We start from the raw sequence: 114,638 nt of genomic DNA, 5'->3' as shown, positions 1-114,638 counted from the left end.
TCTGCACAATTCCTTTCCCAGGATATCGACCGGGTTGCGGCGGACTCCCTCTTAAACTCCGTTGCGCGGAGATGTGGCGTATCGGCCGAGCGTGCGCACCAATCTTGTTTAAGCGCCTATGCAGGGGTGCTTTGGGAGCGGTTTAATCCGAGAGGGCCATTGGATTGGGCTTTGCTTTATCGCAAAGGAGCGCACAATCCTAGACAACGTCAGGGCTACGCCCTCCAGTTTTGCAGGTTATGCCTAGCGGAAGACGAGGACCCCTATTTCCGCCGTGGCTGGCGCCTAGCTTTCAGTACAACGTGTACGAGGCACGGGATTTATCTCTCTGATGCGTGCCCTTTGTGTCATAGCCCTGTTGTGCCCACATTGAGTGATCGAGGTAAGCGGCTGCTTCCGCTGCAGAGCCCGTTAGCGTACTGCTATCAGTGTCACTGGGACCTTCGCCTGCCCGTTACTGGGGACCTGCCGGCTGATGCTCGGGAGTTGGATTTTCAGCAACGGCTGCTCACGGCCCTAGTCGACGGCTGTGCATTGGATCTACCGGGCGCAAGTAATTACTCGTTGTTAATGTTTCGCGGGCTCAAGAGACTGCTGCAGCTCCTGGGAGGCGGAGGTAGGTTTCGTCGCGTCAGGGAGCAGCTTCTCGACCGACTCCAGTGCCTTGATCTTCAATGTCCCGTTCAATGCCATTACTGTTTTGAGGCGATGCGAGTTGGTGATCGCAGCCTGGAGCTCGAACTGCTGCGCACCTTGTTGGAGTGCTGGCCAGAGTTCTTTGTGAATGCCTGTCTTACGGCAAAAGTGTCCAGCTCCTACATCCAAAATTACCGGTCTACGTTGCCTTTCTGGTTGTACCGCCCGGTGGATCAGTTCCTGTTCGACCAATGCTATGCGCCGAGCATGTGTGAGCGAACTGAGGCCAGAAAATACCTGGTTGCTCGCGGCCAGCCGGCTAATGACAGTGCTGTGAATCGTCTCCTAGGTGTCTGGTCGGGGAAAGCGGAGGAGTGGCGTCTCCAGGCACCTCGTTGGAACACAAGAAGTAAACGGCTGTAGGGGTGGCTCGGTCGGATATGGCAGGAACTTTACAATCTCAGGGGGCACGCGGTATGCAGGTTCTCTTGTGAGCCCATGACTGCACTTGGGCATCTATTGGTAAACGCAGTATTCAAGTCGTCCCAGGAAGTCGGCGAGGAGTTCGAAGCTGTCTTGGTCTTCGAGCAGGTCAATCGGCCTTTGGCCGTCAAGCCCCATGGCAGGTTTGGTGAGCCATTGCTCGGATAGCTTGGTTGAGCCAAATACGGCTTGTGCTTTTGCATGGGCACACGCGGAGCGCAGGGCCTGAACACATTGATCGTAGGTGAGGTGCTTTGCCGGATTCGCTAGCCAGCGGCGGAAAGTGCGATCTGATACACCAACTGCTCTGCTTATGAGCAGTCGCTGCTCGCTACACCCCATTTCTTCTACTGTGCGTATTAGCCCAGCTAGGGGAAAGCCTTCACCCAGCAACGTGCGGACTGCTTCCTGGCTTTCCGCTGTGGAGCTTCGCGATACCAGAATATCCCTCACGTGTTCCAGTAAATCACTGGGGGCTGGCTGGGAGATGCCTCGAGTCATGTCGAATCTCCAGAGCGATCAGAGGTGCGACGTGCGTACTGATCTTGGGACAGGTAAATCACAGCACCGCTCGAAGCAGGTAGGCCAGCACCTCAGAGAGAGCAAGCCACCCCTAATGGAAACTGGCGCAGACCTAGTTGCGTCATCAGTATTGAGCTGAGAGAGGTCGCCAGGGCAACACCGCAAGTCTACGCCCGGACCTGCTCAGCGCCTATCCTGTCTCGGCCGTGGGGTGGATGGCAATCAGCCACTGCCCTGTGCTATTGATGAGGCAGCCATTCACTACGCAAGGGATCATGCACATGTCAGGCTCCAGTACTACCCGCGACGATTACCCCACCTATACCGACGCATGCGATCAGCTCAACTTCACCGCACAACTCGCTTCCCCGAAGGAGGAAGTCGTTGAGCAACTGGAGGAGGGCTGCGTTCTCGACATCGTCACTGGCGAGCAGAATGGACAGGCCGTAGTGCATGCGCTTTGGCAGGGGCAAGTCGCGGGAGGAATCGCCGCCCAGCAACTGCAGCGACTTCGCCAATGTCTGGCGGAAGGAACTATCTATGCCGCTCGGGTGCTGAGCATCAATAACGGGCAGGTCCGGGTACGCGTCTTCCCCGCCAATATTCACTAAGCGGGGGGCTGACCATGATCACCGTAGTAGGCGGGGTATACCGAGAGCGCTGCATGCGCCCCAGTTGGCAAGAGACCTATGGTTCAGCAGGGCGTGCAGCAACTGCGATCGCGCGAATTGGCGGCGACGTATCCCTGCACAGCTACCTGGATCGCGAGGCGCTCTATGTCATGCGAGATAGAGCGGCTCTGGAGGGATTCCAGCTGGATGCAGTCGAGGTCCCACAGGGTGTAGCGTTTGATTACGTACACGGCCTATCGACTCCTGATATCCGTAGGCCGGCCGAGTCTTATGAGCCGCTCCACATTTCCAAGGAGCGTGTGCTTCGTTTCGGCATGATCGAGGGTGACGCTGTCGTTGACTGTGAGTATGCAGTCTACGATCCGCAAAGTGCCGTGGACCCTGAACCCTTCCATGCCAACGGATCTCGAGCCAAACACCTGGCCTTGGTTCTCAACCGCTATGAGGCCAGTTGTATGTCTCGCGCCTCTGGCGAGACGCCAGAAGCAATGGCCAGGCAGCTTGCCAACGAGGCCGGCGCTGAAGTGGTCGTGATCAAAATGGGCCCCCTGGGGGCCTTGGTGTACGACAACGGGAGCGTTTCTACAGTCCCCGCATATCGAACCAAGCACGTATGGAAAATCGGCTCCGGAGATACGTTTGCCGCTCACTTCGCCTATGCCTGGATGCAGGAGAGGCGTTCACCTCGTGATGCTGCAGATATCGCGTCTCGGGCCACGGCCTTCTATTGCGAATCCCAGGGCCACCCAAGCCGGAAACAACTGGATCAGTTCAGTCCCGAGCCGTTGTGCGCTTCTGAACGGTATCGGGATGGTTACCAGCCTCAGGTCTACCTCGCGGGGCCCTTCTTCTCCCTGGCCCAGCTTTGGTTGGTTCGTGAGGCCCGGAACGACCTAAGAGGAATGGGGCTGAGAGTATTTTCGCCATACCACGACGTCGGACGCGGCTCGGCTGACGATGTTGTGGAGAAGGACCTGCAAGGCATTCGGGACTGCGACCTGCTTTTTGCTATCGGCGATGGACTGGATGCCGGGACTATCTATGAGATTGGCTACGCCAGAGCCCTGGAAAAGCCCGTGGTGATGTACTCGGAAAACGAGTCAGAGGAAGACAAGAAAATGATGGAAGGATCTGCCTGCCGAATTACAGACGACTACGTGTCGGCGGTCTATCAGACAGTTTGGGCGGCAGCGGAGCTATGAAAGTTGCCCTCTTGCTCTCCGGTGGAATGGATTCACTCTCACTCGCCTGGTGGAAACGTCCCGATCTGGCGTTCACCCTTGACTACGGACAGCTGGCCGCCAAGGCAGAAATCGCGGCGTCCCGCGCCATCTGCGAGCGCCTTGGAATCCCCCATCATGTGCTGGAAATTGATTGCCGCGCCCTTGGCTCCGGGGATATGGCCGGAAGCACTGCTGATGGCCTGGCACCGGCATCCGACTGGTGGCCATACCGCAATCAGATGCTGGTTACTCTCGCCGCCATGAAGGCCATTTCCTTCGGCGTTACGCACCTTTGGTTGGGGACCGTCAAATCCGATGGATCGCACCAGGACGGTACGCCTGCATTTGTCCGAGCCATCAGCCAGCTAATGGCCCTGCAGGAAGGCGGCATGGTCGTTGAAGCGCCCGCGATCGAGTTCTCGACTGCAGATCTGGTTCGGGTATCGGGAATACCTGCGGAGCACTTGGCTTGGGCGCATAGCTGCCATAAGGCGGACGTGCCCTGTGGCAACTGTCGCGGGTGCAACAAATACTTCGCCGTGTTCCGAGAGGTCGGTTATGACTTGGATCGACCTGGGTAATCCCTTCCCGAGGGAGGAATGGGAGCAGTACGACCTGTTCCAATGGGAAACCGGGCAAGTCCAAAGATTGCCGGTTGGGTCTCTAGGCGCCTCGCCGGCCCTTTTCGATGTTCTGCAGCAGAGACGAACGTCGCGTCAGTTTGGGCCGCTTGGGGATGCAGAGCTTGCCGACTTCTTCTGGCATGCATGTCGTAGCCTCGAGACTTGGCCGTCGGATCTGGGGTTTGAGCTGGAACATCGATCAGCACCGTCGGCAGGGGCCATTCACCCGATTCACCTGGTGATCAACCGGCCTGGGGACGCACGGTGGTGGTTGTACGAACCGCGTGGTCATCTCCTCATTGAACTCCCCTCAGCTTCCGGATTGCTGAGCGGTTTGCTTGCTCACAGTCGGGAGGTGCTGGATGCGCCAGAGGCTACCGAGCTGTTATTTCTGGCAGAACCTGGAAAGACCATGTCCAAGTATGCGGACGGGTGCAGTTTGATCTGGCGAGATACTGGGGCCTTGCTTGGCGTAATGGCGCTTGCTGCTCAGGGTTTGGGACTTAGCTTTTGCCCACTCGGCATCACCGGTGAGCCGTGGGCCAGTTCGCTAGCCAAGCAGCGCCAGTTGGTGGGTGTGGGGTTGGCTCTTCTTGGCTCTGCTTCGCCCACTGCGAGCAGGTGAGGTGTGCCCCATCCCCAAGATGCTGTGTACCGTTTCTGGGGAGGACATCATTTCCAGCCAGATCAGTGCATCGAGTTCAGACGCCCGTACGCCCAGCCCCTCGCTAAAGCGCAAAAATTGCTCCTCCAGCTCAAGGTAGTGGCGTTCCACGGTCAGGCGTTCTTGGAAGAACTTGCCCAGCAATCCGGCTCGGAGGATGTGGATATCGAGGATGGCCACGTCATCAGCGTCCAGCCAATTTCGAGCGACCCACGAAGCGGTCTTGTAGCCTATCCCGGGGACCGACAACAGCCAATTGCGCAGCGCCTTCCCAGAGCCGAGCGGCGCCTCTTCTGTTGCCAGCTTGTGTAGTGCTGCTGCTAAGTAACGGGCTTTCTGTTTGGCGAACCGGTAGCGGATTTGCCGCCCATCCACTTCCAGGGGCTCATGTAGCCACTCTAAAAGAGTTTCTTCGGACGGCGGCACATCGCCAAACGCTCCTTTCTGCTTCACATGACGAAATGCAGCTAGGCCAACGCTTGCGGGTATTCCATGGCCACCAAGCAGGCAGGCACCTACCTCTTCTTTCAGGGTCGCCCCAAGCTTGTAGTTGACGCGATTACCCTGAACCCGCCGCGCGTAAATCTGGTACGCCCAGTAGGCTGGAGTAGGAAACGCGTCAATCGAGCCCCACGGCACTCCAGGAAGCACTTCCGCTTCTGGCATCGGGAACTCAACGTTGATCACGGCCCTATCGAGAAAAATGGCTCCGTGTTGCATCAGGCGACCTCCTCGGTACAACCATAGTTCTCCTGCATCCACTGCAGCAGGTCGTGGCGCTCGGTGGGGTCCATACGGTCAATACGTGACCTTAGACGGGCTTGCCGGCGCTGGATGGTCTGGCGATCACGGAACGTGTCGCCCATGTAGCGCGCGTCGTGCAGCCGGCTCTGGGGTTCGAAGTTCATCCAGACGCATTCTTCCCGTACATCGACATGTGTCTTTGCGGGAAAGCTGACCTTGCGCCAATCGTCCAGCTCCGCGTTGTAGAGCTCGCAGTCGTATCCCGAAAGCATGACTTTGCAGGGCAGCGTCATCAGGAGTCGCAGCAGTTGGAGGTGGTCGTCATGGGCGTAGTCGCAGCGATACACCTTCACTCGCCGGCGAGTCTCCGGAACGTAGGGCGGATCAACGTAAAGGAGTTCATCGCCTTGAAATTCGTACGTCTGGAGGAAGGCCACTGCATCCGTCTGGTGCAATTCGCAGACTTCAGGAAACTCGTTTCGCCAGCGGTTGATTACTATGGGATCTAAGTCCAGCCCTATGCTTCGAGCTGCGGCTTTCTTGTGGCGCATGACCGCGCCACCGCCCAGATGCGACTCAATGTAGGTGTGATGCGGAGGCATCAGATTGATCAAGCGCTGGTAGCACTTGCCTTTTCCGCCTGGATATTTCATGCCCGTAGCATCGTCAGAAATGACGATGATGTCAACGCACGTTGGCGTATCCGCTGCGCATGGGGAATCGGTCGCCATTTACAGATGACGTTGGCGTTGATGCCGTGGATCCAGGCTGCGCTGGCCACCGAGGTAGCTTGTCTGTCCCGGGCTGAGTGGGCAGAGCTGAAGCATGATGGCGAGTGGGCGGTGGCGATCTTGAGTCTGATCCAGTCAGTACGCCTCAAGGGGCATGGCCTGTATGCCGATTTGAAGGAGGTGTTCTCGCGGCTGCCAACCCAGCGGGCGAGTGAGATCGAGCAATTGCTGCCACATCGGTGGGCGTCTGCTGAATCACGCAAGGCGAGTTGGGGTAGACCCTGAACCAGCATGCGCTGAACAACGCGCGTCAACCACGACGTTTCCTATCTTCGGCAGATTCATCAGTTGGTCGTGCAGGTGCGATCGGGGCGGAGTGCTGTCCTGGAAGGCACGCAGAAGGCGATCGTCCACGCGGAATAGCCGGGATCGAACAATTGGTGTGAGGACGTCGCGTAACAACGCGGCTGCCCTTGGTGACCGAACTGCCCGATATCGAGTGTGCAAACCCCGCCCGATATCGCTCAGATACTCTTTTCGGAAATGAACGGAGTCGACAAATATCAAGGGGCCTATCGACACCAAACCCAGGTCTCAGCAGCTCGGCCTGTTTGTCAGCTAGCGTAAGGTACTGATTTTAGGCATATCCCCATAGTAGCAGTGATGGCCTTCAGCTATGATCTAGCGGCCGGTCGACCCCGGTCCCGATGGAAACAAGGATGGCTGATAGGAAATTACATGCCGGCTATAGATCTAGATGACGCAATCGTTTTGCCGGCTGGCCTGGGGACTAGCACCCCGCACGCTCTGTTCACTTTGTGCTCCCAAATTGCCAATAGTGGCAACGACATCGTCCTTGACGCGAGCAACCTTAACTACGTGGACCCGTTGGGTATGGCGACGTTGAGAGCCTTGTTCGAGCAACAGATCGAAACCAAGCGTATATCTATTCAGTTTTTGTCTAAGAATTTGACTTCTTATCTGGCTCGGATGGATTTCTTCAAGGGTCTCGACATTGAGGGAGTCGATCTCAACCAGTTCGCCCGCAGGAATGACCGCGCGAACTCGCTCGTCGAGATTACGAAGGTGTCGGAACACGCCCAAGCTGAAGCCGTCGCGTCTCGTCTTGCCAACGCAATCACCGGCAAGCTCACCCGTTCTGACCCTGATGCGCCGGTCGATGAACAGACCGGCCGCAACGAGTTCGACTCCTATAGAGGGCCGCTTGAGTACGCACTCAAGGAACTGCTTGAAAACTCACTCACCCACGCACGACGCGAGGGGCGGATAGATGCAGCTGTTTGGGTCACCTGCCAGTTCTATCCAAAACTGAACCTTGTCCGGATGGCGATTGTCGACAACGGATGCGGCTTCCTTGCAACGCTCCGGAACCATCCCGAGCTGGCAGAGCGCACGGATCGTGGCGCCATCGAAGCCGCTCTCAAGCCAAGGGTGAGCTGCAATCGCGGTGCGATGGCAAACATCCTTGGCAGTGAGAACCAGGGAGTAGGTTTAACAACGACCGCGAAAATTGCCGAAACGGCAGGCGGAGGCCTCATCGTGGTGAGTGGTCGAGCAATCCACGACACTCAGCGGAACCGCTTTGATGAGATGCACGAAACAGGGTGGCAAGGCGTATCGATCGGCTTCACCTGCCAGCGGGAAAGCCTCCCTGGCATCTCGATCAGCGCTTTGCTACCTAGCGAGGAAGATGAAAATTCAGATGCTCAAGATCACCAAGACCTTGAACTGGACCTCGATTTTCGCTAGGTCCAGATACTGGATTTTTGAAGGGCAGGGAGCTAGAGTCGAGGGTGATGGGTAGATGCCATCATTCCCGCAAGCCTGCAAGCTGGTAGGAATATTTATAAGGATGTAGGGATTGTGAAGGGGCCTAGTCATGCAAACACAGATTCGCTTAAAGAAAGATAGCTCAATTAGAACTTACGGTATGCGTGCCTCTGCTATCCCCTATAGAGAAAAGATCGAACTATCTCTAAATGCGGGTGAAGATGTAGTTATCGATTTCGCAGGAACTGATGTAACTCAGTCTTTTGTCGATGAACTGATTGGTGCTCTTATTCTGAAGAATGGTCGCGATATCATATCCCACCTTGCTTTTGAAAACTGCACAAGCGATGTAAAAGGCATTATCAAATTTGTTGTGCGGGACCGTTTAATTCAAATGCAGAAACAAGCAGTGGCTTGAGCAGAGGGAAGAGCGATCGATACTCCACGAGTTAGCCAGTCAACATAAAATACCCCGTCTCGCACGGGGTATTTTTTGCAGTCAGCCACGGTCATAGACTTATATAAAACTCCCAATATCGTCTTGTCTGGTGAGCGCCGGTGTCAGCCTCCAGGCTGGGCGCAAGAAGTGGCCTCGCTTTGGCCTCAATGCTTTCCCTGGATAAAGCGCTTCATACGGCGCCCCGCTGACGCTGATCTCGCAATTCCAGGTGAAATGCCGGCTAGGCCTTGGATGCTGCCCCTGCAGAGAAATCATGAGGTCGAGCTGCCGCCGTCATTGAAAAAATCATCGCGAGCAACGCGCCCAAAATCGCTGAGGTCTTGGTCCTTATCACTGAACATGAAGTTCACCATGCGCTCGCGTCTGAGGCCTGAAAGCGTCCCAAAAAAACAGGGCTCGCACAGATGGACTTCATAGCACTCACCGTCATGGGCCGAGCCATAGCCCCAGTTGGCGCGAAGGGTGCCAAATTGCAATCCATACCCTTCAACACGCGTGCTAGCGCCACAAACGTCGCATAGAACATCACTGACCGATTCGGCCTGTTCCATTGCTGTGATCTTCATCGAGAGCCTCCCACCCAGCCGCCAGCGAACTGGATCTTGATCGTTTCTGTGCCCTAGAACACGCCATCGTCTCGATGGCAGGTGATGCCTTTCGCGGAGTGACCGACGAGGCGCTGGCTGAACTTGGCCGCGAACGACGCGTGTCGCTATCGGTACCCAGCTTCCTGATGTTACTGGAGGTCTTGCGCAGCGGTGACCTGATCGCAGTCCTTCCCCGCAGGCTGGTACGGCCCGGGGACGGCCTGCAGGTGCTGGAACCGCCGCTGGCCATCCCAGGCTTTCGCAAGCTACTGGTCTGGCATGAGCGTACCCAGCAACACCCGGCCCATTGCTGGGTACGAGCACTACTGTCCCAGATAAGCAGCTGAATTCATCTCGGGATGGATGGGTGTGCCTGGATGACAACGTCGCGGACACCAATTCGGTGCGGGTGATCGTGACGCACCAGGTCAGCGTGCGCATTGCTACGCGAGATCCTTGGAATTTGGCCGGGATGAGATGATCAGAATTCGTTAAGGAGACGCCGAAATTGATCATAAAACGATCAGTGCTCGGCGTTCAAAACGTTTTTACGCAGCCTCGGCCAGAAGTGGCATCAGCCGCGCCGCGTGAGGTTGGAGCCCGCTAGACCTACTAAAAAACCACCTCAACTGGCTGTGGCTTCGCTTTCATTCATCTTGCGCAGAAGGAAGAGGATGGCGACGCGCTCGGCGGCATTGAGGCTGTCCATGGTCAGTTCGCTTATTTGCCGGGCACAGGGGGTCATGGCGTCGAGCACCTCGTTACCGGCCGCGGTGAGGTCGACAATGACCTTGCGCCGGTCCTCCTGATCGGGGGACAGCGCGACCAAGTTGCGCGCCTTCAGACGCTCGACGATGCCGCGGATGGTCGCCTGGTCCACCGCCGTGGCCTTGACCAGTTCGGCCTGGGAGCTGGGACCGTGGTCGCGCAGCGCGCAGAGGGTAACGAACTGGATTGAGGTCAGCTGGGGGTCGCAGGCGTTCTGCTGGAAGATCGCGGTGTGCCGCTGATAGGCCTTGCGCAGCAGGTGGCCGATCTGCTCGGTGACATCGTACGAATCTGCGTTGAGTTGCGGGGCGCCGCCAGGCGCCAAATTGATTTCTTCAGACATGTAATGGGTTGAGCAATAGGTTTGGATGAACTGGCGGCCCCCGACTGGAGAGCCCGGCCAGTATAACCAAGCCTTGGCCGAGGGCTAGTGGGCCGTCGACGCGTCGCTCCCCGCCTAGCACCACGGACTGGTCGTCGAGGTCGATATCGCAGTTACGCAGCGGAATATCCATGTGGCAGGGCGTCTTGCGCTTGCCGCCTACCTCGGTGTCCGGGCCGGTGGAGAGCAGGAAGTTACCGTAGAAGGCGCGGGCGCCCATGGGTGAACCGATGCGCCAGGGCAGTGCGCTGCGCTTCCTCCTCGCATGCATTTATAGCGTATACGCCCAATAAATCGAAATGAAACGCATCGATGTGAAAGGCGGCAGAGCTGGTTTCGTTCGTTACGAATCCACACACAGACCGCGCCATGACTAGCCTGTTAGCCGTTTGTCGTGGTTTCGCTCGTTTGTTTGAAAAATTCTTTCGCCTCCTATTCCCATCCCAAAAAAAGAGCGTATACACTTGAATTGTCATGCGGGCTTGCCCGCTTGCAATCACTCAAAACAAGAGGAGGCGTGCCCATGCGGGGTAAGCAGAAAATCGCGATTGTCGGTGCGGGTCTGGGCGGAGCAGCTGCCGCCACGCTGCTGCAACAGGCTGGATTCAATGTCGAGGTCTATGAGCAGGCTCCGGAATTCACCCGGCTCGGCGCGGGCATTCACATCGGCCCGAACGTGATGAAGATCTTCCGCCGCATGGGGCTGGAACAGAAACTGGAGCTGATGAGCTCCCACCCGGACTTCTGGTTCAGTCGCGATGGCGTGACCGGCGACTACCTGTCGCGCATCCCGCTGGGCGAGTTTGCCCGCCGCGAATACGGCGCGTCCTACATCACCGTGCACCGCGGCGACCTGCATGAACTGCAGATCTCCAGCATCCAGCCGGGCACCGTGCACTTCGGCAAGCGTCTTTCCAAAATCGTCGACGAGGGCGATCAGGTGCGCCTGGACTTCGCCGACGGCACTAGCACTACCGCCGATATCGTCATCGGCGCCGACGGCATCCACTCGAAGATCCGCGAAGAGCTGCTGGGTGTCGAAGCCCCGACCTACAGCGGCTGGGTGGCCCACCGTGCCCTGATCCGGGGTGAGCACCTGGCGCGCTTCTCCGACGTGTTCGAGGACTGCGTGAAGTGGTGGACCGAGGATCGTCACATGATGGTCTACTACACCACCGGCAAGCGCGACGAGTACTACTTCGTCACCGGGGTTCCGCACGAGGCCTGGGACTTCCAGGGGCCGTTCGTCGACAGCAACCAGGAAGAGATGTTCGCGGCGTTCGAGGGCTATCACTCGACGGTGCAGAACCTCATCCGCTCCACCGAATCCATCACCAAGTGGCCGCTGCGCAACCGCAACCCGCTGCCGCTGTGGAGCCGCGGTCGCCTGGTCCTGCTCGGCGACGCCTGCCACCCGATGAAGCCGCACATGGCGCAAGGCGCCTGCATGGCCATCGAAGACGCCGCCATGCTGACCCGCTGCCTGCAGGCGACCGGCCTCTCCGACCACCGTACGGCCTTCGAGCTGTATGAGGCCAACCGCAAGGAGCGTGCCTCCCGCGTGCAGGCGGTCTCCAACGCCAACACCTTCCTGCGCACCCAGGAGGACCCGGCCTGGGTCTACGGCTACGACCTCTACGCCCAGGAGCTCAAGAGCGGGGTAGCCGCATGAGCACCTTCATCGAAGGGGGGAATGTCAACGCCAACGGCATTCGTCAGCACTATCTGCGTTATGGCGGGAAGGGCCAGGCGCTGATCCTTGTGCCTGGCATCACTAGCCCGGCTATCACTTGGGGATTCGTCGCCGAGCGCCTGGGGAAATACTTCGATACGTATGTGCTGGATGTGCGTGGACGTGGTCTGTCTTCTAGCGGGCCCGACCTGGACTACGGCACTGATACCTGTGCCGCGGACATACCTGCTTTTGCCGAAGCACTTGGGCTAACCAGCTACCACTTGGTCGGACACTCGATGGGAGCGCGCTTCGCCATCCGCGCTGCCGCCTTGGGGGCTCCTGGCCTGCAACGCCTGGTACTGGTGGACCCGCCAGTCTCGGGGCCGGGGCGCCGTGAATATCCGAGCAAACTGCCTTGGTATGTCGACTCCATCCGACAGGCCACGGTCGGCATGAACGCAGATGACATGCGCGCGTATTGCCCGACTTGGACCAGCGAGCAGTTGCAACTGCGTGCCGAGTGGCTTCACACCTGTTTCGAGCCGGCGATAGTGCGTGCATTCGAAGACTTCCACCAAGTGGATATCCATCAGTACCTGCCTAGCGTCACTCAGCCGGTGCTGCTGATGGTGGCCGGACGTGGAGGAGTGATCCAGCCGGTGGACGAGGCAGAAATTCGCGAACTTAAGCCAGGCGTTCAAATTGCTCGCGTAGAGAGCGCTGGCCACATGATTCCCTGGGACGACCTCGAAGGCTTCTTTGCAGCCTTCGGAGACTTCCTTGGCCAACCCATTGTTTAGGAGCACGAAACCATGACCAAACTGTATCGCATCGGCCAGATTGTCCCGAGCTCGAACACCACCATGGAAACCGAAATCCCAGCGATGCTCACCGCTCGCCAGGCGATTCGTCCTGAACGCTTCACCTTCCACTCCAGCCGTATGCGTATGAAGCAGGTAAAGAAGGAAGAGCTGGCTGCGATGGATGCCGAGTCCGATCGCTGCGCCGTCGAACTGTCTGACGCAAAAGTGGACGTGCTGGGCTACGCCTGTCTGGTAGCCATCATGTCCATGGGGCTGGGCTACCACCGCCAGTCTGAACAACGACTGCGCCAAGCGGCTGCCGACAACGATGGTATTGCACCAGTGATCACCAGTGCCGGCGCCCTTGTAGATGCTCTCAAGGTGATGAAGGCCAAACGCATCGCTATCGTTGCGCCCTACATGAAGCCGCTCACAGAACTGGTGGTGAATTACATTCGTGAAGAGGGCTTTGAAGTCCAGGATTGGCGTGCACTGGAAATCCCGGACAACCTCGAAGTGGCTCGCCATGACCCGGAGAACCTGCCTGGCATCGTCGCTGGCATGAATCTCGAAGGTGTCGACGTCGTGGTGCTTTCCGCCTGCGTGCAAATGCCATCGCTACCGGCAGTTGCGAAGGTCGAGGCACAGACCGGGAAGCCGGTAGTTACCGCTGCCATCGCCACCACTTATGCCATGCTCAAGGCGCTGGACTTGGAGCCGGTGGTGCCCGGTGCCGGCTCCCTGCTGTCAGGCGCATACTGATCAGGAGGCAGCCATGAGCATCTCGCAGAGCGCAAGCGACAACTACCAGGGGGTCTGGGGCCAACGTATCGGCTTCGGTCGTAAGCCGGCCCTTTTGCTGATTGACTTCATGCAGGGCTATACCACTCCAGGTGCTCCGCTCTATGCCCCGGGTGTGGTGGCAGCGGTGGAGCAGGCCGCTGGTCTGCTGGAGTTGGCTCGTGAACTAAGCATTCTCGTAGTGCACACCAACATCCGCTACCAGCCCGATCACTTCGCCGATGGCGGTGTTTGGGTGCGCAAAGCACCGGTGATGAAGGACATGGTGGAGAGCAATCCCTTGGCCGCGTTCTGCGCGCCGGTGGTCCCGCGATCTGGCGAGCCGGTAATCAGCAAGCAGTATGCCAGCGCTTTCTTCGGAACCAGCCTGGCTTCGCTGCTGCATGCTCAAGGTGTTGATACCGTCGTGCTGGCCGGTTGTTCCACGAGTGGCTGTATTCGTGCCAGCGCGGTGGATGCCGTGCAGCATGGTTTTCGCACTATCGTGGTTCGAGAATGCGTTGGTGACCGCCACCCTGATCCCCATGAAGCCAATCTGTTCGACATCGATAGCAAGTACGGCGATGTCGTCAGTCGGCAGGAAGCCATGGCGCAATTTGCGCGACTGGCCGTTTGAGTACGGCACTACACAAGGAGCGGGGCGGGATGGCCCGCTCCATTTGCCGCCCGGTTCCCGGGCGGCTGCCCTGTAGGAACTCTTGGGGTTTTCTGGCGCTGTCCTTGGAAGCCGCCCGTAGTTGGCGGCACATCGTGCGCGTCGATAGCTGCTGGCCTTAAAGCAAACACAAGTCACCGCCAGGAGACAGGATCATGCCCATTGCGAATGCAACTAAGGGCCAGAGCGAGGCTCGTCACGGAACTCAAGAGCTCTATCGCAAAATCACGTGGAGGCTCATCCCCTTCCTGTGCTTCTGCTACCTCGCCGCCTACCTCGACCGTATCAACGTGGGTTTCGCCAAGCTGCAAATGCTCGAGCACTTGCAGTTCAGCGCTGCGGCCTATGGCTTAGGGGCGGGACTCTTCTTCGTTGGCTACATCATCTTCGAGGTGCCCAGCAACCTGATCCTTGAGCGCGTGGGCGCCAAGATCTGGATCGCCCGGATCATGATCACCTGGGGCTTGCTCTCGGCTTGCACCATGTTCGTCACCACCACTACGCAGTTCTACATCTTGCGGTTCCTGCTGGGTGCCGCCGAGGCCGGCTTCCTGCCGGGCGTGCTGTACTACCTGACCATGTGGTTTCCTACCTACCGGCGTAGTCGCATCATTGCTCTGTTCATGATCGGCCTGCCGTTGTCCAGCGTGATCGGCGGACCGATCTCGGGCTGGATCATGAGTCACTTTCATCAAGTTCACGGCCTGCAGGGCTGGCAATGGTTGTTCCTGCTGGAAGCCATTCCCAGTGTGCTGCTCGGTATCCTCACCTTTTGGGCGCTGCCCAATCACTTCGAGGAGGCTAAGTGGCTGTCGGCAGACGAAAAGGCACAGCTGGCCAGTGACCTGGCGGCTGATGATGCTGAAGGCAAGGGCAGCAAACACAGCTTCAAGGATGGCTTCTTCAACCTGAAGGTGTGGATGCTCGGTGGCATCGACTTTTCCATTCTGCTCAGTGCCTATGCCATGGGCTTCTGGATGCCGACCTTCATCCGCGACGCCGGGGTTGCCGATACCTTCGACATTGGCCTGCTCACGGCCCTTCCGAGTCTCGCCGCGTTGCTCGGCATGCTGTTGATTGGTGCCAGTTCCGACCGCCATCGTGAGCGCCGCTGGCACATCATCGTGCCCTTTATCGTCGGTGCCATTGCCATGGCCAGCAGCACGTTCTTCAGCCACAACGTGGTGATGACGGTGCTCCTGTTCGCCATCGCCTCGGCGGCGATCATCGGCGCCGTGCCGGTGTTCTTCAGCTTGCCGGCCACCTTCCTCAAGGGCACCGCGGCCGCTACCGGTTTTGCGCTCGCCTGCTCGCTGGCCAACATTGCAGGCCTGGTGAGCAACTCACTGATGGGCCTGGCAACCGATCTCTCGGGGAACACGCATGCCGCCCTGTGGCTCTTCTCCGGCTGCCTGATCCTCAGCTGTTTCCTGGTCATCGCCCTGCCGGCCAAGCTGGTTAATCGTTAATTTGAACTTCGTCTGAGTAATCAGCGAACGATGTAGGTGTATCAAAGCCCTTGCCGGATCTGGGCGTATGAGACTGTTAAGTCAATTAGAAGAATGGCTATTAGCTTTGGCTGTGGCAAACGCTAATGCCCGCCGATTTTTATTGGAAAAATTCATGAGAACGATTGCACAAACGCTCGCTGGAAAGCCGCAGTCTTTAATTTATTCAATTCACCCTGAATCTTCTGTGTTTGAAGCAATCCGTCGTATGGCTGAAAAAGACGTCGGGGCACTTATTGTTCAAGAGGGGGAGAGACTGGTCGGCATCGTTAGTGAACGTGACTATGCTCGTAAAATGGTGCTTTGTGGTCGCGCCTCAGCGGCAACTCCCGTCAGTATCATAATGAGTTCACCAGTGGTTACCGTAAGTCCAAGTGAAACTATCCAGCACTGTTTGCAGTTGATGTCTCGTGGGCATATGCGCCACCTGCCTGTCGTTGAGGCTGGCAGAGTCATCGGCATGGTTTCTATTGGGGATTTGGTGAAAGATATTATAACTGAGCAGGCGGAGCTGATTGATCATCTTCAAAAATATATACGCGGGGAGTGACTAATAAGAGCTCTACGCTTTAGGTGTTTGCAGGGTGAGCGTTTAGCTCCTGGTTATAGTGGGCGAGCGCTTTTTATATTACTTGAAGGATGCGTGTAAGAAATGAGTAAGATAGAAAAGATACTTGACCTTAAGGGTGAAGCCCTTGAATACCATGCCCAGCCTCGCCCCGGGAAACTCAGCGTCGAGCTGACCAAGCCGACTGCCACCGCCCGCGACCTGTCGCTGGCCTACAGCCCGGGCGTCGCCGAGCCGGTACGTGAAATCGCGCGTGATCCGGAACTGGCCTTCAAGTACACCGGCAAGGGCAACCTGGTAGCGGTCATTTCCGATGGCACTGCAATTCTCGGCCTAGGCAACCTCGGCCCGCTGGCCTCCAAGCCGGTAATGGAAGGCAAGGGCGTGCTGTTCAAGCGCTTTGCTGGCATCGATGTATTCGACATCGAAGTGGACGCTGAAAGCCCGCAGGCCTTCATCGACACGGTCAAGCGCATTTCCATCACCTTCGGCGGCATCAACCTCGAAGACATCAAGGCGCCCGAGTGTTTCGAGATCGAGCGCATCCTGATCGAGCAGTGCAACATCCCGGTTTTCCACGATGACCAGCACGGCACCGCCATTGTGACTGCCGCCGGCATGCTCAATGCCCTGGAAATCGCCGGCAAGACCCTCGGCGAAGCCAAGATCGTCTGCCTCGGTGCCGGCGCCGCCGCCATCTCCTGCATGAAACTGCTGGTGAGCATGGGTGCCAAGGTCGAGAACATCTTCATGATCGACCGCAAGGGCGTGATCCACGCCGGTCGTGACGACCTGAACCAGTACAAGGCCGTGTTCGCCCACGAGACCGACAAGCGCACCCTGTCCGAAGCCCTCGACGGCGCGGACGTGTTCGTCGGCCTGTCCGGTGCCAATCTGCTGAGCCCGGAAGGCCTCAAGCGCATGGCGGCCAACCCGATCGTATTTGCCTGCTCGAACCCGGATCCGGAAATCAAGCCGGAGCTGGCCCACGCGACCCGCAGCGACGTGATAATGGCCACCGGTCGTTCCGACTACCCGAACCAGGTCAACAACGTGCTGGGCTTCCCCTTCATCTTCCGCGGTGCCCTGGACGTGCGCGCCACCTGTATCAACGAAGAGATGAAGATCGCTGCGGCCCTGGCCCTGCGTGACCTGACCAAGCAGCCGGTACCGAAGGACGTCTGCGAGGCCTACGGCGTGGACTCCCTGGAGTTCGGGCGTGAGTACATCATTCCGAAGCCGATGGACAAGCGTCTGATCACCGTCGTCTCTGATGCCGTGGCCAGGGCCGCTCTCGATTCCGCCGTGGCGGCCTTGCCCTATCCGAAACACTATCCGCTGCAATCGGTGGACGACGTGTTCAACGGCTAAGCGGAGAGGCAATTAGGACGCGCCTCGTATCGCAACTGACTTCCCTCCCTCGCTTTCGGCACATGCGACAGCGGAAACCTTGGCAATTGCTGTTTCTGGTGATGCTTGCCTGGTGAGATGGGGGGAAGGCGAATCCTGTTCGTAGAGCTTCTGCGGTCGCGCTAGCCATGACGAAGGCCGAGGCAGCGTATGCGCATCGGCCGAAAGACAGTCAACGCCCCAGGAAGCCGGATTCGCGCGCGCCAAGGAATGACGAGATGAATTTTTCCCTGACTGTAATTGGACAGATCCTCGCCGAGAATCAGCAGCACATTCTCGACGCGGTGGAGTACAAGTTTCCTTATTTCGGTATGCACAGCCGTTGGGCCCTGTTGCTAACAGCGGCTGTACTTGGATTGGCTATGACTACCGTCCTTGGATGTTGTTACCTAGTCAGACATCGCTCCAAAATCAAGCCGGATGCAGAAATCGAACACGAGAATCTAGTGCGGACCATGCGAGATGTTGTCGCGCGGCTCGACGTCTCTGTTGCGGCACTGCACCAGGCTCAGAGAGCGCGGAACGACGCCAACTATAATGCTCCCAGAGTCCCCCATAGTACTTGCCACATTCAGGACCTGAAGGGCTCCAGCGCAATGGAGTCGTCTATCCCTGACAAACAGATGGCAGCTGCGAAGGTTGGAATAAGCATCGCCGGGCACGCTGATACGTGCGATGAAGCGACCTCACAGACCGGCCAGACGGCACTCGATACCACCATTGATGCGATGGCCGCGACGTGTGATGGGGCCCTGATCAAGCTTGCCGATAACATGGGCAATCTGGGCTATCTCACCCAGCTACTGGCGAAGGAGAGACTGGCCCTGAGCAATTCCGCTTTGGCCCCGTCGCCTGCCATGACAGCCCAGGGCGTGACGGGGGAAACCTGGCGCTACCTAACCTTCGCTCTCGGTAATGAGGCGTTTGCAGTCAATGCACTAAGCGTCGTAAGCGTCGTCGTGGCAGATCAACTTTTCGTTAATACGGGTGTGTCGTTGAAGATCCGCCGGGCGATCAAGCTACGCGGCATGCTGGTGCCAGTGATAGACCTGGGAGCGCTCTTCGATCTGAAGCCAATCAAGATTGCGCCGCGCACTCGCATCGTCATTATTGAATTGCGTAGTTCAGAGCATTTGCAAGTGATCGGCATCGCTGTCGATGTTGTCGGAATTGTGTTGGAAATATCACCGGCGGCCATCGAACCTCCTGCGGCCATCGAAAGCCAGGTTCGCCATGCCTGCACTATTGGCAGGGCAAAGGTAGGAGAGCACTACGTGACCTTGCTGGACATCGGTAGAGAGGGACTGGTGAACGGGCTCGTCGCCCCGCATTCCGCCGAGCCTTCGCCCTCCGTTGACCGATCACTGGAGGTCTTGCCTGACGGGTGATCTGGTTCGTGCCAATCCGGAACTCCAACGGCTACGCGGCAGGATTTTCTAGATGGACGAAGAGATGACACTCCACTGTTCACTGCGCGGTATCCAGCCCACGGACGCCGGACACTGTTACGACTCAGAGAGCAGAAACACCGGACTTTGGTGGAAAACTCGCTGGAATTCATCGTGCCGACGAGCACAGCCAAGTTACCAGCGTACTAACCATCGCACGTGATATTTCCGCGCTCAGCGCTTCGTGGAGGCTGAAGCCTGCCGCCGTTGCGCTCATTGCACATGTCCATACAAGGCCACAACCGCTGCAGAAAGAGCGGACAGGCCACACCACCATAGCAGTCGACAATTTTCTTGGCTCGGCCCCAACATGCGACAGGAGTCCACAATTGGAAACGCTTGAACGTCTATCTCTGCCCGGAAAGTTCGCGTTGCTCGGCCTATTAGCCCTAATCCTTATTGCCGCCCCGACCACCCTGTACTTGCTCGGAGCTTTGGATCAGGGCCGGCAGACTGCCCAGGAAGCGCGTGGCGTGGAGCCGATACACGAACTGCTCCTGCTCGTTCAGAAGCTACAAGAGCATAGCTACCTATCATCCACCGTTTTGAGCGGCAATCGGACGCTAGATGCGGCTAGGCAAGGAAATCAGGCAGAGGTCGACCGTGCGTTCTCACAAACCGAGAACGCGCTGCAAGAGGCCCAGGTCGCCCCTGAGACTATGGCGGCCTTGCGACAGGTAAAGCAGCAATGGAATAGTCTTACCAGCCAGATCGACCAGGCCACCATCGACACGCCACAAAGCCTCTCGCGGCACTCCAAACTTATCGACGCCTGCTTGAAGATCGAGGATTTGCTGCTCGACCATTTCGAGCTGTCCCTAGATCCAGTCTTCGAGACCTATTACCTGATCGCCGGTGCCCTGGTCGAATTACCACGGACGAGCGAACTACTCGGGAAGTTGCGCGCGACGGGGGCGCAACACCTTGCGCTAGGCGAAATTCACCCCGAGCAGCGTGCGGTACTGACCAACCAAATCACTCAAGCGTTGGAGGGATTTGACAAGATGGCACGCGCTTTAGCCAAGGTCAGCAAGACTGCCCCTAGCTTCAGGTCCTGGTTGGAGCCGTCCTTAGCGGAGCTGCACCCCCGCATAAAGAAGGCGTTGTCACTGACCGAGTCCCAACTGCTCTCTACAAGTGTGCTGAACTATCCGGCCAGCGAATATGTTGCCACCTATACCGAGGCTACAGATGCCCTCTTTGCCCTTAACCAGCAAGCACAGGAGGCCCTCGATAAGGCATTGGAGGCTCGCAACAACAGTAACCGGCAAAACATTATTCTCATGACCATCGCCTTGTTAGTGCTGCTGCTGGTCGGTGGTAGCTACGCCTGCTGGATGTCACTTAGCTTGTGCAAGCAACTCACAGTAGCCCTTACGGCCGCCGAGCGAATCAACGAGGGTGATTTGAGCCAGCCGATCAATGTGCTCGGCAAAGATGAGGCGGCCCGCCTGCTGCAAGCACTGCAGCGTATGCAAGAGGGGTTACGCGGCACAGTCAAGCACATTCAGGCTACTGCCGAGCGATTGGATTCAACCGCCAGGGAACTGAACGCCACAACAGTGGATGCCACTAGCGGCTTGAATCGCCAGTGCGGGCAAATCGACCTAGCCGCTGCTGCTGTCACCGAATTGACCATGGCGATCGATGACGTGGCACGCAGCGCCGCGTCGGCTTCGGAGGCGTCCCAGTCTGCAGAAGTGCAATCTCAGCAGGGCTTAGTCGGCGTCTCCCGGACAGTCGACTCCATCACCTCACTTTCCGACGATATCGAACTCACTTCAGAGTCCCTGCAGGTACTGGCAGGCAAGATAGGTGACATCGGTTCAGTGCTGGACGTGATTCGTGGCATCGCAGAGCAAACCAATCTATTGGCCCTGAATGCCGCGATTGAAGCGGCCCGGGCCGGCGAAAGTGGGCGCGGTTTTGCCGTCGTGGCGGACGAAGTGCGGGCCCTAGCGCTGAGAACGCAGGAATCAACAATGCAGATCGAGGAGATCATCAGTTCGGTGAAGCAAGGCAGCCAAGGTGCCCTCGGCGCCATGGAGAGCAGTAAAGGCAAGACCCGGGATACGCTGGCAATAGCACGCGAAGCCGGCGTCACGCTGAATGCTATCGCGGACTCCATTACTAAGATCAATGACAGGAACCTAAGCATTGCTAGCGCCACCGAAGAGCAATCCTATGCTGCCCGTGAGGTGGACAGTAACCTCCTAAACATCCGGGACGTTTCAGCAGAAACCTCTGCCGGCGCCAATCAGACTCAGGCGTCCACTCGGGAGCTCGCCAGTTTGGCCAACGAATTGAATGGCATGGTGAAGCACTTCATCGTCTGACGGAGCCGCACTGCATTGTGAGCACCTGCACTCCCCCTGAGAAATGGATTGCGCACAATCGTGGATCGGCGCCTCCTTCTCGCGAAATTCAAGTTTCGCGACCTCCCTCAAACAGACCCTGGATAGCAGTCTAGGTAACGTCGCCACGGAGAGTGGCGACGTTCTCCGGTGCAGCGAAAGATATCCGACACCATATCGAAGAGGGCTTAATATCCCCGCCCAGTCACCAACAACAAGCGCACAGGACCCTTGTCGGTGCTGGTGTGCATCCGTCATTCCTTGCACCGTCGCCGATTCCGTTTAGCGTGGTCATGGTGGCTCGGCCTTAGCGACTGGTTTCAAGTGGACGAAGCCAAGTCCAGCTACTTCAGAAAGTTGACGATGTCGTCATCGGCTGCGGCATCTACAGGTAACTAAGCCCCCCGTCCCTGTTGCTGCGCGATGAAGTCGATAAAGGCGCGCACTTTGGGCGACACCGCGCGCGGCTGCGGCAGCATCGCGAACAGGAGATGCGGTGGCGGTCGCAAATCATCCAGGCAAGCCACGAGCTGCCCGGACTTCAACAAGTCCTCAACCACCGGCAGCGGCGTCTGCGTAATGCCAGCGCCCTGCAGCAGCGCCGCGCGCAGCATCACGCTGTTGTTGCACTGTAAATTACCCTGGACCTGCACGGTCACAGCCGACTTTCCGTCCCCGAATACCCATTCGCCCGGCATTTGAGACAGCGTATAGACCAGGCAGTTATGCAGCGTGAGGTCTGCCGGCGTGCGTGGCATGCCGACCGCCTTGAGGTACGCAGGGCTAGCGACGAGCACGTGCGGAATCTCGACGAGGGGTTTGGCCACTAGCGAGGAGTCCTGAAGCTTCCTGCCGATGCGCAGCGCGAGGTCGAAGCCGCCATCCACCAGGTCCACGTAATGGTCGTTCGCGACTACGTCAAGGCGGATTTCTGGATATTGCCGTAGGAATGCTGGCAGCCGTTCGCTCAACCAGAGGATGCCGAACGATGTTGGTACGCTGATGCGCAATGTCCCTCGCGGCACATCGACCAGTTGTTGTACTGCGCGCTCGGCATGGTCGAGCTCATCGAGCACGCGAACGCAGTGCGCGTAGTAGATCCGCCCCGCTTCGGTCAGGCTCATCTTGCGCGTCGAGCGCTGCAGTAGGCGTGCGCCGAGGTGCTGCTCGAGCTGGGCAACGAGCTTGCTGACGCTACCTGGCGAGATGTCCAACATCTCGCTAGCACGAGTGAAGCTGGTGGATTCCACTACGCGCCTGAACGCGCGCAAGGTCAGCAGATTGACCAATTTCCCATCCCGCCAATTTTTCCTATATGGAATAAATTGTGTTCCAGTTGGCGTATTTTTTCCAATAGAGGCTGTTCGTAGACTAGCTCCTTGATCAATTCAGGGCGCACCATGTCTTCCTTCCCTACGGTAGTAACCACGAAGCGGCACCTCACCGAGTCCCTGCTGCTGCTCGTACTGCCCAGTATCTTGCTCGGGGCCACGTCACGCCTTACTCAACTGGCCGACAAAGCCGGATGGTCGCCGATTGCGCTTACTTTCTGGGTGGCGCTCGGGGGGGGCGGGCGCATCCTGCTAATTGCCGGTCGACCCGCACGACAATACGTGTCCACCGCGTGGCGAAGTACAGCGTTCTCAGTGTCGCCATGCCAAATAGCCTGGCCATTTCGTGATGCCTCAGCTCGGCACCGCCATGACCTCGCTCTTTACCTATTCATAGTGGTCATCGCCGCTGGCGGCATGCTGGTCAGCTGGCGCCGGCCGCAGTGACGTCCATAACCAACAGGTCGCCATCTCCCGCCAACCATTCTTGAGAGTCCATAGATGAAAACTGTCTCCGCCGACACATCCGTCTACCGTGCACCAATGCGCGCATTGCACTGGAGTATGGCTTTGTGCATTACGGCGCTCTTTGTCTCCGGCGCCATAATGGTCGAGTTCGACGCCAAAGATTCCCTACGCGCGGCTTTCTACAGCTTCCACAAATCAATTGGTGCATTGATCATCGCGCTGTTCTTGATCCGGCTTATCGTGCGGCGGTTAAGCCAAGTCCCGCCGCTCTCTATCAGCATGCCACGCTGGGAGCAACGGTTAGCGCATTACGGGCACTGGCTGCTCTACGCGATGATGTTTGCAGCACCTCTGACAGGATGGGCAACATCCGACATCTATGGCTACGGCGTGAAATTCTTCGATGTTCCATTGCCCAAGTTCTTTCCCACACTTGGGGCAACCACTGGTGCCACGGTCGGTTATGTGCACACCGTCGTTACCTATATCTTCCTCGGGCTGATTGGAATGCATCTCTTGGCTGTTGCAAAACATCGTTACATTGACCGCGATTGCGTCATGCATCGAATGGCCTAACTGCGCCGCGTGGGAACAGAGAAATGATTCGATTTGACATACGCCGGGACGCATCCCGAGGTGCGCTGAAACTGGACTGGCTGGATGCGCGCTTCAGCTTTTCCGGCTCTTCGCATTTAAGGGTGTAGCTGATTTCTAAACCCTCCTGACTTCAGCAAGCACCTGGCTATGTAATTGGTTAAATTTCTAAAGCCCAAGGCGGTACCTCGTAAGTGCTCAAGTCGCCCGTTGATAGCTTCTGTTGGACCGTTGCTGGTTCCTGGCCGGTCGAAGTAGGCAAGGATGCTCTCAGCGTATTTTTTCAGCGTTTCCCCCAAGCCTTTCACCTCGATGAGCGCTTTGGGCAAGTCGCTGGCTGTAATGATATTTATGACCTCTTCCATGAGTTTTTTACCACGTTTTCGATCCGGCTCGTTGTAGGCGCTGACCACCCGTTGGTACATGCTCCAGGTGCAATCCACTTCGAGGTGGTGCTCATCTGCAAACAGCTGGAACAGTTGCTTTTTGTTGGCGTCAGACAGGTAGCTGATCCGAGTCAGTAGCGTTCGACGGCTTTTGTAGAGCGGGTCATTTTTACGCCCTCTGCGGCCCAGGATGTCGTGTTGCACACGCCGGCGGCATTCATCCAGCATGTTGCTTGCCCAGCGCACGACATGGAAAGGATCCAGCACGGTTTGGGCTTGAGGCAGGGCTTCTTGCGCTGCAGATTTAAACCCCGTAAAACCGTCCATGGCAATGCTTTCGATCTGGTCACGCCACGATTTGGGGCGACTCTGTAGCCATTGCTTAAAGGCTTGTTTGGAGCGGCCTTCCAGCACATCGAGCAAGCGGGCCGGCCCGTTTTTGTTACGCACGGGCGTAAGGTCAACCACGATGGTGACGTACTTGTCACCACAGCGTGTATGTCGCCAAACATGCTCATCCACGCCCAGCACGGTCACACCGTCAAAACGTGTCGAGTCATTAAAAAGCAGGCGCCGTCCTTCGTTGATAATGGCATTATTAGCGGTGTGCCATGCAACATCAAGCTGGCTCGCAACACGAGATACCGACAGATGATCCAGCACGATGGCAGCTAATGCCCAGCGTATCGCCCCATATGAAAGCTTTGAACGTGGAGGTGCTGCACTGTTTGTATCTTCATGCCAGAAACAGCCGCAAGCACAACGCCAGCGACGGATACGCAGCAGCAATCTGGTTGGTCGTTGTCCGTAAGGTGTGTGAGCAAGATGCCTATCGACAGTACCGCGTGAAACACCAGCAGCCCCGCACTTGGGGCATGGCTCGGGTGCTTTGGTTAAACGACATTCGATGACGGCGCGCTCTGCACAAAGATGTTGTCCAGTGGCAGTCAGGCCGAGGTTATTCAGTTGGCAAAAGCTGGAAAGATCAGGGCTAGAAAAGGTAAGATTGTTCACGTCGGGGGCTTAGTTTTTGTTGGTGTGAGAGCTTACATTTTCTAAGATCCTCGACTCCTTTTCCAGCCGGTCAGATTTTTTCTACACCCTTAAATGCGAAGAGCCGCTTTTCCTTTGGTAGTTACTACGATCCGCAACGCAACGGCTTCGGCCCTCTGGTGGCACTGAACGAAGATGTCATACAGCCGGGAATGGGTTTCGAAATGCACCCGCACAAGGATATGGAAATCTTCATCATTCCGTTGTCAGGGGCCGTCGAACATCGTGACAGCCTCGGCAACCGTGCTTTCGTCAATCCAGGGGATGTGCAAAAAATGACTGCCGGTTCGGGAATTTGGCATAGCCAAATGAACGCGTCGTTGTCAGAGGTAGATCATCATCTGCAGGTATGGCTGCGGCCTCAGACGGCTGGGGCCAAGCCTGCAGTTGAACAGCGTCGCTTCGATACGAAGCAACGGATAGGACAATGGCAAGCGCTGGTAACGCCTGATGGACGGGACGGAAGTTTGTCGGTGGACCAAGACGCTATGATCCATGCTGCCACGCTCCTTCCTGGCCATGTTCTCCCTCTTCCAACCTCACAGTCCCGCAGTGTTTATTTACATGTTATCCGTGGCGCCATAATCGCCGATGCGCCACTCACGACCCCACTCTTACTTAACGCTGGCGACGCTTTAGCGATGGCGACAGCCATCCCAGCTCAGATTGGTGCAATGTCTCCACGCGCCGAGGTTTTGGTCTTTGAACTCCCTGCGGTGTAACTGAGGTATCTCAGCGTTGCCGCCAATTGAAGTTCGCGTAACCCGTATCAATGAAGAGATGAATATCACCGCGGCCAACGCCCTGCGCGAGCTGGCCAAGCAGCCGGTGCCGAAGAACTTCTGCGACGCCTAGGCGTTTGATCGGTGACCTGATTCCCTCTGCATCCCAACCTTCGGAGGATAATTTACAATGAAGCCAGGGGGAGGGCCTGGTTTCTGCGTTTTACAGGCGCACCTCCCCGTTAGCCATCCATAGGCTTGATAGGGCAAGTAGCGTCACCAACTGAGCAGTATTCAGGGGCGTCCCCCTTGAGCGCACTTTGGGGAAGCCGAGTTGTTACTTGGTAAAGAGGCTGGTGCTTGGCTACTGTCGGCATCTATACGATGGCTTGATTACAAGGCATGACGCTCTTTTCCGCGATAAACCCGTAATACATCTGCCATTACCGCCAATGCGATTTCTGCCGGTGTCTTGCTGCCGAGATTGAGACCGATCGGCATGTGTAGGCGATCTATCTGCTCGTCGGAAAGACCTCCAATGCGTTTGAGACGCTCGGCGCGCTTGGCTGAAGTTGCATTTGAGCCCATTGCGCCTATGTAGAAAGCAGGTGTATTCACTGCCTCCATTAATGGCTCTTCGCATTTAAGGGTGTAGAAAAAATCTGACCGGCTGGAAAAGGAGTCGAGGATCTTAGAAAATGTAAGCTCTCACACCAACAAAAACTAAGCCCCCGACGTGAACAATCTTACCTTTTCTAGCCCTGATCTTTCCAGCTTTTGCCAACTGAATAACCTCGGCCTGACTGCCACTGGACAACATCTTTGTGCAGAGCGCGCCGTCATCGAATGTCGTTTAACCAAAGCACCCGAGCCATGCCCCAAGTGCGGGGCTGCTGGTGTTTCACGCGGTACTGTCGATAGGCATCTTGCTCACACACCTTACGGACAACGACCAACCAGATTGCTGCTGCGTATCCGTCGCTGGCGTTGTGCTTGCGGCTGTTTCTGGCATGAAGATACAAACAGTGCAGCACCTCCACGTTCAAAGCTTTCATATGGGGCGATACGCTGGGCATTAGCTGCCATCGTGCTGGATCATCTGTCGGTATCTCGTGTTGCGAGCCAGCTTGATGTTGCATGGCACACCGCTAATAATGCCATTATCAACGAAGGACGGCGCCTGCTTTTTAATGACTCGACACGTTTTGACGGTGTGACCGTGCTGGGCGTGGATGAGCATGTTTGGCGACATACACGCTGTGGTGACAAGTACGTCACCATCGTGGTTGACCTTACGCCCGTGCGTAACAAAAACGGGCCGGCCCGCTTGCTCGATGTGCTGGAAGGCCGCTCCAAACAAGCCTTTAAGCAATGGCTACAGAGTCGCCCCAAATCGTGGCGTGACCAGATCGAAAGCATTGCCATGGACGGTTTTACGGGGTTTAAATCTGCAGCGCAAGAAGCCCTGCCTCAAGCCCAAACCGTGCTGGATCCTTTCCATGTCGTGCGCTGGGCAAGCAACATGCTGGATGAATGCCGCCGGCGTGTGCAACACGACATCCTGGGCCGCAGAGGGCGTAAAAATGACCCGCTCTACAAAAGCCGTCGAACGCTACTGACTCGGATCAGCTACCTGTCTGACGCCAACAAAAAGCAACTGTTCCAGCTGTTTGCAGATGAGCACCACCTCGAAGTGGATTGCACCTGGAGCATGTACCAACGGGTGGTCAGCGCCTACAACGAGCCGGATCGAAAACGTGGTAAAAAACTCATGGAAGAGGTCATAAATATCATTACAGCCAGCGACTTGCCCAAAGCGCTCATCGAGGTGAAAGGCTTGGGGGAAACGCTGAAAAAATACGCTGAGAGCATCCTTGCCTACTTCGACCGGCCAGGAACCAGCAACGGTCCAACAGAAGCTATCAACGGGCGACTTGAGCACTTACGAGGTACCGCCTTGGGCTTTAGAAATTTAACCAATTACATAGCCAGGTGCTTGCTGAAGTCAGGAGGGTTTAGAAATCAGCTACACCCTTAAATGCGAAGAGCCCCATTAATGCCAGGTCGTCAATTCTAGGGTCATGAGTCAGGGCTACAACGGCAGTTGCCGCGTGGCAACCACCGGCAGCGATGAAAAGAGGCTCTTCGCATTTAAGGGTGTAGAAAAAATCTGACCGGCTGGAAAAGGAGTCGAGGATCTTAGAAAATGTAAGCTCTCACACCAACAAAAACTAAGCCCCCGACGTGAACAATCTTACCTTTTCTAGCCCTGATCTTTCCAGCTTTTGCCAACTGAATAACCTCGGCCTGACTGCCACTGGACAACATCTTTGTGCAGAGCGCGCCGTCATCGAATGTCGTTTAACCAAAGCACCCGAGCCATGCCCCAAGTGCGGGGCTGCTGGTGTTTCACGCGGTACTGTCGATAGGCATCTTGCTCACACACCTTACGGACAACGACCAACCAGATTGCTGCTGCGTATCCGTCGCTGGCGTTGTGCTTGCGGCTGTTTCTGGCATGAAGATACAAACAGTGCAGCACCTCCACGTTCAAAGCTTTCATATGGGGCGATACGCTGGGCATTAGCTGCCATCGTGCTGGATCATCTGTCGGTATCTCGTGTTGCGAGCCAGCTTGATGTTGCATGGCACACCGCTAATAATGCCATTATCAACGAAGGACGGCGCCTGCTTTTTAATGACTCGACACGTTTTGACGGTGTGACCGTGCTGGGCGTGGATGAGCATGTTTGGCGACATACACGCTGTGGTGACAAGTACGTCACCATCGTGGTTGACCTTACGCCCGTGCGTAACAAAAACGGGCCGGCCCGCTTGCTCGATGTGCTGGAAGGCCGCTCCAAACAAGCCTTTAAGCAATGGCTACAGAGTCGCCCCAAATCGTGGCGTGACCAGATCGAAAGCATTGCCATGGACGGTTTTACGGGGTTTAAATCTGCAGCGCAAGAAGCCCTGCCTCAAGCCCAAACCGTGCTGGATCCTTTCCATGTCGTGCGCTGGGCAAGCAACATGCTGGATGAATGCCGCCGGCGTGTGCAACACGACATCCTGGGCCGCAGAGGGCGTAAAAATGACCCGCTCTACAAAAGCCGTCGAACGCTACTGACTCGGATCAGCTACCTGTCTGACGCCAACAAAAAGCAACTGTTCCAGCTGTTTGCAGATGAGCACCACCTCGAAGTGGATTGCACCTGGAGCATGTACCAACGGGTGGTCAGCGCCTACAACGAGCCGGATCGAAAACGTGGTAAAAAACTCATGGAAGAGGTCATAAATATCATTACAGCCAGCGACTTGCCCAAAGCGCTCATCGAGGTGAAAGGCTTGGGGGAAACGCTGAAAAAATACGCTGAGAGCATCCTTGCCTACTTCGACCGGCCAGGAACCAGCAACGGTCCAACAGAAGCTATCAACGGGCGACTTGAGCACTTACGAGGTACCGCCTTGGGCTTTAGAAATTTAACCAATTACATAGCCAGGTGCTTGCTGAAGTCAGGAGGGTTTAGAAATCAGCTACACCCTTAAATGCGAAGAGCCTGAAAAGAGATGGTAGGACGCGCTGCATTTGCACCCCATCAAGATTTATGTGCAGCATTTCTTCCCGAGGGTCGCATGCTATTACCTCGCAACCAAGCGCTTTTGCAATGTCTGCACAGACTTCTGCTACAGGAGATATGCCGGCCAGTATCAGGCGTAGAGCCGGGCCAATGTGAATGCATACCGAATCATCGAGAAATTGTACTCGTTCGCTGCCATGCTCAATTCCTCCTTCGAGTCCTAGTGCACCGCCATTCAAATTGACCTTGCGCAAAACGCGACGTTGACCGACTAATGCGGCTCGCAAAGCCTCAAGATGCTCCAGCCAATCAATGTTCGGATCGCGATGTTCAACCAGCACCACCAACACTCCACCGCAAGGTAACTGCAGTCGACGGCATTCTTCCATGCCTTCACCGTAGCGGACGATCTGTGCGATATCTCTAAACTCGCCACGCCCCAAACTGGCTAAAAACTCTTCCTCTACACAGCCACCTGACAGCGAACCTTTGTATTCTCCCGAACCGCAGGTAACCAACATGGCACCTGGCGAGCGAGGTGCTGAACCATAAGTAGAGAGCACCGTGCACAACCAGATCGAGTGACCGGCGCGCGCCCATTCCAGTGCTTGATCAATTACCAGCAGGTCGAGATGTTGCATATTCCTCTACCTCGATTATCTGAGCTGTGTTGCTTTATGGTTGGGTATTTGACTGGGGATAAGTAAATTCTTCTTTTATTGAGTGCTGAGGGCTATGAAGTATGTATAGAAATTGAAATGGACCTTGCACGAGTCCGACCCCCGCCGGGGCAGATGGTTGCAAGAATCAGTGCCCAGGTTTTCTCTATAAATTTTGAATCTGAATACTTGAGTAATTAGTCTAAATTTGTGGCAGTGTTGCCTTTCTCAGGACGATAAAGCATCGTTTCTGGTCAACCAGCAGAAGCACCCCAGAGATAAAAATGCAGAATCGCAAAACTGGCATCCGCGCCTTACAAGCCGATCGCACTAAGGACAGCATCCTTCAGGCTGCAGTCCGGATATTCAGCAAGCACGGCTTCACCGGGGGACGCATTGAGCAGATTTCCAAGCTAGCAAAATCCAATGATCGGATGATCTATTACTACTTTGGCAGCAAGGAAAAGCTATTCATCAGCGTGCTAGAGCACATCTACGCCAGTTTCAACGAGGCGGAGAGCAAGCTAGAACTCGACCTGTCCGACCCTGAGTCTGCATTGCGCCACCTGGTGGCTTTTGTCTGGGACTACTACCTGCACCACCCGGAGTTCGTAACCATCCTGGCGACCGAGAACCTACATCGAGGTCAGCATGCAAAGAAATCGCTCAATCTGCAGGCTTTATCGGGCGAGGCGGTTGGGGTGTTGCGGCCAATCATCGAGGCCGGGCAGGCCAAGGGTCTCTTCCGCAACGATATCGACATCAAGCACGCGTACTTAATGATCGCCTCGCTCTGCTACTTCTATAACTCCAACCTTTACACGCTGAGCTCCTTCCTTGATGAGGACCTTGGCGACAAGCGCGCCAAGGACGACTGGCTCCTTTTCATTAGCGACTTGGCTCTACGTGGCCTGCGTCGTTGATGCTCAATGGGTGCCGGGGTTGGCGCGCACATGGGCGCTCTTCGCAAGCAGCCCTTCCCAAGCAGGCTTACCTGAAGCGAAACGATGGCGTATATAGGCCAATAGGTCTGCGACTTGACGATCCGAAAGACTGTCCTTGAAGCCCGGCATGTAACCCAGGTCGCGAGTCGCCGGGGTCGGTATCCCGTGCAGTACTACCTTCAGCAAGTTGTCCGGCAGATCGCTGTGGACATTGGTATTCGCTGCCATGGACGGGCTCACACCGAACAGCTTGGGCCCCTTTCCTTCGCTGTGGCAGGCTTGGCACGCGCCTTGGAAAACCCGTTCGCCATTGCTCAGCGATACTTGGGGGTCAACCTTGGTCGGGGCGCTGGCAACTGCCGCGCGCGGCTCGGCCTCGCCACTTAGAGACGCCAGATAATGTGCAATGGCCTGTACATCGCTCTCCGGTAAGGTGGCTAATTCACTGACAACGGGACCCATAGGTCCGGTGGCAACGCCGTGCTTTTGGGAGAATCCGGTGCGCAGATACTCGAAAAGCTCGCTTTCGCTCCAAGGGGTGGGGGATTTCGAAAGAGCGTTGAGCGCTGGGGCTTCCCATCCATCAACCATTCCTCCGGCCAGGTAGGCTTTGCCTCCTTTCTCTGCCCCCATCAAGTTGCGGGGCGAGTGGCAAGCAGAGCAGTGACCCAAGCCGTCCACGAGATAGGCACCTCGATTCCATTGCTCGCTGCGCTGCGGATTAGGTTGGTATTCGCCCCGCCCTAGGAAGAGAGCATTCCAGCCGGCCATCAATGGGCGCTGATTGAACGGGAAGCTCATGTGATTGGCGGGTGCCTCCTGGCGTACCGGATCCTGGGACATCAGGTAAGCGTAGAGCGCCTGCATGTCTGCATCGGTAATGTTGCGGAATGCGGTGTAGGGGAAGGCTGGGTAAAGATGCCGGCCATCGCGGCTGATACCTTCACGCATCGCTCGATCGAAGGCGGCGAACGACCAATTGCCGATTCCGGTCTCTGGATCCGGAGTGATGTTGGTGCTGTAGAGGGTGCCGAAGGGCGTTTCCATTCCCAGTCCGCCAGCGTTGACCTTGCCCCCCGTGACGGTATGGCAGACCGCACAGTCGCCGGCTGCGGCCAGTTGGCGTCCTCGTTCAAGCGTCGCAGCTGACCAGGTGCCGGCAAGTGGCGGGGTTACAGGTGCAATCTCCGCCCGCCAAGGCAACGCTGTCGCTGCCATTCCAAGAGCGGCCCCGAACAGGCCGGCAAGGGAGCCAAACCACCATTTCGATCGTTTCGGTGCATGGTTCTGCGTTGGATTTTGTTCGACGTTGGGGCCGCTGCCATTCAGGGCCGCGCGCACTCGCTCTGCGGTAATTGGGAGTTCGCGGAAACGGATGCCTGTGGCATCGAAAATTGCGTTCGCAATGGCCGCTGCGCTGGGTACTGATGCCGACTCACCACTACCCATTGGGGGCTCGTTCTGGCGCGGAAGCATCAGTACATCGATGTCAGGCACTTCAGGAAACGTGAGGATCGGGTAGCCGCCCCATTCCTTGCTCGCGACCTTCGAGTCTTCAAAGGCCAACTCTTCTTTGAGCACCCTGCTGGTGGACTGAATCACGTTGCCGTGTATCTGGTGTCGTACACCATCGGGGTTGACCATCATGCCGGCATCATGACCAATCACTACGCGTGTTACGGCGACCTCGCCAGTGCGACGGTCCACGGCAACATCCGCGACCCACGCGGCCCACGCCGCCCCGAAACCAGGAAACTTGCTGTGAATGTAGCGTGCATAGGCAAAACCTCTACCTCGCAATACATCACCTTCGGCAGGGGCTTGCATCGGTTGTGTATGTGGCTTCCAGCCCGCTCTTTCAGCGGTGGCCTTCACAAGATCGATCGCGCGTGAGTCGGACAGATGCTTTAGTCGGTACTCCACAGGGTCGACGCCAGCGGCAAAGGCAAGCTCGTCAATGTAGGATTCGTGAGCAAAGCTATTGGGCAGGGCCGAAACACCGCGCATCCAGGATGCCCGAACCAGCGGCGTCATATCGTTGATGGTGACGCGCATGTTTTCGTAGTCGTAGGGCGGGATTGAGGTCCGATCACCCATTTCAAACAATGCCGGCACCGGTTCCACTGAGCCGGTGAGCAACAGCGCGAGCGTCGGTGCGCCATTCGACGGGTAGCTGGTCTGGAAATCGTAGGCAGCCACACCGCCTTCGATATTCAACCCGCCGTCAATTTCCATCAGCTGACCTGTGCCCTTGGGCTCCCAGACGTGCTCCTGTTCTCGAGTCAGTTGTACCCGTACCGGTCGGCCTACCGCCCGGGATAGCAGCACCGCATCGGCACAAACGTCGTCTGCGCAATTGCGTCCATAGGGCTCTGTTGCAAAAATCGTGAAGCTTGAGCATGCTTGGCGGAGATTGGACGGACGGAACGATGACGGATTTCAAGTGGCGCCATTTCCAGGGTGATGTGATCCTGTGGGCGGTGCGCTGGTATTGTCGCTATCCGATCAGCTATCGCGACCTTGAGGAAATGCTGGCGGAACGCGGCATTTCGGTCGACCATACGACGATCTATCGCTGGGTCCAGTGCTACGCCCCGGAGATGGAGAAGCGGCTGCGCTGGTTCTGGCGGCGTGGCTTTGATCCGAGCTGGCGCCTGGATGAAACCTACGTCAAGGTGCGGGGCAAGTGGACCTACCTGTACCGGGCAGTCGACAAGCGGGGCGACACGATCGATTTCTACCTGTCGCCGACCCGCAGCGCCAAGGCAGCGAAGCGGTTCCTGGGCAAGGCCCTGCGAGGCCTGAAGCACTGGGAAAAGCCTGCCACGCTCAATACCGACAAAGCGCCGAGCTATGGTGCAGCGATCACCGAATTGAAGCGCGAAGGAAAGCTGGACCGGGAGACGGCCCACCGGCAGGTGAAGTATCTCAATAACGTGATCGAGGCCGATCACGGAAAGCTCAAGATACTGATCAAGCCGGTGCGCGGTTTCAAATCGATCCCCACGGCCTATGCCACGATCAAGGGATTCGAAGTCATGCGAGCCCTGCGCAAAGGACAGGCTCGCCCCTGGTGCCTGCAGCCCGGCATCAGGGGCGAGGTGCGCCTTGTGGAGAGAGCTTTTGGCATTGGGCCCTCGGCGCTGACGGAGGCCATGGGCATGCTCAACCACCATTTCGCAGCAGCCGCCTGATCGGCGCAGAGCGACAGCCTACCTCTGACTGCCGCCAATCTTTGCAACAGAGCCCCATTATCAACGAAGGACGGCGCCTGCTTTTTAATGACTCGACACGTTTTGACGGTGTGACCGTGCTGGGCGTGGATGAGCATGTTTGGCGACATACACGCTGTGGTGACAAGTACGTCACCATCGTGGTTGACCTTACGCCCGTGCGTAACAAAAACGGGCCGGCCCGCTTGCTCGATGTGCTGGAAGGCCGCTCCAAACAAGCCTTTAAGCAATGGCTACAGAGTCGCCCCAAATCGTGGCGTGACCAGATCGAAAGCATTGCCATGGACGGTTTTACGGGGTTTAAATCTGCAGCGCAAGAAGCCCTGCCTCAAGCCCAAACCGTGCTGGATCCTTTCCATGTCGTGCGCTGGGCAAGCAACATGCTGGATGAATGCCGCCGGCGTGTGCAACACGACATCCTGGGCCGCAGAGGGCGTAAAAATGACCCGCTCTACAAAAGCCGTCGAACGCTACTGACTCGGATCAGCTACCTGTCTGACGCCAACAAAAAGCAACTGTTCCAGCTGTTTGCAGATGAGCACCACCTCGAAGTGGATTGCACCTGGAGCATGTACCAACGGGTGGTCAGCGCCTACAACGAGCCGGATCGAAAACGTGGTAAAAAACTCATGGAAGAGGTCATAAATATCATTACAGCCAGCGACTTGCCCAAAGCGCTCATCGAGGTGAAAGGCTTGGGGGAAACGCTGAAAAAATACGCTGAGAGCATCCTTGCCTACTTCGACCGGCCAGGAACCAGCAACGGTCCAACAGAAGCTATCAACGGGCGACTTGAGCACTTACGAGGTACCGCCTTGGGCTTTAGAAATTTAACCAATTACATAGCCAGGTGCTTGCTGAAGTCAGGAGGGTTTAGAAATCAGCTACACCCTTAAATGCGAAGAGCCGCTTTACAACTGCGTGTCACACATACCTCTAATGTAAAGCTAATCCAAGCCTCTCTCCTAACGATTGGTCACCACCAGCAAAACCCCTGCCGTTATGTGCCAATTCTAATTCGCGCCTACCTAAAGCGCCCCCCTGAACTCAAGGATGCAATATATGAAAAAATTCATCGCCTCTCTGCTGATCATCACCACAGCAGCTATGTCTGGCTGTGCTTCGAGCATGACGAGCCGGGACTACTCCCGGGCAACCGCAATGCAGAAAATGAAGGTCGAGCTTGGTGTTGTCGACTCAGTCCGTGATGTGAAAATCAACGGGAAGCCTTCACCGATTGGTGGCATGGCTGGTGGCGCCCTCGGTGCGATCGCCGGCAGCAATGGCGGTGGTGGTTTGGGGCAACTGGCCGTAATGGTTGTCGCTGGCGCGGTCGGCGCCGCGATTGGTGCTGCAGTCGACAAGAAAGCCCATGATACTGACGGGATCGAAATCACTGTGAAAATGAGCAGCGACGGCAGCTTGCAGGCCGTCACCCAGGCCAAAGATCCAGCAGAGACCTTCGCCCCTGGTGACTCGGTTCGGTTGATCACAGGCCAAACTGGCGACTCTCGGGTCAGCCACTAACAAGTTGTACCCCAAAGCCCTAGACGACACATATCGTCTAGGGCTTTTTTGTGCCAAGCACTTTTGATTCTCATGGGTTATAGTTACGCGTGACTATCCATCCTCGATCACCAGCCACGAAATCTGATTATGCATGACATAGGGCGACTCACTCGCTTGGGGTTCACAACGCTGCCCGAGTGCCTTTTGACGGTACCAAAGGAATACAGGGACTTTCACGAGCCCATTGAGGTGCTTCCCTTGCCAGATCTCGGGCAGGCCTCATACATGGCTCTGACCTTGATTGAGCGAGCGATCTTTGATCGTGGCGGCGTTGCACTGCAAGAAGTCAAAGGTGCGTTCCGCGGATACGTCAAGGTGGTAGACGGGCGAGGGCAGCGCTTGCAAATCAACTTGATAGGTAAGCCTTCGATCGAACCGTGGATGGGGTACGACTTTGGCGCAACTGTGCACACTTACGGTGAGGTGGTCACCTTCGAAGGGCGGCCTACCATGTCGAATCCGATGGTCATACCTCCGGCGATGATTGGGCGTGTGATGCCTGTCTACCAGGGCAAGCAGAATCAGGTGAGCGCCGAAGTTCTTGGCGAAGCCGTCACCTCGGCTATGGCACACATCAATGAGGCCGCTTGCCTGTTGCTGGAACAGGCCCTGATGCACGAGGATGACTTTCGAAAGCTCACAGGCCTCAACGACCCAGCTGACTTGCTCCGTAACTTGCATTCACCCCTTTCAGTCCGGGAGGGAGAGGAGGCGGTGAGAATTGCCAAGGCCGTCTGCATTCAGGCGTTGGTTAATCGCGTCGAAGCGCATCGGAACCGCCCAGCAGTGAAGGGGGCTCTCCTGCGAATCGACCGGGACCAGGTGGCTGACCTGATCAAGCGAGCACCTTTCAAGCCTTCTGCTGACCAGCTCCAAGCAATCGATGAGATCGTGTCAGACCTAAGGTCACCCTATCCAATGCAGCGCATATTGTCGGGCGATGTCAGTACCGGCAAGTCATTCACGTTCATGATTCCAGCCGCCGCGAGCTATCTCGCTGGGGCCAGGGTCGCCATTATCGCGCCTGGCCAGATCCTCGCGCAGCAACTGGCGGCTGAGCTGAGCAGCCTCTTTTACGAAATTCCAGTTGTCACCGTTGTAGGCCCTGTTGGGAAAGCCAAGATCGACCTGTCATCTGGGATCGTGGTGGGCACCACAGCAGTTATTTCTGCAGCAAGCAAAGAAGGGATCGTCTTTGACCTGGTCATCGCTGACGAGCAGCAACGATTTTCTGTAGCTCAGCGAAAGAAGCTCATCGCGCCTCATACCAACTTCCTTGAATCAACAGCAACCGCGATCCCGCGAACAGTGGCGCTGGTCCAACTGGGCGGGCTACCGATCTCAATCCTGAGGTCCACCCCGGTACCGCGGGATATCGTCACAAGGATCATCACCCACAACGCCAGGCAGAAACTGCATGATCTGGTCATGCAGGTCATCAAGCAGGGCGGACAGGCTGCGTTCGTCTATCCAGTGGTGAATGGTGAGGCAGACACTCGGAATGCTGTGGAGGCAGCCTACGAACGTTTCCGGAGGCTTCTGGGAGACGATGTAGGTTACATTCACGGCAGCCTTCCCGAGTCGGCCAAAACTGAAACCATAGAGAAGATGAAATCTGGCCAAATCAAGCTGTTAGTCGCCTCAACTGTGATCGAGGTTGGGGTAACCTTCCCGGGTTTGACACTGATGGTTGCAGTGAGTCCAGAACACTTCGGCGTAGCGCAGTTGCACCAGCTCCGTGGCCGAGTAGCTCGGAAAGGAGGCCGCGGATTCTTCATTATGTATCTACCCAGTCCAATCAAACAGTCAGCGTCCTCACGCCTGAGGCTGCTGACCGCTTGCAATGACGGGTTTGTACTGGCCGAAAAGGATGCGGAGAGTCGCGGCTATGGCGATCTGAGCCTAGAGGGCGAGAGACAATCTGGTGCCACGCGACCTTTGAATCGCCCCTGGTTTCCTAGACACCTCCAAGCCTCATAATGAGGCCCAAATAGGAGGTGCCATGAGTCGTCAGCGTTACCCCGAAGAATTCAAGATCGAAGCGGTCAAGCAAGTGACCGAAAAAGGCAAACCTGTCGCCGATGTCGCCCAGCGCCTGGGCATGTCCGTGCATAGCCTTTACGCCTGGATCAAGGTCTACAGCAAGCCCCAAGAGCAGCGTCAGCAAGACGACGATCAGCAGGCCGAACTGCGCAAGCTGCGCGCTGAACTCAAGCGCGTGACGGAAGAGCGAGACATCTTAAAAAATTTCGCCTGTCAAGCATTATCGAAAGATAGGCGGAATGCCCGAAGTCTATATGGGACAAGGGCTTGGATCTTTTCGCCGGCCGTTCGCGCAGTCTCGTGCAAAAAGGCTAGGAGCCACATAAGGGCAACGCGGTTGCGGGCTCCAGCGTGTCCGGGCGGGCATTTGATGGCGGCTGCGGCCATGGTACGACAAGGCTCCCTCAAGCCATAGCCCAAAGCAAAAGCGCAGGCCACCGGCCTGCGCTTTTGCTTTGCAGCGGGTACACCGTCACACCTACGTGGGCGGCGCATCGCGTCGGGGCGCGGGTGGCGCTTTCGGCGTTGTCGTCCCTTTCCTGAATCCCCTGTCTCCGGCCATGAACGCCTCCAGCATGTGCGGGATCAGCGTCGTTGCATCGACCGCCTCGCCATAGGTCTGCGCGTGCAGCGCAGCGTAGCGGTCGAGGTCGGCTTTCAGGCTGGCCGGGCAAGCGAAGGTCAGTTTGACGGTCTCGGTCTTGGGCAGCGGCCCCAGCCGCAGCTTGCGTGTGGTGTTCATTGCGAAGTTCCTCGGTTGAAAATCATCGGCTGGTAGGGCCGCAGCACCAGATCCCGATTGACGATGATCCGCACCGGCAAACCGGGCCGGCTGGTCAGCGTGGGCTGGATGTTGAGGTTGCGGCGCGTCACTTCCTGGCCGACCTGATTCACCGTGTCTTGCAGGCTGTCGCGGCCGGCGATGATGATCCGGTCGCCGGCCTGGCGGTTCTCCGGCGCGGCCAGTTCGGCGCCGACGCCCAGCAGCGTCGTCAATACGGCGCCGGCGAAGATGCGATCCCAATGCCAATCGACACCATCCTCCAGGCCGGCATACCCGGCCGGGTCGGTGCCCACGAGGTTATCCAGCGTCAGCGACGACGTGTCCGGCAGGATCACCCGGTTCCAGACGACCTGCACACGGGTCTGTCCGTAGCTGACCTGGCTGTTGTAGCGACCCAGGATGCGCGATCCCTGCGGAATGAGCAGGTGCCGGCCAGTGGCCGTGTCATAGACCGGCTCCGTCACCGTGGCGATCACATCGCCCGGCAGGTCGGACTTGATGCCCGTCACCAGCGCCCCGGCGATCACCGTGCCGGCCATGACCTGGTACGGCGAGCTGGGCAGTTGCAGGTTCCCGGAATTACGGGTTTCCGTGGAGCCGGATTGCAGGAAAGCCTCTTTCTGGTCTTGCCGGTTCTGCACGGCGGTCGGGTCGGCGGGCTGGGCCGTTGTCGAGGCCGGGCCGGCGGCCAGTGGGTCGAAGGCTGCCAGAGTGTTGCCCATGCCGGGGACTCCCGGCGTCGCCTGCGCCACGGCCGCGGTCTGGCCCTGTCCTGTGTTGAAGAATACCGATGAAGCCGCCGCCGCTTCGGCCTCCTGGCGCAAGGCTTCGCGTTCGGCCGCCTCGGGATCGTGACCCGGTGGCGCATAGCTGGCCACTGCCGGCTGCTGCGACTGGACGATGGCCGGCCCGAGATCGCCCGGCAGGGGTGGCCCCAGTTCCGGCACCTCGGGCGGCGGCGGTGGCGGCAACATGGAGTAGTCCGTCGGAAGCCGTTCCAGCCCTTCGGAGCGCGACACGCGATCGACGTTGTACAGCTCGGACGGATCGTTGCCGCTCCGGGGCTTCGATGGCTGCAAGGACCAGATGGTGGCGCCCAGCACCGCGACGGAGAGCCCGCCAACAAGCGCGGCCAGGGTACGCCGGTTCAGCCGTGTGACCGGACGCGGCTGAGCGCGCAGCGCCACCGTTTCAGGCGCCACCTTGTCGGCCTGCGGCGTGGCGATATCCGGGGTGTCGTCCTGGCTCATGGTCAGTTCCTCCGGGACACACCGTCGGTGCGCTCGATGCGCACCACGTCGCCCCTGTCACCGCCGAGGCGTAATTCAGCCGCGCCGAACAGCCGATCGACGATGTAGTACGGCGAACGGAAGCGGTAGTTCACCAGTTGCCCGTCGCCCTGCGCGCCGATGACGAACAGCGGCGGCAGATCGCCTTGGGCGATGCCGGCGGGGAACTGGATATAGACCTTCTCGCCGTCGTCGAAGGCGCGTAGCGGCTTCCACGGCGGATTGCTGCCGCTGATGGCGTAGCGGAAGCGCAGGTTCTCCAGCGACAGGCCGGTATCGACCGGCGCGGCAACGCTGGCCGCCTGCGCCTGGCGCTGCAAGGCCAGCATCCGGTCGCGCGGGTAGTCCCAGGACACCGACGCCATCCAGGCGCGTTCGGTCGAGGTCAGCTCCAGCAAATACGTCCGGCGGCTGGTGGTGATGACCAGGTTGGTTTTCAGGCCCGAGCGGATCGGCTTGACCAGCACATTGACGCGCAGCTCGTCGCCGCTGCCGCTGGAGGTGTCGCCGACGATCCAGCGCACGGTATCGCCTGCCGCCACCGTCACCAGATCCTCGCCCGGCTGGAGCGAGATCATCGTCACGCGCCCGACCGCCGCATAGACCTGATAGAGCGCGCCATCGCTGTACGGCCAGACCTGAATCGCATTGACGTAGCCCTCGCGCGTGGGCGCGACCCGCGCCTCGGCATTGGCGCGGGAGACGCGCACGGTTTCGTCGGCCGGCTCGGGTGCTGGCTTGGCAGCATCGGTGTCTGGCAACGGCTTCAACTGTCCGGGCAGCGGCAGTGGTTCGGGCATGGCGACGACTTCCACCGGCGCGGGCGGTTCGGGCAACGGCTGGGCCTGTACCGGCTCATCGAGCGAAATCCTCGGCGGCGGCTTGCCCTGGGTGGCGCAGCCCGCCAGGGCCACCAGCATCAACGGCAAAACGTAAAAGCGGAAAGACGGGTTCATGGTCGTGCTCCTTCGGCATCGAGTTCGCGGCTCCACGACAGGCCATTGACGTAGATGCCCAGTGGGTTGCTGCGCAGGCGTTCTTCGGTGCGCGGGGTTTGCACCACGATGGACACCACGGCCGTCCATCGCTCCAGTCCCGCGGCCGCGCCGTTGACGTAGCGGCGCTCCGTCCAGCGCACGTTGAACGACGTGTCGCTGGCGCGCACGACGCTGGTGATCTGCACCGTCACCGACTCGCGGCCGATGCGGGCAAACGGATCGTTGGTGCGGGCGTAGTCGTTGAGCACCGCCGCGCCCCGGTCGGTGGTGTAGTCGTAGGCATCGAGCCAGTTCTGGCGCACTACGATCGGGTCGATGGACAGCGAGCGCACCATCGTGATGAAGCGGGCAACGTGGTGTGCCTGCTGCGCATCGTCGGGCCGGTAGCGCGTGGCGGCTTCGCCGACCGCGCGTACCTGGCCGGTCTGATCGACCTCGACGACATAGGGCGTGACGATGGACTGCGCCGATCGCCACACCAGGCCAGCGGCCATCAGCAGGGCCAGCACCAGGCAGCCGAACGCCATCAGGCGCCAGTTCTTCGCCTGCACACGGGCCGAGCCGATGCGCTCGTCCCACACCTGGGCGGCGGACTGGTAAGGGGTCGCAGGCTGCGGTGTATCGGCATAGCGCACCTGCGGTCGTTTGAATCGCATGGTTAGTCCTCCTTATGAATCTGAATCCCGCAGGCTCGGGGCGCTGCCCGATCCACCGCTATCGCCCCCGCGCAGCGTGTGCGCGGTAGTGGTCGCGGCCTGCGTGATCTGCTGGCGGCGGTGCAGGCGCTTGGCCCAGGCGGGTTGCTGTTGTGGCGACGATGTGGTGGCCGGGTCGGAAGCGGCAGCACCGGCCCCAGCTCCCGAGCCACCCTCTGTCGCAGAGCCATTCAATCCAGCGCGGAAAGGAGCCGCCATGCGCTGCCCGGCGGCAGAGGCACGGGAGGCAGCGCTTTGCCCGGCGGCCTGCGCGCCGGTCTTGGCGACGTTGCCCAGTCCCGCCGCCGCGCCCTTGAGGCCACCACCGGCTGCGGACGAACCCGTCTGGAACGCCGACCGGGCACCACTGGCCGCAGAAGTCGCGGCACGCGCGCCGCTGCCGGCCAGCTTGGCAGCCGCCGGCGCCATGCGTGCCCCGGCGGCCACCGCCCCGCCCACGCCAGTTGCGGCAGCACCGACGGCGATGGCGGTTCCGGCAGCGCCGACAGCGGCGCCGGCCATCGCACCCGCACCCAACTGCGGCCCGCCGGAAATCAAACCTGTGGCGATGCCCGGACCGAAGATGCCCAGCGCCAGCAAGGCGAGCGAGGCCAGCATGATGACCAGCGCGTGGTCGATGGATGGTTCGGTCGGATGCACCTGGAATTCGGCGAACAGCCCGGTGCCGATGCCGACGATCACCGCCAGCACCAGCACCTTGACGCCCGAGGACACCACGTTGCCCAGCACCTTCTCGGCCAGGAAGCTGGTCTTGTTCCAGAGTGCGAACGGCACCAGCACGAAGCCGGCCAGCGTGGTCAGCTTGAACTCGATCAGCGTGATGAAAAGCTGGATCGCCAGCACGAAGAACGTGACGATCACCACCAGCCAGGCCAGGAACATCACCATGATGGGGGTGATGTTCACGAACACTTCCGGGAAGCCCGCCAGATCGCTGACCTGCGCCAGAATCGGCATCCCGGCGTCGATGCCGGTCTTGGCCAGCCGCCCCGGTTGCAGGAACTCGTCCATGCCCAGGGTCGAGCCGGTGGCGGTCAGGCCCAGGCCGGTGAAGGAGCGGAACACGATGCCGGCCAGCCAGTTGAAGTTGTTGATGATGTAGGCGAAGGCGCCGACGTAGAGCACCTTGCGCAGCAGCTTGGCGATCACGTCATCGCCCTGGCCGGTGGCGTGGCTCATGGCCCAGTACAGACCGGCGATGGTCATGTCGATGACGATCAGCGTGGCGGTCAGGAACGCCACTTCGCCTTGCAGCAGTCCGAAGCCCGAGTCGATGTAGGTGGAAAAGGTGTTGAGGAAACGGTCGATGACGGTGACGTCGTTCATGGCGCGTCCTCCGTCGCGGCGTTCGCCGTCTCGCCGTCCTCATCGTCGGGCGTATCGAAGCTGGGCGGAATCGGCGGCAGCTCGGCCAGGGTGTCGTACTCGTCCGGCCCGGTCTGGCCGGCGAAGAAGCGGCGCCGGAAGGCTTCGGCGGCGGCCAGGCAAGCGTCCTCGCCCGCCGCCTGCCGGTCTTGCGCGCACTGCGCACGCAGCGCCTTGAGCCGCGCGGGATCGGCGGCCAAGGCATCGGCCAGGTCGTCGGCAGGCTGCTGGCCGCAGGCGGTCAGCAGCACGGCCAGCAGACACAGCGGCAAGGCGGGAACGCATCGCATGGTCGTCTCCCGTCAGTTGCCGTAGAAATCCACGCGCCGCGGCGTGTAGGGCGTGCCTTCCCCCAGGAAGCGGCGTGTCACTTCGCGGCCGCGCTCGATGGCGGCGGCCTGCCGCGCCAGTTCCAGCGCGGCCGCCCGCTCCTGCGTGATCTGGAGTTGCTGTGCCTGGATCGACTGCTTGGCCTGCAAGGCCAGAAGCTGGTTGGTCGCCTGCATGGCCTGCAAGGCGCCTTCCGCCGACTGGCTCTGGCTCACCAGATCGGCCAGCGCGCTTTCGTCTTCGCGCAGGTTCTGCGATACCTGCGCCTGCATCCGCATCGCGGTGTGCAGTCCGTCGAGCGTGTGCTTCCAGCGTTCCTGCGCATCCCGGTACATCTGGTCACCGCTGACCGTCGCGGCGTACTGCTCCGGGTACAGCCGTGCGAACTCGCGGTCGAGGTTCTGCACGTCGTAGGCCAGCCCCTGCGCCTCGGCGATCAGCCGTTCGGTGGTCGCCAGCGTCGAGCGCAGGCGATTGACGATGTTGAAGTCCAGCGTCGCCAGATTGCGCGCCTGGTTCATCAGCATCTGCGCTTCGTTCTGGAGCTGGTTGATCTGGTTGTTGATCTGCTGGAGCGTGCGAATGGCCGTCAGCGTGTTCTGCACGAGGTTCGTGGGGTCGACCACGACCCATTGCGCCTGAACGGTGGAGACGGTGCAGAGCATGGCCGCGATGGCGGCGGCGAGAAGACGCTTTTTCATGGCAGGTTCTCCTGTGGGTGGTCAGCGATACGAGGGGAAGCCAGCGCAAGGCCGGGGAACGCGGGCAGCAGATCGGCCGCCCAGTCGAGGCCGCGATGGCGCAGCCAGGCACCGGCGAATCCCGGCGTGCCGGCGTTCAGCAGCACGCGGTCGATGTCGCGCTGGTCCTGCGGCGTGGAAGCGCCGGCGAAAGCCAGCGTTGCCGGCCCCAGGTCGAGGTCGAACAGGCGATTTCCCAAGCGCGACTGGTAGTAGTAGTCGCGCTTGGGTTCGGCGGTGGCGACGATCTCGATCTGCCGGGCGTTCAGCCCGAAGCCTTCGTAGATCGTGCGAATCTGCGGTTCGGTCGCCTGTGGGTTGGGCAGGAAGATGCGGCTGGCGCAGCTTTCGATGATCGCCGGAGCGATGCTCGAATCCTTGATGTCGGCCAGCGACTGCGTGGCGAAGATGACGCTGACGTTCTTCTTGCGCAGCGTCTTGAGCCACTGGCGGATGCGCGCGGCGAACACCGGGTCGTCGAGGAACAGCCAGGACTCGTCGAGAATCAACAGCGTCGGTGCGCCGTCGAAGCGTTCATCGAACCGCGCGAACAGGTAGCCCAGCACGGCCAGCACTGCCGCCTTGCTGTGCATCAGCTCCTCCATCTCGAAGCCCTGCACGTCGGCGTTGCCGAGCCGGTCATGGTCGGCATCGAGCAGCTTGCCGTGGGCACCGCCGAGCACATAGGGCGCCAGCGCCTGACGCAAGGCGTTCGATTGCAGCAGCACGGAAAACCCGGTCATCGTGCGCTGTTGCACCGGCGCTCCGGCGAGACTGCCCAGCGCCGACCAGATGGCGGCCTTCTCGTCGGGGCCGACGGCCACGCCTTCGTGCAGCAGGCGGCCCTCGATCCATTCCGCCGCCCAGGTGCGGTAGCCCTCGTCGTCGATGCGGGCCAGCGGCTGGAAAGCGATCTCGCCATCGTTGCCCAGGTCGTAGTGCTCGCCGCCCAGGCCGAGGATGGTGGCGCGCATGGAACGGCCCATGTCGAAGGCGAAGATGCGCGAACCGGCGTAGCGGCGGAACTGCATCGCCAGCGTGGCCAGCAGCACGGACTTGCCCATGCCGGTCGGCCCCACGACCAGGGTGTGGCCCACGTCGCCGATGTGCGTCACCAGCCGGAACGGGGTTGCGCCATCGGTGCGAGTGACGATCAGCGGCGGGCCATCGAGATGCCGGTTCTTCTCCGGCCCGGCCCACACCGCCGATACCGGCATCATGTGCGCCAGGTTCAGCGTCGAGACGATGGGCTGGCGCACATTGGCGTAGGCATTGCCGGGGATTGAGGACAGCCAGGCATCCACGGCGTTGAGCGTTTCCGGAATGGTGACGAAGCCCCGCCCCTGGATGACGCGCTCCACCATGCGTTGCTTCTCGTCGGCCGTGGCCGGGTCGGCGTCGAGCACCGTCACCGTCGCGGTGAGATAGCCGAAGGCGACCTGATCGCTGCCCAGCTCCTGCAAGGCCGCGTCGGCATCCGCCGCCTTGTTACTGGCGTCGGTGTCCACCAGCGGGCTTTCCTGTTGGAAAATGGTTTCGCGCAGCAGCGCCACCACGTTCTTGCGCTTGGCGAACCACTGGCGGCGCAGGCGGCCGAGTTCCTTTTCCGCCTCGGCCTTGTCCATGCACAGAAAGCGTGTGTTCCAGCGGTAGGCAAAGCCCAGCCGGTTGAGGTCGTCCAGCAGCCCCGGCCAGGTCGAGGTCGGAAAGCCCCGCACCGACACCACGCGCAGAGGCTGGTCGTTCAGCACGGGCGCGAGGCCGCCGATCAGCGCGGAGTCGGCCAGCAGCGCGTCCAGGTAGAACGGCACGTCCGGCACGCCGATGCGGTACTGCCGCGTCGAGACGGTCGAGTGCAGGTAGGTCAGCGTCTGACCGTCATCCAGCCAGGCGATCTCCGGCATCACGCCATCGAGCAAGTCGAACACGCGATCGGTTTCCGCGACGAAGGCATCCAGCCGTCCCTGCCAATCCACTCCTTCGCCGGGCGCGTTCTCGTAGAGCACCTTGGCCGCGCGGGCGCGGGATTCCTCCGCCGGCAGGAAGGCCAGCGTCAGGTAATAGCCACTCTCGAAGTGCTGGCTCGCTTCCTCGAACGCGGCGCGGCGTTCCTCATCCACCAGCCAGGACAAGGCTTCAGGAAAGTCCGCCTGCGGATAGTCCGCTGCCGGCTGGCGCTGGGCCTCGATGAACAGCGCCCAGCCCGAACCCAGCCGGCGCAACGCGTTGTTGAGCCGCGCCGTGGTGGCGATCATTTCGCCTTGCGTGGCGCTGTCCAGGTCCGGCCCGCGAAAGCGGGCCGTGCGCTGGAACGCCCCGTCCTTGTTGAGCACCACGCCCGGCGCGACCAACCCGGCCCAGGGCAACCAGTCGGCCAGCAGCGCGGGACGCTGGCGGTATTCGGCAAGGTTCAGCATCGTGGCGTCCCCCTACACGTCCAGCAGCGGCTTGTGCTTGATGTGCCGGGCGAAGACCTGCATGAACTGCGGATCGAGGCGCGCCCCCCAGACCGCCAGCGAATGGCCGACGATCCACAGCACCAGGCCGGGAATCCACAGTTGCAGGCCCAGCCCCACGGCGGCGGCCAGGGTGCCGTTGGCGATGGCCACCGTGCGCGGCGCGCCGCCCAACAGGATCGGCTCGGTCAGCGAGCGATGCAGGGGAATCTCGAAGCCGGGCGCAAAGCCCGGTGTTCCTTCGTTGGCGGCGCTCATACGACGGCCCCGCCGGAGAAGCTGAAGAAGGACAGGAAGAACGAGGACGCGGCGAAGGCAATGCTCAACCCGAACACGATCTGGATCAGCTTGCGGAAGCCGCCGGACGTGTCACCGAAGGCCAGCGCCAGGCCTGTGGCGATGATGATGATGACCGCGACGATGCGCGCCACCGGCCCCTGGATGGATTCGAGGATGGCTTGCAGCGGCCCTTCCCAGGGCATCGAGGAGCCGGCGGCCTGTGCTGTAGTGGCCATCAGCAGGAACACGAGCGCCAGCAGCAGCCCCTGTTGCGCCGGCTCGGCCAGGCAGCGCAGGCGGGCAAGACGGAAAAGCGGATTTACGGAAACGCGCAAAGCATGAGAAGGCGTCATGGCAGTTCTCCAGTGGGATCAGGGGACGGGGAGGAAGTCGGCGACAGCTCGGGAAACGGCGTTTCCAGCGCGTCGGCCAGTTGGTAGCCCGTGGCGTCGTGACCGACGACACGGGTGATGCTTTCGACGTGGCGCTGGCGGCCACGCCCGGCGATGCGCACCACGACGTTGATGGCGTCGGCGATCAACGCGCGCGGCGCGTTCGCGGCGACTTCGAGAATCAGTTGCTCCAGGCGCAGCAGCGCGCCTTGCGCGGAACCGGCATGGATGGTGGCGATGCCGCCCGGATGGTCGGTGCCCCACAGCTTGACGAGATCCAGTGCCTCGCCGCCGCGCACCTCGCCGACCACCACGCGGTCGGGGCGCAGCCGCATCGTGGCCCGCGCCAGATCGCGCATGGAGGCCACATTGCTGTGCGTGCGCAGCGGCACATGGTCGCGGGCCACGCATTGCAGCTCCACCGTGTCTTCGAGCACGAGGATGCGGTCGCCGGTGGTGGCGATCTCGGCCAGCAGCGCATTGGCCAGGGTCGTCTTGCCGGTGCTGGTGCCGCCCGCGATCAGGACGTTTTGCCGCTCGCGCGTGGCGCGGCGCAGGAACTCGGCCTGCGCCTCGGTCAGGATGCCGTCGGCCACGTAGCGATCCAGGCTGATGACGTTGATGGCACGCTTGCGCAGCGCAAAGGCCGGTCCCGGCGCCACCGGCGGCAGGACGCCCTCGAACCGTTCGCCCGTCTCGGGCAGTTCGGCGGACAGCAGCGGCTGGCCGCGATGCACTTCCGCGCCGACGTGGGCGGCCACCAGCCGGATGATGCGTTCGCCATCGGCCTCGGACAGTTCCACGCCCAGCGGGGCGCGGCCGGACGACAGGCGATCCACCCACAGCGTCCGGTCGGGGTTGAGCATGATCTCCACCACGTCCGGGTCTTCCAGCGCGGCGGCGATCACCGGCCCCATCGCCGTGCGCAGCATCTGGATGCGGCGATCCAGAGAGGCTGCGGTGGACGTCTGTGGAACGGCGCTCATGAGGCACGCTCCGCAGTTCGTTCGTGGGCCTCGGCCAGTGTCGCCGCGTCCCCCATCCGCATCCCGAACTCATGATCCTGGGGGTGCAGTTCCTCCACCACGTCACGCACCAGGCTGCGGCCGCGCAGCAGGTGGCGGCCCAGTTGTTCGACGAACTGCTCGAAACGCGCCTTGCCCTGGGCGCGGGCGGCGTCCTGATGCGCTTCGGGCACCGGCGTGCTGACGGTCAGGAAGTAGCGCACGAACAGCGCCAGCGTCTCGATCTCGATGTTCTGGTCGCGCTCCAGCTTCTCGAACTGGCGCGACAGGCGATCCAGCCGCTTGGCGATGGCGGCCTCGCGCTGGTCGGCCGCGTCCGGCGACAGCCAGGACGCCAGCGCCGCCGCGACGATGCTGGACTTCGAGACGCCTTTCTTGGCGGCCAGCTCGTCCAGGCGCTTGGCGTGCTCGGGATGGATAAAGAGGTTCAGGCGGTATCGGCTCATAGCTGGATTCCGTCATCGGGATTGAGGGAAGCCAGCCGCGCCACGCGCTGCATGGCGGGGTCGAGCTGGCCGGGAAGAACCGGCGGCAGGTCGTCGTCATCGAGCAGCGACAAGTCGCTGGCCGGGTGTTCAGGCTCGGGGCTGTAGGCGACGGCCTCGGACAGTTCGGGCTGGCGGCGCGGGCCGCCGTCATCGGTGCCGCCCAGGCCATCGGCGGATGCGGCAGCCGATGCGGCGGGCACGGCCGGAATCGCCAACTCGGTCCAGTCGTCGGCGCGAGCCGGCGGCGCATCGGCGTAGCGCCCGACCGCGAGCACGGGCGCCGGCAACACGCGCTGCTGGAAATTGGTGTCGAGGTAGTAGCGCAGCTTCCTGGCCTTGATCGGCGCCACGCTGGACACCATCACCACCGCCTCGTCGGGCGGTAGCTGCATCACTTCGCCAGGGGTCAACAGCGGCCGCGCCGTCTCCTGGCGCGACACCATCAGGTGCCCGAGCCACGGCGCGAGCCGGTGGCCGGCGTAGTTGCGCTGCGCGCGCAGCTCGGTGGCGGTGCCCAGCGTCTCGGAGATGCGCTTGGCGGTGCGTTCGTCGTTGGTGGCGAACGTCACCCGCACATGGCAGTTGTCCAGAATCGAATGGTTCTGGCCGTAGGCTTTGTCGATCTGGTTGAGCGACTGCGCGATCAGGAAGCTGCGGATGCCGTAGCCGGCCATGAAGGCAAGCGCCGTCTCGAAGAAGTCGAGCCGGCCCAGCGCTGGGAACTCGTCGAGCATCAACAGCAACTTGTGGCGGCGCTCGATGCCGTCGGAACCGTCGAGCGATTCGGTCAGCCGCCGCCCGATCTGATTGAGGATCAACCGAATCAGCGGCTTGGTGCGGCTGATGTCCGAAGGCGGCACCACCAGATACAGCGACACAGGATGCTCGGCGGCGATGAGATCGGCGATGCGCCAGTCGCAGCGCGAGGTGACTTCGGCCACCGTCGGGTCGCGGTACAGGCCGAGGAAGGACATGGCGGTGGAGAGCACGCCAGAGCGCTCGTTGTCCGCCTTGTTGAGCACTTCGCGCGCAGCGGAGGCGACGACGGGATGCGGCGCATCGCCCAGGTGCTTCGTCGTCATCATCCGGTGCAGGGTCAGCTCGAACGGGCACGCCGGGTCGGACAGACAATTGGCGACGCCGCGCAGCGTCTTGTCCTCGCCCGCATAGAGCACATGCAGGATGGCGCCGACTAGCAGTGCGTGGCTGGTCTTCTCCCAGTGATTGCGCCGTTCCAGCGCGCCTTCGGGATCGACCAGAATGTCGGCGATGTTCTGCACGTCGCGCACCTCATGCGCGCCGCGCCGCACTTCCAGCAGCGGGTTGTAGCCGGCCGACTGCGCATCGGTCGGGTTGAACAGCAGGCAGTGCGAGAAGCGCGAGCGCCAGCCGGCGGTGATCTGCCAGTTCTCGCCCTTGATGTCGTGGATGACGGCCGATGCGGGCCAGCTCAACAAGGTCGGCACGACCAGCCCGACCCCTTTGCCCGAGCGCGTGGGTGCGAAGGCCAGAACGTGCTCCGGGCCTTCGTGGCGCAGGTACTGCCGTTCATGCTGGCCGAGAAAGACACCGACGGGCCGGGTCAGTCCCGCCTTGTGGATGTCACGGGCATCGGCCCAGCGGGCCGAGCCGTAAGTCGTAACCCGGCGCGCCTGGCGCGAGCGCCAGATGGACATGCCGATGGCGACCAGCACGGCGACAAGACCGCTGCCGCCAGCGATGGCGCCGCCGATGTCGAAGACCTCCGGCGCATAAGCGCCGAAGAAGAACCACCACTCGAACAGTTTCCAGGGGTGATAGACCGGCGTGCCGAAGAAGTCGAACCAGGGCGAGCCAAGGCGTAGTTGGTAGCCCAGGGCGGCGGCTGTCCATTGTGTGGCGCTCCACACACCGGCGATCACGATGCCGAATACGACGGCGATCTGCCCGAACAGTACGTTCGTCCCTTGCATGACCTGGCCTCCGACTTCTCCTGCGCTGATTCCCCATGAAAAAGCGGCACTTGGGCGTGCCTGTCATGCGAGGATCGGTGCCGGGCCAGTGCCGGTCAAAGACCGTTATCGGAACCAAGGTGATGCAAAAAGCATCGTTTCAAGCGGGGGCGAACACGACAAAAACGCCGCCAGCGCGGGCGCGCTGCGGCGTGTCGGCAAAGAAAAGCGGATTTTGTGGCGAGCGGCCGACGAATCAGAACGGCGGCGGTGTCTCCGGCGGCGTATAGGGCACGTTGCCGTCACCGAAGAAGCGCCGATTCGTCGCTTCGGCCACGCGGTTGCACAACACGTCGCCCAGTCGCGGCCGATCGGTCCTGCACTGCTCGCGCAGCTCCCTCAATCGTTCGGGGTCGGCGGCCAGTTCCTCCACGGTCGGCACGTCGGCTTCCGTGGTTGCCTCCTGCCTGGGTGCCTCCGATTGGCCGCAGGCGGCCAGCGCCGCGACCAGCAATAACGGGATGAGTTGTTTCATGGCTCGATGTCCTCCAGATCAGGTTCGGACGGCGGCACAGGTCTGACGCCTTCGGGCGATTCGATGGCCTGCACCCGCTCGATGAATCGGGCCAGGACTTCCGAGCCCTCCGCCTCCCGGTGCAGCAGATACGTCGTCAGCATCGGCGAACGCCCCGCCAATGGCCGCGCCACCACACCGGGTTCGCGGCTGGAAACGATGTGCGGGGCACCCGCCAAGCCAAGGGCAAAGCCTGCCGACACCAGTGCCATCATCAGGTCGCAGGAGGCGACGCGCTCGGCGATCATGGGTTCCTGTTCCGCTCGCCGTAGCACCCGCTCGACCTGGCGGGCATGGCCTTCGCAGACCTGTGGATCGCACAGCACCAGCGGATAGCGCAACACTTCGTCCAACGGTATACGTTTGTGTTTGAGCAATGGGTGCCGTGCGGGAACAGCGACCATCAGAGGATCGCTCCAGACTGGCCGGGCGACCAACGCATCACCAACTTCGTCTGATTGAGAAAAACCCACGTCATACAGGTCGTCGTGCAACCCCTTGATCTGCTGCGATAGAGGCACTTCAGACAACCGGATTTCGACCTCGGGTTCCTCCTGCCGGCAAAGCGCCAGCAATGTCGGCAAGCGCGAAGGCGTGATGCCATCGGACAGTGCGATGCGCAGCTGACCGTGAAAGCCATTGGCCGCTGCCTTCACGCTGTCGCGGGCCTGCTGCAAGGCAGTGAAGATGCGCGGGACGTGTTCCAGAAACAGCTTGCCCGCCCGCGTCAGCTGCGTGCTGCGGCTGGTACGAACGAACAACTGCTCGCCCAGGTCTTCTTCCAGTTCCTTGATGGTGCGCGACAGCGGCGACTGCTCGATGTGCAGCCGCTCGGCCGCACGCGCAAAGTGCAGTTCCTCCGCTACGGCCAAAAAGCAACGCAGATGCCGCAGTTCCATGCGCCAGCTATCCGCTATCGGTATACGGGATGGCGACGGCATACTTCCATCACCTGATCCCGCACCCGGTCACGCACTGCGATCAGCTCCTTGCTACCTGCTCCCAGGGCATCCAGCACGTCACACAACCAGCCTGCCAGTAGTTCACACTCGGCCACGCCAAAGCCCCGCGTCGTTACGGCCGGTGTACCGATCCGTATGCCAGAGGTCACGAACGGTGAACGCGGATCATTGGGCACGGAATTCTTATTGGCGGTGATGTAGGCATCGGCCAGTGCGGCATCCGCCTCCTTACCGGTGTAGGGCTTGGCGGACAGGTCGATCAGCATCAGGTGGTTGTCGGTGCCGCCGGAGACGATTCGGTGACCACGCTGCTGGATGACCGCAGCCATCGCCCGCGCATTGGTCACGACCTGCTTCTGGTAGCTCTTGAACTCAGGCGTCAAGGCTTCCTTGAAGGCCACCGCCTTGGCGGCGATCACGTGCATCAGCGGGCCGCCCTGGATGCCAGGGAACACGGCAGAATTGAGCTTCTTGTAAAAATCCTCGTCCTGCCCCTTGGACAGGATGATGCCGCCGCGCGGGCCACGCAGGGTCTTGTGGGTGGTGCTGGTCACGACATGGGCATGAGGCAGCGGGTTCGGATATTCGCCAGCGGCAACCAGGCCGGCGACGTGAGCCATGTCGACCCAGAAGATCGCGCCCACCTTGTCGGCGATGGCACGCATTCGCGCCCAGTCCTTGTGGCGCGAATATGCGGAAAAGCCACCGATCAAAATCCTGGGTCGAGTCTCCAGTGCGATCCGTTCCATCTCGTCGTAGTCGATCAGGCCGGTCTCGGGGTCAAGCCCATAGGGCACGATCTTGTAGTGTCGGCCCGAGAAGTTCGATGGATTGCCATGGGTCAGGTGGCCGCCCTGCGCCAGGTTCATGCCCATCACCGTGTCGCCGGGATTGGTCAGAGCCAGGTACACGGCGGCGTTGGCCTGGGCGCCGGCATGGGGCTGGACGTTGGCGTAGTCGCAATCGAACAGCGCCTTGATCCGTTCGATCGCCAGGCGCTCGGCCACGTCCACATGCTCGCAGCCACTGTAGTAGCGCTTGCCGGGATAGCCTTCTGCATACTTATTGGTGAATACCGAGTTCTGGATCGCCATCACCAGCGGGCTGGCGTAGTTCTCCGAAGCGATCAACTCCACGTGGTCTTTCTGGCGGCGTTCTTCGTGCTGAACGGCCTGAGCCAGCTCGGGGTCGAAATCGGTGAGGGTCAGCGAAGTGTCGTACATGGAATTCGTCCTAGGTGTTGGAATGCTTGGGGTTTGGGATTGGGTCTTGTTCCGGCACGTCTTTGTCCAGTTCCCGGCGCACATCGCGGATCAGGTCGCTGGCCGCGGCCAGCGCTTCGGCCGCCGGTTTGCCGGCCAGGCTCTCGATCAGCCAGGAGCCGATCACCACGGCGTCGGCGACCTGGGCAACCGCCCGGGCGGTGCTGGCATCGCGGATACCGAACCCGACCCCGACAGGGATGCGCACATGACGGCGGATGCGGGTCAGCGTGTCACGCACGCTTGCCATGTCGAGTGTGGTAGCGCCGGTAACGCCCTTGATGGACACGCAATAGACGTAGCCACCGGCCCGCTTGGCGACCTGGCGGATGCGCTGCTCGGTAGAGGTTTGCGCAAGCAGGAAGATCAGATCGAGGCCGTGCTGACGTAGCTGCGCCGCGAGGTCAGCAGATACTTCGGGCGGGTAATCGACAACCAGTACGCCATCCACTCCGGCTTTGGCTGCGTCCTTGGCGAAGGCGCCCGGCTGACGTAACAGGTCATAGCGTTCGATGGGGTTGGCATAGCCCATCAGCACCACCGGGGTCTCAGTGTCCGATTCGCGGAAGCGCCGGACCTGGTCGAGCACCTGCGGCAGCCCGATGCCCTGGCGCAGGGCGTGCTCGCTGGCCGCCTGGATCGTGGGACCGTCTGCCGATGGATCAGAGAACGGCACGCCCAGTTCGATGACGTCGGCACCGGCCTCGACCAGCACGTGCATCAGCGCCGGGGTGATGTCCACGCCGGGGTAGCCCGCGGTGACATAGGGGATCAACGCCTTGCGCCCCTCTCGCCGCAGATGCCGGAAGGTGGGATCGAGCCGGGTCATGGCTTTCCTCCAGACGCGTCGGCCTGCGCCATGACCGTCTCCATGTCCTTGTCGCCCCGGCCGGACAGGTTGACCAGCAGGGCCTGCTCGTTGGGCAAGGTGGCCGCCAGCTTGATGGCATGGGCTACGGCGTGACTGGCTTCGAGCGCGGGAATGATGCCTTCCGTGCGGCTCAGTTGATGGAAGGCGTGCAGCGCCTCGTCGTCGGTTGCACCGACGTACTCGGCGCGGCCAATCTCCTTCAGCCAGGCGTGTTCCGGTCCGACGCCGGGGTAGTCCAGCCCGGCGCTGATGCTGTGGGTTTCCTGCACCTGTCCGTTGTCGTCCTGGAGGATGAGCGAGCGGCTACCATGCAGGACACCGGGACTGCCGCACTGAAGCGATGCGGCATGCCGGCCCGTGTCCAGTCCCAGGCCCGCCGCCTCGACACCGATCAGGCGCACGCTCTCGTGTTCAATGTACGGATGGAAGATGCCGATGGCGTTGCTGCCGCCACCCACGCAAGCAATCACCGCATCGGGGTGCTCCTTCGCCATGCCCAGGCGCTGGAACAGTGCCGGCATCTGGGTCAGGCACTCCTTGCCGATCACGGTCTGGAAGTCGCGCACCATCGTCGGATACGGGTGCATGCCCGCGACCGATCCGATCAGGTAGAAGGTGTCATCGACGTTGCTGACCCAATCGCGGATCGCGTCGTTCATCGCGTCCTTGAGCGTGCGGCTGCCGGAGGCGACAGGGATCACGGTTGCGCCGAGCAGCGCCATGCGCTGGACATTGGGGCGTTGCCGCTCGATGTCCTCGCTGCCCATGTAGATCACGCATTCCAGGCCGTAGCGCGCGCAGATCGTCGCAGTGGCCACGCCATGCTGGCCCGCGCCGGTCTCGGCGATGATGCGCCGCTTGCCCATGCGCCGCGCCAACATGGCCTGTCCGATCACGTTGTTGATCTTGTGGGCGCCGGTATGGTTGAGGTCTTCGCGTTTGAGCAAGATGCGGGCACCGCCCGTTTCCTCGCTCAGACGCCGGGCGTAGTAGATCGGCGAGGGACGGCCGACGTAATCGGCCAGTTCTTCCTCGTATTCGGCGATGAACGCGGGATCGTCGCGGTAGCGCTGCCAGGCGGCCACCAGCTCCTCGACTGCTTGCGCCAGGGTCTCGCTGATGAAGCTCCCGCCGAAGCGGCCGAAGAAGCCTTCCGTGTCGGGTTGCTGGTAGGTCGGGGTCACGGTCATGACGTCAGCTCCTGCTGGGTGGTACTGGGTGTCGGCGCTGCCCCATCCAGGGCACTCACCGACAGGAGCCGGGATACGCGGACCACGATGTCGTCGATCTGGGTTTCGTCGCAAATCAGCGGCGGCAGGAGCCGGATGGTGGTGTCGCGGGTCACGGTGATGAGAAGGCGTTGCTCGGCCAGTGCGCGGCCGACTAGCTCTTTGCAGGGCTGATTCATCTCGATACCGATCATCAGTCCTTGGCCCCGGATCGCAGTGACGTTCGGATGGCCACTCAATGCCTTGCGCAATCCCGTGAGCAGGCGCGTGCCGAGCACACCGGCGCGCTCGGGCAGCTTGTCGCGGGTCATGAGGTCGAGCACGGTGCAGCCCACCCGGCAGGCCAGCGGGTTGCCGCCGAAGGTCGAGCCGTGCTGCCCTGGAGAAAACAGATCGGCTGCCGCGCCGCGCGCCAGGCAGGCACCGATGGGAAAGCCGTTGCCCAGCGCCTTCGCCACCGTCATCACGTCTGGCGTGATGCCCGCATGCTGGTGACCGAACCAGGCACCCGTGCGGCCCATCCCTGCCTGAATTTCATCAAGCATCAACAGCCAGTCCTGCTGATCGCACAGCGCGCGCAGATCACGCAGGTAGTCGGCGCTGGCAACGCGGATACCGCCTTCGCCCTGTACCGGCTCGATGAGCACCGCCACGATGCCGGGCGCATTGGCCGCCATTTGGCGTACCGCTTCGATGTCGTCATAAGGCACGCGCAGAAAGCCGGGCAACAGCGGCTCGAAGCCCTGCTGTTTCGCGGGGTTGCCGGTGGCGGACAGCGTTGCGATGGTACGGCCATGAAAGCCGTTCTCCATCACCAGAATCTTCGGCTCGGCAACCTGCTTGCGATGGCCGTGCAGCCTTGCCAGCTTAAGCGCCGCTTCGTTGGCCTCAGCGCCTGAGTTGCAGAAGAAAGCCCTCTGCATGCTCGTCAGCGCACACAGACGCTCTCCCAACCGCTCCTGCCAATCGATGCGAAAGACATTGGACGTATGCAGTAGCATCCCGGCCTGTTCCGCGATGACGGCGGCTATCTCCGGGTGCGCATGCCCCAGGCTCGTCACTGCGACACCGGCAATGGCGTCCAGGTACTCCACGCCTTGTTCGTCCCAAAGTCGCGCGCCGCTTCCACGCACGAAGGACACAGGCTGGCGGGCATAGGCCCGCATCAAGTGGGAAGTGGCAGGTCGCATGGGGAAGTCCTCAAAGGTTTCAATTTGGATTCATCGCGTGAGAAGGTCAGTTCGCGGATGCGAATCCTTCCGTTGTTATCCAGGCTGCCGTCCATTGGCGGCAGTAGCAGCTCGGCGCATTGCGCCCGTTCGGTGTGTTGAACCGCCTGCACGACTCGGTGACATGCCTTCCGGGCGGCTGTCTCCAGACAGTCACCCTTGAGCCAGTGCGCGGTCAGGGTCGCGCAGAACAGATCGCCGGTGCCTTTGGGCGCAGCGTCGATGCGTGGGTGCGTGATCACATAGGCATGCGCGCGGTTCACCAGGGCGACCTGCATCTCTCCTGCCGCCCAGGTCTCGGGGGCGGCGCTGGTCACCGCAACCCATTGGGTACGACCGGTCAGTAAGGTCCGAGCAGCGGCCACCACGCCTTCCAGATCGTTGGTCACCATTCCCGTCAGGTGTGCCAGCTCGAAGCCGTTGGGGGTCAGTCCATCGGCCAGCGGCAGCAGGTCTTTGCGGTAGGAATCTGCCAGTTGGGGATCGACATAGATGCCGTGGTCGTGGTCCCCGATCACCGGGTCGATGACGATGCGCAGGCCAGCTTGTTGTGGCAGCAGCGCCTGCATCCAGTTCGCCAGGGCCTGTGCCTGTGCCGGATTGCCCAGGTAGCCCACCAGGATTGCGCGCAGGGCGTGCAGGGCGCCGCGTGCCGACAGATCCTGCAAGTAGCCGTCGAACCACTCTATGGGCAACGCCCCACCGTGCATCGTCGGGTAGTGCGGGATATTGCTCAATACCACGGTGGGCACCGCCGCCACCGACAGTCCCAGCGCCTCCAGTGTCGGAATGGCCGCGTTGTTTCCCACCCGGCCATAGACCACCTGCGACTGCACGGAGACGACATCCACCGATAGGGGGCGACTTGACGGGGATGAATCCTTGGTCATGAGCCCTCCGCCGCTACGGACTCGCACGCATCCAACCAGGCGTTGAATACCGCCTCGGCTGCCATTGGCAGCCGCGTTTGCAGTGACTGGGCCTCGCTGCGCAGTGTGCGGGGGTCGATACCGGCCTGTGACAACTCGCCAGCATGGCCGACCAGCCAGGACTCGATCTGTCGGGGGTCTGCTTCCAGGTGGCATTGCAGTGCCAGGACGTGGCAGCCGATGCTGAACGCCTGGTTGTCGCAGATCGCCGTGCCCGCCAACCGCGTGGCGTCGATGGGGATGTCAAAGCGGTCGCCGTGCCAATGCAGCACCGGTACACCGCCCAGCGCTGCCAGCGGGGATGCTTCCCCCTCCGGGGTCAGCGCCAGCGGCGAGAAGCCGATTTCCTTCACGCCCATGCCGGCGACGCCGGCTCCCAGCGCGCGGGCAATCAGTTGCGCACCCAAGCAGATGCCGAGCAACGGCTGGCGGCTTTCCAGCCGCTGGGCAATGATGGCCAGCTCGTCTTCGATGAAGGGGTAGATGCCCTCATCGCAGGCGCCAATGGGCCCGCCCAGCACCACCAGCAAATCAGCCCTCGCAGTGTCTGCGGCCCGCAGGTCGCCGGCAGCCGCATCCAGATAGCGCACGGTGTAGCCACGTGCCTGAAGCACCGGCTCCAGTGTGCCGAGGTCTTCAAAGTGAAGGTGCCGGATGGCGATGGCGGTCTTGTTCATGATGAAATTCCTTCGGTGGTGTGACCGATGGCCTAAAGAGGCAGCCGATATCGAACGAAATCGTCGGCTTGCACGAATTCGTCGTAGAGACGCCGTGCCGGGTTGTCGCGCCGCGTCATCCAATACAACGTGGACCAGTTGCGCGCCTTGCCGCAATCAACCAGGTCCTGGATCAGCATCCGGCCAAGGCCCCGGCCCCGGTAGTCGGGATCGACAAACAAGTCCTCCAGGTAGCAGACGGCACTCGACACCCATGTGCCTTCATGCAGGACGCTGACGCTGAATCCGGCGAGCTGGCCTTCAACCTCCAGGAGACGGCCCAGCACTGGCGCAGCGGGGTTCAGAATCCGCTGCCAGGTCAGGGAAGTGATTTCCGGGGCGACGCTGGTTTCGTAGAAGGCGTTGTAGCCCGCCCAAAGCCGTCGCCAGGCGGGTTCGTCGTCGGGCCGCACGTCGCGAACTAAGGAGGAGGCTGTCTCGACACTCATAAGAGCGTTTCCTTTGAATGGTTGTAGTTAGGCCAGTAGTAGTCGTCTGGCGTGTGGCGAGCGCCGAAAATCGCCTGCCCGACGCGCACGACCGTGGCGCCTTCCTCGATGGCGATCTCGAAGTCCCCGGACATGCCCATCGACAGTTCATCCAGTCCGATGCTGGCGGGTGCGCTCTGTCGCAGTCGGTCGCGCAGGTTGCGCAGCAGGATGAAGCACTGGCGTACCCGCTCGGCTTCGCTGGAGAACAACGCCAGTGTCATCAGCCCGCGCACACGCAGGGCCGAGAACGCAGGCAGCGCCTGGAGAAAGGCGGGTACGTCCTCCGGACTCAAGCCGTACTTGCTGGCTTCGCCAGAGGTGTTGACCTGCACGAACACATCCAGCGAGCGCCCTTCAATCTGCAAGCGGCGGTCCAGCGCCTCAGCAACCCGCAGGCTGTCCAGCGCCTGGAACTCGCTGGCGAAGCGCGCCACCAGCTTGGCCTTGTTGGTTTGCAGGTGGCCGATGACCGACCATTGCAGGTCGGTCAGGTCCTGCATCGCTTCCCACTTCTGATGGGCTTCCTGCACCTTGTTCTCGCCCAGCGTCCGGCAACCTGCCTCGTAGGCCAGGCGCAAGCTGGTTTCGGGCTTGGTCTTGCTGACTGGCAGCAGGCGTACGGTTGCCAGTTCGCGGCCGGCGCGGTGGCAGGCCAGGTCGATACGCGTCTGCACCGCAGCCAAGTTGTGCCGGAAGTCCTCGACCTTGGTGGCCTCGGGATAGCGGCCGTGCTGGTCGTGCCGGGTTTGGGTGTCGGAAGGCTCGATCATCAGCTTACCCTCTCGCTGGTGGGCTTCGGGGTGACGGCAGGCTTGGGCGCCGGTTGGGGCAATCGCCCGTTGAGCACGGCGTAGGCCACCAGACCGATCACCAGTCCCCAGAAGGCGCTACCAATGCCAAGCAAGTTGATGTTGGCGGCAGCGGCCAGGAAGGTGATGAGCGATGCTTCGCGGGTCTTGGGATCGATCAGCGCACTGGCGAGGCTGCCGCCGATCGTGCCCAGCAGCGCCAGGCCGGCCAACGTGGTGATGAAGGTCGCCGGGAAGGCCATGAACACCGCGGCGAGCGTGACCCCGAACACCCCGACCAGCACGTAGAAGATGCCTGCGGCGATGCCGGCGATCCAGCGCTTGGACGGGTCTTCGTGAGCTTCTCTACCCGTGGCGATGGCGGCTGTGATGGCGGCGATGTTGAAGGCGTGTGAGCCGAACGGCGCCATCAACAGCGAACCCAGCCCTGTGACCGTCACGATGGGGTTGGCGCTGGTCTTGAAGCCGTCGTTGCGCAGCACCAGCATGCCGGGCATGTACTGCCCGGTCAGGGTGATCAGGAACAGCGGCAAGGCTACGCTCAGCAGGGCATTGAGCGAGAACGCGGGCATGGTGAAGATCGGCGTAGCCAGCTCCAGCCTCAGCCCGGACAGATCGACACGCTCCTGGGCCAGCAGGAAGGCCAGCCCCAGCACCAGGATGCCCACCACCGCATAGCGCGCGCTGAAGCGCTTGAACACCACGTAGGACACGATCAGCAGCCCTGCGAGCAGTGGATCGACGGTCATGCCGCCAAAGGCACCGATGCCGAACTGGAGCAGGATGCCGGCCAGCAGCCCGGCGGCCACGCCCGGCGGGATCATGCGGATGACCCGCTCGAACCAGCCGGACAGCCCGAGCACCACGAACGCGGCAGCCGAGACCAGATAGGCACCGACCGCTTCCGCGTAGGGCGTGGTCGCCAGCGCGGTGACCAGGAATGCCGCTGCCGGTGTGGACCAGGCGGTGATGATCGGCTCACGGGAGATCCAGCTCAGGAAGATCCCCGTCACACCCACGCCAATCGAAATCGACCAGACCCACGAAGCTGTCAGCTCGGGGCTCAGACCGGCCACCTTGGCAGCCTGGAACACCAGAATGAACGTACCACCGTAGTTGACGATGACCGAGATCAGGCCAGCTACGACAGGATGGGTAAGGTCGTTCCAACGAACGGGCGAGCGTGATGGGGCGGATGACATGGCGTGACGCTGACTCCCAAATAGGGTTGATGTGTTTACGGGATTGATTTATAGCTCTAAAATGGACGGATGTTCCCCACCACTTTTACTTAGAGATACCGGCCAATTGTTCAAGCATGCTCAACTTGAATCCGTCAAGGCATGGATCAGCGACCCGGCGCATGGCGCGCTGCCTTTGCATGCGCGCATTCAGCGGGGTATCCGCCAGCTGATCCTCGACGGTGCACTCGACGTCGGCAGGCCACTGCCTGCGTCACGTGCGCTGGCCAAGTCGTTGGAGGTTTCCCGCGATACGATCGAGTCGGCCTATACCCAATTGCATGCCGAGGGCTTCATCGAACGGCGTGTAGGCAGTGGCAGCTTCGTGTCCGAACGGGCACAACGTTTACCCGGCCGGGGAAAAGCGCGGCCCAAGGGAGATAACACCGGCACGCCTCGCCTCAGTCAGCGCGGGGCTGCGATGTTCAAGAGTGGCGGTGTGCGAGATTTTCTGACGCCTCGGCCGTTTGCGCCTGGCGTCCCGGAGACGCGCAGCTTTCCGCTCCCAACCTGGGAGCGGCTGGAGCGTCAGGTGTTGAAGGAGTACGGCACCTCGGCGCTGTTGCACAGCCCGCCACAGGGTATGGAGCCGTTGCGGCGCGCCATCGCCGATTACGTCAATCTCGAACGCGGTGCGCGAGCAACACCTGAGCGTGTGCTGGTGCTGACCAGTTCGCAGCAGGCCCTGACTCTGTGCTCCACCGTGCTGCTCGATGCCGGTGAACGGATATTCATTGAAGACCCCGTGTACCACGGCGCACGCAAGGCATTCGATGCCGCAGGGCTGCAATGCGTGCCTGTACCGCTTGATGCCGACGGCTTGCGAGTGGAATACCTGACCCAGGCGGCGACCGCTCCGGGTGAGCAGCCCAAAGCGGTGTTTCTGACGCCATCACACCAGTTTCCAACAGGGGCAACACTGGCGTTGGACAGGCGACTGGCCGTCATCGAATGGGCAAGGCAGCACCAGAGCTGGATCATAGAGGACGACTACGACAGCGAGTTCCACTACGCGGGCAAGCCTACGGCTTGCGTCCAGGGACTCGATCCGCATGAGCGGACGATCTACATCGGCACCTTCACGAAATCGCTGTTTCCGGGCCTTCGTATCGGCTACATGGTGCTGCCGACATCGCTCGTAGCACCCATGACCGTGGCTCGCACCCTGTTGGACGGCCACAGCGCGCCGATACCGCAACTCACGCTGGCGCGTTTCATCGAGGGCGGTCACTACGGGGCTCATGTCCGCACGATGCGGGCCGTGTATGCCGAACGGCGCGACGTGCTGGTCCGGCTGGTGCGCAAGCACCTGGCCGAGTTTGTTGAACCGCGGATACCTGCGGGGGGCATGCAGATGCCTTGCGTGTTCATCCGGGATATTCCCGAGCACCAGGCCGTTGAGTCGGCACGTCGCGCAGGTATTGACCTATTGGGTTTGACGGCCCTGCATGCGTCAAGCCGCCACAAGGCCGGATTCCTCATGGGATTTGCCGCCCATGCGCCGCATGAGCTGGAGGTCTCCATCAAGAAATTGGCGAACGTGCTACGTGCGCTGTCCAACTGAACCGATGAAGAATGAGGTGATGACCAAAGAATGAAATCCTCGTATAGAGGGCTGCTGGCCCAAGTATCCATAGCCCATCTGGTGAGTCACCTCCATATCATGACGGTGCCCGCCTTGTTGCCCTTGCTGCCCGATCATATGCAGGTGAGCTTTGTCCAACTGGGCATTGCAATGGGCGTGTTCGGCATCGTGACCGGGCTGGTCCAGGCGCCGTTCGGGTTTCTGGTGGATAGAGTCGGAGCCAGGAAGATGCTGATGGCGGCACTGTTGCTAGGGTCGGCCAGCTTCGGCTTGCTCGCGGTGTTCCCCACCTATCCCTGCCTGCTCGCCGTCATGGTTTTGGCTGGCGTGGCGAATGGGATTTACCACCCCGCCGATTACTCCCTGCTATCACACGGCGTTCCGTCTGATGTCATGGGCCGTGCCTTCTCCATTCATACTTTCGCTGGATTTTTCGGCGCGGCCCTTGCGCCTGTTGTCATGGTCAGCGTGGCCCTTGCCGCGTCACCGCGCTGGTCCTTTGCCGCATCGGCCCTGGCAGGAGGATTGGCATGGTGTGCGATGCTCATCAGCTCGCCGCTACCGGCCGGGCAACCTGCTACCAGCACGGGAAAATCCAGCCCGACTGAACATCGTCCGCTCACCACGCCAGTCATGGCGCTGGCAGTGCTGACACTGCTCTTTACCCTGCTCAGTCTGAGCACCGGGGCCATTGAAAAGTTTTCAGTGTCGGCGCTGGTTCAAGGCTTTGACGTGACGCTGCCGACGGCGAACGTGGCACTGACTGCCTTTCTGTTTGCCAGTGCTTTTGGGGTTCTGGCAGGTGGCGTGCTTGCAGACCGAACCGATAAACACGGGTATGTAGCGGCAGTGGCCTTCGGCTTGGCCGCACTGATGGTCGTGCTGGTAATCAAGATACCACTGCCGCCGGTTCTGCTAGCCGTTGCGTTGGGTATAACAGGTTTCCTGACCGGCGTAGTCGCTCCCTCGCGTGACATGCTGGTCCGGGCTGCTTCCCCAGTAGGTGCCGAGGGCCGAACTTTCGGCATCGTTTCAACCGGATTCAATGTGGGAGGCATTATCGGCCCACTTCTGTTCGGACTTCTATTGGATCGTGGACTGCCCGGCGGCGTTCTGTGGGCGGCAGTTGGCTTCATGGTGGCTACCACTGTTGTTGTTCTGCTTCAGGAAAAGCACCAGCGTTTGACGCATATGCCCGCTCATCAGCACGGCTAGATGGCAGCTTGGGTAGTTACCAGATAGCGAGAATTTTTAACATCCACTTTGAAATACAGTTTGGAGCATTCCATGTTTACTGGCCTTAGTGCATTTCCCTTGTCCCCGTTGCGTGGTGGTCGTGTCGATGAAGCTGCATTCGCGCAACTGACCGAACGACTCGCTGCGGCAGGCGTTGATTCCATCTGTGCTCTGGGTTCGACCGGGAACTATGCATACCTCGATAGTGCAGAGCGCAAGCGGGTTGCTCGACTCGCGGTGCAGCATGCGGGCAGCGTGCCTGTGATCATCGGCATTAGCGCGCTACGTACGCGGGATGTGGTTGAGTTGGCGGAGGATGCTCAAAAGGCGGGCGCGAAGGCGGTTCTTCTTGCACCGATGTCCTATCAGAAACTATCGGCCCAGGAGGTTTTTGGCCTCTATGAAACGGTGACCCATGCCTTGTCCATACCGCTGGTGGTGTATGACAACCCCGGCACCACGCACTTCGAGTTCAGCGATGAACTGCATGGTCGTATCGCCGAACTTCCGAATATTGGTTCGATCAAAATTCCGGCGGTGCCTGCGGACCCTGGTGCTGCCACAGCGCGGGTTGAGCGCCTGCGCGTACTGATCCCGTCCCATGTCAGCATCGGAATCAGTGGCGATGCTGCTGCTGCAACCGGCCTGCTCGCGGGTTGTAACGTCTGGTACTCGGTGGTCGGTGGACTGTTTCCCGAGGTCGCATTGGCGATCACCCGCGCCGCGCTGTCGGGCGATGCCTCGCAGGCGAATCAGTTGTCGCAGCGACTGGAGCCACTTTGGGCGCTGTTCCGCCAGCATGGCAGCCTGCGTGTGGTGGCGGCCGCGGCGGAACTGCTCGGGCATGCGGCGTCCCCATGCCTTCCGGCTCCGTTACTGGCTCTGCAAGGTAATGATCGGGAGCGGCTTGCCTCGATTTTCGAAGAATGCCAGCTCGCTTGACGAACATTGAACCCTAACCAAAGCATGAGTCCATGACGTATTTCTTGTGGGCACTGCCCACCTTGGTGCTTCTTGCAGCCATTATCAGCGGCCGATGCAGTACGACGGCTGCCTCCCTGATGGGACTGGCGACCACGGTGCCGATCGCTTTGTTCTGGGGGCCGCTGGCATTTGATAGTAACGTCTTGTTTAGCGCTTTGTTGCGTGGACTATGGATCGGCGCTGTCATCGCACCATACATTCTGGGTGGTTTGCTGTTTTGGCAGGTCGCAGCGCGCAACCCGGCAGGTTCTCCATCGGCACCGGCGGATAAAACTAGTTGCTCGTCCGGAACGGAGATCGGCCGCCGCCGATTGGTATTCTTTGCCTGCTTCCTCCTGGGTCCATTCGCAGAGTCTGCCACTGGATTCGGTGTGGGCATGCTTGGCACGGTGATGATGATCCGCCATCTTGGCTTTGCGCCGCGGCATTTGATGATCTTTGCGCTCATGAGTCAGACCGTCATTCCTTGGGGCGCGATGAGCAGTGGGACGCTTCTGGCGGCCGCTTATGCTCGTATTCCACCTGAGCTGCTGGGCGTGTACTGCGTGGGGCCCGTTGCACTTCTCATGTCGGTATGGCTGCCGCTGTTCTGGCGTACGGCGCGTGCAGCAGGTATTGCCGCCCCTCTTACCGAGAACGTACGAGAAGTGGCCTGGATAGGCACCTGTATGGCTTTGTTGGCGCTCGGAACTATGTATTTAGGGCCGGAGACGGCCTTATTGGCAGCTTACGGTCCCATTATCTTGGTTCGCTACCTGCTGGATTTCCGTCCGAATCGCGCGCAAGCGAAAGAAGGATTTCGAAAAGTGCTTCCGTATGTTCTCCTCATTGGTGGCCTGGCACTGGTCCGGTTATGGCCTGAGGCGAAGAGGTTGTTGAGTAGTCTGGCTCGGTTGACTCCCTATGAGGACTTGCCAGCGTGGTCACCATTTTTTCACGCAGGGAGCTGGCTCTTGGTGGGTGCGCTGTGCATTTTGATCGCTCGTAGGCAGATCACTTATCTCAGGCAGGAGGTCCGAACAGCCTGGTCCACGGGACAGCATGCTGTGCTCACCGTATTCACGTTCTCCATGATGGCCGAGGTGCTGACGGCGTCGGGCATATCCGGTGCATTTGCCACTCTGACATTCGATACGCTTGGAGAGAAGGCGCTCCTGCTTACCCCAGTACTGTCGGGAACTTTCGGTGTCCTGACCAATAGCGGTAATCCTGCGAACAGTCTGTTCTTGCCATCGCAGGTTGCCTTGGCATTGCAGGCCGGTTTGAGCATTCCTGCTGTCGCCTCCCTCCAGCAGGTTTCCGGTATGTCGATGGGATTGTTCTCGCCAGTCAGGATGTCGATTGCCGCTGGTCTTGCGAAGGGGCATGGTCAGGAGCGAGCGGTATATCTTGAGATTTTGCCATTTGCCTTGGTAGCTCTCTGCTTATTGATGGGCGTGGCGATTTGGGTGATTCATTAGTCGCAATATCAGAGCCCATTTGGCGCTATTCATCCCGCGCCGGACCTGCACTGGTCACGCGTAACTGCCTGTCGACCAGACAATCTGAATTGCAGCCACGACAAGGATCTTTCATGACCGACGACAATGTTTCTCAAAAGCGTGTGCTCTTTCGCGAGTTGCACCAGTCGGGCTGCTTTGTGCTGCCCAATCCCTGGGACGCTGGCAGTGCCCACGTGCTGGCAGGACTTGGCTTTAAGGCACTGGCGACGACTAGTTCCGGTTGCGCATGGTCGCACGCGCATGCGGATGGGCAACTTTCTCGTGATGCTACCTTGGCGCATATGCGCTTCATGGTCGAGGCCACCGATTTGCCCGTCAACGCCGATTTCGAGAGTGGGTTTGCAGATACCACGGACGGGGTGGCCGAGAGTGTGCGTATGGCGGTGGAAACTGGCGTGGCGGGCATTTCCATCGAAGATTCGACGGGTGATCAGCAGGCTCCCCTGCGAACGATAGGGGAGTCGGCTCAACGGATACGTGCAGCACGTGCCGCGATCGATGCTGCTGGTGGCGATACCTTGTTGGTCGGGCGTGCGGAGAATTTCATCGTGGGCCGGCCTGACCTCGATGACACCATCCTGCGCCTGAAAGCCTATGCGGACGCCGGAGCGGATTGCTTGTATGCCCCAGGCATCAAGACACGCGAGCAGATCAGCGCGGTGGTTTCAGCAGTTGCGCCCAAGCCCGTCAACGTGCTGATCGGCTGGGCGAGCGACCTGACAGTTCAGGACCTCGCTGACCTCGGTGTGAGGCGTATCAGTGTGGGTGGAGCATTGGCACGCGCGGCCTGGGGTGGCTTCATGCAAGCAGCACGCACAATCGCCGAGCAGGGCCGTTTCGACGGGTTCGCTGACGCATACCCTGCCGCAGAACTCAATACGCTATTCAACAAGTCGAGAAGCATATATCGCTGAATCTAGCGGCAGGCTAATTGGCTTAAACGTCTGGTCGGCCCAGTGACAAACCGATCCTAGGATATTGCTTCGCAAAGTATGCTGTATGGGTTTTCTCAGGGAGTCAAATGGCTGGTCCTTTCTGACGTCCGATTTCCCACGACACCCCGGCACCGCGCACCGTCGCGGCGATCTGCTGCCCTAGCCGCTGCTCGATTACCGGTTTCCACGGCACCAGCGAGAACCCCATACCGTCATCCAGCATTGCGTATCGCCCGCTGGCGAGCATGACGCTGCGCCTGTAGATGCCGGCCACGCGCTGCCCGTCGGCCACTGGGCGATGCTCCAGGCCGGTATCGGCAGCAATGCCCTTCGCGGCCTGCGCCAACTCCCTGTTGCGCAGCGTGCCCAGCAGGTTCCGGGCGAGGATCACGCGCTGCCCGCGCCGTTCGGCCAGCCCCTGTTCGGCCAGGAAGTCGGCGCGCTGCTGCATCGCCTCCCTGGCCTCGCCGCCAAAGCCCAGGTCGCCCAGGCCCGAGCCGCCGATCAACTGCTGATCGAGCCAGGTGGCCCCGATCACGCGCGCCTGCCGCTCGATGGGCAGGTGCGATTTCAGCTCCACGGCCACGCCGCCCAGGCGCCGCGCGTCGTAGCGGCGGCCCTGCTCGGGCAGGTCGCCCGGCACCTTCCATAGCCCCTCGGCCACGCGCTCCACGATGCCGGCACGGCGCAGGGCTTCCAGCCTGCGAACGTGGGCCGCCACAACCTCCTGCGGGTCGCGTCCGGGGGCGGCCTGACCCTGCGCCACGGCCAGATGATGGTCGGTGCGGTACAGGCCATCACTTGCCAGCGCGGCGATGTTCCTGTCGGCCGCGCGCACGTCGGCCGATCCCTTCACCTCCACCACGGCCCCGGCCGGATAGTTCGCCAGCTCGTCGCGGGCATTGAGCGCGACGTAGTGCGCCTTGCCGTCCACGCCGTCGATGACCAGATAGCCCCGGTCGTGCAGTTCGTCGGCCAGCCCCTTCGCGGCCACGCGGCCGAGGATGGTTCGGCCATCGTCCCCCGGCTCGAACACCGCCAGCTCGCGCGGCTCGCCGTGCATGGCCCGCTGCATGGTGCGGATGATGTCGCCGCGCTCGCCCAGGGCGCGCAGGGTCTTCTCCGCATCGGCATGGACGGCCCAGGTGCCGGGCTGCGTCTCGTCGGCCAGGCCCAAGCGCTGCAAGCGTTGTAGGCGGCCGATCAGCAGCAGGCGTTGGCGTTGCAAGCGGGGTTCGTTGAGCCGTTCGTCATGCACCAGGCCACCGTCGCCGGCCTCGCGCTGCAAGGTGCGATCCAGGCTCGTCCACCGCTCTTGCTCTACCTCGCGCCGCAAGGTCTGCTGGATCTCCAGCTCGGTGCGCGGCCCCAGCCATTCGGTCGCCAGCTCGGCGGCGCGGTGGCGGAAGCCATCGGCGATGTAGTCGCCCGCGATGATGAGGTCTTTGCCGGTGTCGTCACGCCCGCGCACGACGATGTGCGTGTGCGGGTTGTCGGTGTTCCAGTGGTTCACGGCCACCCAATCGAGGCCCGTGCCCAGGTCGGCCTCCATGCGGCCCATGAGGTGCCGCGTGTAGGTGCGCAGGTCTTCCAGTTCCGCGCCATCCTCGGGCGAGAGAATGAAGCGGAAATGGTGCCGGTCAGCCGCACAGCGTTCCTTAAAGGCGTCGAGGTCGGCGGTGTCGGCTTGCGGCCCGTAGGCTTGGCCCGGCTCGCCGTCGCGGCCCACGCCGTCGCGCTCGATGTAGCGCAGGTGCTTGGCGAGCGATTGCGGGCTGGCCCGTTGGTGATTGACCAGCAAGGTCTTGATGGTCACGCGCCGGGACATGGGCGTCAGCTTCGCACCGGCGAAGCGCGCCGCCGTGTGGCCGCGCCCGAGACGCGAGCCGGGGCGTTGGCCGGTGCCTCGCGCCGATGCCGGACGGCGCACCGTGGACTTGCCGCTGCTGGCCTTGCCCGCCTGCTTGAGCACCTTGGAAACGAAGCTCTGCCCCTGGCCCTTGCCCCGGTTCTTTGGGGCGCTGGGGCGCACGCGGAAATCGTCGCGGCGGTCGCTCATGGCTTTGCTCCCTGCAAGCTCTGGCGTGTCCTGTCGTGCGAAGCACGCGGACATGTCTGCAATGGCGCGGGCCTCGCGCCACACGCAGCACGGCGGCGAAGCCGCGCCGTGCCGCACCACCCCCACGTGCAGACTGGCTTTCGACGCGGCCTGGTGCCGCGTCCTTTTGTCTTGCCTTCCGCCTTTGCCCTTCGCTGTCGCTCCGGGCGTCGGCGGCCCGGCGGCGCTGCTGCGCGAGCAGCCAGCACGCCGGCGAACGCGGCGACGGCCACGGGCCGGGCGCGTTCGAGGCAAGACGCCTGCACATGGGAAGGCAGCGCGAAGTGCGGCGCTGATGCGCCCGCGCTGTACGCGCGACGACAAGGCGACAGCCAGCAGAACGACACGCCCGACGACACGCCCGATGGCACGATGAGATGCACGGCGACGTGCAGCGAATCAGCGGCCATCACGGGCAGTCTCCAGCCAGACCGGGTGCGCGACGCCGATCACGGCGGATGCGCTGACCGGGCCGAAATACCGGCTGTCGAACGATGATGGGTTGGTCACACTGAGCAGGAACAGTTCGCCGGGTTCAAGGCGACGGCATTGCTGCCAGGATGCCAGCGGCCGGCCCCAACGGTCAGCCGGCAGCACGACGGCCGAAGGCACGCCGTCGATGCGGACGCTGCCGCCAGCGATGCACACCTCCTGCGGCGCGACGGCGCCCACGCGCTTGAGCAGAGGAACGTGTGCCGGCAGGTAGCCGCGTTGCGCGGCGAGTGCCGTGGCGTCGGGGGGCAACCGGGTCAGGACGATGCTGTCCACGGACAACGGACAGGGCAGCGAGCCGGGCTGATGGTGCAGCGGATCGACGCGATACCAGCCGACCGGCACGCTGTCGGACGGGTTGTAGATCAGGCGCGGCAGCGGCTGCACGAAAGACGCCCAGGCCAGCGCGGCGAGGCCGCAGGCGGACAGAACCGCCAGCACGAGGCGAGCGCGCAAGCGCGAGCGAGGACGCGGCGGGATGCCGGCCGCGCCGCTCATGGCGGATTGGTGCGTCATGGCAGCGCCCTCCCGGCTAGCCAGGCGGCGTGCCGCTCGGCGGTGTATTCGGGCAGCGGCAAGCGCGCAGCGAGCCGGTTGGCGAGCGTGCGCCAGTACGCGGGCGAGGCACCGGCTGGTGCGATGCCCAATGTCTCGATGGCGTCGATGCGCTCCAGCACGGCGCGGACCTGGTTATCGCCTTCGGTGTGCAGCAGCAGGCGCGCGCCCGGCTGCACGCCGGGAATGCACTGCATGGCGTCCAGTGGCGTGCAGGCTTGCATCACCATGAGCTGCCAACGAATCGTGCCGTAGTCGTTGGCCTGCCAGCGGATGCGGCAGAACACGACGTTCGGCAGGAACACCGCGATACGACGCCAGCGGTCGAGCCGGACGGTGCGCACGGGTTCGCCGAAGCGCAGGTAGAGCTTGAAGCGCGGTTCGATGTAGGCCAGCGCAACGCGGGTCGGCGGCACGCTGCCGCCCTGGCCGGCCAGGGCCGAAAGCGAAGGCGGCGGTGCAGCCGCGACCACGTTCGCGGTGAGCGTAGCGGATGCGTTCATGGCAGGTTCTCCGTGCGGTTCTCGGGAAACTCTCGTTCCAGCAAGCCACGCAGCAGTTCGGCCACGGTCACGCCTTGCGTGAAGGCCGACACCTTGATGCGTGCCCGCATGGCGGGCGTGATGTCGAGGGTCAGGCGCGCGGTGTAGAGGTCGCCCTTGTTGAGCGCATCGGCATCGCCCTGGCGAATCCACGCCTCGGCGTGCGGATTCGCGGGCGGACGCGCGCCGATGCCGACACGCTTGGCCGCGCGCTTGCTGTTGGGCGGCGGCTTCGCTGTCATGTCGGCCACCGCAGTAGTTCGTCCACCAGGGCGGTGATTTCACGCGCGGCGGCGCTGTCGGGCGCCGTCTCGCGGGCGAGCCGGCCAGCGGCCACGCTGTCGGCGAAGACGATGCGCTGGCGCACCTCGGCGCGCAGTGCCGGTAGCGGCTGGTCGGCGAGCGCCTGGCGGGCTTCACGTCCGATCACCGTGGTGCTGACGCGCCGGTTGATGACGAAGGCCGCGCGCAGCGCAGGCCGGAAGACGTGCGCCTCGCGGATCAGCGCGACCATCTCGGCGCTGGCCCACAGGTCGTAGGGGCTGGGCTGTACGGGGATCAGCACGCGCTCGGCCGCCAGCAGCGCGGAGCGCGCCAAGGCGGCGATGCGCGGCGGGCCGTCGATGATGACGTGATCGGCCCGTCTGGCGAGTTCCGGCGCTTCCTGATGCAGGGTTTCCCTTGCGAGGCCCACGGCGCTGAACAGCCTTGGCAAGCCTTGCTGGCTTCTGCGCTGCGTCCAGTCCAGCGATGAACCCTGCGGGTCGGCGTCCAGCAGGACGACATGCTGGCCGCGCATCGCCAGTTCGCCGGCAATGTGGGTGGCGAGCGTGGTCTTGCCCACACCGCCTTTCTGATTGAGCAGTGCGACGATCATGGCGCAGCCCTCCGTGGTGGAAAGCGACGCGATGAACGGCTTGCAAAACGCTTGTGCTGCCGGTGTTCGGTGGTTATCCACCGGCCCAATAACAAGGTTTTATTATTCGTTAGAAAGATGTTTAAGTTAGATATAAAGTTAAGGGACGGAAAAACCCTTGTGGTGGTTGAAGTTAGAGGCGATTTGCGCGCCTGATAGCACGATACCGGCGCGCCTGATAGCACGAGTCTTCGCGCGCCCGATAGCACGAGCCCACTCACAGCTTGTTCCGATTTCATCCCCAGGCTTATCCCCGTGCCGTTTGCGGCACGGGCCGGAACGCGAGGATTTCCGGTGCGCCGGGCCATCGCTCGATGGACAGCTCGTAACCGGGCAGCGACTGCCGCGCCACCAGAGCACGCAGGTCGCGGGCAAAATCGCGCGGCTGCGCCAGGCTGCCGGACTTGCGATACAGGTAGGGAACGTCGAACTGCCAGCCGCCTTCCTGCCTGCCACCATGCTTGCGCACCAGCCGGTACAGCCAGCGCTCGATGCCGCCGGTCAGGCGGAAGTACGCCGGGTCGATGGTCAGCACCAGCGCGGCATCGAGCACGCCCGCATAGAACCAGTCCGGCAGGATCAGTTCGATGCCCAGCGGCTTGCCGCTGGTATCGGCCAGTTCCTTCCATTCGTTGATCCAGGAAAAGCGATGCAGCCGCCGCCCGGTCGTCTCTCGGATGGAAGTCGCCACGGTGGTCGATTGCAGCCGGTCGAACGCAGCTTTGAGGCGCTGGTAGTCGCGCAGCGACGTACCGCGCCCGATGAAGCGCAGGATCTCGTAGGGCGTGGCCTGCATCCGGCGCGAGGGCTGGATACCCGCATCGCGGGCTTCCACGATCTGGCTGGCGGCCCAGATCAGGATGTCCGCATCCCAGATGGTGGCGATGCCGTGTTCCTGGGTGCCCTCCACGCGGATGGTGATGTTGCCGCTGCGGAAGTCGATCGGCGCCGTGCGCCGCGACTTGGCCAGCGAGAAGAACGGGTAGGCCATCAGGTCCTGGGCGTCGCGCGGCGCCATGTCCTCGCCCGGCAGCGCGCGGAACAGGTCGAGCTGTTCCCGTTGCTGCGCTGGTCGCTGCCGCAACGGCAGCGATGGGCTGGACATGGCGATGGCCACCGGCGCGCCGACGATCAGCGGCCATCACGGTAGTCGCCCGCGTGGCGTTCGGCGTATTCGGGATCGGACGTGGCCTCATAGCTGCGCGCATCGGCCCAGGCATCGAGGTCGGCCACGGCGTACATCACACGACGGCCGAACTTGCGAAACTTCGGGCCACCGCCGATCACGCGCTGTTTCTCCAGCGTGCGCGGCGACAGGCGCAGGTACTCGGCGGCTTCGTCGTTGGTCAGGTAGCGTTGGGGCTGCGCAGGTGTGGCAGCAGCAGCGGCGGCAGGCCGCAAGGGAGCGGGTCGCATGGGATGAGCCTCCATCGGTTGAAAACGCCCGGCCGCACAACGCGACAGGATGGAGGCAGTCTCAAGAAAGCGATGCGTTGCGCAGAGGGTCGTTTTGCAGCGAGAGCAAAACGACCCTCCCCGGATCATTCGAGTTGCGCCAGGCGGCGGTAGCCACCGCGCATCAGCGACCGGCCGCGCCGTACCAGGCGACGCACGCGCGAGCGCAGGCCACCATCGGCGTACCAGCCAGCGGCAACGGCATCGCTGCCGAACAGCCCTTCGGCGACCTCGCGCAAGGACGCGCCCGCCAGGGTTGCGTCGAGCGCCTGCAAGGTGTGCAGTTCGAGTAAAGCGGTCAGGGATGGCCGCGGCGTTGTCCGCGCCACGGGGTTGATGCCAATGGCGGCGGCCAACTCGTTCAGCGAGGCCGCCAGTGCCTGGCAGCGTGCCAGGGGCGTATCGCGCGCCCGAATGGCATAGGCGTAGGCCATGCCATCGGTCAGGTCGGGCGCCAGCGCGAAGCGCAGGCAGCCACCCGGCCAACGGGTCATCAGCAGCAGGCGCCGGCCGTCGTGAATCAGGTGCTTGCGGCCCGGAAGGCGCCAAAGCGTGAAGGCCACCGCATCGGGCGGCGGGTCGGCGTCCGGGTAGAGCTGGAGCACAGCGTCATGATCGGGAAACCAGGCGGGATGCGCGTCGCGCGCATCCAGGGCCGGGTCTTCCAGCAGGCGCAGCCCCCAGCGATGCGCCGCATCCGACCGGCGGCGACGGCGCAGCCAGTCGTGGCGATAGTCGGGATGGCGGCGCAGATATTCCCAGGCCAGCGCCGGACCATCCAGGTGCAGGACGTAGAGATAGGCCGCCGTCGGATACCAGGACGCGGCGCTGTGATCGGCCATAGCGCGACCTCCCTCGGTTCGAGGTACGTCGCTACGGTGCAAAGGCGCGCTATGAAGCCATCATCGAAACGTCATGGGTGAAACGATAAGCTGCCTGTCAAGACCGATTGGCTCCGGTGCGTTGCGGGTTTCGTCCGAATGCGACGGCGGCTTACCCCAAGATGGCGTGCCGCATTGGCCAGCCTGCCAAAAGCCGCGCCGGGCATCATGACTGTTTCGATCAGGCACGCACTACTTGGGTGCAAGCTTGCCCATTGAGACCGGGACGGTCTGGGATCAGACCGAAAAAGACACAGTGCGCTTCCGCTCACAAGCGTGAAGACGCAAACCCCCACATCCGTAAAAGCGTAAAGACACGGATGCGGTTCCGTGAATTTGATGCCAGTCGCAGATGCGGATTTCCGCAAAAGCACGGATACGGAGAATAGCAACAATAAATGAACACTATAGATTGTAGCCCTATAGGGCGCAATGGGCTGTCATCTTGGTTTTTGAGGGGAAACCATAGGTGGCGAAACAATACTCATTGGCAAAGGCGTTGAAGACGGTCAGGAAAGCGCGTGGCTTGAGCCAGGAAGCGTTTTCCGACGTGTCGAGCCGCACCTACATGAGTATCCTGGAGCGCGACCTGAAAAGCCCAACCCTCAGCAAGCTGGCCGAACTGTGCGAAGTGATGGACGTGCATCCGCTCACGTTGCTGACGCTGGCCTATGCCGGCGACAGCACGCGCAAGGCCGATGAGCTGTTGGCGCAGGTGCGCCAGGAACTCAAAGAAGTTGCCGAAAAAGGCGGTGACTGAGCATCGCCGCCTATTTACCGCCACGGCCGCTGACAAAGGAAGATTAGAACTATGTACAACCTACTTGTTACGGCAGCCGAAGGTGCATGGGATATTTCCGCATACGAATATGACCGGACGCGGTTTCTTGAGTACACAACAGACAGCCTCAAGGCGAAGCTCTCCAGTCTCGATGCAAATGCTCTGGAAGAACTAAAGTCGCTACCAACACTTTTCACCTACGAAGGGGATGATGAAGTTGTGCGGGTTGGGTACATCAGAAGAATAAAGGAGCGAGGCCGAAGCATCCTGGTCGAGTATGAGTTCGATGAAAGCATCCCTGGATTCAATTTCTCCAAGCTGAAACCATTACTGACGAAGCTTGATATTGGAAAGTGGGAGATGTCGCGCACCCACTGGGCTGTAAAGGATGAAGATCTTTTCGAGCTACTCGCCTCGGAGGGCCTTGTAGATGAGAGCTTTGTAGCCGAAGGCCGCCCGCCGGGTCGCGTCGAAGAAATGCGATTTCGGGTTGCTTTTTCCTTTCCCGGTGAGAAACGAGATTACGTAGCCGCCGTGGCCGCCGAAGTAAAAAAGAGACTGGGGCGCGATGCCGTCTTCTACGACAAGGACTTCACTGCACAACTAGCGCGTCCTAATCTGGACACTTTGTTGCAGCGCATCTACCTCAACAACTCCGATCTGGTTGTCGTTTTTCTTTGTGAGGAGTACGAGCGTAAGGAGTGGTGCGGCCTAGAATGGCGCGCCATCCGAAACATCATCAAGAATAAGAACGATCACGCAATCATGTTCATGCGCTTCGATCATGCCGACATAAGTGGTAGTTTTTCGATTGATGGTTACGTGGATCTAGACGAGTACATGCCACTGGAGGCAGCGCGGATGGTTGTCGAGCGAGTTCGCTTGAATGATTTGCCGCCCGCCGGGCCTTGACGTGCTCAAAGTGCGCTGTCTAATCAGCGGAAACTGAAGCGCCCCGTCACCAGGACGGGGCGGGGCGCTGTGGGCGGCCGCTCAGGCCGCCTGTGGCTTGCTGCGCGACCAGATCAGGTCGTGCGTGCCGTCCTCGTTCTCGATCAGCCGGGCATAGACCGTCGCCGGGAACGAAGGATCATCGAGGGTCACGGACAGGTAGTCCCGCCCGGCCTCGCTGGTCTTCTTCCATGCCGCGCCGATGTCGTGGCCGGCGGCCTGGAGGCGGAAGTCGGGGGCGTTCTCGGTGCTGCCCTTGTCGTTGGGAACCAGCTTGACCTTGACGTTGAGCGTCAGGGTGCGCAGCGTGCCGGTGAAGCCGTCTTTCTCTGCGGTGAAGGTGCCGATGGTAGCCATGATGTTTCTCCTTTCGGGTTGAACAAGGTCGCGCCCATCGCGTCCTTGTTGTGAACCGGCCGGCGGGGGATGGGCGGACTGCACCGCGCAGCGGGCGCAACACCGTGGAGCACCTGGAAGCGAAAAGAATTTGCCGCGCGAGGAAGCCGCGTAGCGGCGGGGAAATTGTTTTCGCTGCAAGGTTGCAGCCATGCAGCCCAAGGCGCAGCCGCGCCACCGCCAGGATTCACGACAAGCCAAGGACGCAGGGGCCGCCCGCTTCCGAAAGGAGACGTGGCTAACCCCGGCATCCCCGCACGAAGGTTGCTCCGGCTCGCCCCCTGACGCGGGCTAGGTCAACCACCCGACGACTGGCGGGAACGCCCCAGCCGTACCTTGCGGTGCCGGTCTTGAGGCGTGGCGTGGAAGCTCCATAGCGATGCCGGGCGGGGTTGTCCGTGAACCGTCCTTCGTGACGTGATGGGCAAGAACCGCCAGCGTTGAGGACGGCACGCTTCTGCACAACCTGCCGCAGCAAGCTCCGGCGTGTTCGCCAGCGCCCTGTCCGTTGCGGCGGGGTGCCAGTCGGGTCGATCCGGCGTAGCCGGTTCGGCTGCATCGAGGGGCACCAAGCTGTGCGCGGCGGGGATAGCCCGCAGGGCTTTCCCCTGGAGGCAAGCGCAGCGCGCAGCGCCGCAGGCGCGAAGGCGTGAGGGATTGAAGCCGAATGGCCGTGACAGTGAAGTCGGCACGGGGCGCAGCCCGAAAGCCCGGCGGCGCTATGCGCCGACACGCCCAGGCCGTTCTATATTTTCAGGAAGCAATCGAAGACAAGCCCATGACCCTCCAGCTCCGACACGAAGCCCCGAACGACATTGCCGCCATCGAAGCCGTCACGGTTGCGGCTTTCGCCGATGCACCGCACACCAGCCACACCGAGCAATTCATCGTGCGTGCCTTGCGCGCAGCCAACGAACTGACGCTTTCCATCGTGGCCGAGGAACAGGGGCAGATCATCGGCCACGTCGCGCTGTCCCTCGTCACGATCACCGATGGCCACCACCAGCAGGCCGAGGGCTGGTATGGGCTGGGGCCGATCTCCGTCCTGCCGCACAGGCAGGGGCAAGGCATCGGTTCACGCTTGATGGAACAGGCGCTGTCCGAACTGCGGGCCATGCGGGCCGCAGGTTGCGTGCTGTTGGGAGATCCCGCGTACTACGGGCGTTTTGGCTTTCAGGCCCATGCGGGCCTGCAACTGCCGGGCGTACCGCCCGACTATTTCATGGCGCTGGCCCTGCATGGGCCAGTACCGGAAGGCATCGCGCACTACAGCGATGCCTTCAACGCCGCCTGAGCCAGCGCGAAGGCGGCGGCGTTCTGGTTCGGCTGTTGGCCTTGAGCACCGGGCGCGGCCATTGCCGCGCCCGGGGTTGCGTTTCACCGCGCCCAGGACGGAACGGCCTGGGCGCGGTGCTGACTGCGGTTAATCCTTCGTCTCGATGAGCCACCACACGGCACGCGGCAAGGCGCGGCCCGCGATGGGGTGAATGTCGGTGAGGTCGGCACGGGCCGACCAGCCCGAGGGCGGACGGTAGCCGCGCACGTCGCCTTCGCCGTGCCAACGGCGGGCGCGTACCGTGCCGGGGACGTAGATCGCCACTATGCGTGGGCGGCGGGTGGTGGTGTGGGTCATGGGGGCTTCTCCTTCAAGCGAAGCGCCCCGGTCAGGGCCGGGGCGCTTGCCTGCGGTGCGGGTCAAGCGGCCAGCACCTCGGCGGGTTCATCCGTCGCGGCCTCGGCATCCTCCGGGGCGTCCTGCTCCGGGCCTTCCTCTTGCGGGCCTTCGGCCTTGAACACGGCGGGCATCCAGCCGGTGCCATCGGCCAGCCGCTCGGCTTCGCTGGCAATGTCGGCCTTCTTCAACTTCGCCAGCCGGGTGACGTGCTCCGGCGCGTACTCGCCCACGGCTTGCAGAATCGCGGCCTTCGACACATGCCGGAAATACCCTTCTGCGGTTGGCTGCCACCATGCGGCCATGTCGAGGCCGACGGCCTGCGCCAGTTCCTCGCCGGGCTGGCGCGGTGTGGCGCGCGGCGTCACTACATCCACCGTTGAAGCCACGCACACGGCCAGCAGCCTGACCAGTTCGTCTTGCTCCATTGCCAGCAGCGCGGCGAACAGGTCGGCGCTGTCCTCGGGCAGCTTGCCGCGCCATGCCTGTTGCAGTTCGCGCAACGCGACAGCGGCGGAGGACTCCGGCCAGTCCGGGGCCATGCCTTCCAGCCGGTCTTGCACCGTCAGCCGAACACCCAGCGGCAGGTCGTGGCCGTAACGGCTGTCCTGCAAGATCGTCTGCACCATGTCATGCACCAGCGCGGCCAGCGCCACCTGCGGATGCCGGGCCACTTCGATTTGCAGCGCGGCGGTGCGGTGGGCGCTCAACCGTTGCGCCAGCCGGTCGGATATCGCGGCGGTCTTGGGCTGCTCGTCGTCCTCGCCTTCGTCGTCGCTCTCGGCATCCTCGCCGCTGAAACCTTGGCGCAGGCGTTCCAGCGTACGCAGCGCCTTGGCCTCGGCCTCGCGCATCAGCCCGCGATGAATGACGGCCTCGCCGTTGCGGTCGATGGTGACGATGGCACCGGCTGCGGCCTTCACGGTCGGGCTGTAGTCCTGCAAGCGATCTTCCAGCGCCTGCAACAGCTCGCCCACGGCTTCGCCTTCTTCCTGCAAGGCGTCGGCCTTGTCCTCGTCCTCGGCGTCCAGCGCATCATCCACGGCTGCGGCCAGTTCCTGCATCTTGGCTTGCAGCTTCTCGATGCGCTGCGCTTCGCGCTTGGTCGGTTCGCGCCGCTCCCTCGGCGCACGCTGGAAGGCGTGCAGGTCGGCATGGGTCACGCCCGGCGTGGCATCCACCCATGCCCAGCCTTCGGCCTTCACCTCGGCGGCAATGCCTGCCAGCCGGTCTTGTGCCAGACGTTCAAGCAACGCGGCATCGGTCAGATACACGCCCGCGTCACCTTCCGCGAACAGGTCGCGGCGCACGCCACCGCCTGCGGCCTCGTAGGTGTCCAGTCCCACGAACCGCACCAGCGGATGCCGGTAGGCGTCGATTTCCCGCTCGGTGAGGCGTTCGCGCAGGTTGTGCGGGCTGCGTTGCCATTCGGGCGCATCGTAGAACGCGGCCTCCTGCGCGGTGTGGTCGTCGGTGATGGCAAGGGCCATCAACTGATCGAGGGTGACGGCATCGGCGCGGTAGTCGGCCATCAGGCGCGGCGATACATTCGCCAGCTTCAAGCGGCGTTGCACCACCAGCGGCGTGACGGAAAAATCCGCCGCAATGTCTTCGATGGGCCGGCCTTCGGCCACCAGCGCGGCGAATGCCTCGAACTGGTCAGCCGGGTGCATGGCTTCGCGCTGCACATTCTCGGTCAGGCTCACAGTGCGGGCGCTGCCATCGGCCACCAGCAGGCACGGCACTTCCCATTCCTTCGGGATGCGGCGCTTCTTCGCCAGCAGCTTCAAGGCGGCCAGCCTGCGGCCACCGGCCACCACTTCGTAATGCTCGCCATCGTGGGCAAGAATCACGGTCAGGTTTTGCAGCAGGCCCACGCGGGCGATGCTGGCCGCCAGTGCGTCGATGGACTGGCCTGCGGTCTTGCGCACATTGCGGCGCGACGGACGAAGCTGCGACAGCGGCACCAGAATCAGATGCTGCGCCGGGGTAGCGGTGGTGATGGTTTGGGTCATGGCGTTCATGGTGTTACTCCTGACAATAGGGTTTGCTGTTGAAACCGCATACCGGATTCCTAGATTCGGAGCCCGCCTTTCGGCTTTCCGGTGGGGTCGGCGCGGAGACCTGGGCCGGCCTCGTTGCCACCGTCTTTCCTGAGTTCATCGCCCGCGACGAAAGGGAGTCCGTGGACGGGGGCGGTCAAGGAAGCGAGCGCCGGGTTGGTGCGGCCCGCAGCGCAGCGAGGACACGGCCCGGCGCGCCTTGACGGCGCACGGCCGCGGGCTACAGTCGCGGACAAGGTGATGAGCGAGGGAAGACGGCGGTGGTTGGCAACGGCCGCAGATGGCGCCGACCCCACGCAAGCGAAGTGCGCAGCGCCGCAGGCGCGAAGGCCGATCAGGTGCAACCTGTTCGGCGGCTGTCAGGGGCGCCAAGCGAAGCGCGGCGGGGATCGGCTGCAAGCCGTTCCCCTGGAGTGCAAGCGCAGCACGCAGGCCCGCAGGGCCGAAGAACTCGACACCAGGCGCAGCAGAAAAAAAAGTGCGCCGCCCCGCAGGGCGACGCACCGGATGTTGGCCGTGCGATCAGCTCGCCGCTGGTGACACCATCGCCTGCAACTGTTCGATCACGCCGGGTTCGACGAACACACACGGCTGCTCGGCCGCGATCGGCACGTTGAACAGCTCGGTGAACACCTTGCGCTTCAGGTGCGCCAGCCGGCCCGTCCGGTAAGCCTGCTCCGGCTTCACGCGGCCGCCGCCCGCTGGCGAGCCGCTGCGCTCGGGATCGCATTCGACCAGGGCGACAAAGCCGTCATCGGACAGCTTCTGGTGTTCGGCGCACAGGCCCCAGCCTGTCGCCGTGTGGCGCTCCATGCTCGCGCGCAGGCGCTTGTCCAGCAGGATCGCGCCAGTATCGAAGCGAGTGCCGCAGACCAGGCAAACGTGTTGTTCGAGGGAAACGTGTGATTTGTCGTTCATGATGACGATCTCCGGTTACTCGGGCGGAATTGCCCGGAACCGTCACCAGCACGGCGCAGCGCAAGCAGTCAGGGGTCGCAGACGGCCGCCAGGACGCCAGCGCGCAAGGCGCGCGCCGCCCTTGACGGCGAGCACGCCGTGATACGGTGAAGGGAACAGCAAGACCGCCTCCCCACCTCCAACGAAGGCACGGACAGGCAAGCGCAGCGCGCAGGCCCTCAAGGGCCGAAGGCGTCAGGGATCAACGCCGGATGGCCGCGATTCGGCACGAAGCGCGGGGCGCAGCCCGCGAGCCCGACGGCGGAACGCCGGAACGCCGGAACGCCGGGACGCCGGGACGCCGGGACGCCGGGACGCCGGGACGCACAGGGTTATGTCTCGGCGGCAGAAACCAAGCGGAGGGAAACCAGGCTGGGTTGCCCCTTGGTCACAGACACGCACACGGGGCACACTAATTTCACTGTCAGTGAAATTTTGTTGACGAATGGCGCTGCTTGTGCTGTAATGACTGTGGCTAGGCGAACCGCCTAGGTAGTTGTTCTTTGAAGTGGTGCTCTTACCGTAAAAGCGAAAGGTCAGCGTGTATTGCCTGAAGCGATTCAGGCCGCTCCTTCATCCAGTGTTGGAGATTTTGAGGCGAGGCAGGCCGGCAGCATCGGTCAGCCGCGAAGGTCCGCCCTCTCGCCGCCGTGTGTCCGCCATTAGCGACGTGCAGTCAGCTAACGGTAGCCGCAGCAGGTGGTCGCAGAGACGGGGCTTCAAAGCCGCGAAGACTGGTGTTGGGCTTGCGCATCGAGTTGGCTCCTTTCGGCCAATCGCCTTGTTACGGGGCTTCGGCGTTTTTGCCGAGTTTAAAAGGAGCACACCCATGAAGTACGAAACTTTGAGGAACACCATCGCAACGCTACAAAAGCTTCGCGATGTGCATTACAGCCAACTCGATGCTGGCGCTCTGGCAGAACTGGATGATGTGTTGCAGCAACTACGCAACATGCTTGACGGTTCGGAAAGGCGGGAGCTTGAACACAGTGAACTCGTGTTCCGGGCTCTGCGCATCACCGACATCGTTATCCGCGCAGTGAGTAATCTCACTGACTGGATGAAGTGATGAGAGTGAGCCAAGACGCAGCAAGCCCAATATTTGTTTATTCGGAGTAGCTCATGAACCTTGGACAAGCCATCAAGCTGTGCCGCACTCGGCGGGGAGTCTCTCAAGCTGATCTCGCACGACAGGCTGAGTGCTCTGTCTCCTACCTGTCCATGCTGGAAAACAATAAGCGTGACCCAACGCTTTCCACCATGACCAAGATCGCACACGCATTGCGCGTGCCCGTGGGTATCCTTTTTTTCCTGGGTGCAGAAGGCGGCGACCTGGACGGCATTGACAAGACGCTGCAAGGGGAACTTGCGCGTACCGCACTGGAATTGCTTAATGAACCCACCAGCAATCAGCGCGCCCTCATATAGCCAACGTCGTATCGGCACACTGAATGCCCTGCGTTTGCCGTTGGGTCTGTCTGTCGATGAACTGCTATCGCTTGCCCAGCGGGCCGATGGTCTGTACCGCGTCGCAAAGTCCATTACCAAGCCGGACGGCAGCATCCGTAACACCTACGATGCCCTGGCGCCGCTGAAGGCAGTCCACCGAAGGATCAAAAGCCAGATTCTGGATCATGTGGTCTATCCAGCCTATTTGACTGGAAGCATTAAAGGCAGCGACTACAAAGTAAACGCCTCACTTCATACGAACGCCAGAATTGTCATCAACGAAGACATCAGCGGATTCTTTCCCTCTACTTCCGCAGAGCATGTATTCAATGTCTGGCACGGACTTTTCGGCTTTAGCCAGGAAGTCTCGCAGTGCCTGACCCAGCTAACTACTCGGCAAGGTGAGCTGCCACAAGGTGCCATTACCAGCTCGTTCCTGGCAAACCTCGTATTTTGGCAGGACGAACCGACGCTACATGCAAAGTTTGCAGCCCAAGGACTTGTCTACTCTCGCTACGTCGATGACATCGCCGTGTCATCAAAAACCTTCCTGAGCAACCAGGAGAAATCGGAAGTGATGCGGCAGATATACGGCATGTTGCTCAAGCATGGGTATCAGCCCAAGCGGGCCAAGCATGAGATTTCTACATCCGGCACTCGCATGGAAGTCACAAAGCTTTCCGTGAATGCCAAGCCTGGCTTGGGGAAAGCGGTGTACAGCAAGACTCGTGCTGCCGTACATGACATAGAACGGCGCATAGCGAGTGGAGAGGTGCTTTCGTTTGAACGTGGCCCTTATGCCCAAGTGATGGGACGAGTGCTGCATCTGGAACGGTTTCATCCGGGGAAAGCAGCCCCGTTGAAGAAGCGATTGCTTGCGCTACAGGAAGGCACCGAAACCTAAACCATCATACCTATATGCAACATGGAGATAGCATGAAAAGAGACTGGGACACCATTCGCGATGTATTGATCGAAGTCGAAGCACTGGACAGTGCTCGGCATGAGGACATCCAGTACGGCCCGTCCGGTGAGAGCGACGAGCCTCAGAAGGACGCGCATGGTGTTCTTCTATGGAAGGCTGGATTTATCGAAGGCATGGATGCAAGCGATATGGATGGCGATGCCGTCCTCGCACAAGGGCTTACCTGGGCTGGGCATGACCTGTTGGAAACGATTCGGAGCAAAGCCGTGTGGGAGCGCATCAAGGCTACGGCGAACGATAAAGGCATTGAATTAACATTCGATGCAGTTAAGGCGTTAGGTAAATCTGCACTGGCTGCGATCATCGGTAGCTAGCGCAAGTAAAAGGGGGCCGAAGCCCCCTTGGTTAAAGCAGCCCCCGTTCGGCGAAGGATTCTGTGGACTCGCCGCCGACGACGATGTGATCCAGCGTGCGCACGTCCACCAGCGCAAGCGCATCTCTGAGCCGCTGGGTTATCTGCCTGTCAGCCTGGCTCGGCTCGGGATTCCCGCTGGGGTGGTTATGCGAGAAGATCACCGCCGCCGCGTTGAGTCGCAGCGCTTCCTTGACCACCTCGCGCGGATACACCGACGCACTGTCGATGGTGCCCCGGAACATCTCGATGTATTCGATCAGGCGATGCTGCGAATCGAGGAACAGCACCGCGAAGACTTCGTGCTCGAAGCCAGCCAGCTTGGTGCGCAGATACTCCTTGACGATGGTTGGTGAGGTGAAGGACATGCCCCGCTGCATTTTCTGGTCGATGGCTTGGCGCGCGGCATCAAGAATCTGATCCACCGACGCCGGCAGGTAGCGCCCCTGCGCGTCACGCACCAGCAGAGAGGAATCGAACGAGGAAAAGGACAGTTGCGTCATGATCGTGCTCCGGTTGCTCGGGCGGAATTGCCCGGAACCGGCGCCAGCACGGCGCAGCGCAAGCCGTCACAGGGTCGAAGACGGCCACGGCCGCCAGCGTGCAAGGCACGCGCAGCCCTTGACGGCGAGAACGCCGTGATACGGTGAAGGGAACAGCAAGACCGCCCACACCCCGCCCACTGCACACACCCGCCTGTCGGCAAGCGGAGCGCGCAGGCCCTCAAGGGCCGGAGGCGCCAGGGATCAAAGCCGGATGGCCGCGATTCGGCACGAAGCGCGGGGCGCAGCCCGCGAGCCCGACGGCGGAACGCCGGGACGCACGGATTCATCCCCTGAATATCCTTGTGGAGTGAACCCCATGCGGCATTTATAGTTGTCTGTCGGCCGGCTGTCGGGTTGCTGTCGTGTTGTCCTTGTCCCTGGCTCCTCATACTTCGTCACGTCTGCTGAAAACGATGGAGCTACCCATGAACACTACAGAACATACTCAACAACCCCGCTTGCTGACGCCCGCTGAACTGGCCGCGTGCATCAAGATGTTCCGTGAAATGCGCCAGTGGTCGCAGGAGCAGTTGGCCGCGATTTCCGGCCTCAACGTGCGAACGATCCAGCGAGTCGAACAAGGCTTGTCCGCCAGTCTCGATACCCGCCGCGCTCTTGCCCGAGCCTTCGAGTTCGAGGACATAGACGTGCTCAACAAGCCGTTCGCCATTCCGTCCGAGGAAGAAGCCAAAGCGGCAAAGGAAAAGTTCGACCGGGAGCACGTCACCCTGACAGCGATTCCACTGACCACGGGCAAGCAGTTGGCCAAGCTGGCGGAAACCTGCTCGATGGACTTGTCGGAACCGGCTTTCGAGCTGACCCGCGAAGCGGACGAGACATTCGCCATGCTGGTGGACTACCTTCGGGACTACCGGGACTGCGCCGATGCCTACAGCGAAACGCAGAAGTTCGATGTGTACGACGAAATGCAGTCCCACATCGACGCGCTCAAGGCGCTTGGTGTTTCGCTGCGCTACGCCACGCGCAAGGTACGGGTGACGTGGGGATCAGATGCAGCGGATGCCAAGCCGATGCCCCTCACGGTGTTGTACGTGGTCGGCTTCCCGCTCGGCGAAGAACCCGAGCAATTCGCAACGCCGAAGTCCGGCGGCATCCGTCTGTAAGGCGAAGAACCTCAACGCTCGCGCTCAAGGACGGGTCGTGCCGCGAGACTCCAGTATGAGCCGCGTGCGCTCAAGCTCTTGTTGCAGCAATTCGGCATCCGGCAACACGGTTCGGTAGTTGGCCGCCATGACCTTGGTAGGCAACCCCTCCAAGGCGTACCGCGCCAGCGCGTGGCCCTTATCGGCGCAAAGGATGAGTCCCACGGGCGGATTCTCGTCGGAATACGCCCAGTGCTCCTTGGCATAGTTGCAGTACATGTGCATCTGGCCCACGTCCGCGTGGGTCAGGCTGCCCAGCTTCAAGTCGATGATGACCAGGCAGCGCAGCTTGCGATGGAAGAACAGCAGGTCCACCCGATACCAGGTCTGGTCGATGCGCAACCGCCGCTGCCGCCCCACGAAGGTGAACCCTTCGCCCAGCTCCAGCAGAAAATCCTCCAGCCGCCGGATCAAGGCTTGTTCAAGATCGGACTCCGAATACTCGTCCTTGAGGTCCAGAAACTCCAGCACATAGGGGTCTTTGATCGCGTCGTCGGGTGTGACGGCATCCGCTGGCTTGGGCACCGCGCCCTTGGCCAGCATCGCCGCCTTGTCCTTGGACAGCGCGGTGCGCTCGTAGAACTGGCTGCCGATCTGCCGGTCAAGCTGGCGCACGCTCCAGCCCCCGCGCAGGGCTTCGGCCTCATAGAACTGACGGGCATGGTCGTCCTTGACCGACAGCAGCCGGACGTAAGCCGACCACGGCAGCGGAAACACCTGCGCCAGTTCGGAGAGAGCTAATTTCCGAGACACTGCCTCGGATTTCACCGCAGCCAGCTCGTTGCCAGATTTCCGAGACAGTGTCTCGGAAATTGCAGACCAGGGGTACGCGAGGAAGAACCGACGCATGTTCTCCAGATTGTCCGCACTGAACCCACGCCCGAAGCGCTCGGTCAGGTCAGCGGACAGTCGGGCAATCAACTGCTCGCCGTAGCCCGCGCGCCGCTTGCCCTGTTGTTCGGCCTCCACGATGCGGCGGCCGATTTCCCAGTAGCTGGCCGTCATCAGCGCATTGACGCTGCGGGCCGCCGCCTGGCGCGCAGCATCGAGCAATTCGACGATGCCGCCGTGGATGCCGGCATAGCCGGCCGGCAAGGCGGCGGGGCTTTTCCCCGCCGCCGGAGGCGTCTTCTTGCTCATACCGCTGCCTCCTCGGCACGCCGCGCCCCGGTGATGGTCTTTCGCCGGTTCGCCACCAGTTCGGCCGCCTGGCGCACCGGGTCATCCTCGGTGTGGACGTAGCGCATGAACATCGCCACGGTCTTGTGCGCGGTGAGCGCCATGCCGACCTTGACCGGGATACCGGAGTTGGCAATGTCGGTGGCCGAGCGGTGGCGAATGCCGTGCGTCCCCACATGCGTCGCACCCGCCGCCTTGAGGACGCGGCTCCAGCCGTTGTAATACTCGCCCGTGGTCAGGTGCTGCCCTGGACGGCTCGGCGATGGCAGTCTTCCAGCCGTGGGGCCGTCGAGAGCAGTCGGTAGGCTTCCTCGCTGATGGGCTTCGACATGCCGCCGGTCTTGCTGTCGGGCCAGACCACCCGCCGGTTCTCCAGATCGACCCAATCCCATTGCAGGCCGATGATTTCGGAGCGGCGACCGGCAAACTCGAACTGCAAGCGGATCGCCAGGGGAATGACGTAGTTCTCCAGCCCCTCCGCCTCCAGCTTGTCGAGCTGGCGGAAGATGCGCCCCATATCTTCGTCGCTGATGAGGTGGGTGGCTTTGCCGTTGGGATACATCGGGACATGGCGGCATGGGTTCGTGCCGTCGGAACGGTAGCCCCACACTTCGGCCAGGTTGAACATCCGGCGCATGACGCCGAACGTGCGGTTCGCGTCGGCTGGCTTGTGCGCCATCTTCTTCATCATCCCGGCGATGTCCGGGCGCTTCACGTCCCGGACTTTCAGGCGGCCGATCATCGGGATGATGTTGCGGTCGATGACGCTCTGGTAGCCTTTCTGTGTGCTGGGCTTGTTGCGCTGTTTGGAGTAGTCCTCCATGAACTTCACGCACAGCTCCTTGACCGTCGGCGCCTTGCGTGCCTCGGCCTTGTCCGCTGCCGGATCGCCGCCCCTACGCACCTCGGCCAGCCACTCCTGCGCCAGCGAGCGGGCCTGCTCGACGGTCAGTTCGCCGTACTGGCCCAGCGCGGGCTTGCGGCGCTCGCCGGCGTTCGTCCGGTACTGGAGCATGAACACCTTGCGGCCGGCCGGCGTGATCTTGCACAGGAAGCCGGGAACGAGGGTGTCGCGCAGCTCGATGGGCTGCGCCTGGGGTTGTGCCGCATCGACTGCGGACTTGGTGAGTTTGATCTTGGCCATAGCTGACTCCTTGGAAAGACCCGTTTCCAGGAGCCTCTTGGGAGCCAAGCGGTCGGAAGCCGGGTCAAGTTTCGGAAAGCACCGGCATAGGATGAACTCACGTAAGTTCTTGATAAACCTGCCACAACGAGCTGTGGCGTAGTCCAGCGAAGTTCGGTGCTGGAGTCATGGTGAAATAAAAAAGGCCGCCGCGTACTTTGCCAAGGAGTGCGGCTGAAGTACGCCTTCATCAAGAAGCACTCGACTGATTACCCGGTGCGGCGCCTTTGCCAAACCCTCAAGGTGCACCCCAGCGGCTACTACGCCTGGCTGGCCGAGCCTCAATCTGCCCGAGCAAAAGAAGATCAACGTCTGCTTGGCTTGATCAAACACGCTTGGCTAGAAAGCGGAGGTGTATACGGCTACCGCAAAATTCACGATGACCTACGTGAGCTGGGAGAGGAATGCGGACGAAATCGAGTCGGGCGCTTGATGCAGGCGGAGGGGCTGCGTTCGCAAACGGGCTATCGGCGGCGTCCAGGGTTTTACGGTGGAAAACCAACAGTGGCCTCGCCCAACCACCTCGCGCGGCAGTTCAAGGTCAGTGAGCCGAACAAGGTCTGGGTGACAGATATCACTTACATCCGCACCTATGAAGGATGGCTCTATCTGGCGGTAGTGCTGGATCTGTTCTCACGCCAAGTAATTGGTTGGTCAATGAAGCCAAGGATGTGCAGCGACCTGGCTATCGACGCAATGTTGATGGCTGTGTGGCGACGTAAGCCACAGCAGCAAGTGATGATTCACTCAGATCAAGGTAGTCAGTTCAGTAGCTCAGATTGGCAAAGCTTCTTGAAGGCTAACAATGTAATCAGCAGCATGAGCCGGCGGGGAAACTGCCACGACAATGCCGTAGCCGAGAGCTTTTTCCAGCTTTTGAAGCGGGAGCGAATCCGACGAAAGATCTACACAACCCGTGAAGAAGCCCGAAGTGATATTTTCGATTACATCGAAATGTTCTATAACCCTAAACGCCGACACAGCAGTGCTATGCAGCTGTCTCCAATAGAATATGAGAAACGCTATTTCCTGAGCTTGGAGAGTGTCTAGGAAACCAGGGGCGATTCAAAGCTTCTTGAAGGCTAACAATGTAATCAGCAGCATGAGCCGGCGGGGAAACTGCCACGACAATGCCGTAGCCGAGAGCTTTTTCCAGCTTTTGAAGCGGGAGCGAATCCGACGAAAGATCTACACAACCCGTGAAGAAGCCCGAAGTGATATTTTCGATTACATCGAAATGTTCTATAACCCTAAACGCCGACACAGCAGTGCTATGCAGCTGTCTCCAATAGAATATGAGAAACGCTATTTCCTGAGCTTGGAGAGTGTCTAGGGAAGGTCTGAAGTAACCCTGTATTTCCGGTCGACTTCAGCCCTTGCTGCTTTTGAAAGCGGGCCGTCGATCAAAATCGACCAGGTAACCCGCTCAGTTCTCCGTTTTTGGCCGCCGCGAGCACCTCGCAGCAGCCATTTTCCGCATTACAGGTGCACCTGTCCTGCGGTAGTCAGCAAATGTCGGCGCGCCATCCATAGGTTCGACAGCGCGAACAGCGTCACCAGCTGAGCGGTGTTCTTGGCCAGGCCACGGAAGCGCACCTTCACGTAACCGAACTGGCGCTTGATCACTCGAAACGGGTGCTCGACCTTCGCTCGCACTTGTGCCTTGGCCTTCTCGATCTTGCGCTTGGCTTTGTACAGGGCGCTGCGTTTATCGAGCTTCTTGTAGGTGCTGCGGCGTGCTGCGACCTGCCAGATCACTTCGCGGCCCGCATGTTCGGGGCGCTTTTCGACGCCGGTGTAGCCGGCATCGGCGCAGACGACGTTCTCGTTACCGTGCAGCAGTTTGTCGACCTGGGTGATATCCGCCACGTTGGCTGCCGTGCCTACCACGCTGTGTACCAGCCCCGACTCATCATCCACGCCGATGTGCGCCTTCATGCCAAAGTGGTGAGTCGGCCACAGGAACTGCCCCCGTAGCCGCTCGCAGAACCGTACGTGACACTCTCGCGTCATACGGCTCCCGTTATCCAACCTGTTGCTCGGTTACTTGCCAGTGATAAAACAGTCGAGGGGCAGCCGTCTGCACCGTGTCCAACCATTGAGATATGCGCCGCTTGCGCCCGTGAAGTATTTTGTACTTACGACCGGCCCAACGCTTGAGTGCGCTATCGATATGTCGAGAGATGCCAAGCATGGCCGTCCGATAGAACGCGCCATAGTACTGCCACCAACCTTGTATCACTGGGTTGTAAAGCCGAGCCACAGCAGCCAGCGTCACGTGAGTTTGGCGGTTGACCCGCCACTCGCGCACTGCTCGCCGCATCCGCTTCAACGCTTGCGCACTGACTCCCGGCAGGAAGCTGGTGAAAAGGTTGTTCTGTTGGCCGATTGCCTTCCTGGGTCTAAAAGTGAAACCAAGGAAGGTAAAGCTCACATGCGGATACTCCGCGCGTCGATTGCTGTCCTTGCAGTACACGATTTTCGATTTCTCGGGATGCATCGTGAGACCACAAACTGCTAGACGTGAAGCGATTGAACGCATCACGTGTTCTGCCTGCCTCTCGCTACGACAATGCACTACCGCATCATCGGCGTACCGGGCAAAAGGACAGTTTGCGCTGTTTCGTTGCATCCAAGCGTCAAAGGTGTAATGCATGAACAGATTCATCAGCATGGGACTGATCACGCCGCCTTGCGGGGTGCCACGTTCGCGTTGAATGCGAACGCCATCTGCTGCCTCGAACGGAGCAACCAGCCATCGTTCGATGTACAGCAGTATCCAGTCCTCTTTGATATGGGTTCGCACCGCTTTCATCAGCAGTTCATGATCAATGTGATCAAAAGCCGCCTTGATATCAAACTCCACCACCCAGTCGTATCGCCAGCAGCGCTCGCGTGTGATCGCTATGGCCTGTTTGGCTGAACGCCCTGGTCGGTATCCATATGAGTCCGGATGGAAAAGCGCATCCAGCTTCGGCTCGATGAGGAGTTTGACTACAGTTTGTGCGATACGGTCGCTGACCGTAGGCACTCCCAGCCTGCGTATACCCCCCGATGCCTTCGGTATCTCAACAACCTTGACCGGCGGCGGGAAATAAGACCCCGACGACATTCGATTCCATAGCTTGTAAAGATTCTTCGGCAGGTTCCGCTCAAAATCGGCAATGGTCTCATCGTCGATTCCAGCAGCTCCCCGGTTGGTTCTGACCTGCTGATAGGCCTCCCATATCACGCGCTTCGCTATGTTGTAAGGTTTGTTCGAACTCACGCCACTCATCCCCTGAGGTTGACAGCGTTCGTTGACAGGATAACGCCTCCCCTTCGCTCCGCCTTCATTACAAAGGCTTCATCACTACTACAGGAGGCTCCGCCCCTCATTCCAGCATTGGTATTCTTCCTCATGGTTTTAGCCATTTGTCATTTTCCTTTGCATCTGGAACAAGGTTCTCACGTTCCGTACCCAAGCCTGTATGGAGATCATGCCGCCTTTACACCGGCTGCCACTGGGGCCGTAAGCAGGTAACGCCCCAACTCGTCCTGAAGCCAGTACTCAACCTCAGTTTCGACAGCACTTTAGGGAATAACGATGCGTCATCGGACGGTTTGCTTTCGCTCATCTTCTCCATACTCACCTGCCATCATCATGGGATGACTTTTCCTCGGTTGCTCACCACCGCACCTTTTGGATGCAGCAGCACCGGGTGGTTTGAAGCCTGCTCCTGCAAGCCGACTTCGGAAGGCCTACTTCCATCTTCGGTACAGCATCACAGGTCATACGACCTGTGTTCGTGACACACAATACTGGTTCCCTTTCTTGCTCTGGTGCATTTCCGGGTCGCGCTTGCCGTCCTGGTTCTTGGTCGAGCTGGGTGCGTGGATCAGTGTGGCATCGACGATAGTGCCCTGGCGCAGCGACAGGCCGCGATCCCCCAGGTAGCCATTGATTACGCCGAGGATGCCGGCTGCCAGCTCATGTTTCTCCAGCAAACGACGGAAGTTGAGGATGGTGGTTTCGTCGGGAATGCGCTCCAGGCTCAGCCCGGCGAACTGACGCAGGATGGTCGTCTCGTAGAGCGCTTCTTCCATGGCCGGGTCGCTGTAGCCGAACCAGTTCTGCATCAGATGGATACGTAACATGGCCATCAGCGGATAGGCTGGACGACCACCTTCACCCTTTGGGTAGTGTGGCTCGATCAGGGCAATCAATCCCTTCCACGGCACCACCTGATCCATCTCGATCAGGAACAATTCCTTACGGGTCTGCTTGCGCTTGCCGGCGTACTCGGCGTCGGCGAAGGTCATCTGCTTCATGGAAAAACTCGGCTGGCGGGATCGGCGTATTTCACCAGATTCGGGAAGTCTTTTTCAGACCTTCCCTAGGAAACCAGGGGCGATTCACTCTATTTTTTGGCCTGAGCCTCACTCGTGGTGAAATAGAGGCCGGGGCTGTAAAAGCAGGCCTCATTCCGGCTCAGCAATAGATAGGGAGGTCAAATTGGCCGCAAAATCAACACCGCTCGCAGTCAAGGTAGCGATTTACCAGCGGCTACTCGCAGGGGACATAGCCAGGGATGTCGGCCGTATGTATGTCATCAGCTTGCCTACCATCTGGAAGTATGCGAATGACGCCGTCGCTGAGCTGCGCCTGCTTGAGGCAGTTGAGAGTTCGCCAATACTCATAGGCTTCTTGAGTCGAACCGTCAAAATCCAATGCTTCCAGTATGTGGACGACGAGGTTGTGCGTGATCTGATGGCACCGATCTTGGAGCCATACCTTGCCCAGGCAGAGAGAATTAACTTCGCGGGTCGCGAGAGCGCTGATCAATCGCTGTCGACCAGGGTAAGTCGAACGACCGAAGAGGACTTTCAAGCGATCGTCGCAGAGATGTCGCAGTCAACCCATCCAGGCCTCACACCCTCTGCACTCCTACGCGACATTGTCGAGGACTATATCGCCCGTTACAAAGCCAACGAGCGGGCGCTACTGCCACCCCTAGACCATCAATCACTGTTGCCGGCTCCAGTGCAGCCTCCAGCACCTGCACTTGATGGCGCAGCACTGATGAAGGACCTCCATGGAGCTCTTCGCGACCAGTTGATGAAGCACGGAATCGAGCTGCCATTGACTGACCAGTGATTTTCCAATCACGTGTCAAGCATCTCCCTTTGTAAGGCGTAGGCATAGCCGATGCCGTCATTCAACAAAAGGGGATATCCATGGGTCTCGCTCAAACGCAGCTTCCTGCAAAGTCCAACGTCTCGATGCGCCACATTTACCTTTACACCCATCTGCTGATCGCGGAAGCGAACAAGGCGGGTCGACGGGTGCGCATCATCTGGGGGAATATCAAAACGGCTTCGATTGGCCCTGATCACCAGGAGTCTGGCGGGTTGCTACTGACCTTGCCACTGACCGCTGCTATGGGTACTGAGGAAGATCTCGAACTGATTAATGGTCTACTCGACCATGAAATCCTCTGTCATGGCCTTCACACGGATTTCTCCGTCGTGATGAAACCAGATATCTCCGGAACATTGCTGAACGTTCTTGAGGATCCACGAGGCGAGCTTTTGGCAAAGCCACGCTTTCGTGGAGCCAACACCAATATCCACAACGCCCTAAAGATCCTGAAGAAAAGAGGGATTTTTCACGGGCCTGTCGCTGGCCAAGAAACCCCTCAGTCAATCTTGGTCGCCTGGCTGGTCACTGAGCTTCGGAGCGAGCTCCTTGAACAAACCTGCCTGCAGGAGTTCTCTCTCGCTTACCGTGCTCTTGCTGTCGCAACATTTGGAGCGGCGCTAGTTGATCAAGTCAAGGCAATTGCAGTGAAAGGGTGCAATGCACCGGATACTCAGGGGGCAAACAAAGCTGCCAATGAAATTGTCGATCTGCTGAAACTTACCAAGGACCAACAAACGGCTGCGCCCGAGCAAGGCCCTGGTAGCCCGTCCGACACGCAAGGCGAGCCCGGTTCTCCGGGTCAGACTGAAGGGAAAGGTCAACCAGGAGATATCTCAGACGCTCTCAACCAAGTCCTTAGCGCAAGCCAGAGTGACTGCGGAAGTTATGCAAAAGGTTTGGAAGATATAATTTGCTCTAGCCTGCCTGGGGTCAATCAGAATCGGGCTGGCGGATATCAACCAGACTTATCCAACGAGATGCAGGAAATGAGTCTGTCGAAGTCTGGCGGATCATTTGAAAATCGACGCCTTCTTCGGGCTGGCGCTCAGAAAACGGCAGCAATGCTATCTGCAACCTTCGAACAGTTTATTGAAGCTATTACCCAAAATGAGGTTTTGACAACAAACGAGGGAAGACTTAACACCCGAAAACTTTGGCGGTACGCAGTAGGCGACGATCAGATCTTCACCAAAAGAAAGCAAGCGGAGGAAATCGACACCTGCTTTTATTTGTTGGGTGATGAAAGTTCGTCCATGAGAAGTCGACTTGGACCCGAACCTGAAAAAGGTAAGGACGACAACAGGATCACAGCGCAAGAAGCTTGTAACCGTGTTTCGGTCGCAGTGGGTGAGGTGTTGAATAATACGTCCATACCTGTCGGAATTGCCACTTACAACACGGTGATTCGGGAATGGCACGCATTTGAAGATAGCTGGGCTAGCACGCTGCAACGGTATATGCCTACTCCCAAGGGACAAACGAAAACTCACCTTGCTGTGGTATGGGCGCTGAAGAAACTCATTGACCGGCCGGAGGCGCGCAGGATCCTGATTGTCATCACCGATGGCGACCCAGGTAACAGCGACATGCTGAGGTCGGCCGTTGACGAGGCAGCGCTCATGGGAATCGAAGTACGCTTCGTCCTGATCGGTGATGAACACTACAACCTATTCCAGGATGCTGGGATGGCCTGTGGTGTAGCTAAGACTGACAACGACCTGGCTACAGCCGTATTTGCGGCGCTTAAGCAGGGTTTCGTATAGACCACAACGTAAGACCAGCCGGACTCCTTGGGGTCCGGTTTTTTTATTCTTCTACACGCGTGTTAGGCATCCCCTTGTACCAGGCCTTCGCAAGAGGCCATCCATTGTCTACAGGGAATCGATCATGACCGCTTTTCAGTCCATCAATGAGCCACAACTCGACGCCGTAATCGACACACTCAACCCAATCGCTGTTCGTCTTGCACCAGAAGTTTTTGGTACCGACGCGCCATTTTTTGTTGGCTTGCAGACCAAAATCTTCAAAGAAACCCGGTTCACCCCAAAAATTGTTCCATACAGTTTTGATCCGGATTTACTAACTCGCTTAATCGTTTGGGCAGCCTCAGCTGGACTTGCACAGGACTTTTTCAAGGCCTCCATCAAGAAAGCGACCTACATTTACGGCCCCTCTGGCGCTGGTAAAACAACCTTGGTAGAAGCCTTCGCGTCACGGACGGGCAGATCGGTGTTTACAGTCCAGTGCTCTGAAGAATCTACGCTTTCCGACCTGTTCGGTAGCTGGAAACTCTGCGGCCCTGACGGGATGCAGTGGATCAACGGGAAGGTGTGTCAGTGGGCTAAAACCCCTAACTCCATTCTTCTCCTGGACGAGTTCGATCAGTTGCCACCTCAGATCCAAATGGGCCTCAATGGAATCCTCGATGGTAAGCCAATCTTCCTTGATCAGACTGGCGAGTTGATTCACATCGCGCCAGGTTGTTTGATCGCAGCTACCGGCAACACGAATGGTAGCGGTTCCGCTGGCGGTAAAGGAGGTAGTGCTGCGGGTTACAGGGGCACGAAGAAAATGAACATCGCCACGATTGACCGTTTCAACGTCATGTACTGCAACTACATGGAGGAAGGCCGGGAGGCCAACCTCATTGTTGAGCAGACCGGCACCCCCGTGGTCATCGCGCAAGCGATGGCAACCCTGGCTGCCAAGATCAGAGCCAATTTCATTGCTCTGACTGAGGACGCTGGGGCTGGTGGCATGGCCCTTAACTTCACAATCACCACCCGGAACGTGCTGAACTGGGCGATGAACTACAGGCTGCTCATGCAGATGGGGAAAACGACCGAGGAAAGCCAGAAACTGGCTCTCCAAATGACGGTTCTGGATTTTGCTCAACACCATGAAGCCGCGTCGATCTTGAAGATCTGGTCGACCATCGTCGGTACCGTCTAACGCTTCACCATACCCCGGTTCGCCGGGGTTTTTTCGTTTATGGGCGCCTGTGAGACATCTCCTGACACTGGGTCTTTCGCAAGAGATCCGTTCTTTCAATTTCAGGAGAGCCATCATGAGCACAACCAATCAAACCGATGACCTGGGTATCAGCATCCTTCAGGATGTTGTGCTTTTTGACTACATCATTGGTGGCAGCACCGGTGAGAAGACAGTTGATGGCGACGACTTCATCCGTGAGGTTGGCCGCATGCTGCCTTCAGGCTCGTTTGCCTGGGTCAACAAGTCCCGGTCGGAAGCAAAGCGAGAGATTCTCAAGGTAGGGGTATCTCGCAAGGTGAACAATCGTATCCGAGGGTACTTCGTTCCTACTCAGCACGCCAAAGAGCTTGCAAAAGTACTTAATGCGATTAAAGAGAAGTACCTAGAGGAGAAAGCTAAATTCCTCAGCGGTCTTCCAAAAATGGTAGAGGACTGGGCTAGTTCGGCTACTAACGCAGGTGTAACACAGGGTGGTAAGTCTCGTGCAGACTTGATCCGCCAGCATGCTCCTCAGGTTTCAGTACTTGAAAGGATGCTGACATTCGACACTTCGGCGATTCGTATCAACGACACCAGCTACTTTGGTGAAGATGATGCGCTTCAAAAGGAGGTCAAAGGCTTAGTCGGGCAAGCTGCATTAGAGATTGCGGAGGACGTTAATCGCTCCTGGACTCGCAAAGGCAACGGGAAAACCACATCAAGGATCTTGGGCTTGATTCGTCGCGTTCAGGACAAAGCTGAAGCGATGAGCGTTCTCTCAAGCAAGTTCTCTAACCTGGAACAGATGTGTGCTTCGGTATTAGCGGCTGTCCCTAGCGGACCGAGCATTGAAGGACTTGCTTACATTCAGGTATCTAGCTTGCTGTCATTCTGCATGGATCCTGAAAAGATTCTTGGAGAACATGCGACTGAGTTTGATCCGTTGAGTGTTGAAGCGTCAGATCCGGCCTCAGTAGTGGATCAAGACAGCGTTTTCTTCAGTAATTCGGCGCCTTCCTCTGTTCAGCCACAAGTCGAACACGATGAGGTGACTATTGTCCCTGAAGTCTCGGTGATCCCACCACTTCCAACTAGTCATAAGTCAGAAGATAATGTCTTCTTTGGAACAGCACCTGATCAACCCCTAATCGAGCCTGAGAAGGCGGTAGCATCGGATACGAACTCGCAGGCTTTAACAACTGCGTTCATTTTCTAACCCACAAAAAACCCCGGTCAATGACCGGGGTTTCTTTTTTTCTCTATGGATGTGGGTTAAGCAGTCGGCGAGCCTTTCAGATGAGGCAGCTCGATTTCCGCCTTAGCCAACAGCTGGCGCCCGGAGAGCTGCTCATACAGCAACACCATGGTCATGCGAACGGCGAGAGGGGTTTGATCCCATTCTTCCTGTTTCGGGATATAGCCAACCCAGGTGGGATCGCTGCCCATCTTCTCAATCGACAGCCAGAGTTGCTCATCAAGATCTTTTTTGTAGACAAAATCTTCTGGCGTGAAGAAATCAGCCAGGTTGTAAACTTGGATGAGCGGAAGACCAAGGAAGTCGGCCACCAACGACAGCTTTTCTTTGCCAAGCGACCGAATCTGGCGATTCCCGTTAGCCAGGGAGTTCCAGTAGATGACTGTGATACCCATGACATCGGCAATTGCACGGTCGGGCAGCCCTCGATCGACGATCACCTTCTTAATCAGCTTGACGAGGCGGGAGCCTGGCATGGTGTTTCGAGTGCTTTTTGCTGCAGGTGAATTTTCTTTTGGCGCTGCTTTGGCCTTGGCTGAAGCACGAGGTCTCTTAGGCGTGGCGGCAGCCTGAGGAGCCTGTGCCTCGGCCTCAGCAACACGTTTTCGAGCTACTGGCTTCGCAGCAGCTTTTGCAGGTGCTTTGGCAGGCGCTTGAGACTGCCGTCCTGTCGATTCACTTGCGGTCTTGTCGCTAGCTTTGGGCATTGTGCGGCTCCGGTTTGGTCGCGGCGTCTAACATGATTCGGGACGCTCTCTAGACAAATAAAGCAGAGAAATCCAGTATTAAATGGAAAAGATTCTACACAGTTAACAACAAGATTCAAATCTCTTGTTCCGGTGGAAAAAGAGACTTCTTTGACCTGGTGTGTCCCTGTGGCGGTAGCTCTGCGGGCGCTTCACGCGAGACAAGACGATTTTGATTCATCTTGTATTATTGGTACGTGTTGCGTATTCTTTGGAAAACCACGCCATTCACGTATCGAGGTACTCAATGCTGCCCCAGGACGCAAAGCGGAAGCCTGATTCCTATTCGTATCCAAACGGGATGCTCAACTCTGGCTACATCGCCGGCGTCCTGCGGTTCAATGATCCGGTCGAAGGTCTCTGTTTCATCCAGCAGACCCGTTCGGAAAACCACATGCTTCCCATCCACTACGACCCCAAGAAGTCGCCGATTCCTCGGGAGATCAAGGAGTGGGACCTCATCATGGCGTTCGTTCACACCGATGGCGCCATGCAGGGTGAAAACCGTATTGCACGGCTCAAGAGCATCCGTTTCGAGGCGCCGAACGTTATGCACCTGGGCGGCCGCTTCCGGGATGACTTTATGCGGAAGTGGGATGCTGTCGTACATGCCGCCGCAAAAGACTCTGGCACTCCGGCCTCGGTTGCAGCGCTGGAGCAGCAGCCCGGCGCCGGTACTGAAGACCGTCTCGACTCCTTCGACTGGAAGGCGATGGATCTCAACAAAAACGCCTCGAACCAGATTCGCATTGCAGGCTTCATCCAAGCCAAGAATCTGGAACGCAACCGGCGACACCCCGTGGACGGTACGCCAATCAACGACCGCCTGGTGGTGCTGATTCGACAGTCGAAAGACACCGATGCCTGCATCCCTGTTCGGTGGTATGGGCGTAATCTGCAGCCGCTGTCCGAAAAGCTTGCCCGCGGCATGCCCATCATCGTCAACGGTGAGTTCCGTATGGACGTCAAGGCCATCTCCCTGCCTGATGAGGAAACAGGGATCGCTGAGGTGTCCAAGATCCCATACATCCAGGCCAAAGATATGCCGGCTCCTGTGACCCCCGATTCAGGTCATATCAAGATCGTGCCGGGCTGGGCCGCTGAACTGTTCAAGAGCCACGGCACTCAAGCTTCGCAACCGAAAGAAGGCGGTGCAGAACGCAGCGCTTTGTTCGCATCGGCCTTTGGTTCTGAGTCGGCAAGCAAGCCTGCAACCCCAGGTGAGCAACAGGACGATTAAGCTGGGGCTGCCTCAACCCGTTTCGTGAAGCCATCGAGATCCAGCATTGGAGTCGGTGGCTTTTTTGTTTCTCAGCCATCAGTCACAGCCGGCAGCTGAGGAAGAAATCAAATTCTGTATTGGAAGACTAAGCCGCAATGGGCAAGACACTGATCATCACTGAAAAAGCAACCGTAGCGGTCTCTATCGCGCAAGCGGTCGGGGGCTTCAGTAAGGTGGAAACATGGCTTGAGAGCGAGAACGCAATTCTTGCCCCCGCGGCCGGCCACCTGGTTGAAATCTACTCCGAGGAAATGGCCAAGGCCGGGCGGGACATCGGCAATTTGCCAGTGATCCCTGACCATTTCGACCTGAGGGTCATCGAGCCCAAGGCCAAGTTCTACAACGTGCTTCAACGCCTTATGCGGCGCCCGGATGTCACTGCTGTAGCGAACGCGTGTGACGCCGGCCGCGAGGGTGAACTGATTTTTCGGCTCATTTACAAGATGGCTGGGTGCACAAAGCCGATGCTTCGGATGTGGATGAGATCCATGGTCGATGACGCCATCCGCCAGGCATACAAGAATATGCAGCCCGGCGCTGACTTCGACAACCTTGCAATGGCGGCTGAGATACGAGGCGAGGGCGACTACATCGTAGGCATTAACGCAAGTCGGGGGATTTCCCGCCTCTACGAGCGTGAGACAGCCAAAGCAGAGATCTTCCCGCTCGGCCGCGTGCAGACCCCTACGCTGTCCCTGGTTTGTGCTCTGGAGCTGGCCATTCTAACCTTCCGACCGGTTCCCTATTGGGAGGTGCACGGCAGTTTTGGGGTGGCCGCTGGTAAATACACCGGCAAGTGGGTGGCACCACAGCCCTCCGAGGCGAAGGGCGGATCCCAGCACCGGATCATGGATCGAGCAAAAGCGGATGCTCTGATCAGCAAGTGCTCTGGAGTAGCACCGAGCAGTGTGGTGGATGAAGTCAAGCCTGCCCAGACAGGCCCTGGCAAGCTATACGACCTCACCTCACTTCAGCGCGAGGCGAACCGCAAGCTTGGATTTTCTGCAGCTTACACGCTGGAGATTGCGCAGAAGCTTTACCTGGAGCTCAGCCTCACCACTTACCCACGAACAGACTCGGCTTACCTCCCTGATGACGCAATCAACGACACGAAGAAGGTCATGGGGATGTTTGGAGGAACCCCCTATGCAGAGCACGCGCAACGCGTGCTAGATGAAGGCTGGGTGCGACCCAACAAGAAGATTTTCGACTCGACGAAGGTGTCGGACCACTTCGCAATCATTCCTACCGGAAAGCGAGCAGGGGACCTAGAGCCGGACGTTCAGAAAATCTATGACATGATCGTCAAGCGCTTCATTGCCGTTTTCCATCCAGCGGCTGAGTATTCGGTGACTGTCCGGCTTACGACGGTGGCTGACGAACTCTTCAGGTCGACTGGTCGTGTGCTTGTCTCCCCAGGCTGGATGGTGGTTTACGGAGCCGGGATCGTCGAGGACGCAACCGATCGAGATGGTGACTCCGACGACAAGAAAGAGCTCGCACGGTACGTCAAGGGAGAGTCAGTCACTCCGCAGGGCATCGAGCTGAAGATGCTCAAAACCAAGCCTCCAGAACGGTACACCGAGGACACGTTGCTGGGCGCGATGGAGACGGCAGGGCGCCTGGTAGAGGATGAAGACCTTCGTGAGGCGATGAAAGAGCGGGGACTGGGTACACCGGTCACGCGCTCTGCAATGATCGAATCGCTCCAATCCACCAAGGACGGTGCCGGCCGAAAGAAAGAGCCCTATCTCATCCAGCAGAAGAAGTACTTTGCTCCCAGCGCAAAGGGGATGACTGTCTACCGTTTCCTGGTCGACAACGGCATCGATGCCCTTACGTCGCCAGTTCTCACCGGGGAATGGGAGCACAAGCTCCGTCAGATGGAAAAGGGGGCGTACAAGCGGGACGCTTTTAAGTCCGAGCTTGCAGAGTTGACGACGGCAATCCTCGACACCATCAAGAACAAATACGCAGGTGTCCAGGTCAAGAAGCTTGGCGCTCTTTGCCCCACCTGTGGTGGCGCAGTTGAGATCCAGGCCCGAACGTTCATGTGCGAGCGGCAGTGCGGATTTTCCATATGGCGGGAGATTGCCAGTCGCATGCTAAAAGTATCGGAAGCAGAAACTTTGCTCCGGGACAAGGTAGTGCTTGGGCTCAAGGGCTTTGTCAATCCGAAGAAATCCACCAAGTTCGAGGCAGGGCTGAAGCTGCTCGACACCGGCAAGGTCGAGTTTTACTTCGACCCGACGGCGAACACTCGGGACTCCAAAGGGAATGTCGTTTCCTGCCCGAAATGCCAAGGCGGCATGCGCAAAATCAAAGCCCCCAAAGGGCACTTCTGGGCCTGCGTTGATCGAGAGCAGTGCAATCACACCATGAACGATCGCGACGGCGATCCAGTGGAGCGGCCGAAGTCATTTCCATGTGACCTCTGCGGTAAACCCATGTACCTGCGGAATGCTGAAAAGTCTCCTTTCTGGGGTTGCAGTGGCTTTGTGAAGGGGGGCGGTGGGTGCTCTAACACCGTGAAAGACAATAACGGGACTCCGGTACCGAAGGAACAACCAGCAAGTTCTGACGGGGCGCCGTCTCCAACGATCCAGACAGACAGCGGAGCTTTCCTGTGAACGCCAACAACAAGGTCATACGCGCAACGGCCATCGTGTTCGGTTTCTGGTGGCTTTTGCTCACTGCCCGGGCCTTCGGCGGTTCTCCTATAGAGTTTTTAGATAGCTGGCCTCTGGTGGGCTACAACGTCTCACACTGGATTCTGGGTGTTGTTTCCGGCCTGTTCATCGGTGTCTGGTTTATCTGGTTCACCAGGTTGTCTGCACTGAACAAGCTGTACGCCGGCAAGAAAGGAAACACCCTCAACGGCGCCCGCTCGACGCTCGGCAAAGTTCCTATGCCCACCTTGGCTTTACCTCGCGTCGAGGCTGCGTCAAAGCGCCTACCCATTGCAAGCAAAAAAGTGCTCGCCTGGGTTGCCGCCAATGAGAAGAAGTGGCCAGCCCATGTAGCGTTCTTCTGGGCCATCTGGGATACCTATTCTGCACATGCTCACTTCCCCGCATCGCATCGCAAAGGGGGGCACGGAAATCGCCGGCTTTGGGAGCATTGTCTGGCCGTGGCAGACACCGCGCTGGAGGACGCTGGCACTTACGTATTCGACGGGGTTTACGTAAAGGCCCGTGGAAAGCCCAAGTTCAAAATCATCGACCTGAAGAACAAGGAATATCGATTTGACGCTACTGATCCACTGATCCCGATTCTGGGCCTGGCGCACGATATCGGGAAGCTCGAAGCCTACGTCCTCCTACCCGACGGTAGCGTGAAAACCCAGGAGGAGGGCGGAGCGCTCACCCCTCAGGATGACAACCGCATCTCCCACGACGCCCTGGGTGCGAGAATTCTTGCTCGCTTCCCAGAATACTGGGCCCTCCCTGCACGCGATCGACAAGCCGTGAACCTGGTCATTGCACATTACCACCACCCAAGTGATTTCCCGGTTGACCGCAATGGCCTTAGCCTGGATGACCGCATGACAGCCCTCATGGAGTTCTTGATCCTGGTAGACAAGAAGACCGGCACGGCCGAGTCGAGTATCACAGAGACACTGAGTGATCACGAGATTTCTGAGGACGAGTCCAACGCCATTTATCACTGCTTCGTCGAGATCATCACGGAGTACGGCAGGGTAAACGGCACCGGTGACCAGGCCAAGGACTCCACGCTCAAAATTGCTCAGAAGCATGACGGACTGATCGTCATCAGGGAAAAGGACCTACGGTCTCTGATCTTGGCCAAAATGGGCTGGTCGTTGGAGGAGGGTGAGGGCCGTTACCGCATGACCCTCAACCTGATGACAACCCTCCAGGAAAAAGGGCTACTGTACTCGCGGCACAATCATGCCGACATGAGCCGGTTCTTGCCGATGTACTCGGTGTCATTGCGCAACGCACAAACAGGTGCACATCTGACTACCTGGGAGCCTTGCATCATTGTACTGCCAGTTGCCACGACCCCCGAGCTTGCCGGCCTCAGTGGTTTGCCCAACATGGGTACCAAGCTGGACATCGAGCGCCCATTGTTCACACACAACCTGGGTATCACTGAAGCTGATGCGCTTCGGGCGATTGTTGCTCGCGGGTTCAGCGCTGAGATTGCAGCGAAGGTGAACATCGCCGGCAAGCAGGAAGAGAAGCCGAAGCCACAACCAGCACCAGCACCAGCACCAGCACCAGCACCAGCACCAGCACCAGCACCACAAGCTCAGCCTGATGTGGAGCAGGGTCAACCTGCAACTGCTGTCACCAGTGGAGCGAAACCAGGTGCTATGACGACCAATGTAAACGCACATCAAAGCTCCTCGCCAGCCCGCACCGCGGCTAACGAGGCCAGCGACGAGCACGACGCTCAAACTGGTATGTCAGCTGATGCGCAAGCGGCACTAGATGATGACGACCCGATCGTGAGCGGCGGTGATGATGACGACCTACTAGACGACGATCTACAGAGCTTGTCGCTCAGCTCGTTTGGGCCGGGGCCAGAGGCAGAACCAGAGGATGACTTCCTAAATCTGGAATCTGGGCAGCCTGGTAACGATGACGTCGATGATGTTGATGATGTGTTCGGCGCGTTCGCGATCAGTGAGCCTCCGCCGGTGAATACAACCGAGCAAAGTGGGCTTTCAGCGCCAGAACAAGAGGGTACTTACCCTGCCACTGTACCGAATAATGACGCCCCAGTCGTTTCCGTTTCTGTAGCGGTAGCTATCCCTGATCCAGACGCTGTACCAACGCGGAGGGTAAGCCCCGCTGCCGAGGCTGCGGCGCTCAAGGCACTTGCAGAGGCGGGCGCCAACTTCACTGCATTCGTTGCACCTAGGAAGAAAAAATCCAGCTCAGCTGAGCAGCTGCAAGGTATCCGCGCAGCAGTGAAAGCGGCAGAAATTCCGATCTGTGGGACAAGGGATGGATTTGATTACGTGCTGGAGGCCGACCTGATGATCTACGACCCTAAACTGAAATTGAGCACGCTAATTCGAACCGAGAAGTTGCCCACTGTAGAGGCTGCACCTGGAGTGGTGATGGTGGGCATTCCGGTTGCACCGATGCAACTGGACCTATGAGCTGCTGACCCTGACCATGACTCCCTGGCTGTCACGTAGAAAGCCAGGGAGGCATGATCAATTGTGCATGTCAGCGAGCTGCTTTTCGGTCACTCGGCTCAGCAGCCTGAAATAATCTGCTCGCGAATCTTGGTCAAACACCTTGGTTTGGACTGAAAGCATCACCGCAAGAGCGTCCTCCTTCGTTTTGCCAGCAGTGAACGGCAGTGGTGCTGGCGCAAAGTGAACGCTCCCGTTGCTAACCGCTACGGCTGCATCCAGCACGCTCTTCACCTCCATGTAGCGCGGGTACCGTTTTGCGGTCAGGAACAATCCATCGTAAATATCATAATTGCCTTGAAGGGTCTGAACCAAGGCCGCCATCAATGGCCAGTTCGTGTCTGGACCATCATCATCTGACCCACCGACGGTAGTACTTGCGAAAAAGATGACTGTTTGGAAGTTGTTTTGGGCGAACACATCCAGAAGTGCTTTCAGGTTGGTGTCGGTGTCCGATGAAGTCTTGCGGTTAATTTCCATGTAATTTCCTCATTTATGTTGGTGCACCAAATGATGCATCACAAAGATACCACCATCCATCAGAAACATTCAATAAGCACTTGACAAATTGACAAAATGTCAATAAGGCAAACTATTCGTCTGCTGCTAGCGATCCCGCCTTGGCATCCCTCAAGCCTTCCAGCAGGGCAGTCTGCAGGGTGGTGTTCAACTCTCTTAGCTCCTTGTTCTGGGCCTCTAGGGCGCGCAGACCCTGCTGGGTAGCCTCTAACCGACCACGCATCTCAGCCGCTTCGTCAGTGGCTTTCGATCGCTGAATCCTTAACTGGTCAATCAGCGTCAACGATTGCTGCAGCTCCTTGCTGACCCTCTCTGTTTTGGCTCTCTCATCGTCCCGAACCCTTGCGGTCTCCATCATCAAGTGGTTCTCGGTCTTCTCAAGGTGCTGCTCTGCGGCAACCCGGGCGGTCTCGGCCTTAGCTTGGGCAGTCTCTGTCGCCGTGTTGGCTGCCTTGAGCTGCTCCTGAAGGCGCTCAAGCTCTCCACGATGCATCTCCTGGGCGCGCTCGATTGCACCGTGGTGCACTTCCTGAAGGCGCTTGATTTCCTCGTTATGCGACTGGCTTGAGGAAACGAGCTTTGCATTGAGCTCTGCGAGCTCTGCTTGGAGCTGTCGAACATCAGCGCTCACCTGATCCAATTGGTCAGTCAGCCGCTCCTTGTCCGCCATGAGTCCGGCCAGCTCTCGGCGCTGGGCCTCAAGGCTCGCTGAAGCAGTCCGTTCATTTTCCTGCGCCACCCTTGCCGCAACTACGGCAGCTGCGGCCTCCGCCTCAAGGGCTTTACGCTCAACCGCATGGGAGTCAGTTGCCGCTCTCAGAGCCACATCCCAGATCTCATCGAGCTTCTCGCACACCGCGTCAGGAACACCAGGTCTTCGCAGCCTGGCACTCAGGACAGGGCCTATCTCGCTCCAGAATTTCTTGATCTCCTCGTACACCAGGTTGGGCGAGGCCTTTATGTCGTGGTTGGCGTAAATGCACTCACGAATATCCGCCTGGCGCACTTCGCGCCCCGCATCAAGTAGCTCCCTCGCGTAGAGATGCACAAGATCCCGCGTACTTAGCCTTTTGTCAGATGAAATTCCGGTGCTGGTCATTAGCCGTAACCTGATAGGTAGATAGGTAAAAGTCAGAAGGCTGTGCGTCGACAAGCTCGGCGAGAGGCTGGCTTGCAACAAGGTCGCGCCCATCAGACGGGGCGGTGCGGCCCTGGACGGAGCTTACACCCACGCCCCGAAAACTACAAAAATGTATTGTGTATCATACGATACATATCCATGAAGCCATAAATTCGTGAATATCTCCGATTATCACGAATTTTTCAGATGGCAAAAAAACGCCCCTCTAAAAGCCCATCGCTATCAGTAGCTGGCTTTACAGAGAGGCGTTTTTGATTTCTCGCTAAACCCTTATGGACAAGGGGTTCTGGAAATTTTGCTTGCGCTGGAGATCAAGTGTCTACGTCAGCTAAAAATGCGAAACCACAGTCATATATGCGAAAAATGCACAACCACAGTTAAACATGCGAAAGCAAAGCGGCACGGCATCCGCGGAGCACCATCGTCGAATCGATCCATGCTCATCCTCCAAAGCTTAGCACGGAGCGACCGCTGCCCGGCCAAGGTCCGACCAGTTGCAGAAAACCTTCAGAAGCCCTCTATGTCGAGCAGACGGACGCCGGCGGCAATCCACACGATCCGAGGCATGACAGCCAACGACCGGAAGTAATTCGTGGACTTGGAGGAAAAACGCCATGGTCTGGGAATTAGTTCCGCAAGCATCCTAAGAATTACTTCCGAGGACATAGCAAAAGCACAGCTTCACCTTGCTCATGAGCCGCAGCGCCTTCCAGGGTTTGTTTGAACCGCCCTCGAATGCCGCTCCTACGTCGATTCTGATCAACTCGCAGGGGCTAAGGTCGTCAGATTTCACACAGGAGCGCGTGAGGATCCGGTTATTTGGGCTCATTTCAGGGCTTACCGGACATAGTCGACCTAGCTCATCCAGCCACTTGATTTCACCATGAAAGGCCCTAAAATCAGGGCTTTCACCACAAAAGACTTGCGCTGTGGATCAAGCCAAAAATGCAAAGATTTCTCGTGGGCTGCTGCTCTTGCGCCCGGGGAAACTGTCCCGAGATGACTTCAAGCAACTGATCGTTCAGAAGGGATGGCGCATGGCAGATGTGGCTTGCCGATGGTCAATTCGCCCTGAGCACATGAGCCGCATCGCAGCAGACGACGACCGGGACTGTAAATGGGACGATCTGGCGCGAGCTCTACCTACACTGAGCCCTAACGAACAGGCCGCCGTTAAGGCAGCTCGACTAGTGCTGGCGCCACCAACAAAACGGCCGCGCAAGACAACTGCAGTCCATGAAGCATCGACTGAAATGCCTCAAGCGATAGCGCCCCCTGCTGCGACACCCAAGCCTTTCAATTGGGATCATGATGATGATGACGACGATTTCGCCGGTGCCTATACCGACGGCTATCGTTGGAGACGGTACCTAACCCGCGGCGCCGAGCTTGTCGTCGACAGGGAGATCGACAACTTTGCAGCGTATGGGGCCATCCTGGTGGTGATCGCCACACGGGAAGGCGTCGATTCGGCTGGAGGTGCACAGGAAGAGTACCAGTGCGAAGCACCATCAGGGGCGCAGCGCTGGTTCGAGCCCGATGAGATTGACGACTGCCTTGTCTACAACGGCAAAACGCGAGACATACGATGAGCACGAACTCTCCAGCCGTACACGGAATTCCTTACCTCCAGGCCAAGTCAGAAGTTGCTCTGCTCGATCGCGAGTCAGCTGACGACTTTGATCAGGTCGATGTAATCCAAGCGGATAGCGACATCGAAGCAGCCTGGATGTGGCTCCATGCCAAAGGAAAAAATCCGAAGACCAGGCGCGTTATGCAAAAGGAAGTGGAGAGGTTCATTCTCTGGGCAATGCACACCCTGGGTAAGCAGCTCTCACAGATCACGGTGATGGACATCAACCAGTACATCGACTTTATGGATAACCCCCAGCCGACTGAGGTTTGGGTATCACCTACAAAGCACAAGCGCTCGAACCCAGACTGGAGACCATTTGCAGGACCTCTTAGTAAAGCATCCCAGCAGTATGCCTTGATCCAGATTGGCAGCATGTACAAATGGATGATCAAGGGTGGACGCCTGAAAGCGAACCCCGTATCGCTCGTGGCAAAGCCACAGGTCGAAGTGGACTTAACAATCAAGCGACTGCTGCCCGAGGCTGCCATCGCCTTGGCATTCGAGGCTATTGCAGCGACCAAAAGCCCACGCAAACGGGCCCGTGACCATTTCATGCTGAGCCTGTTTTACATGACCGGTGTGCGGACGTTCGAAGCGACTGGGGCAACCATGGGCAAGATCAGGCGCTCTGCTAGCGGGGTTCTGTGGTTGGAGGTCCTGGGCAAGCGGAACAAAATTCGAGATGTACCGATATCCGATGATCTCTATGAGGACCTACTGCAGTATCGCGAAGCGTTCGGTTTGCCACGTGAGGTTCCAGTTAAGGACACAACCCCCCTCCTCCTAGCCTCGAACTCAAAGCTCAAACGCGCCCATAACGACACCATCCTGAAATCGATCAAAGACATCATGCATCGCGCTGCAGCCCTCGCTGTTGAGCGCAGCCTATTTGATTTAGCCGACCGGCTTGAAGAGGCCTCAACACACTGGCTCCGCCACTCGTGCTTTAGCCACCTGGCTAAAGCTACCGGCGACCTGGTGATGATCAAGGCGCTGGCTGGTCACAGCAAAATCGAAACAACCAGCCGATATCTGCACACTGAAGACGACGCTTTGCATGCAGGGGTCGTCCAAACACTAAGCACACCGCGACTACACCGGTAGTGTTGCCGCAGGCCAAAGGCCGCCGGCATCGAGGTCGAGCGGCTGGCCGCTGCCGCAGAATGAGGTCGCGCCAAGCGCTGCACAGGTCTGCTGAGCCCTGAGCTCCGACACACCTATGAGCTCCGTGACCTACTTCACCTCGCTCGATGCCTGGCCAACCGCGGGGCTCGCTCTAGGCCCCCTGCCTAGTTGTCCTTTGTTTTGTGCCTCTCCCTTACCTAATCCTGAACGCCCTACCCTCGACATTTCATGCCGCAAAACGGTCTAACTATCAATTCAGTCATGCGGTTGACAGCTGGTTCTTCGAGATCTGACCTAATGACAAACTTCGGTTTATGGCCTATCTCTATCTGGTAGAAACGCATTTATGCTTGTCTGACCGTATGGATTCGTATGAGAATGCGGTCATCCTACCTACTTGGCACTGGTAAATCACATGACTGCAGCTGCTACTCCCCTCGATCAGTACACTTTCACTGATTTCACTCAGTTAACCTTCACCCCACAATTTGTGGCTGAACGCTTGATGATAAGCACTCAGACCCTCAAGGCCATAGAGAAGGAAAACGACCTCAACATCGCTCGTGTAGCTCGTGGATCCGTTGAGGTTCGTAGCTACACGCTCGCTGACATGTTTTTGATCGCCTCGATTCGTCGCGGGAATGGAAACACTAAAGGCTTTTCCCGCCCCATCACCTGCTCTACGTACGTACAGAAGGGTGGCACCGCAAAAACCACCACGACCTGCAATATCGGCATCGAGTTCGCTTTGGCGGGATTCAAAACCCTGATCATCGACAACGATCCTCAAGCCGATGTGTCCAGCATGCTGGGCTATGATCCTGACCAAACAACCGAAGAGCTTGTAGAGCTTGGCCTCCCTGCTGATAGAGCTGTTGAGGGCCATCTCGGCAACTTGATCCGCCTCGGTAACTTCACTGAGATGACGCTAGACCAGGTAATCAAGAAACCTTTCGGCGAGCATGGCCCTCACCTCATCCCAGCGTTTGATTCTCTGGACGACATGGACGTTGTGCTACGGAATGCCCAGGGCGCCGACTTCCGGTATTCGCTTTTCATCGAGCGAGCCCGCAAAGGCCTTCTGCCGCACTGCGACCTGTCGAGCTATGATGTGATCATCATGGATAACGCACCCTCTGGAACTATGCTTTCCCGTAACAGCCTTGCCGCTGCTGATTTCCTGCTGTGCCCTATCCGTATGGACAAATTCTCCTTCCGTGCACTTTCCCGTCTGGCGCACAAGATCAATGAAATGAGCTCCGATTTCGGCCGGGCCCCAGAGATCGTTGCAATTCCCACCATGTACATGCGCAACCGCCCACGTCTACAAGCTAACCTCGCTCGCTTGTCCAGCTTGTTCCCCGGCAAGGTCACAGAACAACAGTTGTTCCACTCCGAGGACTACTCGAAAAGCTTGGAAGACGGTGTTCCTCTCTCCCTCTGGAAGCAAGGTAGCGAAAACTCTCTGGGGGCGTTCCGAAGCGTATTTGAGGAAATGGTTGGAAGAATCAAAACGGTTTTGGAGAAGGGTAAATGAGGAGCTCTAGCCCAATTGGCAAACCAACCGTAATCCCGACAGCTGAGGGTACGAGCAGCATTCAAGGTGTTCACGTACCTAAAGTGATTCCGGAGGCCAACCTCCGGCCGATGAGTGATGTGCTGAGTGAGTTGCACCTTGATGAGGACACAAGCAGCTCAAAAGAGCCGCTTGATCGTGCACCTGTTGCTCAGGCGGATCACGTTCATGAGCCGGGCCTTGATGACATAATCTTGAGCGGGGAGCGCTTGCCAGGCGAGGCGACGTTCTTGCCTTTGACGCTCATACGCCGAGGCACGTATCAGCCACGCCGCAAGTTCGACCCTGAGAAGCTGGGTCTTCTCGCAAACACGATTGAAGATAAAGGCCTCAACAACGCGATTATCGTTCGCCCTCTAGCGGACGGTACTTTCGAGCTGATTGCCGGTGAGCGCCGGTTCCTAGCCCATGAGCTGCTCCGCAAAGACCACATCTACGCGCTCATCCGTAATCTGTCGGATGCTGAAGCGGCTATCTTGTCGGTTACGGACAACGACGCCCGGGAAGACCTTACTGATTTCGAGCGAGGTGCGAGTTACAAGAAGCTTCTCGATGACAAGGTTGTGCAATCCCAGGCGGAGCTTTCCCGCCGTGTCGGCCGTAGCATGGCCACGATCAGCCGCTGCCTTGCTTATTTCAAGCTGCCTGTGGGTGTCATTTCACTGCTGGAAGAAGATCCTGACCTGATTGGTAATAGGGTTGTCTCGGAGATGGTTGCTCTAGCTGACAAGGGACATACTGAAACCGTACTGGCAGCCGCCAACCGAATTAAAGAAGGTGCGTCCCAGGACAGCGCAATCAACTGGGCCAAGGGCGAGGTCCGGCGCAAGACTTCTCCTCAAGCACCAATCCCTCCACGGCAGATCGACTATAAAGAGCGCACCCAATTGGACGCTCGTATTGATGGGCGCAAGTTGATCCTCACCCCTCCCAAAGGCATTGATCCAGCGGAGGTCCTCGCCTACATCGAGGAGATGCTCAAAGCTCGTAGCTAATTCGCTGCCACTCCGCCGCCGGGTCCTCCGGCGGCGTGGCGTCTACGCCCTCCCCCGGTTAATCCTCTGATATTTCTGGCTTTTCACGATTTCACTGTGAAAATCTCATCCTGCGTTTTCTCCTTTTAGCTCCTATTTTTCACAGTGAAATTCCAGGTTCCGTTGCCCAGTTTTCACTGTGAAAATCAGCTCGCTCGCATCTTTTCACAGTGAAAATTTCACTCATCATCGGGGGTGTCCCGACCAGGCTGCGGATTCCACGCCATCCGGCCACCCAGTCCACTCTCATCTGGCCAGGCATTCCACGGCCATCTGGCCACCTGTTCCACGGCCATCCGGCCGGGCAGTCGGAGCGCAGCGACGCAGGGGTTGCATTGTTAGTCTGAGGCGCTCGGTGTCGTCAATTTCTTCGTCTGTTTGCGCATCGATTCCCCCTTCAGATTGATCCGATAAGCGTTGTGCACCAGGCGGTCGAGGATGGCATCGGCCAGGGTCGGATCGCCGATCAGTTCGTGCCAGTTGTCCACCGGCATCTGGCTGGTGACCAGGGTCGAGCGCTGGCCGTAGCGATCATCCAGTAGCTCCAGCATGTCGCGACGCTGTTCGGCGGTGAACGGGGCCAGACCCCAGTCATCGAGGATCAGCAGGTCGGTCTTGGCGTAGCTGCTCATCAGCTTGGCGAAGCGCCCGTCGCCGTGAGCCAGGCCCAACTCCTCCAGTAGGCGCGGCAAGCGCAGGTAACGCACGCTGTAGCCCTCTCGGCAGGCCTGGTGGGCCAGGGCGCAGGCCAGCCAGGTTTTGCCCACGCCGGTGGGGCCGCCGATAATCAGGTTGAGGCCGTCGCGTAGCCACTGGCCGCCGCTCAGTTGCAGGATCAGCGCCTTATCCAGCCCGCGCGGGCTGCGGTAGTCGATGTCTTCGAGGCAGGCGTTGTGCTTGAGCCGGGCCTGGCGCAGGCGGCTGCTCAGGCGCTTGTCGTCGCGTTCAGTCAGCTCGCGGTCGACCAGCAGGCCGAGGCGTTCCTCGAAGCTCAGGCTGTCGATGTCCGGGGTTTTCAGTTGTTCGTTCAGCGCCTTGAGCATGCCGTGCAGGCGCAGGGTTTGCAGCTTGTCCAGGGTCGGATGGGGCAGCATGGTGAGTTTCCTTGGGTTCAGTGGTAGTAGCCGGGGCCGCGCAGGTTGGCGTGGTCGTCCGGCAGCAGGGGCAGGTTGGCTTGAGCCAACGGCAGGCTTTCCAAACCCTGGCGCAGGATCGATTCGAGGCTCTTGTAGCTGCACGCACCGAGGCTGAGGGCGCGACGGCAGGCCAGCTCCAGACGCACTTCGCCATGGGTCTTGCCCAGGCGCAGGATGCCCAGGCAGGCCCGGTAGCCGTGAGTCGGGTGGATGCGCCGTTCGAGGATGTGGCCGATCACGCCGGCGGTGTTCGGTCCGGTCTGCTCGGCCCAGCGGATCAGCCGTTGCGGCGTCCACTCGGCGTGCTCGCGATGGCTCTTGGGCATGTGCTCGGCCTGTGTGCTGTGCCGGCCCTTGTGCGCTGAGCGCAGGTGGCTGGCCACCCGCTGATTGGCGTGGAAGCACTCCACCGTGCGCGCTGTCAGGCGTACTTCCAGTTGTTTCTTCACCAGTTGGTACGGCACCGAGTAGTAGTGCCCATCGACCTCGACGTGGTAGTCGATGTGCACCCGCGCCTTCTTCCACTCGGCATGGACGTAGGGCTGCTCCGGCAGTGGGCGCAGCGCTGGACGATCCAGGGCTTCGAAGGCCGAGTGCCGGGAGCCCGGCAGCTTGCGAAACGGTCGTCGGTTGAGCCGCTCCAGCAACCCGGCGATAGCGCTGTTGAGTTCATCCAGGGAGAAGAACTGGCGGTTCCTCAGCGCGGCGAGGATCCAGCGCTCGACCACCTGCACGCCGACTTCGGCCTTGGCCTTGTCGCGCGGTTTGCGTGCCCGCGCCGGCACCACCGCCACGCCATAGTGCTCGGCCAGATCGCGGTAGCTGGGGTTGATGTCCGGCTCGTAGCGATGGCTCTTACTCACCGCGCTTCGCAGGTTGTCCGGCACCACGATCTCCGGCACGCCGCCGAGGAAGGCGAAGCAGCGGGCATGGGAGCCCAGCCAGTCAGGTAACTGCTGCGACCAGGTGGCTTCGGCGAAGGTGTAGCTGGATGCGCCGAGCACCGCGACGAACACCTGCGCCTGGCGGATCTCGCCGCTGTGGCGGTCGATCACCGGCACCGTCTGCCCGGCGTAGTCGACGAACAACTTCTCGCCGACGCGATGCTCCTGACGCATCACCACGTCCAGCCTGCCCTGCCAGGCCCGGTAGTGCTCGCAGAACCAGCTGTACTGAAAGCCTTTCGGCTGGCTGAGGCGATACTCCTGCCAGAGCAGCGCCAAGGTCACGCCGGGGCGACGCAGCTCGGCGTGCACCCAAGACCAATCAGGCAGTGGCCGCTGCTCACTGGGCACCGCCGGCGATGGCGGGAACAGCTGCTGCTCCAACTCCGCATCGGACAACGAACAGGGCCAACTGAGGCCGCTGGCGGCAAAGCGACAGAGGTAATCGCCGACGGTGACACGACCGACCTGCACACTGACTGCAATCTGGCGAGCCGATAGCCCGACCTCGAACTTGAGACGAAGTACTTCGCGAATCTTACGCATGGATAAACGCTCCACGACGACCTCTCTGCTTCGAAAAAGAGGTCGATGGTAGTGAAGAAATCCTGCGTTACTGCCTGCCCGGTTGAGTGGCCGGATGGCCGTGGAATCAGTGGTCGGATACGCGTGGAATGGGTGGCCGGATCACCATGGAATCGGTGGTCAGATGCTCATGGAATGGGTGGCCAGATGACCGTGGAATCCGCAACCAGGCGTCTGACTTAACAGTCGGCATTAGCCTGGTGATCAGATCTTGCTGCTCAAACCAACACGCACAACGCACCATTCACTGCATACTGCACAGTGATAACTGCACAGTGATAACTGCACACTGCACAGTTACCACTGTGCACATCGTCCTA

The 114,638-nt window shown here is 59.9% G+C and carries 98 protein-coding genes and 17 pseudogenes (1 of these 115 cut by a window edge); 55 read left to right on the top strand and 60 right to left on the bottom strand.

Annotation, left to right across the window (positions count from 1 at the left end; all coding sequences use genetic code 11):
- Positions 1-315: pseudogene (locus tag J5X93_RS28405) on the top strand (TniQ family protein) (its annotated part extends 90 nt beyond the left edge of the window); the annotation flags it as partial.
- A 252-nt stretch (positions 316-567) separates the two neighbouring features.
- Here J5X93_RS28405 and J5X93_RS27350 read toward each other — a convergent pair.
- Positions 568-888, bottom strand: coding sequence for a hypothetical protein (locus J5X93_RS27350; RefSeq protein ID WP_250035365.1), 321 nt, complete (start codon positions 886-888; stop codon positions 568-570).
- Positions 889-1,152: 264 nt separating this feature from the next.
- On the bottom strand, positions 1,153-1,620 hold the full coding sequence (locus J5X93_RS27345; RefSeq protein WP_250035374.1) for an antitoxin Xre/MbcA/ParS toxin-binding domain-containing protein: 468 nt from the start codon (positions 1,618-1,620) through the stop codon (positions 1,153-1,155).
- Between the two features lie 302 nt (positions 1,621-1,922).
- Between J5X93_RS27345 and J5X93_RS27340 the strand changes: the two genes are divergently transcribed.
- The 4 genes from J5X93_RS27340 to J5X93_RS28400 are packed head-to-tail and all read left to right on the top strand — an operon-like array spanning position 1,923 to position 4,744.
- Positions 1,923-2,252, top strand: a complete 330-nt coding sequence (locus J5X93_RS27340) for a hypothetical protein (RefSeq protein WP_250035387.1) — start codon at positions 1,923-1,925, stop codon at positions 2,250-2,252.
- Positions 2,253-2,266: 14 nt separating this feature from the next.
- On the top strand, positions 2,267-3,475 hold the full coding sequence (locus J5X93_RS27335) for a PfkB family carbohydrate kinase (RefSeq protein WP_250035398.1): 1,209 nt from the start codon (positions 2,267-2,269) through the stop codon (positions 3,473-3,475).
- Complete coding sequence (locus tag J5X93_RS27330; protein ID WP_250035412.1) at positions 3,472-4,077, top strand: 7-cyano-7-deazaguanine synthase; 606 nt, start codon at positions 3,472-3,474, stop codon at positions 4,075-4,077. Before J5X93_RS27335 ends, J5X93_RS27330 begins: the two co-directional genes overlap by 4 nt.
- Positions 4,055-4,744, top strand: a complete 690-nt coding sequence (locus J5X93_RS28400) for a nitroreductase family protein (RefSeq protein WP_349815824.1) — start codon at positions 4,055-4,057, stop codon at positions 4,742-4,744. Before J5X93_RS27330 ends, J5X93_RS28400 begins: the two co-directional genes overlap by 23 nt.
- On the opposite strand, the gene J5X93_RS27325 is transcribed toward J5X93_RS28400, so the two are convergent.
- Positions 4,670-5,503 (bottom strand): 8-oxoguanine DNA glycosylase, encoded by an 834-nt coding sequence (locus J5X93_RS27325; protein ID WP_250035426.1) that lies wholly within the window; start codon positions 5,501-5,503, stop codon positions 4,670-4,672. The two genes, J5X93_RS28400 and J5X93_RS27325, sit on opposite strands and share 75 nt — an antisense overlap.
- A complete protein-coding gene (locus tag J5X93_RS27320) occupies positions 5,503-6,180 on the bottom strand; it encodes a DNA adenine methylase (RefSeq protein ID WP_250035632.1) in 678 nt (225 codons plus the stop codon). The genes J5X93_RS27325 and J5X93_RS27320 overlap by 1 nt, the downstream gene beginning before the upstream one ends.
- A gap of 183 nt (positions 6,181-6,363) precedes the next feature.
- Here J5X93_RS27320 and J5X93_RS27315 point away from each other — a divergent pair.
- The 3 genes and pseudogenes from J5X93_RS27315 to J5X93_RS27305 form a co-directional block, all read left to right on the top strand.
- Positions 6,364-6,543, top strand: a pseudogene (locus J5X93_RS27315) (transposase domain-containing protein); the annotation flags it as partial.
- Positions 6,544-6,996: 453 nt separating this feature from the next.
- Complete coding sequence (locus J5X93_RS27310) at positions 6,997-8,028, top strand: ATP-binding protein (RefSeq protein WP_250035440.1); 1,032 nt, start codon at positions 6,997-6,999, stop codon at positions 8,026-8,028.
- A gap of 130 nt (positions 8,029-8,158) precedes the next feature.
- Complete coding sequence (locus tag J5X93_RS27305; protein ID WP_250035451.1) at positions 8,159-8,467, top strand: STAS-like domain-containing protein; 309 nt, start codon at positions 8,159-8,161, stop codon at positions 8,465-8,467.
- Positions 8,468-8,760: 293 nt separating this feature from the next.
- On the opposite strand, the gene J5X93_RS27300 is transcribed toward J5X93_RS27305, so the two are convergent.
- The gene (locus J5X93_RS27300) at positions 8,761-9,075 is read right to left on the bottom strand and encodes a hypothetical protein (protein ID WP_250035460.1); all 315 of its coding nucleotides are present in this window, start codon (positions 9,073-9,075) and stop codon (positions 8,761-8,763) included.
- 2 nt (positions 9,076-9,077) lie between these two features.
- Between J5X93_RS27300 and J5X93_RS27295 the strand changes: the two are divergent.
- Positions 9,078-9,443, top strand: a pseudogene (locus J5X93_RS27295) (LysR substrate-binding domain-containing protein); the annotation flags it as partial.
- A gap of 278 nt (positions 9,444-9,721) precedes the next feature.
- Here the strand turns inward: J5X93_RS27295 and J5X93_RS27290 are convergent.
- The gene (locus J5X93_RS27290; protein WP_250035462.1) at positions 9,722-10,207 is read right to left on the bottom strand and encodes a MarR family winged helix-turn-helix transcriptional regulator; all 486 of its coding nucleotides are present in this window, start codon (positions 10,205-10,207) and stop codon (positions 9,722-9,724) included.
- Between the two features lie 106 nt (positions 10,208-10,313).
- Positions 10,314-10,475, bottom strand: a pseudogene (locus J5X93_RS27285) (2,5-dihydroxypyridine 5,6-dioxygenase NicX family protein); the annotation flags it as partial.
- Positions 10,476-10,769: 294 nt separating this feature from the next.
- Between J5X93_RS27285 and J5X93_RS27280 the strand changes: the two are divergent.
- The 10 genes and pseudogenes from J5X93_RS27280 to J5X93_RS28680 all read left to right on the top strand — a co-directional run bounded on the left by J5X93_RS27280 (position 10,770) and on the right by J5X93_RS28680 (position 21,450).
- Positions 10,770-11,918 (top strand): FAD-dependent monooxygenase, encoded by a 1,149-nt coding sequence (locus J5X93_RS27280; RefSeq protein ID WP_250035473.1) that lies wholly within the window; start codon positions 10,770-10,772, stop codon positions 11,916-11,918.
- The gene (gene nicD / locus J5X93_RS27275; RefSeq protein ID WP_250035497.1) at positions 11,915-12,721 is read left to right on the top strand and encodes an N-formylmaleamate deformylase; all 807 of its coding nucleotides are present in this window, start codon (positions 11,915-11,917) and stop codon (positions 12,719-12,721) included. Before J5X93_RS27280 ends, nicD begins: the two co-directional genes overlap by 4 nt.
- A 12-nt stretch (positions 12,722-12,733) precedes the next feature.
- Positions 12,734-13,486: a maleate cis-trans isomerase family protein gene (locus tag J5X93_RS27270; protein WP_250035513.1), complete on the top strand. Its 753-nt coding sequence runs from the start codon at positions 12,734-12,736 to the stop codon at positions 13,484-13,486.
- A 13-nt stretch (positions 13,487-13,499) separates the two neighbouring features.
- Positions 13,500-14,141, top strand: coding sequence for an N-carbamoylsarcosine amidohydrolase (locus J5X93_RS27265; protein ID WP_250035523.1), 642 nt, complete (start codon positions 13,500-13,502; stop codon positions 14,139-14,141).
- A gap of 194 nt (positions 14,142-14,335) precedes the next feature.
- Positions 14,336-15,649, top strand: coding sequence for an MFS transporter (locus J5X93_RS27260; RefSeq protein ID WP_250035536.1), 1,314 nt, complete (start codon positions 14,336-14,338; stop codon positions 15,647-15,649).
- Positions 15,650-15,803: 154 nt separating this feature from the next.
- A complete protein-coding gene (locus tag J5X93_RS27255; protein WP_250035645.1) occupies positions 15,804-16,238 on the top strand; it encodes a CBS domain-containing protein in 435 nt (144 codons plus the stop codon).
- Between the two features lie 120 nt (positions 16,239-16,358).
- Complete coding sequence (locus tag J5X93_RS27250) at positions 16,359-17,627, top strand: malic enzyme-like NAD(P)-binding protein (RefSeq protein WP_250035661.1); 1,269 nt, start codon at positions 16,359-16,361, stop codon at positions 17,625-17,627.
- Between the two features lie 257 nt (positions 17,628-17,884).
- Positions 17,885-19,054, top strand: coding sequence for a chemotaxis protein CheW (locus J5X93_RS27245; protein WP_250035550.1), 1,170 nt, complete (start codon positions 17,885-17,887; stop codon positions 19,052-19,054).
- 719 nt (positions 19,055-19,773) lie between these two features.
- A pseudogene (locus tag J5X93_RS28685) lies at positions 19,774-20,592 on the top strand (HAMP domain-containing protein); the annotation flags it as partial.
- On the top strand, positions 20,587-21,450 hold the full coding sequence (locus J5X93_RS28680; protein ID WP_502942750.1) for a methyl-accepting chemotaxis protein: 864 nt from the start codon (positions 20,587-20,589) through the stop codon (positions 21,448-21,450). The pseudogene J5X93_RS28685 and the gene J5X93_RS28680, both read left to right, overlap by 6 nt.
- A 413-nt stretch (positions 21,451-21,863) precedes the next feature.
- Here the strand turns inward: J5X93_RS28680 and J5X93_RS27235 are convergent, their stop codons facing one another.
- Positions 21,864-22,757 carry a LysR family transcriptional regulator gene (locus tag J5X93_RS27235; RefSeq protein ID WP_250035561.1) on the bottom strand — a complete coding sequence of 298 codons (894 nt, stop codon included), beginning with the start codon at positions 22,755-22,757 and terminating at the stop codon, positions 21,864-21,866.
- Positions 22,758-23,300: 543 nt separating this feature from the next.
- Between J5X93_RS27235 and J5X93_RS27230 the strand changes: the two genes are divergently transcribed.
- Positions 23,301-23,843 (top strand): cytochrome b, encoded by a 543-nt coding sequence (locus tag J5X93_RS27230; protein WP_250035568.1) that lies wholly within the window; start codon positions 23,301-23,303, stop codon positions 23,841-23,843.
- A gap of 116 nt (positions 23,844-23,959) precedes the next feature.
- Here J5X93_RS27230 and J5X93_RS27225 read toward each other — a convergent pair whose 3' ends face one another.
- Positions 23,960-25,261, bottom strand: a complete 1,302-nt coding sequence (locus tag J5X93_RS27225) for an ISL3-like element IS1411 family transposase (protein ID WP_011920678.1) — start codon at positions 25,259-25,261, stop codon at positions 23,960-23,962.
- Positions 25,262-25,335: 74 nt separating this feature from the next.
- On the opposite strand from J5X93_RS27225, the gene J5X93_RS27220 reads away from it, so the two are divergent.
- The gene (locus J5X93_RS27220; RefSeq protein WP_250035677.1) at positions 25,336-26,022 is read left to right on the top strand and encodes a pirin family protein; all 687 of its coding nucleotides are present in this window, start codon (positions 25,336-25,338) and stop codon (positions 26,020-26,022) included.
- Positions 26,023-26,415: 393 nt separating this feature from the next.
- Here J5X93_RS27220 and J5X93_RS27210 read toward each other — a convergent pair.
- Positions 26,416-26,652, bottom strand: a pseudogene (locus tag J5X93_RS27210) (XdhC family protein); the annotation flags it as partial.
- A gap of 106 nt (positions 26,653-26,758) precedes the next feature.
- Here J5X93_RS27210 and J5X93_RS27205 point away from each other — a divergent pair.
- Positions 26,759-28,060, top strand: a complete 1,302-nt coding sequence (locus J5X93_RS27205; protein WP_011920678.1) for an ISL3-like element IS1411 family transposase — start codon at positions 26,759-26,761, stop codon at positions 28,058-28,060.
- Positions 28,061-28,073: 13 nt separating this feature from the next.
- Here the strand turns inward: J5X93_RS27205 and J5X93_RS27200 are convergent.
- A pseudogene (locus J5X93_RS27200) lies at positions 28,074-28,160 on the bottom strand (hypothetical protein); the annotation flags it as partial.
- Positions 28,161-28,266: 106 nt separating this feature from the next.
- Between J5X93_RS27200 and J5X93_RS27195 the strand changes: the two are divergent.
- On the top strand, positions 28,267-29,568 hold the full coding sequence (locus tag J5X93_RS27195; protein WP_011920678.1) for an ISL3-like element IS1411 family transposase: 1,302 nt from the start codon (positions 28,267-28,269) through the stop codon (positions 29,566-29,568).
- Between the two features lie 13 nt (positions 29,569-29,581).
- On the opposite strand, the pseudogene J5X93_RS27190 reads toward J5X93_RS27195, so the two are convergent.
- Positions 29,582-30,241, bottom strand: a pseudogene (locus J5X93_RS27190) (XdhC family protein); the annotation flags it as partial.
- Between the two features lie 302 nt (positions 30,242-30,543).
- On the opposite strand from J5X93_RS27190, the gene J5X93_RS27185 reads away from it, so the two are divergent.
- Positions 30,544-31,182: a TetR/AcrR family transcriptional regulator gene (locus J5X93_RS27185; RefSeq protein WP_250035575.1), complete on the top strand. Its 639-nt coding sequence runs from the start codon at positions 30,544-30,546 to the stop codon at positions 31,180-31,182.
- A gap of 3 nt (positions 31,183-31,185) precedes the next feature.
- On the opposite strand, the pseudogene J5X93_RS27180 reads toward J5X93_RS27185, so the two are convergent.
- A pseudogene (locus J5X93_RS27180) lies at positions 31,186-33,570 on the bottom strand (c-type cytochrome); the annotation flags it as partial.
- A 62-nt stretch (positions 33,571-33,632) separates the two neighbouring features.
- On the opposite strand from J5X93_RS27180, the gene J5X93_RS27175 reads away from it, so the two are divergent.
- The 5 genes and pseudogenes from J5X93_RS27175 to J5X93_RS27155 all read left to right on the top strand — a co-directional run.
- A complete protein-coding gene (locus tag J5X93_RS27175; protein ID WP_001389365.1) occupies positions 33,633-34,397 on the top strand; it encodes an IS6-like element IS6100 family transposase in 765 nt (254 codons plus the stop codon).
- A gap of 56 nt (positions 34,398-34,453) precedes the next feature.
- A pseudogene (locus J5X93_RS27170) lies at positions 34,454-35,332 on the top strand (ISL3-like element ISPsp2 family transposase); the annotation flags it as partial.
- 166 nt (positions 35,333-35,498) lie between these two features.
- Positions 35,499-35,963: an outer membrane lipoprotein gene (locus tag J5X93_RS27165; protein ID WP_023662230.1), complete on the top strand. Its 465-nt coding sequence runs from the start codon at positions 35,499-35,501 to the stop codon at positions 35,961-35,963.
- Positions 35,964-36,230: 267 nt separating this feature from the next.
- Complete coding sequence (locus tag J5X93_RS27160; RefSeq protein WP_250034983.1) at positions 36,231-37,985, top strand: helicase-related protein; 1,755 nt, start codon at positions 36,231-36,233, stop codon at positions 37,983-37,985.
- A 22-nt stretch (positions 37,986-38,007) separates the two neighbouring features.
- Positions 38,008-38,250 (top strand): annotated as a pseudogene (locus tag J5X93_RS27155) (transposase); the annotation flags it as partial.
- Positions 38,251-38,526: 276 nt separating this feature from the next.
- Here the strand turns inward: J5X93_RS27155 and J5X93_RS27150 are convergent.
- The 24 genes from J5X93_RS27150 to J5X93_RS27035 form a co-directional block, all read right to left on the bottom strand.
- Positions 38,527-38,790, bottom strand: coding sequence for a DUF2274 domain-containing protein (locus J5X93_RS27150; RefSeq protein WP_124014558.1), 264 nt, complete (start codon positions 38,788-38,790; stop codon positions 38,527-38,529).
- Entirely contained in the window at positions 38,787-40,082 is a 1,296-nt protein-coding gene (locus J5X93_RS27145; protein WP_124014559.1) for a TraB/TrbI/VirB10 family type IV secretion system protein, read from the bottom strand. Before J5X93_RS27145 ends, J5X93_RS27150 begins: the two co-directional genes overlap by 4 nt.
- 2 nt (positions 40,083-40,084) lie before the next feature.
- On the bottom strand, positions 40,085-41,077 hold the full coding sequence (gene trbG / locus J5X93_RS27140; protein ID WP_250034985.1) for a P-type conjugative transfer protein TrbG: 993 nt from the start codon (positions 41,075-41,077) through the stop codon (positions 40,085-40,087).
- Positions 41,074-41,775 carry a conjugal transfer protein TrbF gene (gene trbF, locus J5X93_RS27135; protein WP_250034986.1) on the bottom strand — a complete coding sequence of 234 codons (702 nt, stop codon included), beginning with the start codon at positions 41,773-41,775 and terminating at the stop codon, positions 41,074-41,076. The genes trbG and trbF overlap by 4 nt, the downstream gene beginning before the upstream one ends.
- A 12-nt stretch (positions 41,776-41,787) precedes the next feature.
- Positions 41,788-43,161: a P-type conjugative transfer protein TrbL gene (gene trbL / locus J5X93_RS27130; protein ID WP_250034988.1), complete on the bottom strand. Its 1,374-nt coding sequence runs from the start codon at positions 43,159-43,161 to the stop codon at positions 41,788-41,790.
- Positions 43,158-43,490 carry a hypothetical protein gene (locus tag J5X93_RS27125; protein WP_250034990.1) on the bottom strand — a complete coding sequence of 111 codons (333 nt, stop codon included), beginning with the start codon at positions 43,488-43,490 and terminating at the stop codon, positions 43,158-43,160. The genes trbL and J5X93_RS27125 overlap by 4 nt, the downstream gene beginning before the upstream one ends.
- Positions 43,491-43,502: 12 nt before the next feature.
- Entirely contained in the window at positions 43,503-44,231 is a 729-nt protein-coding gene (gene trbJ, locus J5X93_RS27120) for a P-type conjugative transfer protein TrbJ (RefSeq protein ID WP_250034992.1), read from the bottom strand.
- On the bottom strand, positions 44,228-46,687 hold the full coding sequence (gene trbE, locus J5X93_RS27115; RefSeq protein ID WP_250034994.1) for a conjugal transfer protein TrbE: 2,460 nt from the start codon (positions 46,685-46,687) through the stop codon (positions 44,228-44,230). The genes trbJ and trbE overlap by 4 nt, the downstream gene beginning before the upstream one ends.
- A gap of 12 nt (positions 46,688-46,699) precedes the next feature.
- Positions 46,700-46,984, bottom strand: a complete 285-nt coding sequence (locus J5X93_RS27110; protein ID WP_124014566.1) for a VirB3 family type IV secretion system protein — start codon at positions 46,982-46,984, stop codon at positions 46,700-46,702.
- On the bottom strand, positions 46,981-47,358 hold the full coding sequence (locus tag J5X93_RS27105) for a TrbC/VirB2 family type IV secretion system protein (protein ID WP_124014567.1): 378 nt from the start codon (positions 47,356-47,358) through the stop codon (positions 46,981-46,983). Before J5X93_RS27105 ends, J5X93_RS27110 begins: the two co-directional genes overlap by 4 nt.
- Positions 47,355-48,383, bottom strand: coding sequence for a P-type conjugative transfer ATPase TrbB (gene trbB, locus J5X93_RS27100; protein ID WP_124014568.1), 1,029 nt, complete (start codon positions 48,381-48,383; stop codon positions 47,355-47,357). The genes J5X93_RS27105 and trbB overlap by 4 nt, the downstream gene beginning before the upstream one ends.
- Positions 48,380-48,868 carry a ribbon-helix-helix protein, CopG family gene (locus J5X93_RS27095; protein ID WP_124014569.1) on the bottom strand — a complete coding sequence of 163 codons (489 nt, stop codon included), beginning with the start codon at positions 48,866-48,868 and terminating at the stop codon, positions 48,380-48,382. Before J5X93_RS27095 ends, trbB begins: the two co-directional genes overlap by 4 nt.
- The gene (locus J5X93_RS27090; RefSeq protein WP_124014570.1) at positions 48,865-50,862 is read right to left on the bottom strand and encodes a conjugal transfer protein TraG; all 1,998 of its coding nucleotides are present in this window, start codon (positions 50,860-50,862) and stop codon (positions 48,865-48,867) included. Before J5X93_RS27090 ends, J5X93_RS27095 begins: the two co-directional genes overlap by 4 nt.
- Before the next feature lie 235 nt (positions 50,863-51,097).
- Positions 51,098-51,376 carry an EexN family lipoprotein gene (locus J5X93_RS27085; protein ID WP_124014571.1) on the bottom strand — a complete coding sequence of 93 codons (279 nt, stop codon included), beginning with the start codon at positions 51,374-51,376 and terminating at the stop codon, positions 51,098-51,100.
- Positions 51,373-52,314, bottom strand: coding sequence for a LysR family transcriptional regulator (locus J5X93_RS27080; RefSeq protein ID WP_124014572.1), 942 nt, complete (start codon positions 52,312-52,314; stop codon positions 51,373-51,375). The genes J5X93_RS27085 and J5X93_RS27080 overlap by 4 nt, the downstream gene beginning before the upstream one ends.
- Before the next feature lie 14 nt (positions 52,315-52,328).
- Positions 52,329-53,600, bottom strand: coding sequence for a serine hydroxymethyltransferase (gene glyA / locus J5X93_RS27075; protein WP_124014573.1), 1,272 nt, complete (start codon positions 53,598-53,600; stop codon positions 52,329-52,331).
- A 10-nt stretch (positions 53,601-53,610) separates the two neighbouring features.
- The gene (gene trpA, locus J5X93_RS27070; RefSeq protein ID WP_124014574.1) at positions 53,611-54,468 is read right to left on the bottom strand and encodes a tryptophan synthase subunit alpha; all 858 of its coding nucleotides are present in this window, start codon (positions 54,466-54,468) and stop codon (positions 53,611-53,613) included.
- Positions 54,465-55,700, bottom strand: a complete 1,236-nt coding sequence (gene trpB / locus J5X93_RS27065; RefSeq protein ID WP_124014575.1) for a tryptophan synthase subunit beta — start codon at positions 55,698-55,700, stop codon at positions 54,465-54,467. The genes trpA and trpB overlap by 4 nt, the downstream gene beginning before the upstream one ends.
- A complete protein-coding gene (locus tag J5X93_RS27060) occupies positions 55,697-56,929 on the bottom strand; it encodes an aspartate aminotransferase family protein (protein WP_124014576.1) in 1,233 nt (410 codons plus the stop codon). The genes trpB and J5X93_RS27060 overlap by 4 nt, the downstream gene beginning before the upstream one ends.
- Positions 56,905-57,858: a pyridoxine/pyridoxal/pyridoxamine kinase gene (pdxK, locus tag J5X93_RS27055; RefSeq protein WP_250034995.1), complete on the bottom strand. Its 954-nt coding sequence runs from the start codon at positions 57,856-57,858 to the stop codon at positions 56,905-56,907. Before pdxK ends, J5X93_RS27060 begins: the two co-directional genes overlap by 25 nt.
- Complete coding sequence (locus J5X93_RS27050; protein ID WP_124014578.1) at positions 57,855-58,574, bottom strand: glutamine amidotransferase; 720 nt, start codon at positions 58,572-58,574, stop codon at positions 57,855-57,857. The genes pdxK and J5X93_RS27050 overlap by 4 nt, the downstream gene beginning before the upstream one ends.
- Positions 58,575-58,606: 32 nt before the next feature.
- Complete coding sequence (locus tag J5X93_RS27045) at positions 58,607-59,062, bottom strand: GNAT family N-acetyltransferase (protein ID WP_124014579.1); 456 nt, start codon at positions 59,060-59,062, stop codon at positions 58,607-58,609.
- Positions 59,059-59,874 carry a YggS family pyridoxal phosphate-dependent enzyme gene (locus J5X93_RS27040; protein ID WP_124014580.1) on the bottom strand — a complete coding sequence of 272 codons (816 nt, stop codon included), beginning with the start codon at positions 59,872-59,874 and terminating at the stop codon, positions 59,059-59,061. The genes J5X93_RS27045 and J5X93_RS27040 overlap by 4 nt, the downstream gene beginning before the upstream one ends.
- On the bottom strand, positions 59,874-61,115 hold the full coding sequence (locus tag J5X93_RS27035) for a benzoate/H(+) symporter BenE family transporter (RefSeq protein WP_250034997.1): 1,242 nt from the start codon (positions 61,113-61,115) through the stop codon (positions 59,874-59,876). Before J5X93_RS27035 ends, J5X93_RS27040 begins: the two co-directional genes overlap by 1 nt.
- A 106-nt stretch (positions 61,116-61,221) precedes the next feature.
- Here J5X93_RS27035 and pdxR point away from each other — a divergent pair, with 106 nt between their 5' ends.
- The 5 genes from pdxR to J5X93_RS27010 all read left to right on the top strand — a co-directional run bounded on the left by pdxR (position 61,222) and on the right by J5X93_RS27010 (position 67,375).
- On the top strand, positions 61,222-62,718 hold the full coding sequence (gene pdxR, locus J5X93_RS27030) for a MocR-like pyridoxine biosynthesis transcription factor PdxR (RefSeq protein WP_124014582.1): 1,497 nt from the start codon (positions 61,222-61,224) through the stop codon (positions 62,716-62,718).
- A gap of 30 nt (positions 62,719-62,748) precedes the next feature.
- A complete protein-coding gene (locus J5X93_RS27025) occupies positions 62,749-63,954 on the top strand; it encodes an MFS transporter (protein ID WP_124014583.1) in 1,206 nt (401 codons plus the stop codon).
- Positions 63,955-64,026: 72 nt separating this feature from the next.
- Entirely contained in the window at positions 64,027-64,917 is an 891-nt protein-coding gene (locus J5X93_RS27020; RefSeq protein WP_124014584.1) for a dihydrodipicolinate synthase family protein, read from the top strand.
- Between the two features lie 32 nt (positions 64,918-64,949).
- The gene (locus tag J5X93_RS27015; RefSeq protein ID WP_124014585.1) at positions 64,950-66,419 is read left to right on the top strand and encodes an L-lactate permease; all 1,470 of its coding nucleotides are present in this window, start codon (positions 64,950-64,952) and stop codon (positions 66,417-66,419) included.
- Between the two features lie 113 nt (positions 66,420-66,532).
- Positions 66,533-67,375, top strand: coding sequence for an isocitrate lyase/PEP mutase family protein (locus tag J5X93_RS27010; RefSeq protein ID WP_124014586.1), 843 nt, complete (start codon positions 66,533-66,535; stop codon positions 67,373-67,375).
- A gap of 103 nt (positions 67,376-67,478) precedes the next feature.
- Here the strand turns inward: J5X93_RS27010 and J5X93_RS27005 are convergent, their stop codons facing one another.
- The 8 genes from J5X93_RS27005 to J5X93_RS26965 all read right to left on the bottom strand — a co-directional run bounded on the left by J5X93_RS27005 (position 67,479) and on the right by J5X93_RS26965 (position 74,296).
- Entirely contained in the window at positions 67,479-69,455 is a 1,977-nt protein-coding gene (locus J5X93_RS27005; RefSeq protein WP_124014587.1) for a relaxase/mobilization nuclease and DUF3363 domain-containing protein, read from the bottom strand.
- Positions 69,456-69,893: 438 nt separating this feature from the next.
- Entirely contained in the window at positions 69,894-70,502 is a 609-nt protein-coding gene (locus tag J5X93_RS26995; RefSeq protein WP_124014589.1) for a S26 family signal peptidase, read from the bottom strand.
- Positions 70,499-71,044 carry a DUF2840 domain-containing protein gene (locus tag J5X93_RS26990; RefSeq protein WP_124014590.1) on the bottom strand — a complete coding sequence of 182 codons (546 nt, stop codon included), beginning with the start codon at positions 71,042-71,044 and terminating at the stop codon, positions 70,499-70,501. The genes J5X93_RS26995 and J5X93_RS26990 overlap by 4 nt, the downstream gene beginning before the upstream one ends.
- A complete protein-coding gene (locus tag J5X93_RS26985) occupies positions 71,041-71,325 on the bottom strand; it encodes a chromosome partitioning protein ParB (protein WP_124014591.1) in 285 nt (94 codons plus the stop codon). The genes J5X93_RS26990 and J5X93_RS26985 overlap by 4 nt, the downstream gene beginning before the upstream one ends.
- Positions 71,322-71,960 carry a ParA family partition ATPase gene (gene parA / locus J5X93_RS26980; RefSeq protein WP_124014592.1) on the bottom strand — a complete coding sequence of 213 codons (639 nt, stop codon included), beginning with the start codon at positions 71,958-71,960 and terminating at the stop codon, positions 71,322-71,324. Before parA ends, J5X93_RS26985 begins: the two co-directional genes overlap by 4 nt.
- A gap of 286 nt (positions 71,961-72,246) precedes the next feature.
- Complete coding sequence (locus tag J5X93_RS26975) at positions 72,247-73,104, bottom strand: replication initiator protein A (RefSeq protein ID WP_206445513.1); 858 nt, start codon at positions 73,102-73,104, stop codon at positions 72,247-72,249.
- A gap of 26 nt (positions 73,105-73,130) precedes the next feature.
- A complete protein-coding gene (locus J5X93_RS26970) occupies positions 73,131-73,415 on the bottom strand; it encodes a helix-turn-helix transcriptional regulator (protein ID WP_124014594.1) in 285 nt (94 codons plus the stop codon).
- A 125-nt stretch (positions 73,416-73,540) separates the two neighbouring features.
- Positions 73,541-74,296, bottom strand: coding sequence for a DUF2285 domain-containing protein (locus tag J5X93_RS26965; RefSeq protein ID WP_124014595.1), 756 nt, complete (start codon positions 74,294-74,296; stop codon positions 73,541-73,543).
- 508 nt (positions 74,297-74,804) lie between these two features.
- On the opposite strand from J5X93_RS26965, the gene J5X93_RS26960 reads away from it, so the two are divergent.
- The gene (locus J5X93_RS26960; protein WP_250034999.1) at positions 74,805-75,095 is read left to right on the top strand and encodes a helix-turn-helix domain-containing protein; all 291 of its coding nucleotides are present in this window, start codon (positions 74,805-74,807) and stop codon (positions 75,093-75,095) included.
- A gap of 51 nt (positions 75,096-75,146) precedes the next feature.
- Entirely contained in the window at positions 75,147-76,028 is an 882-nt protein-coding gene (locus J5X93_RS26955; protein ID WP_124014597.1) for a TIR domain-containing protein, read from the top strand.
- Between the two features lie 81 nt (positions 76,029-76,109).
- Here J5X93_RS26955 and J5X93_RS26950 read toward each other — a convergent pair whose 3' ends face one another.
- Positions 76,110-76,424, bottom strand: coding sequence for a DUF736 domain-containing protein (locus J5X93_RS26950; protein ID WP_124014598.1), 315 nt, complete (start codon positions 76,422-76,424; stop codon positions 76,110-76,112).
- Positions 76,425-77,241: 817 nt separating this feature from the next.
- Between J5X93_RS26950 and J5X93_RS26945 the strand changes: the two genes are divergently transcribed.
- Positions 77,242-77,757 (top strand): GNAT family N-acetyltransferase, encoded by a 516-nt coding sequence (locus J5X93_RS26945; protein WP_124014599.1) that lies wholly within the window; start codon positions 77,242-77,244, stop codon positions 77,755-77,757.
- 129 nt (positions 77,758-77,886) lie between these two features.
- Here J5X93_RS26945 and J5X93_RS26940 read toward each other — a convergent pair whose 3' ends face one another.
- The 3 genes from J5X93_RS26940 to J5X93_RS26930 all read right to left on the bottom strand — a co-directional run bounded on the left by J5X93_RS26940 (position 77,887) and on the right by J5X93_RS26930 (position 81,116).
- Positions 77,887-78,096, bottom strand: a complete 210-nt coding sequence (locus J5X93_RS26940; protein ID WP_124014600.1) for a hypothetical protein — start codon at positions 78,094-78,096, stop codon at positions 77,887-77,889.
- A 62-nt stretch (positions 78,097-78,158) separates the two neighbouring features.
- Positions 78,159-80,159: a ParB/RepB/Spo0J family partition protein gene (locus tag J5X93_RS26935; RefSeq protein ID WP_124014601.1), complete on the bottom strand. Its 2,001-nt coding sequence runs from the start codon at positions 80,157-80,159 to the stop codon at positions 78,159-78,161.
- A 561-nt stretch (positions 80,160-80,720) separates the two neighbouring features.
- Positions 80,721-81,116, bottom strand: coding sequence for an ATPase (locus J5X93_RS26930; protein WP_124014602.1), 396 nt, complete (start codon positions 81,114-81,116; stop codon positions 80,721-80,723).
- Between the two features lie 868 nt (positions 81,117-81,984).
- On the opposite strand from J5X93_RS26930, the gene J5X93_RS26925 reads away from it, so the two are divergent.
- Genes J5X93_RS26925 through J5X93_RS26910 form a run of 4 tightly spaced genes read left to right on the top strand, consistent with a single transcriptional unit; the run spans position 81,985 to position 83,903 of the window.
- Positions 81,985-82,224: a hypothetical protein gene (locus J5X93_RS26925; protein WP_124014603.1), complete on the top strand. Its 240-nt coding sequence runs from the start codon at positions 81,985-81,987 to the stop codon at positions 82,222-82,224.
- A gap of 53 nt (positions 82,225-82,277) precedes the next feature.
- Positions 82,278-82,583, top strand: a complete 306-nt coding sequence (locus J5X93_RS26920) for a helix-turn-helix domain-containing protein (protein ID WP_124014604.1) — start codon at positions 82,278-82,280, stop codon at positions 82,581-82,583.
- Positions 82,549-83,508 (top strand): reverse transcriptase family protein, encoded by a 960-nt coding sequence (locus tag J5X93_RS26915; protein ID WP_124014605.1) that lies wholly within the window; start codon positions 82,549-82,551, stop codon positions 83,506-83,508. Before J5X93_RS26920 ends, J5X93_RS26915 begins: the two co-directional genes overlap by 35 nt.
- Before the next feature lie 32 nt (positions 83,509-83,540).
- Positions 83,541-83,903 carry a DUF2513 domain-containing protein gene (locus J5X93_RS26910; RefSeq protein ID WP_206445514.1) on the top strand — a complete coding sequence of 121 codons (363 nt, stop codon included), beginning with the start codon at positions 83,541-83,543 and terminating at the stop codon, positions 83,901-83,903.
- 31 nt (positions 83,904-83,934) lie between these two features.
- Here the strand turns inward: J5X93_RS26910 and radC are convergent, their stop codons facing one another.
- Positions 83,935-84,444, bottom strand: a complete 510-nt coding sequence (gene radC, locus J5X93_RS26905; protein ID WP_250035001.1) for a RadC family protein — start codon at positions 84,442-84,444, stop codon at positions 83,935-83,937.
- A 467-nt stretch (positions 84,445-84,911) separates the two neighbouring features.
- Between radC and J5X93_RS26900 the strand changes: the two genes are divergently transcribed.
- The gene (locus J5X93_RS26900; RefSeq protein WP_124014607.1) at positions 84,912-85,610 is read left to right on the top strand and encodes a helix-turn-helix domain-containing protein; all 699 of its coding nucleotides are present in this window, start codon (positions 84,912-84,914) and stop codon (positions 85,608-85,610) included.
- Between the two features lie 24 nt (positions 85,611-85,634).
- Here J5X93_RS26900 and J5X93_RS26895 read toward each other — a convergent pair whose 3' ends face one another.
- Positions 85,635-86,789, bottom strand: a complete 1,155-nt coding sequence (locus tag J5X93_RS26895) for a PDDEXK nuclease domain-containing protein (protein WP_124014608.1) — start codon at positions 86,787-86,789, stop codon at positions 85,635-85,637.
- A pseudogene (locus tag J5X93_RS26890) lies at positions 86,786-87,972 on the bottom strand (tyrosine-type recombinase/integrase). The gene J5X93_RS26895 and the pseudogene J5X93_RS26890 overlap by 4 nt, the downstream one beginning before the upstream one ends.
- Before the next feature lie 177 nt (positions 87,973-88,149).
- Between J5X93_RS26890 and J5X93_RS26885 the strand changes: the two are divergent.
- Positions 88,150-89,061 (top strand): annotated as a pseudogene (locus J5X93_RS26885) (IS3 family transposase); the annotation flags it as partial.
- 16 nt (positions 89,062-89,077) lie between these two features.
- Positions 89,078-89,344: pseudogene (locus J5X93_RS26880) on the top strand (IS3 family transposase); the annotation flags it as partial.
- Between the two features lie 146 nt (positions 89,345-89,490).
- Here J5X93_RS26880 and J5X93_RS26875 read toward each other — a convergent pair.
- The 3 pseudogenes from J5X93_RS26875 to J5X93_RS26865 all read right to left on the bottom strand — a co-directional run.
- A pseudogene (locus J5X93_RS26875) lies at positions 89,491-89,961 on the bottom strand (IS5 family transposase); the annotation flags it as partial.
- 59 nt (positions 89,962-90,020) lie between these two features.
- Positions 90,021-91,288, bottom strand: a pseudogene (ltrA, locus tag J5X93_RS26870) (group II intron reverse transcriptase/maturase).
- 521 nt (positions 91,289-91,809) lie between these two features.
- Positions 91,810-92,322: pseudogene (locus J5X93_RS26865) on the bottom strand (IS5-like element ISPa16 family transposase); the annotation flags it as partial.
- Between the two features lie 271 nt (positions 92,323-92,593).
- Here J5X93_RS26865 and J5X93_RS26860 point away from each other — a divergent pair.
- From J5X93_RS26860 to J5X93_RS26845, 4 genes are all read left to right on the top strand, one after another.
- On the top strand, positions 92,594-93,148 hold the full coding sequence (locus tag J5X93_RS26860; protein ID WP_250035003.1) for a hypothetical protein: 555 nt from the start codon (positions 92,594-92,596) through the stop codon (positions 93,146-93,148).
- A gap of 80 nt (positions 93,149-93,228) precedes the next feature.
- A complete protein-coding gene (locus J5X93_RS26855) occupies positions 93,229-94,956 on the top strand; it encodes a VWA domain-containing protein (RefSeq protein WP_023662228.1) in 1,728 nt (575 codons plus the stop codon).
- A gap of 124 nt (positions 94,957-95,080) precedes the next feature.
- Positions 95,081-96,145: an AAA family ATPase gene (locus tag J5X93_RS26850; RefSeq protein ID WP_023662227.1), complete on the top strand. Its 1,065-nt coding sequence runs from the start codon at positions 95,081-95,083 to the stop codon at positions 96,143-96,145.
- Between the two features lie 115 nt (positions 96,146-96,260).
- Positions 96,261-97,382 carry a DUF3150 domain-containing protein gene (locus J5X93_RS26845; protein WP_023662226.1) on the top strand — a complete coding sequence of 374 codons (1,122 nt, stop codon included), beginning with the start codon at positions 96,261-96,263 and terminating at the stop codon, positions 97,380-97,382.
- A 56-nt stretch (positions 97,383-97,438) separates the two neighbouring features.
- Here the strand turns inward: J5X93_RS26845 and J5X93_RS26840 are convergent, their stop codons facing one another.
- Positions 97,439-98,128: an XRE family transcriptional regulator gene (locus J5X93_RS26840; RefSeq protein ID WP_223817440.1), complete on the bottom strand. Its 690-nt coding sequence runs from the start codon at positions 98,126-98,128 to the stop codon at positions 97,439-97,441.
- A gap of 286 nt (positions 98,129-98,414) precedes the next feature.
- Between J5X93_RS26840 and J5X93_RS26835 the strand changes: the two genes are divergently transcribed.
- From J5X93_RS26835 to J5X93_RS26825, 3 genes are all read left to right on the top strand, one after another.
- Positions 98,415-99,407, top strand: coding sequence for a hypothetical protein (locus J5X93_RS26835; protein WP_023662224.1), 993 nt, complete (start codon positions 98,415-98,417; stop codon positions 99,405-99,407).
- 137 nt (positions 99,408-99,544) lie between these two features.
- Positions 99,545-102,079, top strand: coding sequence for a DNA topoisomerase (locus tag J5X93_RS26830; protein WP_024717739.1), 2,535 nt, complete (start codon positions 99,545-99,547; stop codon positions 102,077-102,079).
- Positions 102,076-104,583 carry an HD domain-containing protein gene (locus J5X93_RS26825; protein ID WP_172688362.1) on the top strand — a complete coding sequence of 836 codons (2,508 nt, stop codon included), beginning with the start codon at positions 102,076-102,078 and terminating at the stop codon, positions 104,581-104,583. Before J5X93_RS26830 ends, J5X93_RS26825 begins: the two co-directional genes overlap by 4 nt.
- Before the next feature lie 57 nt (positions 104,584-104,640).
- On the opposite strand, the gene J5X93_RS26820 is transcribed toward J5X93_RS26825, so the two are convergent.
- Both J5X93_RS26820 and J5X93_RS26815 read right to left on the bottom strand, forming a co-directional pair.
- Entirely contained in the window at positions 104,641-105,102 is a 462-nt protein-coding gene (locus J5X93_RS26820; RefSeq protein WP_023662221.1) for a hypothetical protein, read from the bottom strand.
- Positions 105,103-105,214: 112 nt separating this feature from the next.
- Positions 105,215-106,240, bottom strand: a complete 1,026-nt coding sequence (locus J5X93_RS26815) for a DNA-binding protein (protein ID WP_023662220.1) — start codon at positions 106,238-106,240, stop codon at positions 105,215-105,217.
- Positions 106,241-107,211: 971 nt separating this feature from the next.
- Here J5X93_RS26815 and J5X93_RS26810 point away from each other — a divergent pair.
- The 4 genes from J5X93_RS26810 to J5X93_RS26795 all read left to right on the top strand — a co-directional run bounded on the left by J5X93_RS26810 (position 107,212) and on the right by J5X93_RS26795 (position 111,614).
- Positions 107,212-107,874 carry a hypothetical protein gene (locus tag J5X93_RS26810; RefSeq protein ID WP_250035004.1) on the top strand — a complete coding sequence of 221 codons (663 nt, stop codon included), beginning with the start codon at positions 107,212-107,214 and terminating at the stop codon, positions 107,872-107,874.
- Positions 107,871-109,022 carry a tyrosine-type recombinase/integrase gene (locus J5X93_RS26805; protein WP_004574781.1) on the top strand — a complete coding sequence of 384 codons (1,152 nt, stop codon included), beginning with the start codon at positions 107,871-107,873 and terminating at the stop codon, positions 109,020-109,022. The genes J5X93_RS26810 and J5X93_RS26805 overlap by 4 nt, the downstream gene beginning before the upstream one ends.
- Before the next feature lie 436 nt (positions 109,023-109,458).
- On the top strand, positions 109,459-110,580 hold the full coding sequence (locus J5X93_RS26800; protein ID WP_004574780.1) for a ParA family protein: 1,122 nt from the start codon (positions 109,459-109,461) through the stop codon (positions 110,578-110,580).
- 110 nt (positions 110,581-110,690) lie between these two features.
- A complete protein-coding gene (locus tag J5X93_RS26795; protein ID WP_177328664.1) occupies positions 110,691-111,614 on the top strand; it encodes a ParB/RepB/Spo0J family partition protein in 924 nt (307 codons plus the stop codon).
- 377 nt (positions 111,615-111,991) lie between these two features.
- Here the strand turns inward: J5X93_RS26795 and istB are convergent, their stop codons facing one another.
- Positions 111,992-112,747, bottom strand: coding sequence for an IS21-like element helper ATPase IstB (gene istB, locus J5X93_RS26790; protein ID WP_250034212.1), 756 nt, complete (start codon positions 112,745-112,747; stop codon positions 111,992-111,994).
- 17 nt (positions 112,748-112,764) lie between these two features.
- The gene (gene istA, locus J5X93_RS26785) at positions 112,765-114,279 is read right to left on the bottom strand and encodes an IS21 family transposase (protein ID WP_218816148.1); all 1,515 of its coding nucleotides are present in this window, start codon (positions 114,277-114,279) and stop codon (positions 112,765-112,767) included.
- Between the last annotated feature and the right edge of the window lie 359 nt (positions 114,280-114,638).

Source organism: Pseudomonas sp. BYT-1 (genome assembly GCF_023611805.1).
Classification (GTDB): domain Bacteria; phylum Pseudomonadota; class Gammaproteobacteria; order Pseudomonadales; family Pseudomonadaceae; genus Aquipseudomonas; species Aquipseudomonas guariconensis.
This window is presented reverse-complemented; position numbering and strand designations above follow the sequence as displayed.

Coding starts and splice junctions, on each gene's coding strand:
- J5X93_RS26820 (WP_023662221.1), bottom strand. CDS start 105,102: ATGGAAATTAACCGCAAGACTTCATCGGACACCGACACCAACCTGAAA.
- trbL (WP_250034988.1), bottom strand. CDS start 43,161: ATGAACGACGTCACCGTCATCGACCGTTTCCTCAACACCTTTTCCACC.
- J5X93_RS26955 (WP_124014597.1), top strand. CDS start 75,147: ATGTACAACCTACTTGTTACGGCAGCCGAAGGTGCATGGGATATTTCC.
- J5X93_RS26850 (WP_023662227.1), top strand. CDS start 95,081: ATGACCGCTTTTCAGTCCATCAATGAGCCACAACTCGACGCCGTAATC.
- J5X93_RS27025 (WP_124014583.1), top strand. CDS start 62,749: ATGAAATCCTCGTATAGAGGGCTGCTGGCCCAAGTATCCATAGCCCAT.
- J5X93_RS27185 (WP_250035575.1), top strand. CDS start 30,544: ATGCAGAATCGCAAAACTGGCATCCGCGCCTTACAAGCCGATCGCACT.
- trbG (WP_250034985.1), bottom strand. CDS start 41,077: ATGAACCCGTCTTTCCGCTTTTACGTTTTGCCGTTGATGCTGGTGGCC.
- J5X93_RS27165 (WP_023662230.1), top strand. CDS start 35,499: ATGAAAAAATTCATCGCCTCTCTGCTGATCATCACCACAGCAGCTATG.
- trbJ (WP_250034992.1), bottom strand. CDS start 44,231: ATGAAAAAGCGTCTTCTCGCCGCCGCCATCGCGGCCATGCTCTGCACC.
- J5X93_RS26950 (WP_124014598.1), bottom strand. CDS start 76,424: ATGGCTACCATCGGCACCTTCACCGCAGAGAAAGACGGCTTCACCGGC.
- J5X93_RS27280 (WP_250035473.1), top strand. CDS start 10,770: ATGCGGGGTAAGCAGAAAATCGCGATTGTCGGTGCGGGTCTGGGCGGA.
- pdxK (WP_250034995.1), bottom strand. CDS start 57,858: ATGACCAAGGATTCATCCCCGTCAAGTCGCCCCCTATCGGTGGATGTC.
- J5X93_RS26845 (WP_023662226.1), top strand. CDS start 96,261: ATGAGCACAACCAATCAAACCGATGACCTGGGTATCAGCATCCTTCAG.
- J5X93_RS27305 (WP_250035451.1), top strand. CDS start 8,159: ATGCAAACACAGATTCGCTTAAAGAAAGATAGCTCAATTAGAACTTAC.
- J5X93_RS27005 (WP_124014587.1), bottom strand. CDS start 69,455: ATGAGCGACCGCCGCGACGATTTCCGCGTGCGCCCCAGCGCCCCAAAG.
- J5X93_RS26915 (WP_124014605.1), top strand. CDS start 82,549: ATGAACCCACCAGCAATCAGCGCGCCCTCATATAGCCAACGTCGTATC.
- J5X93_RS26935 (WP_124014601.1), bottom strand. CDS start 80,159: ATGAACGCCATGACCCAAACCATCACCACCGCTACCCCGGCGCAGCAT.
- J5X93_RS27080 (WP_124014572.1), bottom strand. CDS start 52,314: ATGGAACTGCGGCATCTGCGTTGCTTTTTGGCCGTAGCGGAGGAACTG.
- J5X93_RS27050 (WP_124014578.1), bottom strand. CDS start 58,574: ATGAACAAGACCGCCATCGCCATCCGGCACCTTCACTTTGAAGACCTC.
- J5X93_RS26945 (WP_124014599.1), top strand. CDS start 77,242: ATGACCCTCCAGCTCCGACACGAAGCCCCGAACGACATTGCCGCCATC.
- J5X93_RS27340 (WP_250035387.1), top strand. CDS start 1,923: ATGTCAGGCTCCAGTACTACCCGCGACGATTACCCCACCTATACCGAC.
- J5X93_RS27035 (WP_250034997.1), bottom strand. CDS start 61,115: ATGTCATCCGCCCCATCACGCTCGCCCGTTCGTTGGAACGACCTTACC.
- J5X93_RS26910 (WP_206445514.1), top strand. CDS start 83,541: ATGAAAAGAGACTGGGACACCATTCGCGATGTATTGATCGAAGTCGAA.
- trbB (WP_124014568.1), bottom strand. CDS start 48,383: ATGAGCGCCGTTCCACAGACGTCCACCGCAGCCTCTCTGGATCGCCGC.
- J5X93_RS26975 (WP_206445513.1), bottom strand. CDS start 73,104: ATGTCCAGCCCATCGCTGCCGTTGCGGCAGCGACCAGCGCAGCAACGG.
- J5X93_RS27110 (WP_124014566.1), bottom strand. CDS start 46,984: ATGAGCGCCGCCAACGAAGGAACACCGGGCTTTGCGCCCGGCTTCGAG.
- J5X93_RS27095 (WP_124014569.1), bottom strand. CDS start 48,868: ATGAGCCGATACCGCCTGAACCTCTTTATCCATCCCGAGCACGCCAAG.
- J5X93_RS27125 (WP_250034990.1), bottom strand. CDS start 43,490: ATGCGATGCGTTCCCGCCTTGCCGCTGTGTCTGCTGGCCGTGCTGCTG.
- trbF (WP_250034986.1), bottom strand. CDS start 41,775: ATGCGATTCAAACGACCGCAGGTGCGCTATGCCGATACACCGCAGCCT.
- J5X93_RS26940 (WP_124014600.1), bottom strand. CDS start 78,096: ATGACCCACACCACCACCCGCCGCCCACGCATAGTGGCGATCTACGTC.
- J5X93_RS26925 (WP_124014603.1), top strand. CDS start 81,985: ATGAAGTACGAAACTTTGAGGAACACCATCGCAACGCTACAAAAGCTT.
- J5X93_RS26795 (WP_177328664.1), top strand. CDS start 110,691: ATGAGTGATGTGCTGAGTGAGTTGCACCTTGATGAGGACACAAGCAGC.
- J5X93_RS27325 (WP_250035426.1), bottom strand. CDS start 5,503: ATGCAACACGGAGCCATTTTTCTCGATAGGGCCGTGATCAACGTTGAG.
- istB (WP_250034212.1), bottom strand. CDS start 112,747: ATGCTGCCCCATCCGACCCTGGACAAGCTGCAAACCCTGCGCCTGCAC.
- J5X93_RS27020 (WP_124014584.1), top strand. CDS start 64,027: ATGTTTACTGGCCTTAGTGCATTTCCCTTGTCCCCGTTGCGTGGTGGT.
- J5X93_RS26995 (WP_124014589.1), bottom strand. CDS start 70,502: ATGACGCACCAATCCGCCATGAGCGGCGCGGCCGGCATCCCGCCGCGT.
- J5X93_RS27290 (WP_250035462.1), bottom strand. CDS start 10,207: ATGTCTGAAGAAATCAATTTGGCGCCTGGCGGCGCCCCGCAACTCAAC.
- J5X93_RS27320 (WP_250035632.1), bottom strand. CDS start 6,180: ATGAAATATCCAGGCGGAAAAGGCAAGTGCTACCAGCGCTTGATCAAT.
- J5X93_RS27230 (WP_250035568.1), top strand. CDS start 23,301: ATGAAAACTGTCTCCGCCGACACATCCGTCTACCGTGCACCAATGCGC.
- J5X93_RS26855 (WP_023662228.1), top strand. CDS start 93,229: ATGGGTCTCGCTCAAACGCAGCTTCCTGCAAAGTCCAACGTCTCGATG.
- J5X93_RS27255 (WP_250035645.1), top strand. CDS start 15,804: ATGAGAACGATTGCACAAACGCTCGCTGGAAAGCCGCAGTCTTTAATT.
- istA (WP_218816148.1), bottom strand. CDS start 114,279: ATGCGTAAGATTCGCGAAGTACTTCGTCTCAAGTTCGAGGTCGGGCTA.
- J5X93_RS27310 (WP_250035440.1), top strand. CDS start 6,997: ATGCCGGCTATAGATCTAGATGACGCAATCGTTTTGCCGGCTGGCCTG.
- J5X93_RS26840 (WP_223817440.1), bottom strand. CDS start 98,128: ATGCCCAAAGCTAGCGACAAGACCGCAAGTGAATCGACAGGACGGCAG.
- J5X93_RS27090 (WP_124014570.1), bottom strand. CDS start 50,862: ATGCAAGGGACGAACGTACTGTTCGGGCAGATCGCCGTCGTATTCGGC.
- J5X93_RS27015 (WP_124014585.1), top strand. CDS start 64,950: ATGACGTATTTCTTGTGGGCACTGCCCACCTTGGTGCTTCTTGCAGCC.
- J5X93_RS27245 (WP_250035550.1), top strand. CDS start 17,885: ATGAATTTTTCCCTGACTGTAATTGGACAGATCCTCGCCGAGAATCAG.
- J5X93_RS27010 (WP_124014586.1), top strand. CDS start 66,533: ATGACCGACGACAATGTTTCTCAAAAGCGTGTGCTCTTTCGCGAGTTG.
- J5X93_RS26815 (WP_023662220.1), bottom strand. CDS start 106,240: ATGACCAGCACCGGAATTTCATCTGACAAAAGGCTAAGTACGCGGGAT.
- J5X93_RS26930 (WP_124014602.1), bottom strand. CDS start 81,116: ATGAACGACAAATCACACGTTTCCCTCGAACAACACGTTTGCCTGGTC.
- J5X93_RS27260 (WP_250035536.1), top strand. CDS start 14,336: ATGCCCATTGCGAATGCAACTAAGGGCCAGAGCGAGGCTCGTCACGGA.
- J5X93_RS26835 (WP_023662224.1), top strand. CDS start 98,415: ATGCTGCCCCAGGACGCAAAGCGGAAGCCTGATTCCTATTCGTATCCA.
- J5X93_RS26895 (WP_124014608.1), bottom strand. CDS start 86,789: ATGAGCAAGAAGACGCCTCCGGCGGCGGGGAAAAGCCCCGCCGCCTTG.
- trpB (WP_124014575.1), bottom strand. CDS start 55,700: ATGACCGTGACCCCGACCTACCAGCAACCCGACACGGAAGGCTTCTTC.
- J5X93_RS26830 (WP_024717739.1), top strand. CDS start 99,545: ATGGGCAAGACACTGATCATCACTGAAAAAGCAACCGTAGCGGTCTCT.
- J5X93_RS28400 (WP_349815824.1), top strand. CDS start 4,055: ATGACTTGGATCGACCTGGGTAATCCCTTCCCGAGGGAGGAATGGGAG.
- trbE (WP_250034994.1), bottom strand. CDS start 46,687: ATGCTGAACCTTGCCGAATACCGCCAGCGTCCCGCGCTGCTGGCCGAC.
- J5X93_RS27330 (WP_250035412.1), top strand. CDS start 3,472: ATGAAAGTTGCCCTCTTGCTCTCCGGTGGAATGGATTCACTCTCACTC.
- J5X93_RS27175 (WP_001389365.1), top strand. CDS start 33,633: ATGACGGATTTCAAGTGGCGCCATTTCCAGGGTGATGTGATCCTGTGG.
- J5X93_RS27150 (WP_124014558.1), bottom strand. CDS start 38,790: ATGAACACCACACGCAAGCTGCGGCTGGGGCCGCTGCCCAAGACCGAG.
- trpA (WP_124014574.1), bottom strand. CDS start 54,468: ATGACCCGGCTCGATCCCACCTTCCGGCATCTGCGGCGAGAGGGGCGC.
- J5X93_RS27085 (WP_124014571.1), bottom strand. CDS start 51,376: ATGAAACAACTCATCCCGTTATTGCTGGTCGCGGCGCTGGCCGCCTGC.
- J5X93_RS26920 (WP_124014604.1), top strand. CDS start 82,278: ATGAACCTTGGACAAGCCATCAAGCTGTGCCGCACTCGGCGGGGAGTC.
- J5X93_RS26900 (WP_124014607.1), top strand. CDS start 84,912: ATGAACACTACAGAACATACTCAACAACCCCGCTTGCTGACGCCCGCT.
- J5X93_RS26990 (WP_124014590.1), bottom strand. CDS start 71,044: ATGAACGCATCCGCTACGCTCACCGCGAACGTGGTCGCGGCTGCACCG.
- J5X93_RS26860 (WP_250035003.1), top strand. CDS start 92,594: ATGTATGTCATCAGCTTGCCTACCATCTGGAAGTATGCGAATGACGCC.
- J5X93_RS27300 (WP_250035460.1), bottom strand. CDS start 9,075: ATGAAGATCACAGCAATGGAACAGGCCGAATCGGTCAGTGATGTTCTA.
- J5X93_RS27265 (WP_250035523.1), top strand. CDS start 13,500: ATGAGCATCTCGCAGAGCGCAAGCGACAACTACCAGGGGGTCTGGGGC.
- J5X93_RS26965 (WP_124014595.1), bottom strand. CDS start 74,296: ATGGCCGATCACAGCGCCGCGTCCTGGTATCCGACGGCGGCCTATCTC.
- parA (WP_124014592.1), bottom strand. CDS start 71,960: ATGATCGTCGCACTGCTCAATCAGAAAGGCGGTGTGGGCAAGACCACG.
- J5X93_RS27060 (WP_124014576.1), bottom strand. CDS start 56,929: ATGCGACCTGCCACTTCCCACTTGATGCGGGCCTATGCCCGCCAGCCT.
- J5X93_RS27335 (WP_250035398.1), top strand. CDS start 2,267: ATGATCACCGTAGTAGGCGGGGTATACCGAGAGCGCTGCATGCGCCCC.
- J5X93_RS27160 (WP_250034983.1), top strand. CDS start 36,231: ATGGCTCTGACCTTGATTGAGCGAGCGATCTTTGATCGTGGCGGCGTT.
- radC (WP_250035001.1), bottom strand. CDS start 84,444: ATGACGCAACTGTCCTTTTCCTCGTTCGATTCCTCTCTGCTGGTGCGT.
- glyA (WP_124014573.1), bottom strand. CDS start 53,600: ATGTACGACACTTCGCTGACCCTCACCGATTTCGACCCCGAGCTGGCT.
- J5X93_RS27045 (WP_124014579.1), bottom strand. CDS start 59,062: ATGAGTGTCGAGACAGCCTCCTCCTTAGTTCGCGACGTGCGGCCCGAC.
- J5X93_RS28680 (WP_502942750.1), top strand. CDS start 20,587: ATGCAAGAGGGGTTACGCGGCACAGTCAAGCACATTCAGGCTACTGCC.
- J5X93_RS27270 (WP_250035513.1), top strand. CDS start 12,734: ATGACCAAACTGTATCGCATCGGCCAGATTGTCCCGAGCTCGAACACC.
- J5X93_RS27145 (WP_124014559.1), bottom strand. CDS start 40,082: ATGAGCCAGGACGACACCCCGGATATCGCCACGCCGCAGGCCGACAAG.
- J5X93_RS26970 (WP_124014594.1), bottom strand. CDS start 73,415: ATGCGACCCGCTCCCTTGCGGCCTGCCGCCGCTGCTGCTGCCACACCT.
- J5X93_RS26800 (WP_004574780.1), top strand. CDS start 109,459: ATGACTGCAGCTGCTACTCCCCTCGATCAGTACACTTTCACTGATTTC.
- J5X93_RS27105 (WP_124014567.1), bottom strand. CDS start 47,358: ATGACGCCTTCTCATGCTTTGCGCGTTTCCGTAAATCCGCTTTTCCGT.
- nicD (WP_250035497.1), top strand. CDS start 11,915: ATGAGCACCTTCATCGAAGGGGGGAATGTCAACGCCAACGGCATTCGT.
- J5X93_RS26985 (WP_124014591.1), bottom strand. CDS start 71,325: ATGACAGCGAAGCCGCCGCCCAACAGCAAGCGCGCGGCCAAGCGTGTC.
- J5X93_RS26805 (WP_004574781.1), top strand. CDS start 107,871: ATGAGCACGAACTCTCCAGCCGTACACGGAATTCCTTACCTCCAGGCC.
- J5X93_RS27345 (WP_250035374.1), bottom strand. CDS start 1,620: ATGACTCGAGGCATCTCCCAGCCAGCCCCCAGTGATTTACTGGAACAC.
- J5X93_RS27040 (WP_124014580.1), bottom strand. CDS start 59,874: ATGATCGAGCCTTCCGACACCCAAACCCGGCACGACCAGCACGGCCGC.